This is a genomic window from Kitasatospora sp. NPDC001683 (assembly GCF_053596495.1).
The window spans coordinates 69574-184916 of the sequence record NZ_JBSFGK010000001.1 but is presented as its reverse complement, the minus strand read 5'-3'; the positions used below and the strand labels follow the sequence as shown (position 1 = coordinate 184916).

95 protein-coding genes, 4 tRNA genes and 2 pseudogenes (1 of these 101 running past the window's edge) are annotated in these 115343 nt (G+C 72.5%); 51 read left to right on the top strand and 50 right to left on the bottom strand.

What is annotated here, in order from left to right:
- Positions 1-355: the start of a pyruvate dehydrogenase (acetyl-transferring) E1 component subunit alpha gene (gene pdhA / locus ACWCYO_RS00825; RefSeq protein ID WP_449782923.1), read on the bottom strand. Its footprint begins 785 nt before the window's first position; only the first 355 of its 1140 coding nucleotides appear in the window; it begins with the start codon at positions 353-355; its stop codon lies off the left edge, out of view.
- 149 nt (positions 356-504) lie between these two features.
- On the opposite strand from pdhA (ACWCYO_RS00825), the gene ACWCYO_RS00820 reads away from it, so the two are divergent.
- Complete coding sequence (locus ACWCYO_RS00820) at positions 505-966, top strand: Lrp/AsnC family transcriptional regulator (RefSeq protein WP_270145612.1); 462 nt, start codon at positions 505-507, stop codon at positions 964-966.
- A 39-nt stretch (positions 967-1005) separates the two neighbouring features.
- Here ACWCYO_RS00820 and ACWCYO_RS00815 read toward each other — a convergent pair whose 3' ends face one another.
- Positions 1006-1593, bottom strand: a complete 588-nt coding sequence (locus ACWCYO_RS00815; RefSeq protein WP_270145614.1) for a TetR/AcrR family transcriptional regulator — start codon at positions 1591-1593, stop codon at positions 1006-1008.
- Between the two features lie 128 nt (positions 1594-1721).
- Here ACWCYO_RS00815 and ACWCYO_RS00810 point away from each other — a divergent pair, with 128 nt between their 5' ends.
- The 3 genes from ACWCYO_RS00810 to ACWCYO_RS00800 all read left to right on the top strand — a co-directional run bounded on the left by ACWCYO_RS00810 (position 1722) and on the right by ACWCYO_RS00800 (position 6498).
- On the top strand, positions 1722-2987 hold the full coding sequence (locus ACWCYO_RS00810; protein WP_270145615.1) for a glycosyltransferase family protein: 1266 nt from the start codon (positions 1722-1724) through the stop codon (positions 2985-2987).
- Between the two features lie 170 nt (positions 2988-3157).
- Positions 3158-4858, top strand: a complete 1701-nt coding sequence (gene paaN, locus ACWCYO_RS00805; protein ID WP_270145617.1) for a phenylacetic acid degradation protein PaaN — start codon at positions 3158-3160, stop codon at positions 4856-4858.
- 143 nt (positions 4859-5001) lie between these two features.
- Positions 5002-6498, top strand: coding sequence for an FAD-dependent monooxygenase (locus ACWCYO_RS00800; RefSeq protein ID WP_449782922.1), 1497 nt, complete (start codon positions 5002-5004; stop codon positions 6496-6498).
- A 164-nt stretch (positions 6499-6662) separates the two neighbouring features.
- Here ACWCYO_RS00800 and ACWCYO_RS00795 read toward each other — a convergent pair whose 3' ends face one another.
- A complete protein-coding gene (locus tag ACWCYO_RS00795) occupies positions 6663-7229 on the bottom strand; it encodes a CGNR zinc finger domain-containing protein (protein ID WP_270145621.1) in 567 nt (188 codons plus the stop codon).
- A gap of 256 nt (positions 7230-7485) precedes the next feature.
- Here ACWCYO_RS00795 and ACWCYO_RS00790 point away from each other — a divergent pair, with 256 nt between their 5' ends.
- The 4 genes from ACWCYO_RS00790 (at position 7486) to ACWCYO_RS00775 (ending at position 12616) form a co-directional block, all read left to right on the top strand.
- On the top strand, positions 7486-9651 hold the full coding sequence (locus ACWCYO_RS00790) for a protease pro-enzyme activation domain-containing protein (RefSeq protein ID WP_449782921.1): 2166 nt from the start codon (positions 7486-7488) through the stop codon (positions 9649-9651).
- 316 nt (positions 9652-9967) lie between these two features.
- Positions 9968-10999, top strand: a complete 1032-nt coding sequence (locus ACWCYO_RS00785) for an XRE family transcriptional regulator (protein ID WP_449782920.1) — start codon at positions 9968-9970, stop codon at positions 10997-10999.
- Positions 11000-11175: 176 nt separating this feature from the next.
- Positions 11176-11646: a VOC family protein gene (locus ACWCYO_RS00780; RefSeq protein ID WP_449782919.1), complete on the top strand. Its 471-nt coding sequence runs from the start codon at positions 11176-11178 to the stop codon at positions 11644-11646.
- 58 nt (positions 11647-11704) lie between these two features.
- Positions 11705-12616, top strand: coding sequence for a pyridoxamine 5'-phosphate oxidase family protein (locus tag ACWCYO_RS00775; protein WP_449782918.1), 912 nt, complete (start codon positions 11705-11707; stop codon positions 12614-12616).
- Between the two features lie 327 nt (positions 12617-12943).
- On the opposite strand, the gene ACWCYO_RS00770 is transcribed toward ACWCYO_RS00775, so the two are convergent.
- From ACWCYO_RS00770 to ACWCYO_RS00750, 5 genes are all read right to left on the bottom strand, one after another.
- Positions 12944-13693, bottom strand: coding sequence for a TrmH family RNA methyltransferase (locus ACWCYO_RS00770; protein WP_270145630.1), 750 nt, complete (start codon positions 13691-13693; stop codon positions 12944-12946).
- A 63-nt stretch (positions 13694-13756) separates the two neighbouring features.
- A complete protein-coding gene (locus ACWCYO_RS00765; protein WP_449782917.1) occupies positions 13757-15895 on the bottom strand; it encodes an FUSC family protein in 2139 nt (712 codons plus the stop codon).
- Between the two features lie 9 nt (positions 15896-15904).
- Positions 15905-17065 (bottom strand): HTTM domain-containing protein, encoded by a 1161-nt coding sequence (locus ACWCYO_RS00760; protein WP_405000677.1) that lies wholly within the window; start codon positions 17063-17065, stop codon positions 15905-15907.
- Between the two features lie 152 nt (positions 17066-17217).
- Positions 17218-17877 carry a DUF5819 family protein gene (locus ACWCYO_RS00755; RefSeq protein ID WP_270145633.1) on the bottom strand — a complete coding sequence of 220 codons (660 nt, stop codon included), beginning with the start codon at positions 17875-17877 and terminating at the stop codon, positions 17218-17220.
- A gap of 125 nt (positions 17878-18002) precedes the next feature.
- A complete protein-coding gene (locus tag ACWCYO_RS00750) occupies positions 18003-19199 on the bottom strand; it encodes a rhodanese-like domain-containing protein (protein WP_449782916.1) in 1197 nt (398 codons plus the stop codon).
- A gap of 279 nt (positions 19200-19478) precedes the next feature.
- Between ACWCYO_RS00750 and ACWCYO_RS00745 the strand changes: the two genes are divergently transcribed.
- The gene (locus tag ACWCYO_RS00745) at positions 19479-22259 is read left to right on the top strand and encodes a SpoIIE family protein phosphatase (RefSeq protein ID WP_270145636.1); all 2781 of its coding nucleotides are present in this window, start codon (positions 19479-19481) and stop codon (positions 22257-22259) included.
- Between the two features lie 55 nt (positions 22260-22314).
- On the opposite strand, the gene ACWCYO_RS00740 is transcribed toward ACWCYO_RS00745, so the two are convergent.
- Both ACWCYO_RS00740 and ACWCYO_RS00735 read right to left on the bottom strand, forming a co-directional pair.
- A complete protein-coding gene (locus ACWCYO_RS00740; protein WP_270145638.1) occupies positions 22315-23007 on the bottom strand; it encodes a hypothetical protein in 693 nt (230 codons plus the stop codon).
- Between the two features lie 326 nt (positions 23008-23333).
- Positions 23334-25163 carry a phosphatidylglycerol lysyltransferase domain-containing protein gene (locus ACWCYO_RS00735; RefSeq protein WP_270145640.1) on the bottom strand — a complete coding sequence of 610 codons (1830 nt, stop codon included), beginning with the start codon at positions 25161-25163 and terminating at the stop codon, positions 23334-23336.
- A 336-nt stretch (positions 25164-25499) separates the two neighbouring features.
- On the opposite strand from ACWCYO_RS00735, the gene ACWCYO_RS00730 reads away from it, so the two are divergent.
- Together ACWCYO_RS00730 and ACWCYO_RS00725 are read left to right on the top strand one after the other, a co-directional pair.
- Entirely contained in the window at positions 25500-26153 is a 654-nt protein-coding gene (locus tag ACWCYO_RS00730) for a response regulator (RefSeq protein ID WP_270151107.1), read from the top strand.
- A complete protein-coding gene (locus ACWCYO_RS00725; protein ID WP_270145642.1) occupies positions 26150-27301 on the top strand; it encodes a sensor histidine kinase in 1152 nt (383 codons plus the stop codon). Before ACWCYO_RS00730 ends, ACWCYO_RS00725 begins: the two co-directional genes overlap by 4 nt.
- Before the next feature lie 121 nt (positions 27302-27422).
- Here ACWCYO_RS00725 and ACWCYO_RS00720 read toward each other — a convergent pair.
- Positions 27423-27506 (bottom strand) — tRNA-Leu (locus ACWCYO_RS00720).
- 435 nt (positions 27507-27941) lie between these two features.
- On the opposite strand from ACWCYO_RS00720, the gene ACWCYO_RS00715 reads away from it, so the two are divergent.
- The 6 genes from ACWCYO_RS00715 (at position 27942) to pknB (ending at position 36426) form a co-directional block, all read left to right on the top strand.
- On the top strand, positions 27942-28796 hold the full coding sequence (locus ACWCYO_RS00715) for an FhaA domain-containing protein (protein WP_270145644.1): 855 nt from the start codon (positions 27942-27944) through the stop codon (positions 28794-28796).
- A gap of 46 nt (positions 28797-28842) precedes the next feature.
- Positions 28843-29388 (top strand): FHA domain-containing protein FhaB/FipA, encoded by a 546-nt coding sequence (locus ACWCYO_RS00710; protein WP_270145646.1) that lies wholly within the window; start codon positions 28843-28845, stop codon positions 29386-29388.
- Positions 29389-29441: 53 nt separating this feature from the next.
- Positions 29442-31070 (top strand): protein phosphatase 2C domain-containing protein, encoded by a 1629-nt coding sequence (locus tag ACWCYO_RS00705; protein WP_449782915.1) that lies wholly within the window; start codon positions 29442-29444, stop codon positions 31068-31070.
- A gap of 136 nt (positions 31071-31206) precedes the next feature.
- Positions 31207-32610, top strand: coding sequence for an FtsW/RodA/SpoVE family cell cycle protein (locus tag ACWCYO_RS00700; RefSeq protein ID WP_270151108.1), 1404 nt, complete (start codon positions 31207-31209; stop codon positions 32608-32610).
- The gene (locus ACWCYO_RS00695; protein WP_270145649.1) at positions 32607-34061 is read left to right on the top strand and encodes a peptidoglycan D,D-transpeptidase FtsI family protein; all 1455 of its coding nucleotides are present in this window, start codon (positions 32607-32609) and stop codon (positions 34059-34061) included. The genes ACWCYO_RS00700 and ACWCYO_RS00695 overlap by 4 nt, the downstream gene beginning before the upstream one ends.
- 253 nt (positions 34062-34314) lie before the next feature.
- Positions 34315-36426, top strand: a complete 2112-nt coding sequence (pknB, locus tag ACWCYO_RS00690; RefSeq protein WP_270145651.1) for a Stk1 family PASTA domain-containing Ser/Thr kinase — start codon at positions 34315-34317, stop codon at positions 36424-36426.
- A gap of 115 nt (positions 36427-36541) precedes the next feature.
- Here pknB and ACWCYO_RS00685 read toward each other — a convergent pair whose 3' ends face one another.
- From ACWCYO_RS00685 to ACWCYO_RS00665, 5 genes are all read right to left on the bottom strand, one after another.
- Entirely contained in the window at positions 36542-37360 is an 819-nt protein-coding gene (locus tag ACWCYO_RS00685; RefSeq protein ID WP_270145653.1) for a class E sortase, read from the bottom strand.
- A gap of 37 nt (positions 37361-37397) precedes the next feature.
- Complete coding sequence (locus ACWCYO_RS00680) at positions 37398-38513, bottom strand: class E sortase (protein ID WP_270145654.1); 1116 nt, start codon at positions 38511-38513, stop codon at positions 37398-37400.
- A gap of 5 nt (positions 38514-38518) precedes the next feature.
- Positions 38519-39181 (bottom strand): aminodeoxychorismate/anthranilate synthase component II, encoded by a 663-nt coding sequence (locus ACWCYO_RS00675; protein WP_270145656.1) that lies wholly within the window; start codon positions 39179-39181, stop codon positions 38519-38521.
- 55 nt (positions 39182-39236) lie between these two features.
- Positions 39237-39416, bottom strand: coding sequence for a hypothetical protein (locus ACWCYO_RS00670; RefSeq protein ID WP_270145657.1), 180 nt, complete (start codon positions 39414-39416; stop codon positions 39237-39239).
- A gap of 78 nt (positions 39417-39494) precedes the next feature.
- Positions 39495-40259 (bottom strand): DUF881 domain-containing protein, encoded by a 765-nt coding sequence (locus ACWCYO_RS00665; RefSeq protein WP_405000678.1) that lies wholly within the window; start codon positions 40257-40259, stop codon positions 39495-39497.
- Positions 40260-40426: 167 nt separating this feature from the next.
- Here ACWCYO_RS00665 and crgA point away from each other — a divergent pair, with 167 nt between their 5' ends.
- On the top strand, positions 40427-40675 hold the full coding sequence (gene crgA, locus ACWCYO_RS00660; RefSeq protein ID WP_270145659.1) for a cell division protein CrgA: 249 nt from the start codon (positions 40427-40429) through the stop codon (positions 40673-40675).
- A 357-nt stretch (positions 40676-41032) separates the two neighbouring features.
- Here crgA and ACWCYO_RS00655 read toward each other — a convergent pair whose 3' ends face one another.
- A complete protein-coding gene (locus ACWCYO_RS00655) occupies positions 41033-41926 on the bottom strand; it encodes a rhomboid family intramembrane serine protease (RefSeq protein ID WP_270145660.1) in 894 nt (297 codons plus the stop codon).
- A gap of 214 nt (positions 41927-42140) precedes the next feature.
- Here ACWCYO_RS00655 and ACWCYO_RS00650 point away from each other — a divergent pair, with 214 nt between their 5' ends.
- Positions 42141-42788, top strand: coding sequence for a DUF5324 family protein (locus tag ACWCYO_RS00650; protein WP_449782914.1), 648 nt, complete (start codon positions 42141-42143; stop codon positions 42786-42788).
- A gap of 60 nt (positions 42789-42848) precedes the next feature.
- Here ACWCYO_RS00650 and ACWCYO_RS00645 read toward each other — a convergent pair.
- The 13 genes from ACWCYO_RS00645 to dnaA form a co-directional block, all read right to left on the bottom strand.
- A tRNA-Ala gene (locus tag ACWCYO_RS00645) sits at positions 42849-42921 on the bottom strand.
- Positions 42922-43089: 168 nt separating this feature from the next.
- Entirely contained in the window at positions 43090-43218 is a 129-nt protein-coding gene (locus ACWCYO_RS00640) for a DLW-39 family protein (protein ID WP_014137031.1), read from the bottom strand.
- Between the two features lie 368 nt (positions 43219-43586).
- Positions 43587-43660 (bottom strand) — tRNA-Ile (locus ACWCYO_RS00635).
- Positions 43661-43749: 89 nt separating this feature from the next.
- Positions 43750-43826: transfer RNA gene (locus ACWCYO_RS00630), tRNA-Ile, on the bottom strand.
- Between the two features lie 16 nt (positions 43827-43842).
- Positions 43843-45216 (bottom strand): class I SAM-dependent methyltransferase, encoded by a 1374-nt coding sequence (locus tag ACWCYO_RS00625; RefSeq protein ID WP_449782913.1) that lies wholly within the window; start codon positions 45214-45216, stop codon positions 43843-43845.
- Between the two features lie 259 nt (positions 45217-45475).
- Positions 45476-46165, bottom strand: a complete 690-nt coding sequence (locus ACWCYO_RS00620; RefSeq protein ID WP_270145669.1) for a DUF3566 domain-containing protein — start codon at positions 46163-46165, stop codon at positions 45476-45478.
- Positions 46166-46313: 148 nt separating this feature from the next.
- Complete coding sequence (gene gyrA, locus ACWCYO_RS00615) at positions 46314-48845, bottom strand: DNA gyrase subunit A (protein ID WP_270151112.1); 2532 nt, start codon at positions 48843-48845, stop codon at positions 46314-46316.
- Between the two features lie 131 nt (positions 48846-48976).
- Positions 48977-50992, bottom strand: coding sequence for a DNA topoisomerase (ATP-hydrolyzing) subunit B (gyrB, locus tag ACWCYO_RS00610; protein WP_449782912.1), 2016 nt, complete (start codon positions 50990-50992; stop codon positions 48977-48979).
- A gap of 245 nt (positions 50993-51237) precedes the next feature.
- The gene (locus ACWCYO_RS00605; protein ID WP_270145673.1) at positions 51238-51777 is read right to left on the bottom strand and encodes a DUF721 domain-containing protein; all 540 of its coding nucleotides are present in this window, start codon (positions 51775-51777) and stop codon (positions 51238-51240) included.
- A 127-nt stretch (positions 51778-51904) separates the two neighbouring features.
- On the bottom strand, positions 51905-53038 hold the full coding sequence (recF, locus tag ACWCYO_RS00600) for a DNA replication/repair protein RecF (protein WP_449782911.1): 1134 nt from the start codon (positions 53036-53038) through the stop codon (positions 51905-51907).
- 39 nt (positions 53039-53077) lie between these two features.
- Entirely contained in the window at positions 53078-53953 is an 876-nt protein-coding gene (gnd, locus tag ACWCYO_RS00595; RefSeq protein ID WP_449782910.1) for a phosphogluconate dehydrogenase (NAD(+)-dependent, decarboxylating), read from the bottom strand.
- Between the two features lie 171 nt (positions 53954-54124).
- A complete protein-coding gene (gene dnaN / locus ACWCYO_RS00590; RefSeq protein ID WP_270145678.1) occupies positions 54125-55255 on the bottom strand; it encodes a DNA polymerase III subunit beta in 1131 nt (376 codons plus the stop codon).
- Positions 55256-56208: 953 nt separating this feature from the next.
- Complete coding sequence (dnaA, locus tag ACWCYO_RS00585; RefSeq protein WP_449782909.1) at positions 56209-58005, bottom strand: chromosomal replication initiator protein DnaA; 1797 nt, start codon at positions 58003-58005, stop codon at positions 56209-56211.
- Positions 58006-58357: 352 nt separating this feature from the next.
- Here dnaA and rpmH point away from each other — a divergent pair, with 352 nt between their 5' ends.
- From rpmH to ACWCYO_RS00540, 9 genes are all read left to right on the top strand, one after another.
- Positions 58358-58495 (top strand): 50S ribosomal protein L34, encoded by a 138-nt coding sequence (gene rpmH / locus ACWCYO_RS00580; protein ID WP_030059672.1) that lies wholly within the window; start codon positions 58358-58360, stop codon positions 58493-58495.
- A gap of 18 nt (positions 58496-58513) precedes the next feature.
- Positions 58514-58942: a ribonuclease P protein component gene (gene rnpA, locus ACWCYO_RS00575; protein ID WP_270145684.1), complete on the top strand. Its 429-nt coding sequence runs from the start codon at positions 58514-58516 to the stop codon at positions 58940-58942.
- A complete protein-coding gene (yidD, locus tag ACWCYO_RS00570) occupies positions 58939-59310 on the top strand; it encodes a membrane protein insertion efficiency factor YidD (protein WP_270145686.1) in 372 nt (123 codons plus the stop codon). Before rnpA ends, yidD begins: the two co-directional genes overlap by 4 nt.
- Positions 59307-60473, top strand: a complete 1167-nt coding sequence (gene yidC, locus ACWCYO_RS00565; protein ID WP_449782908.1) for a membrane protein insertase YidC — start codon at positions 59307-59309, stop codon at positions 60471-60473. Before yidD ends, yidC begins: the two co-directional genes overlap by 4 nt.
- An 82-nt stretch (positions 60474-60555) precedes the next feature.
- The gene (locus ACWCYO_RS00560) at positions 60556-61086 is read left to right on the top strand and encodes a Jag family protein (RefSeq protein WP_449782907.1); all 531 of its coding nucleotides are present in this window, start codon (positions 60556-60558) and stop codon (positions 61084-61086) included.
- Positions 61087-61245: 159 nt separating this feature from the next.
- Positions 61246-62091 carry a 16S rRNA (guanine(527)-N(7))-methyltransferase RsmG gene (gene rsmG / locus ACWCYO_RS00555; RefSeq protein WP_270145692.1) on the top strand — a complete coding sequence of 282 codons (846 nt, stop codon included), beginning with the start codon at positions 61246-61248 and terminating at the stop codon, positions 62089-62091.
- 261 nt (positions 62092-62352) lie between these two features.
- Positions 62353-63300: a ParA family protein gene (locus ACWCYO_RS00550; protein ID WP_333493561.1), complete on the top strand. Its 948-nt coding sequence runs from the start codon at positions 62353-62355 to the stop codon at positions 63298-63300.
- On the top strand, positions 63297-64361 hold the full coding sequence (locus ACWCYO_RS00545) for a ParB/RepB/Spo0J family partition protein (protein ID WP_449782906.1): 1065 nt from the start codon (positions 63297-63299) through the stop codon (positions 64359-64361). The genes ACWCYO_RS00550 and ACWCYO_RS00545 overlap by 4 nt, the downstream gene beginning before the upstream one ends.
- A gap of 130 nt (positions 64362-64491) precedes the next feature.
- The gene (locus ACWCYO_RS00540; RefSeq protein ID WP_270145696.1) at positions 64492-65109 is read left to right on the top strand and encodes a GNAT family N-acetyltransferase; all 618 of its coding nucleotides are present in this window, start codon (positions 64492-64494) and stop codon (positions 65107-65109) included.
- A gap of 74 nt (positions 65110-65183) precedes the next feature.
- Here ACWCYO_RS00540 and trxA read toward each other — a convergent pair whose 3' ends face one another.
- The 7 genes from trxA to ACWCYO_RS00505 all read right to left on the bottom strand — a co-directional run bounded on the left by trxA (position 65184) and on the right by ACWCYO_RS00505 (position 75937).
- Positions 65184-65507, bottom strand: coding sequence for a thioredoxin (gene trxA, locus ACWCYO_RS00535; protein ID WP_270145697.1), 324 nt, complete (start codon positions 65505-65507; stop codon positions 65184-65186).
- 132 nt (positions 65508-65639) lie between these two features.
- A complete protein-coding gene (gene trxB, locus ACWCYO_RS00530) occupies positions 65640-66605 on the bottom strand; it encodes a thioredoxin-disulfide reductase (protein ID WP_270145699.1) in 966 nt (321 codons plus the stop codon).
- Positions 66606-66800: 195 nt separating this feature from the next.
- The gene (locus ACWCYO_RS00525) at positions 66801-67757 is read right to left on the bottom strand and encodes a hypothetical protein (RefSeq protein ID WP_449782905.1); all 957 of its coding nucleotides are present in this window, start codon (positions 67755-67757) and stop codon (positions 66801-66803) included.
- Positions 67754-68521, bottom strand: a complete 768-nt coding sequence (gene sigM, locus ACWCYO_RS00520) for an RNA polymerase sigma factor SigM (protein ID WP_449782904.1) — start codon at positions 68519-68521, stop codon at positions 67754-67756. Before sigM ends, ACWCYO_RS00525 begins: the two co-directional genes overlap by 4 nt.
- Before the next feature lie 41 nt (positions 68522-68562).
- A complete protein-coding gene (locus tag ACWCYO_RS00515) occupies positions 68563-70611 on the bottom strand; it encodes a serine/threonine protein kinase (protein ID WP_449782903.1) in 2049 nt (682 codons plus the stop codon).
- 304 nt (positions 70612-70915) lie between these two features.
- The gene (gene murJ, locus ACWCYO_RS00510) at positions 70916-73372 is read right to left on the bottom strand and encodes a murein biosynthesis integral membrane protein MurJ (protein WP_449782902.1); all 2457 of its coding nucleotides are present in this window, start codon (positions 73370-73372) and stop codon (positions 70916-70918) included.
- Between the two features lie 57 nt (positions 73373-73429).
- Positions 73430-75937, bottom strand: a complete 2508-nt coding sequence (locus ACWCYO_RS00505; RefSeq protein WP_449782901.1) for a DUF6049 family protein — start codon at positions 75935-75937, stop codon at positions 73430-73432.
- Between the two features lie 362 nt (positions 75938-76299).
- Here ACWCYO_RS00505 and ACWCYO_RS00500 point away from each other — a divergent pair, with 362 nt between their 5' ends.
- Positions 76300-77724: a CCA tRNA nucleotidyltransferase gene (locus ACWCYO_RS00500; protein ID WP_270151114.1), complete on the top strand. Its 1425-nt coding sequence runs from the start codon at positions 76300-76302 to the stop codon at positions 77722-77724.
- Positions 77725-77791: 67 nt separating this feature from the next.
- On the opposite strand, the gene ACWCYO_RS00495 is transcribed toward ACWCYO_RS00500, so the two are convergent.
- The 5 genes from ACWCYO_RS00495 to ACWCYO_RS00475 form a co-directional block, all read right to left on the bottom strand.
- The gene (locus ACWCYO_RS00495) at positions 77792-78796 is read right to left on the bottom strand and encodes an LppU/SCO3897 family protein (protein ID WP_270145709.1); all 1005 of its coding nucleotides are present in this window, start codon (positions 78794-78796) and stop codon (positions 77792-77794) included.
- 35 nt (positions 78797-78831) lie between these two features.
- Positions 78832-79419, bottom strand: coding sequence for an LppU/SCO3897 family protein (locus ACWCYO_RS00490; protein WP_270145711.1), 588 nt, complete (start codon positions 79417-79419; stop codon positions 78832-78834).
- A 134-nt stretch (positions 79420-79553) separates the two neighbouring features.
- On the bottom strand, positions 79554-80888 hold the full coding sequence (locus ACWCYO_RS00485; protein ID WP_270145713.1) for an MFS transporter: 1335 nt from the start codon (positions 80886-80888) through the stop codon (positions 79554-79556).
- A 155-nt stretch (positions 80889-81043) separates the two neighbouring features.
- Complete coding sequence (locus ACWCYO_RS00480; protein ID WP_030278269.1) at positions 81044-82126, bottom strand: inositol-3-phosphate synthase; 1083 nt, start codon at positions 82124-82126, stop codon at positions 81044-81046.
- Between the two features lie 126 nt (positions 82127-82252).
- Positions 82253-82954 carry a PadR family transcriptional regulator gene (locus ACWCYO_RS00475; RefSeq protein WP_270145715.1) on the bottom strand — a complete coding sequence of 234 codons (702 nt, stop codon included), beginning with the start codon at positions 82952-82954 and terminating at the stop codon, positions 82253-82255.
- Between the two features lie 516 nt (positions 82955-83470).
- Here ACWCYO_RS00475 and ACWCYO_RS00470 point away from each other — a divergent pair.
- Positions 83471-85894 (top strand): transglycosylase domain-containing protein, encoded by a 2424-nt coding sequence (locus ACWCYO_RS00470; protein ID WP_270145716.1) that lies wholly within the window; start codon positions 83471-83473, stop codon positions 85892-85894.
- Between the two features lie 172 nt (positions 85895-86066).
- Complete coding sequence (locus tag ACWCYO_RS00465; protein WP_270145717.1) at positions 86067-87647, top strand: glycosyltransferase family 87 protein; 1581 nt, start codon at positions 86067-86069, stop codon at positions 87645-87647.
- Between the two features lie 50 nt (positions 87648-87697).
- On the opposite strand, the gene ACWCYO_RS00460 is transcribed toward ACWCYO_RS00465, so the two are convergent.
- The 3 genes from ACWCYO_RS00460 to ACWCYO_RS00450 all read right to left on the bottom strand — a co-directional run bounded on the left by ACWCYO_RS00460 (position 87698) and on the right by ACWCYO_RS00450 (position 90330).
- Positions 87698-88732, bottom strand: coding sequence for an alanine racemase (locus tag ACWCYO_RS00460; protein ID WP_270145718.1), 1035 nt, complete (start codon positions 88730-88732; stop codon positions 87698-87700).
- 13 nt (positions 88733-88745) lie between these two features.
- Entirely contained in the window at positions 88746-89864 is a 1119-nt protein-coding gene (locus ACWCYO_RS00455) for a lipid II:glycine glycyltransferase FemX (RefSeq protein ID WP_270145719.1), read from the bottom strand.
- Positions 89865-90033: 169 nt separating this feature from the next.
- Positions 90034-90330 carry a hypothetical protein gene (locus tag ACWCYO_RS00450; protein ID WP_270145720.1) on the bottom strand — a complete coding sequence of 99 codons (297 nt, stop codon included), beginning with the start codon at positions 90328-90330 and terminating at the stop codon, positions 90034-90036.
- 318 nt (positions 90331-90648) lie between these two features.
- On the opposite strand from ACWCYO_RS00450, the gene rpsF reads away from it, so the two are divergent.
- The 4 genes from rpsF to rplI all read left to right on the top strand — a co-directional run bounded on the left by rpsF (position 90649) and on the right by rplI (position 92415).
- A complete protein-coding gene (rpsF, locus tag ACWCYO_RS00445; protein ID WP_188298654.1) occupies positions 90649-90939 on the top strand; it encodes a 30S ribosomal protein S6 in 291 nt (96 codons plus the stop codon).
- A 96-nt stretch (positions 90940-91035) separates the two neighbouring features.
- Positions 91036-91635 (top strand): single-stranded DNA-binding protein, encoded by a 600-nt coding sequence (locus tag ACWCYO_RS00440; protein WP_449782900.1) that lies wholly within the window; start codon positions 91036-91038, stop codon positions 91633-91635.
- Between the two features lie 79 nt (positions 91636-91714).
- Positions 91715-91951 (top strand): 30S ribosomal protein S18, encoded by a 237-nt coding sequence (gene rpsR, locus ACWCYO_RS00435; RefSeq protein WP_030059640.1) that lies wholly within the window; start codon positions 91715-91717, stop codon positions 91949-91951.
- Between the two features lie 17 nt (positions 91952-91968).
- A complete protein-coding gene (gene rplI / locus ACWCYO_RS00430) occupies positions 91969-92415 on the top strand; it encodes a 50S ribosomal protein L9 (RefSeq protein ID WP_270145722.1) in 447 nt (148 codons plus the stop codon).
- Positions 92416-92501: 86 nt separating this feature from the next.
- On the opposite strand, the gene ACWCYO_RS00425 is transcribed toward rplI, so the two are convergent.
- Entirely contained in the window at positions 92502-93836 is a 1335-nt protein-coding gene (locus ACWCYO_RS00425) for an MATE family efflux transporter (protein WP_449782899.1), read from the bottom strand.
- 529 nt (positions 93837-94365) lie between these two features.
- Here ACWCYO_RS00425 and dnaB point away from each other — a divergent pair.
- Complete coding sequence (gene dnaB, locus ACWCYO_RS00420; protein WP_270151116.1) at positions 94366-95901, top strand: replicative DNA helicase; 1536 nt, start codon at positions 94366-94368, stop codon at positions 95899-95901.
- Between the two features lie 40 nt (positions 95902-95941).
- Here dnaB and manA read toward each other — a convergent pair whose 3' ends face one another.
- Positions 95942-97150: a mannose-6-phosphate isomerase, class I gene (gene manA, locus ACWCYO_RS00415; protein WP_270145724.1), complete on the bottom strand. Its 1209-nt coding sequence runs from the start codon at positions 97148-97150 to the stop codon at positions 95942-95944.
- Between the two features lie 330 nt (positions 97151-97480).
- Here manA and ACWCYO_RS00410 point away from each other — a divergent pair, with 330 nt between their 5' ends.
- A complete protein-coding gene (locus tag ACWCYO_RS00410; RefSeq protein WP_270145725.1) occupies positions 97481-98248 on the top strand; it encodes a polyprenol monophosphomannose synthase in 768 nt (255 codons plus the stop codon).
- Positions 98249-98343: 95 nt separating this feature from the next.
- Here ACWCYO_RS00410 and ACWCYO_RS00405 read toward each other — a convergent pair whose 3' ends face one another.
- Positions 98344-98754, bottom strand: coding sequence for a winged helix-turn-helix transcriptional regulator (locus tag ACWCYO_RS00405; RefSeq protein WP_270145726.1), 411 nt, complete (start codon positions 98752-98754; stop codon positions 98344-98346).
- A 102-nt stretch (positions 98755-98856) separates the two neighbouring features.
- Here ACWCYO_RS00405 and ACWCYO_RS00400 point away from each other — a divergent pair, with 102 nt between their 5' ends.
- From ACWCYO_RS00400 to ACWCYO_RS00350, 11 genes and pseudogenes are all read left to right on the top strand, one after another.
- Entirely contained in the window at positions 98857-99504 is a 648-nt protein-coding gene (locus ACWCYO_RS00400; protein ID WP_449782898.1) for an FMN-dependent NADH-azoreductase, read from the top strand.
- 109 nt (positions 99505-99613) lie between these two features.
- Entirely contained in the window at positions 99614-100579 is a 966-nt protein-coding gene (locus tag ACWCYO_RS00395; protein ID WP_449782897.1) for an MBL fold metallo-hydrolase, read from the top strand.
- A gap of 17 nt (positions 100580-100596) precedes the next feature.
- Positions 100597-101175 (top strand): annotated as a pseudogene (gene mobA, locus ACWCYO_RS00390) (molybdenum cofactor guanylyltransferase); the annotation flags it as partial.
- A gap of 242 nt (positions 101176-101417) precedes the next feature.
- Positions 101418-101699 (top strand): annotated as a pseudogene (locus ACWCYO_RS00385) (DUF6457 domain-containing protein); the annotation flags it as partial.
- Entirely contained in the window at positions 101696-102904 is a 1209-nt protein-coding gene (locus tag ACWCYO_RS00380; RefSeq protein ID WP_449782896.1) for a molybdopterin molybdotransferase MoeA, read from the top strand. The pseudogene ACWCYO_RS00385 and the gene ACWCYO_RS00380, both read left to right, overlap by 4 nt.
- A complete protein-coding gene (locus ACWCYO_RS00375) occupies positions 102901-103083 on the top strand; it encodes a hypothetical protein (RefSeq protein ID WP_449782895.1) in 183 nt (60 codons plus the stop codon). Before ACWCYO_RS00380 ends, ACWCYO_RS00375 begins: the two co-directional genes overlap by 4 nt.
- Before the next feature lie 36 nt (positions 103084-103119).
- A complete protein-coding gene (locus ACWCYO_RS00370) occupies positions 103120-104097 on the top strand; it encodes an NAD(P)H-quinone oxidoreductase (RefSeq protein ID WP_449782894.1) in 978 nt (325 codons plus the stop codon).
- A gap of 117 nt (positions 104098-104214) precedes the next feature.
- Entirely contained in the window at positions 104215-105009 is a 795-nt protein-coding gene (locus ACWCYO_RS00365) for a hypothetical protein (protein ID WP_449782893.1), read from the top strand.
- 265 nt (positions 105010-105274) lie between these two features.
- Positions 105275-105889 (top strand): bacterial proteasome activator family protein, encoded by a 615-nt coding sequence (locus ACWCYO_RS00360; protein WP_270145731.1) that lies wholly within the window; start codon positions 105275-105277, stop codon positions 105887-105889.
- 281 nt (positions 105890-106170) lie between these two features.
- On the top strand, positions 106171-107574 hold the full coding sequence (locus tag ACWCYO_RS00355; RefSeq protein WP_449782892.1) for a protein kinase domain-containing protein: 1404 nt from the start codon (positions 106171-106173) through the stop codon (positions 107572-107574).
- Positions 107575-107686: 112 nt separating this feature from the next.
- Complete coding sequence (locus ACWCYO_RS00350) at positions 107687-109426, top strand: protein kinase domain-containing protein (RefSeq protein ID WP_449782891.1); 1740 nt, start codon at positions 107687-107689, stop codon at positions 109424-109426.
- A 4-nt stretch (positions 109427-109430) separates the two neighbouring features.
- Here the strand turns inward: ACWCYO_RS00350 and ACWCYO_RS00345 are convergent, their stop codons facing one another.
- The gene (locus ACWCYO_RS00345; RefSeq protein WP_449782890.1) at positions 109431-110531 is read right to left on the bottom strand and encodes a phosphotransferase enzyme family protein; all 1101 of its coding nucleotides are present in this window, start codon (positions 110529-110531) and stop codon (positions 109431-109433) included.
- Between the two features lie 66 nt (positions 110532-110597).
- Positions 110598-111257 (bottom strand): response regulator, encoded by a 660-nt coding sequence (locus ACWCYO_RS00340; protein WP_270145735.1) that lies wholly within the window; start codon positions 111255-111257, stop codon positions 110598-110600.
- 425 nt (positions 111258-111682) lie between these two features.
- Between ACWCYO_RS00340 and pdhA (ACWCYO_RS00335) the strand changes: the two genes are divergently transcribed.
- The 3 genes from pdhA (ACWCYO_RS00335) to ACWCYO_RS00325 are packed head-to-tail and all read left to right on the top strand — an operon-like array spanning position 111683 to position 115260.
- Positions 111683-112837 carry a pyruvate dehydrogenase (acetyl-transferring) E1 component subunit alpha gene (gene pdhA, locus ACWCYO_RS00335; protein ID WP_405000680.1) on the top strand — a complete coding sequence of 385 codons (1155 nt, stop codon included), beginning with the start codon at positions 111683-111685 and terminating at the stop codon, positions 112835-112837.
- Positions 112837-113811 carry an alpha-ketoacid dehydrogenase subunit beta gene (locus tag ACWCYO_RS00330; RefSeq protein ID WP_405000681.1) on the top strand — a complete coding sequence of 325 codons (975 nt, stop codon included), beginning with the start codon at positions 112837-112839 and terminating at the stop codon, positions 113809-113811. Before pdhA (ACWCYO_RS00335) ends, ACWCYO_RS00330 begins: the two co-directional genes overlap by 1 nt.
- A gap of 15 nt (positions 113812-113826) precedes the next feature.
- Positions 113827-115260, top strand: coding sequence for a dihydrolipoamide acetyltransferase family protein (locus tag ACWCYO_RS00325; RefSeq protein WP_270145738.1), 1434 nt, complete (start codon positions 113827-113829; stop codon positions 115258-115260).
- Positions 115261-115343: the final 83 nt, after the last annotated feature.

The following is a 115343-nucleotide window of genomic DNA, read 5'->3' as shown; positions in this document are numbered from 1 at the left end:
CGCCGCGGGAGACCACGGCGAGGGTGTCGCGGTAGCTGGGGAACAGCCAGTCGCGCTCGCCGAGCACCAGCGCGGCGGCGACCTGGCAGGCCTCCTGCCCGGTGGAGGCCGGGTAGACGGCGAGGCGGCCCTGCTTGGTCAGGGTGGTGGCCTGCTGGTTGTAGCGCCGGCCGACGACGAGTCGCCGGTAGAGCTCGCGCAGCAGCGCCGGGTCGTGCTTCTCCAGCGCGGGGGTGCCGAGCACCCGGACGGGGGAGACGTCCGGGAGGAGGGGCGCCGGATCGGTGCGCGGGGCGGTGGCTCCGGGCATCCAGCCCGGCACGCCGGTGCGGTGTCTGTGGTCGAGAACGGTCATCTCGGGGCACCTCCAGGGGTGGCGGGGGCTCCCTACCGATTGTTCGGTCGTCTGTTCATCTTGACCAGAAGCGTGACAAGGTGGTGGACATTCGGCCCGTTCGGCGGTCGACTGGTGGCAGTGCGTCCAATCGGTGAGGGTGGGGGGTCATGTCGGCTGAACAGGTGTCCAGACTCGACCGGGTCGACCGGTCGATCCTGCGGCTGCTGCAGCAGGACGGTCGCGCCTCGATCCGCTCGGTGGCCGAGCGGGTGCACGTGTCCCGGGCCAACGCGTACGCCCGGATCTCCAGGATGGTCGAGGACGGCGTCATCCGCGGCTTCACTGCCAGGGTGGACCACGAACGGGCCGGTCAGGGCGCGTCCGCGTACATCACCCTGAAGATCGTCCAGAACTCCTGGCGCACCGTGCGCGAGCAGCTGCTGGAGCTGCCCGGGGTCGCCCACATCGCCCTGGTCGGCGGGGACTTCGACGTCCTGCTGCTGGTGCACACCGCCGACAACCACGCCCTGCGGGAGCTGGTGCTCAACCGCATCCAGTCCATCCCCCAGGTGCTCGGCACACGAACCATGCTGGTGTTCGAGGAGACCGACCAGGTGCCCCCTGATTAGGCGCCCTTCGCCTCCAGGGCGCTCAGGACGCGCGAGCCGTCAGGTGCGCGCCCGCAGCCCGTCGAAGGCCAGGTGCACCACGGCGTCCGCGACCCCGTCCGCCGCCTTCAGCCCCGGCCGGTACCACTCCACGATCGAGTTGATCATCCCGAACAGCAGCCGGGTGGCCAGCCGCGGCTCGACGTCCCCGCGCAGCGCCCCGTCCGCGACGGCCGCCCGCACCAGCTCCGCCACCTGGTGGTCGAAGTCCCGCCGCCGCTCCAGCGCCCACAGCTCGGTGGCCGTGTTGCCGCGCACCCGCAGCAGCAGCGTCACGTACGGCAGCTCCGCCAGCAGCACCTCCGCGGTGCGCCGCACCACGTGCTCCAGCCGCTCCACCGCCGGGCCCTGGACCGCGGCCGGCTCGGCCAGGATCGCGAACAGCCCGTCCAGCGCCCGCCCGACGGCCAGTCGCAGCAGCTCCTCCTTGCCGCGGACGTGGTGGTAGATGGAGGACTTGGAGATCCCGGCCGCCCGGGAGAGGTCCTCCATCGAGGTGCCGTCGTAACCGCGCTCGTTGAACACGTCGACGGTCACCGCGAGCAGTGACTCGACGGTGTAGGCGGTGCGCGTGGTGTGATCGGCCATCCTCCGAGTATCCCCGGGCACCCTGCGGCCCACTCGATCGGGTCCGGTTGGTCCACACCTGCCGGAGGGGGCAGGCCCTAGAATCTGCGGACGATCGTCCACGTCCAGCAGGCTGGGGTCCACAGCTGATGAACGCAATACCGGCAGTCTCCTCCGACGTGCCCGAGCAGCGCAGCGAGGAGCCGGCGGACGTCCCGCACGCCTGGCAGGAGCGCGCCCGGACCCTGGTGGTGCGCTTCGGTCCGGCCGTGTGGTGCTACGTGGTGCTCAAGCTGATCGGCTTCGCCGTCTTCATGAAGCTGCTCTCCTTCGCCGGCGACTACGCCAAGAAGCCGGCCCGGTTCGGCGGCGGCGCCAACCCCTGGGACGTCCTGGCCAGCTGGGACGGCTGGTGGTACCAGCAGGTCGCCCAGTTCGGCTACCACCCGGCGCTGGTCCCGATCCCGGGCGGCCAGCCCGGCTTCACCATCGAGCAGAACTCGGCCGCCTTCTTCCCGCTCTACCCGGGCCTGATGCGGCTGACCTCGGACGTCACCGGCCTCGGCCTGTACGGCGCCGGGATGCTCGTCTCGGTACTGGCCTCGCTGTTCGCCGCCGCCGGGATCTACGCCGTGGTGGACAAGCTGTCCGGCCCCCGGGCGGGCGTGATCGCGGCCGGGATCTGGGCGATCGCCCCGGGTTCGGGCGCCGAGTGGGCGGTCTACTCGGACTCGCTGTTCGTCGCGCTGGCCGCCTGGGCCTGCTACTTCACGATGACCAGGCAGTGGGTCGCGGCCGGGGCGATCACCCTGGTCGCCGGGCTCAACCGGCCGACCGCGGCGGCGCTGATCGGAGCCGTCGGCCTGGCCGCGCTGGTCGAGCTGTACCGGCGGGAGAGCGGGGTGCTGCGCCCGCTGGCCGCGCTGCTGACGGCCCCGCTCGGCCTGCTCGGCTACGTGGCCTGGGTGGGCTGGAAGACCGGCGAGTGGGGCGGCTACTTCCGCATCCAGCACGACGCCTGGCTGCACTACTTCGACTGGGGCCAGGGCACCTGGCAGGCGATCCGCGGCGTGCTGCTGGGCCGCAACGACTACCCCTTCGCCTTCCCGGTGCCTGACCTGCTGGCCACCCTCATCGTGTTCAGCCTGCCGGTGCTGATCGTGCTGCTGGTCCGGCTGCGCCCGCCGCTGGTCCTGACCGCCTACACGCTGGCCACGATCGTCTCGGTGCTCGGGAGCCTGGGCATCTTCGGCAACGTCTCGCGCTACCTGCTGCCGGCGTTCCCGCTGTTCATCGCGCTCGCGGTGGGGATGCGCAAGCTCAGCTGGCCGGTGCTGGCGACCGTGCTGGGCACCGGCGCGATCGCCTCGGGCTGGTACGCCGGGTACGTGATCTTCGAGCTCGGCGTGCCGTAGACCGGCAGCACGAAGAACCCCGGGGCGCGTCCGACCAGGACGCGCCCCTTCGCGTTCCCGCCGGATTCCGTTCCCTTCCCGCCGGAATCCGTCCCCTGCACCCTCTTGAGCCGACCGATCGTTCGGTTACTCTGTGACGTGTCCCGTCCTCCCCCTTGAGGAGCGCACAGATGTCCGCAGCGGTCACCCACCCCCTCGTCAGCGAGCTGGTCGAGCGCCACCAGGCCACCCTGGACGCCGCGCTCGCCGCCGCCGCGAAGCGCGACTACTGGTCCGCCTACCCCGAGTTCCCGAAGGCCTACGGCGAGAACGGCCCGGCGGACGGCAAGGCCGCCTTCGACGCCCTGCTCGGCCGGCCCTTCGTCCTCGACGGCCACCCCACCGACGGCGACCAGGTCGGCGGCGAGGCCTCCCCGTACGGCATCGAGCTGGGCATCACCTACCCGCACGCCGACCCGGACGCGCTGATCGCCGCGATGCGCGCCGCCCAGCCCGGCTGGGCCGCCGCCTCGCCGCTGGAGCGCGCCGCCGTCTGCCTGGAGATCCTGCACCGGATCAACGCCCGCTCCCACGAGTTCGCCCAGGCCGTCATGCACACCACCGGCCAGGCCTACGGCATGGCCTTCCAGGCCGGCGGCCCGCACGCCCAGGACCGCGGCCTGGAGGCCGTCGCCTACGCCTACGCCGAGCAGACCCGGCTGCCCCGGCAGGCCGGCTGGACCAAGCCCCAGGGCAAGCGCGAACCGCTGGTGATGACCAAGGAGTTCACCGTCGTCCCGCGCGGCCTCGCGCTGCTGATCGGCTGCAACACCTTCCCCACCTGGAACGGCTACCCCGGCCTGTTCGCCTCGCTGGCCACCGGCAACCCGGTGCTGGTCAAGCCGCACCCGCGGGCCGTGCTGCCGCTCGCGCTCACCGTCGCGATCGCCCGCGAGGTGCTCACCGAGGCCGGCTTCGACGCCAACCTGGTCTGCCTGGCCGCCGAGCACGACGGCGGCACGGTCGCCGCGACCCTCGCGGTCCGCCCCGAGATCAAGATGATCGACTACACCGGTTCCACCACCTTCGGCGACTGGCTGGAGGAGCACGCCAAGCAGGCCCAGGTCTACACCGAGAAGGCCGGCGTCAACGCGGTGGTGATCGACTCCACCGACGACTACAAGGGCATGCTGGGCAACCTGGCCTTCGCGCTCTCGCTCTACAGCGGCCAGATGTGCACCACCCCGCAGAACCTGCTGATCCCGCGCGGCGGCATCAGCACCGACCAGGGCGACAAGTCCTTCGACCAGGTGGTCGCCGACCTCGGCGCCGCCATCGAGGGCCTGCTCTCCGACGACGCCCGCGCCGCCGCCATCCTCGGCGCCGTGGTCAACCCGGGCGTGCTGCAGCGCTCGGCGGCCGCGGCGAGCGGCGAGTACGGCGAACTCGCCCTCGCCCCGCGCGCGGTGGTCTCACCCGACTTCCCCGGCGCGACCGTCCGCACCCCGGCGCTGATCAAGCTCAACGCCGACAAGCCGGACGACCGCGCGGTCTTCCGCACCGAGTGCTTCGGCCCGGTCTCCTTCGCCGTCGCCGTAGAATCCACCCCCGCCGCCGTGGAGTTGCTGCGCACCACGGTCCGCGAGAAGGGCGCCATGACGGCCTCCGGCTACACCACCTCGCCCGAGGTGGAGGCCCTGCTGGTCGAGGCCGCGCTGGACTCCGGCGTCTCGCTCTCGCTCAACCTCACCGGCGGCGTCTACCCCAACCAGACCGCCGCCTTCTCCGACCTGCACGGCACCGGCGCCAACCCGGCCGCCAACTCCGCCTATTGCGACGGCGCCTTCGTCGCCAACCGGTTCCGCACCGTGGAGATCCGCCGGCACAGCTGAACCCCCGTCCGCATCGGTCCCCCGGTGGTCATCGGCCACCGGGGGACCGGCGGTTCACAGCTCCGGAGGCGCCAGCGATGATGGAGGCTGGGAGAACGCCGGGAACGGCGTCCAACCGCCCTCCGAACAACGGGAGCTGATACATGACCGTGAAGCCGACCACCGAAACCGACGTCATCGTCGTCGGCGCCGGACCGACCGGACTGCTGCTGGCCGGCGACCTCGCCGCCGCCGGGGTCGGCGTCACCGTCCTGGAGAAGCGCGCCTCCGAGTCCAACCTCACCCGGGCCTTCGCCGTGCACGCCCGCAGCCTGGAACTGCTGGACGCCCGCGGCCTCGCCGACGAGTTGATCGCCACCGGCCGCCCGCTCAGCGGACTGAGGATGATGAACCGGCTCGGGATCGACTTCGGCTCGCTGCCCAGCCGCTTCCCGTTCGTCCTGATCACCCCGCAGTACAACGTCGAACGGCTGCTCCAGGAGCGCGCCGAACGGGCCGGCGCCGTGATCCTGCGCGGCGCCGAGGTCACCGGGCTGCGCCAGGACGCCGAGCGCGTCACCCTGGAGACCGGCGACGGGCGGACCCACCGCGCCCGCTACGCGGTCGGCACCGACGGCGTCCGCTCGGCCGTCCGCGAGCTGCTCGGAATCCCCTTCCCCGGCGAGTCCGTGGTCGACTCCGTGATGCTCGCCGACGTCCGGCTGGAGCGCGAGCCCGCCGACGCGATCGCCGTCGGCGCCAACAAGGCCGGCTTCTCCTTCGTCGTCCCGTTCGGCGACGGCTGGTACCGGGTCATCGCCTGGGACCGCAACGAGCAGCACGCGGACGGCGCCACCCCCACCCCCGAGCAGCTCACCGCGATCGTCCAGGCCACCCAGGGCGAGGACTACGGCCTGCACGACGTGCGGTGGAGCTCCACCTTCCACAGCGACGAGCGCCAGGCCCCCAACTACCGCTCCGGCCGGGTCTTCCTGGCCGGCGACGCCGCCCACTGCCACTCCCCGGCCGGCGGCCAGGGCATGAACACCGGCCTCCAGGACGCCGCCAACCTCTCCTGGAAGCTCGCCGCCGCCCTCCGGGGCCGGGCCACCGACGCGCTGCTCGACACCTACCAGGGCGAACGGCACCCGGTCGCCAGAACGGTGCTGCGCACCTCCGGCGCACTGATCCGGATCGCCCTCGCCGAGTCCGCCCCCACCCGCGCCCTGCGCGGGGCGCTCACCGCGATCGGCGGCCACCTCGACCTGCTCACCGAGCGCGGCGCCCGGATGGTCTCCGGCATCGAGATCTCCTACCCCGCCCCCAAGGGCGCCCACCCGCAGGTCGGCAAGCGCGTCCCGGACCTGCGGCTGACCGCGCTCAGCAAGCCCGCCGAGGACGCCCCGGCCGCCCCCGAGCGGCTCTACGAGGCGCTGCGCGCCGGGAAGTTCGTCCTGGTCAGCAATGACGAGCTGACCGCCGTCGAGCCCTGGGCGGACCGCCTGGTCTGCGCCGCCCCGGCCGACCCGCACGGCAAGCTGGCGGACACCGTGCTGCTGATCCGCCCGGACGGCTACGTCGCCTGGGCCGCCGTCGACCCCGGCCAGGGCGAACTCCGCGAGGCCCTCACCACCTGGCTGGGCACCGCCACCGAGGCCTGACCCCGGCTCAGCCCGTCCGCCGTCCCACCCGGTTCCCGCGCCCCGAAGAGGGGCGCGGGAACCGCGCGTTGCGGAAGACGCCGACCGGCACCCGAGCGCCCCGGCCGCCCCTCCCGGACCGCCGCACGGCGCCGCGCCCCGCCGACCCTTCGTTCGGTCGTCCGTTAACTCCGCGCCTTCACGTAGTGCCGCGCCGCCTTCGCCCGGTTCCCGCAGACCGCCATCCGGCACCACCGCCGGCGCCCGTTCTGCGAGGCGTCGAAGAAATGCAGAATGCACGCCTCGTGTGCGCACTGCTTCACTCGGTGAGCACCCTGCCCGAGCAGCGCGAGGAAGTCGTCCGCCGCCAGCCAGGGCGCCAGCCACTCCGGCCCGTCCGCCTCGACCCGGTCCGCCGCCCCGCCCGGTCCGGCCGTCCGCCGGATCCGTCCGTGCGCCAGCACCGCGTCCAGCCCGTCCCGCGCCGCCGCGCCCAACTCGCCCTGCTCACGCGCGTCCTGGGCCGCCAGCTCGATCGCCTCGCGGGCCTGTCGGATCGCCGCCAGCCCCGCCTCGTCGGCCGTGCAGCGCCCGCTCAGCCCGTTGCTGGACAGCCAGATCCCGTACTGTTCGACGCCGGTGAGCGCGTCGTTGACGGGCGTTCCGGCCCAGCGGGTGTTGAGCAGATCGAGCGCCAGCGGCTCGCCGATCAGCGGTCGGTGGTCCCTCGGGTCCGGCATCACGTCAGTCATCGCTCTCCCTCGGCTCCGTTCGATTCTACGACCGCGCCCCGCGCCGTGAATTGGTATGGACCGTGTCCGGAATTCCGGCCATTCACTGTATGGAATCACCGGATTTACGGCGCTCCACAGTTGACTGTTTTTTAGCAACGAATTGCTTGGACATGGGACATCTCGAGCAGTTGTTCTGTCATGTTCTAGCCAGCGTTCACGACCCCGGAACGCCTGGCCCCTTGCCGGCCCCCACAGCCGGCCAGAGGAGGATCCGTTGCGCCCCCGCACCCTCGCACTCGCCGCGGCGATAGCCGTGCTGCCGCTGACCGCCGTCTCGCTCGGCGTCTCCGCCGCACAGGCCGCACCCGTCCCGCACGCCACCCCGCGCGTCGCCCTGCCGAACACCGTGAACCCGGCGGTGGCCCACTCGGAGAAGAAGGGCGACGTCCCCGCCGAGCAGCAGATCTCGGTGGCCGTCAGCCTCAAGCTGCGCAACTCCGACGCCCTGGACCGCTTCCTCACCGCGGTCGCCACGCCCGGCGCGCCGGAGTTCGGCAAGTACCTGACGCCGGAACAGTTCACCGCGCGGTTCGGCCCGACCCAGCAGGACGTCGACCAGGTCAAGGCGTACCTGACCGCGCAGGGCCTGACCGTCGCCGACGTGAGCGCCAACCGCCAGGTGGTCACCGCCCACGGCACCACCGCGCAGATCTCGCAGGCCTTCGGCACCCACGAGAGCTCCTACCTGGACCCGCAGCTGCAGCGCGCGTTCTTCGCCAACGACGCCGCCGCCTCGATCCCCGCCGACCTGGCCTCCGTGGTCCAGGGCGTGAGCGGCCTGGACAACCACGCGGTGCGCAAGACCCACCTGGCCAAGCCGAACGCGGTCACCCCGAACGCCGCCACCGCCACCCCGAGCGGCATGAGCCCGGCCCAGTACGACGGCGCCTACAACCTGAACAAGACCGGCGCCGACGGCACCGGCACGACGGTCGCCCTCTGGGAGTTCGACGGCTACCAGTCGTCCAACCTGACCACCTACGACTCGCAGTTCGGCCTGACCGGCCCGGCCGTCACCACCGTCTCGGTGGACGGCGCCAACTACGACTCCGCCCCCGGCCAGGGCCAGGGCGAGGTCGAGCTGGACAGCGAGATCGTCCGCGGCGCGGCCCCCAAGGCCACCCAGCTGGTCTACGAGGCCCCGAACAACGACCAGGGCGAGATCGACATGGCCAACAAGATCGTGGCCGACAACAAGGCCTCGGTCATCTCGATCTCCTGGGGCTCCTGCGAGCCGGACACCACCGCCGCCTCGATGACGGCCGTCGACAACGCCTTCAAGCAGGCCGCCGCCCAGGGCATCTCGATCTTCTCCGCCTCCGGCGACGACGGCTCGCGCGACTGCACCCGCTCCACCAGCGGCTCGACCGTCAAGGCCGTCGACTTCCCGGCGTCCAGCCCGCACCAGACCGGTGTCGGCGGCACCAACCTCAAGGTCGGCAGCAGCAACACCTACTCCTCGGAGAGCGCCTGGAGCACCGCCGGCGGCGGCGTCTCCACCGTGTTCAGCAAGCCGAGCTGGCAGACCGGCACCGGCGTCAGCGGCACCATGCGCACCGTCCCGGACGTCGCCTCCAACGCCGACCCGGCCAGCGGCTTCTCGATCTACACGGCCGGTGGCTGGCAGGTCTACGGCGGCACCAGCGCGGCCGCGCCGCTGTGGTCCGGCTACGCCGCCCAGTTCAACCAGAAGGCCAAGGCCGCCGGTCAGTCCGCCCTCGGCGAGGCGAGCCCGAAGCTGTACTCGGTCGCGAACAGCAGCAGCTACGGCAGCACCTTCCACGACGTGACCACCGGCGCCAACCAGGACTTCTCCGCCAAGGCCGGCTACGACCAGGTCACCGGCTGGGGCTCCCCGGTCGCCGACGCCCTGACCACCGCCCTGCTCGGCAGCAGCGGCACCACCCCGCCGCCCACCGGCGGCTGCACCGCCGCCCAGCTGATCGGCAACGGCGGCTTCGAGACCGGCACCGCCGCCCCGTGGACCACCTCCTCGGGCGTCGTCGACAACAGCAGCTCGCAGCCGGCGCACTCGGGCAGCTGGAAGGCCTGGCTGGACGGCTACGGCAGCACCCACACCGACACCCTGTCGCAGACCGTCTCGGTCCCGACCGGCTGCGCCTCCGCGACCCTCACCTTCTGGCTGCACATCGACACCGCGGAGACCGGCAGCACCGCGTACGACACGCTGACCCTGCAGGCCAACGGCACCAAGCTGAAGACCTGGTCCAACGTGAACGCGGCCTCCGGTTACGTGCAGCAGACCGTGGACCTGACCTCCTTCGCCGGCCAGACCGTGACCCTCAAGTTCACCGGCACCGAGGACGGCTCCAACCAGACCAGCTTCGTGATCGACGACGTCGCGCTGAACGTCAAGTGATCACCGGCTGACGGCACTGGGTAACCGCAGGTAGCACCACCCAGACCCCCGCCGGGGCGGCGCCACAGGGCCCGCCCCGGCGGTGTCCGTTTCCGCCCGCTCCCCCGCCCCCCGGCTCGCGTTCCGGCCGTGTTTCCGGACTGTTTCAAGATCGCTAACCCTCCGGTCCACCTGCCGTGACCACTGTCATACGCACGACTGATGACGTAGCCTCTCGACCGTGCATAGGGTTCCCCAAAGCTCGGTGAAGCCGCTGACGGCGCACCCCGGCGTCGGCCCGGTGCCACCGAACTCACCTGGTGGGGAGGGTCACCGCATGGCCGCACAGCAACCTCAGGACGCCGCGCGGCTGCGGCTGGTCGGATCGCGTACGGAGCGTCCCGATCCACCCGTGCCCGCGCCGTCCCCCGTCCCGGCCCAGACGGCCCCCGCGCCGTCCGCCGGTCGCCCCGCCCCGGCCGGCGGCTTCGCGGACGCCCTGCACCTGGCCATCGAGGCCAGCGGGCTCAGCCTGGACCGGATCCGCGCCGCCCTGGCCAAACGTGGCGTCAGGGTCAGCGTCACGACGCTGAGTTACTGGCGCCGCGGTCGCAGTCAGCCCGAGCGGGCCAGCTCGCTGCGCGCCGTCCACCTGCTGGAGGAGCTGCTCGGCCTGCCGCACAGCGCGCTCTCCTCGCTGCTCGGCCCGCCGCGCCCGCGCGGCCGCTGGGCCGCCGCCGCCAGCACCCTGCACCTCGGACTGGAGGACGTCTGGCCGGGCGAGCAGGAGATCGCCGCCATCTTCGCCGAGCTGGACGCCCCGCCGGCCGGCGAGCTGGAGCGGCTCAGCATCCACGACTCGTACTACGTGGACGCCCAGCGGCGCGGCAACCTGCTGCGGATGCGCCAGGTGGTGCGCGCCACGGTCGGCGGCGTCGGCCGCTGCATGGTCGTGCACAAGGCCGACGAGGAGGCCACCGGCTGCCCGGAGATCACCTCGGTGCGGCACGGCCGGCTCGGCCGGGTCCGCCGCCGCCCGGAGTCCGGGCTGACCGTCGCCGAGCTGATGCTGGACCGCCCGCTCGGGCTCGGCGACAGCACGGTCTTCGAGTACGAGGTGGAGATCCCGCCGGGCGGCCCGACCCTGGAGTACAGCCGCCGCTTCGCCACCCAGGTGCGCGAGTACGTGCTCCAGGTGCACTTCGACCCGGCGGCCGTCCCGGCGCACTGCGAGCGCTACGACCGCGAGCCGGGCGCCGACGTCGACCACCGCCGCGAGCAGCTGTGGATCGGTGCCTCGGCGAGCGCCCACGTCCTCTCGCCCGACCAGCAGCCGGGCCACATCGGCATCCGCTGGGAGTGGGCCTGATCCTTCGCCGCCGAGCCCCGCCGGACCATCCGGCGGGGCTTTCGCGTTCCCACACCCAAAACCTAACCACTTCATGCCTGAGTACTGGTTGACGGTGCATCACCTAACCCCTAACCTCATGAACACCGGTTAGGCAGGAGCCTCGCCGGAAGCCCCAGCCCCGGGAGTGACCAGGCATGTCCAGCACCACCCTGCTCCGCACCCTGAAGACCGGCCACGTGGGCCTGAACGTCACCGACCTGAACCGCTCGATCGACTTCTACCGCGCCGTCCTCGGCCTCCAGCTCGCCCACGAGGGCACCGACCCCGAGCGCCGCTACGCCATGCTCGGCCGGGACGGCCGCCTGGTGGTCACGCTCTGGCAGCAGAGCACCGGCGCCTTCTCCACCGCCACCCCCGGCCTGCACCACCTCTCCTTCGAGGTGGAGAGCCTCGACGAGGTCCGCGCCACCGAGAACCTGCTGCGCGAGCTGGGCGCCGAGTTCGCCTACGACGGCGTCGTCCCGCACGGCGAGGGCTCCGCCTCCGGCGGCATCTTCTTCAGCGACCCGGACGGCATCCGACTGGAGATCTACACCCGCACCGGGGTGGACGAGACCACCGCCGACGCCCCCACCACCGGCGCCCCGACCTGCGGCTTCTTCTAAACCACGCCTCTCACCCATCCCGAGCCGGCGCACCTGGTGAACCACGGGGGAGCACACCATGACGACCATCAGCACGCCCTACCACTCCGGTGAGCGGACCGCCCAGGCCCGCGCCGGGGTGACCGACCGGGCCGACCACGCCGGCCGGTCGATCCGCAGCACCGTCCCGGCGGTGGCCGCCCGCTTCCTGACCGAGCGGCGGATGCTGGTGGTCGGTGCCGCCGACCCGGACGGCCGGGTCTGGGCCACCCAGCTGTCCGGCCCGGCCGGTTTCCTGCAGGCCGCGGACGAGCGCACCATGACGGTCGCCGCCCGCCCGGCCGAGGCCGATCCGCTGGCCGAGGCACTGGCCCGGCCCGCGCAGGTCGGCACCATCGCCCTGGACCCGGCCGGCCGCCGCCGGATGCGGCTCAACGGCCGCTCGGCGCCGGACGGCCGGGGCGGGCTGCTGGTCCACGCCGAGGAGGTGGTGTCCAACTGCCCGAAGTACATCCAGCGCCGCACCCCGCTGGACCGCCCGGGCGCGGGCCTGCCCCGCACCGTCGCCGCCGGCCCGGCCCTGTCCACCGCGCAGCGGCTCGCCGTGAACACCTCGGACACCTTCTTCATCGCGACCGCAGGCCCGGACGGCCGGGTGGACGCCTCGCACCGCGGCGGCTTCCCCGGCTTCCTGGAGGCGGTGGCGCCGGACCGGGTGCGCTGGCCCGAGTACCGCGGCAACGCGATGTTCATGACGCTCGGGAACCTGGAGCTGGACCCGCGGGCCGGCCTGCTGCTGCCCGACTGGGAGACCGGCGGGGCGCTGCTGATCACCGGCGAGGCCCGCACCGACTGGTCCGAGGAGGCCCGGGAGGCCGCCCCGGGCGCCGAGCGGATGGTCGAACTGACCGTCACCGGCGTCCGCGAACTCGCCGACGCCACCCCGCTGACCTGGACCGATCCGGAGTACTCGCCCGCCAACCCGCGCTGATCACCCCTCAGGTCCCTACGATCTCCTGCCGTTCCCGCCCACCAGCGCCACGCCCGGAAGCCCTGGGGGTACCTCCCGGCCGAAGGCTGGGGGAGGGTCCTCACCCGTCCGGCGCAATCCGCCGCGCCACACCCCGCCCGCTTTGGGACTTTGGTCCCGATAACACGCGGAACCGGCCCGGGAAGGGCCCCTCCTGTCACTCCGTCAGGCGCCGACCGGGAAGACCGCAGGCTTGGCGCGGCAGCGAGGCCGACGGCATCCCCGGCCCGGACACCTGGCGCGCCCTCTTCTCCTGACCGGCCGAGGGCCCCTGCCCGGGGCCGCGCCTCAGCGCTTGCCGGACATCCAGTGGAACAGCCCCATCGCCACACTGGTCGCCAGGTTGAAACTGGACACCCCCGGCTGCATCGGCACCGCCACCAGCCGATCGGCCCGCGCCTTCAGCTCCGCCGACACCCCGTGCCGCTCGGTGCCGAAAGCGAGCAGCGCATCGTCCGGGAACGGCAGCTCCCGGATGTCCGTCCCCTCCGGATCCAGCACGTACAGCGGCCCCTCCGGCAGTTCCGGCAACGTCACCCGCTCCACAGCGGTGGCGAAGTGCAGCCCCGCACTGCCCCGCAGCACCGTCGGGTGCCACGGATCGAGCTCCCCCGTGGTCACCACCCCGGTCGCCCCGAACCCGGCCGCCAACCGGATCACCGCCCCGACGTTGCCCAGATTGCGCGGATTCTCCAGCACCACCACCGGCGCCCGCCGCGGCCGCCGCCCCAACGCCGCCCGGTTCGCCGCCACGGACGGCCGCACCGCCAACGCGATCACCCCGGTCGGATGCAACCGCGGCGCCAACCCCCGCAACCGCTCCTCCGGCAGCTCCACCGCCAACCGGTCCAACGCCGCCACCACATCCGGCGCCAGCTCCCCCGCCAACGCCAGCAACGCCCCCCGATCCGCCGTCAGCACCCGCCGGACCTCACCCCCGAACCGCAGCGCGTGCTTCAACGGATGGAACCCGTCCAGCAGCACCGCCCCCGGCTCCCGCTCGGCCACCCGCCACGCCCGCACCACCTCGTCATCCATGCCGCCCACTCTGCCACTCACGCCCCCCACCCCCTCCGAGCGGGCGTGCCCACACCAACCCCCCTACCGCCCCTCCGAACTCCCCCGCAGGGCCCGCTCCAGGTCCCGCAAGGCGACCCCCACCAACCGCGTCCCCGCCCGCACGACATCCCGCTGCACTCCCGCCGCCCCCTTCGCCAGCTGCTCCTCCAACCGCTCCTGCGCCGCCCGCACCGCCCCGAACTCCACCGGCCGCCCGGTCAGCAGCGCCCCCGCCGCGAGCGCCGTGGCCAGCTGGAGCTCCTCCGCGTACTCCGCCGCCCCCGGCACCGGATCGGCGTCGGCGGCCGGCAGGTGCGCCTCCAGCAGCACGGCCGCCCGGCCGAGGTGCCCGACGGCGGCCCGGGCCCGGTCGATCTGGCGCCGGGTGACCCCGGCCAGCCCGGACTCGTGCCGCCCCGGCTCGGCGTCGGCCCGCTGCATGGCCTGGATGAGCTCGGACCGCGCCTCCCGCGAGTCCAGCAGCGCCGACCGCACGACCCGCCCGCGCGGCCTCGCCGGCTGCTCGTAACAGGCGACCACCGCCGCCGCGTACCGCCCGGCCGCCGCCAGCCACTCGGCGAGCCGCTCCCCGAGCCGGGCGGTCTGCCAGGTGGGGAACAGCGCGTACGTCAGCAGCGCCAGCGACCCGCCGAGCAAAGTCATCCCCACCCGTTCGAAGGCCGTCTCCAGCGGGTTCCCCGCCTGCAGCCCGAGCAGGAACACCACGTACGTCGAGATCCCGACGGTCGTCAGCGCGTACCCGGTCCGGAACGCCAGGTACGCCCCGCCGATGCACAGCACGGCCAGCGCGGCGAGCACCCACTGGCCGGGGTGGGTGAGCTGCACCACCAACGTCGAGACCGCGACCCCGACCACCGTCCCGGCCAGCCGGGCGACGCCCCGGCTGTAGGTCTGGGCGAAGTCCGGCCGCATCACCATCGCGGCGGTCATCGGCGCCCAGTACCCGTGGTGGAACCCGGCCAGCCGGGCCACCAGGTAGGCGACGGTGACCACCCCGGACAGCCGGACGGCGTGCTGGAAGATCGCCGAGCGCGGCTGCAGCTGCCGTCGTACGGCCCGCAGCGCGACCGGCAGCATCCGGGAGATCGACGGCTTGTGCAGTGCCCCGCCGGCCCCGACCACGGGCGTGGTGATGGTGTCCTCGTCGCTGCGGTCCAGCGTGTCCGCGGCCTTGCGCAGCAGCCCGCCCAGCCGTCGGGCGGAGCGCCGGGCCGCGCCCTGGAGCCGCGCGCCCTCCTCCGGCCGGACCAGGGTGAGCGTGGCGCCGAGCGGTGGGGGTACCCCCGGCCGGAGGCTGGGGGAGAGCCGTACCGGGTCGCCGGTGCGGACCGCCCGGGCGAGGGCGTCCATCACCTCGGCGGCCGCTGCCAGCACCTCGCGCGCCCGGTCGCGCTCCGGCCCCTCCGCCGGGGCGCCCACCTTGGGGTCGGCGAGCGCGGCGAGGGTGGGGCGGATGCGTTCGGCGATGCCGCGCAGACCGCGCAGTTCGGGCGGCCGGTGGCGGTCCTGCCAGGGGGTCACGGCGGAGGCCTGTCGGGCGGTCATGAAGGGCTCCGGGTCCACGTGCGCGGTCGGATCCTGCCGCAACCGGCGGGCGTAGTCGGCGAGTTCGGCGTAGGTGTCGGCGAGGGCGTCCCGCTGGGCGGTCCAACTGCCGATCGGCCACAAGGTGATGACGGCGGCCTGGACGACCCCGCCGAACGAGGCGACCAGCCCGTGGCCGAGCGCGGTGGTCACGCTGACCGGGAGTTGGACCACGATCAGCATCACCGAGAGGGTGTTGGCGGTGACCACCCCGGCGGTAGGCCCGATCGCCCAGGCGAGCCCGGCCCCGAACGCCCACAGCGCGAGCAGCACCGGGAACAGCCCGTACACCCCGACGGCCAGGTAGCCGAGGAAGGAGCTGACCCCGAGCCCGACCCCGGCCGCGACGGCCAGGCTGGCGCGGGGCCGGAAGCTGCGCTGGAAGGTGGCCGCGCCGGCGATGAAGGCGCCCATCGCGGCCGAGGTGGCGAGTGCGACCCCGCCGAGGGCGAGCGTGGGGAAGAGCACCAGCGCCACGGCGAGCGCGCCGCGCAGCGCCCGCTTGGGGTCGGTCAGCGCCCGGTCCAGGGTGAGTCCGGTCCGCGCGGTGTCACGAAGAGCGGCGAACCAGGACATACCGCCATCCTAGGCCGCTGACCTGCTGACCCTTCGCCACAGCCGCCCGAGCCGTGCCGCCGCCCACAGCAACGCACCGGTCGGCAGGAACACCGCGTCCGCCGCGACCATCGCGAGCGAGAAAACCGGCAGCCCGAGCACCACCGCGATCCCCAGGTGCTCGGCCATCATCACCACCAGCAGCACGTTCTTGACCCGCCGGTTCATCAGCGTGAACGGGAAGGCGACCTGCAGGACCACCGTGCCGTACGAGATCAGGAAGACCGGCAGCAGCGCCGAGCCGACCAGCCCGGACAGGCCCGGCCAGGGGGTGAAGTAGTCCAGGTGCAGCGGGTAGTACAGCGCCGTGCCGTCCTGCCAGCGCGAGCCCTGCACCTTGTACCAGCCGGCCGTGGCGTAGACCAGCACCACCTCGGCGGCGATCACCAGCATCGCGCAGTTGTGCACCATGTTCGCCAGCGCGTCGAGCACCGCCCGCGGCTCGCCCGCCGGCCGCAGCCGGCCGAGCGCCCACCAGAGGCCGGCCACCGCCCAGAGCCCCCAGAACAGCGGCGCCCAGCCGAGGTACGGGAAGGCCGGGGAGGTCCAGGTCAGGCTGTCGCCGGAGAAGTCACCGGCCTGACAGACCGCCAGCGCCGCGCCGAGCAGCGCCCAGAGCACCACCCCGCCGCGCCCCGGCCCGGACCGCCGGGCGTCCAGTGACCAGACCTCGGCGCAGCGGGTGAAGACCAGGTAGATCGCCATCAGGTGGACGACGTTGTCCCCGCCGTCGCCGAGGAGGACGTCGCGGTTCTGCAGCGACAGCACGGTGACCAGGAACAGCACCGTGCTCGCCCTGGTCCGCCAGCCCAGCAGCACCGCCAGGGCGGCCAGCACGGCCAGGTGGTAGACCAGCTCGAACCAGAGCCGCCCGCCGAACCAGGGCAGCACGGTGAACGCCCCGTCATCGGCGAGCAGCCGCCCGGCGAGCTCCATCGACCAGGGCGCGCGGTCGCCGTACAGCACCCGCCGGTTGGGCCACTCCCGCAGCAGGTAGGCGAGCCAGACCAGCCCGAAGCCGATCCGCACCACCGCGGCCTGGTGCCGTCCGAGCACCCGCCCGCTGAACGCCTCCATCGCCCGCCCGAAGACCGCCACCGGCCCGCGCGCCGGCCCCGGCGCAGGCGGCACCACCGGATCAGGCGGCACCACCGGGTCAGGCGGCACCACCGGCGCGGGCGACGCCACCGGCGCGGGCGACGCCACAGCACCCGGCGGCTGCCCGCCCTGCCGCGGCACGCCTCCGAGCTCGACCGCCCCGGCCGGCTCCGCCGACGCCCCGTTCACCCCAACCCCCGGTAGTCCTCGTCCCCGACCGGCCACCACGGCAGCTCCCGCACCTTGGGCGCCGGCGGCCCGGCCTCACCGCTCCAGGACGGCGGCGACACGGTGGCCGAGGTCACCCGGAACTCGATCTCCAGGACGCGCTCGCCGTCCACCTCCCGGCCGATCCGCTGCAGCGCGATCCGCTTGAGGTACTGCTCGGCGAGCCTGCCGCGCGGATTGGTCGGCTTCTCGTCCTGCGGGTCGTGCGAGCCGTCGTAGAAGTCCCAGGCTCGGCGCAGCAGGTTCTGGTCGACGTGGCTGGGCGCCGGGTTGCCCCGGATCGCGGCGAGGTCCCGGGCGGTCAGCCCGATCCAGCCGTGGGTCCGGGTGGCGCCGCCGTCCGCGACGGTGCGCACCCGGGCGTCCAGGCTGATGTTCTGCTGCAGCGGATTGGGGGCGAACAGCTTCCAGTTCTGCTCGAACTCCGGGTACACCACCCCGTCCACCTCGTCCCGGTACTGCCGGGACAGCACGTTGTCGGGCGCGACGTGCAGGAACACCGCGGCGAGGAACAGCCCGGTGCCGCTGACCAGCGCCGCGGCGGCCAGGCCGAGGACGAGCTGCGCGGGCCCGGACCAGACGCGTCCGGGCGCGGCCCGGTCCGTGGTCTCCGTCATGGCCTCCCCCGCCCGATCGGCGCGCCGCCGGCCGGCACCGGCGCGTCGCGGCGCCCATCCTGCCCTACCCGCCCCCGGGCGGGCGCGGCGAGGCGCCGGGCGAGGCCCTATCCCCTCACGAGCCGCTACAGGACGAAGGCGGCCTGACCGCTGCTGCTGACCATCGGACGGCCCGCGCCCTCCCAGGCGTACATCCCGCCGTCCACGTTCACCGCGTCCCGGCCCTGCTGCACCAGGTACTGGACGACCTGCGCGGAACGGCCGCCGACCCGGCAGAGCACGTACAGCTTCTCGTCCGGCAGCTCGCCGATCCGGGCGATCACCTCGCCGATCGGGATGTGCAGCGCGCCGTCCACGTGGCCGGCGTCCCACTCGTCCTGCTCGCGCACGTCCAGCAGGGCGGCGTCGGCCGGTACGGAGGCGGCGTCGGTGGTGGGGATCTGCGCGAACATCGTGTGGCTCTCCTGGGGTCGGGTCGGGTCGGTGCCATTGTCGCCCACCGGGCCGGGGCCCGGGGCCCGATCACCGAGCAGCCGCTCCAGCTCGGCCTGCTGGGCGGCGGCCTTGGCGAGCAGCTCCTCGGCGAGCTGCTCCAGCAACCGGTCCGGGTCCTGCGGGGCGAGGGCGAGCAGCTGGCCCATCGGGGTCCGCTCCAGCCGGACCTGCTCGGTGGCGGTCTCGGCGATCTTGGCGGTCAGCCAGTCCAGCCGGCGGCGCAGCCAGCCCAGCCGGTCGGGGGAGTCGACGGCGGGCGCGGCCTCCGGCGCGGTGGACCACTCGGCGGCCAGGCTCTCCAGCGCGGCGGTGTCCCCGTACGCGTAGGCCTCGTTGACCCGGACCAGGAAGTCCGCCCGGCGCTGCTGCTCGGCCCCGTCGGTGGTCAGGTCCGGGTGGGCGCGGCGGACCAGCTCGCGGTAGATCCGCTGGGCCTCCTTCCCGGGCCGCACCCGGGCCGGTGCGGCGGGCGGCGGCGGGACGGCCTCGTCCGCGCCCTCACCGGACTTCTCCCGCACCGAGTCGAACAGCGCGTCCAGGTCGGGCAGCTCCTCGACCCGCTGCCGCGCCTCGGCGGCCCGGCGCAGGTCCTCGGGGTCACCGGTCCGCGCCGCGACGGCCTCGGCGACCAGCGCCTCCAGCTCGTCCAGCCGGGCGTAGAGCGGGCCGAGCAGCTGGTGGTGGATCAGCGCGAAGTTGTCGATCTCGACCCGCAGGGTCTGCACGTCCACGTCCATGCTGAGCCAGGCGAGCTCGGCCGCGGCCACCCGCTCCTCCAGCTCCTGCTGCTCCGGGTCCGTCCAGCGGACGGGGCTCTGCGCGCTCACGGTCTCGCCTCTGTCTCGTCCGGCCTGCTGGGTCCTGCGGGGCCGCCGAACGGGCGGCCCGGCCTGCCACCCTACCGCCGCATTCCAAGGCCCCGTCCGGGTGAAGCTGGAGTACGAACCGGCGCGCGACGCGCGACACGCAACCGATCCTGATGAATCTCCCCGTTTCGGTGTCGTGCCCGGCCCGGTCCGTGCTTCGCTGGTATCCGCACAGCGTGCCTTCCTCCGGAGAGAGGGCCGCCCCCAGGCGCGGCGGCCAGGCGGGAGCAGACCGAATCCATGGTGGCCGAGTCCAACTCCACACCGCTTCCGGCGGGCGCCGGGACCGCGCCGGGCGACCATCCGACCGGAGTGGCCGCCCTCGTCCGGCTCGCCCTGATCCTGGTCGACCGGACCGGTCGGATCGCCCAGTGGAGCCGGGCCGCCGAGGAGCTGTTCGGGCACCGCGCCGAGGCCGCCACCGACCGCCCCGCCTCGGGCCTGCTGCCCGCCCTGGAGTCCCGGCTGCTCGGCCGCTGCGCCGTACGCCGTCGCTGTGACGCCCTCGACACCCTGGCCGGGCTGACCGCCACCGGCCTTCCCTGGGCCGGCCGGCTGACCGTGACCGACCGCGAGGAGCACCAGCGCGACGTGCTCTGGTGGGCCTACCCGCTGCCCGGCCCGTCCGGCGGGCTGCTCGCCCTCGCCGCCGACGCCCGCCCGCTGCGCACCGGCGGGCCGCGGCTCGCGCTCGGCGAGCGCCTGCTGCCGTTCGCCCCCGCACCCTCCGCCCGGGGCGGCTTCCACGGGCTGACCGCCGCGCTCACCCCGCCCGCCGCCGAACTGCCCGAGCCGCTGGCCCGGCTGCTGCCCGCCGCCCACCGGGCGGCGCTGGGGGAGGCGGCGGCCCTGGGCGGGCTGCCCGCGCTGCGGCTGGACGCGGCCACCGTGCTGCCGGTGCTGCCCTCCGATCCGCAGGTCGGCACCGCCCACGCGGCCGCCGGCCTGGGCCGCCGCTACCCGACGCCCCAGCAGCGCGCCGCCCGGCTCGGTCCGCCGCCGCAGCCCGACCAGTCCGCACCCGGCCGCCGTCCCCCGAGCCCGCTGCCGGTCCAACGCGAACCGGCCCAACGAGAGCCCGCCCAGCGCGAACCACGCGACCCGGTCCAACACCAGTCCGCCCAGGGCAGCCCCGCCGTCCGCCCCACCGCCGTCCTCGGCGGACCGGTCGGCGCCCCGCCCGTCCAGTCCCCCACCGGAGGAGGAGCCACCATCGAGCAGCAGGCCGCCGCCGTCGGGCCGTCCGCCCACGGCCTCCCGCCGCGCCGCGCCGACCAGGCCCCGCCCGGCGCCATCCCCGCCCCCGCCGCTGCCGAGGGGCCGCCGAGCATCCGGCTGAGCCCGTTCCTCACCAACGGGCAGGCCGGCGAGCAGCTGGCCCTGCTGAACGAGGTGGGCGGCAAGGTCGGCACCACCCTGGACCTCGGCTTCACCGCCCACGAGCTGTGCCAGGTGCTGGTCCCCCGGGTCGCCGACTTCGCCTGCGTGGACCTCGTGGACGGCCTGATCTCGGACTCCGAGCTGCCGGTCGCCCGTCCGGACGACGACACGATGCTGCGCCGGGTCGCCCTGGTCTTCAACGAGACCGGCGGCGCCTGGGACCACGTGCTCGCCGAGGGCTCGCTGGTCAGCATGCCGCGCCGGACCCCGCCCGGCATGGCCCTGCAGCTGAACCAGCCGGTGCTGGTCCCGGTGGTCAGCGCGGACGTCGCGGTCGACTACGCCATCGCCCTCGGCGGCGCCCGGCTGGTCCCGGTGGTCTCCGGCCGCTCGATGCTGGTGGTCCCGCTGTCCGCCCGGGGCACCGTGCTGGGCATCCTCAAGCTGCTCCGGCTGCCGGACCGCGCCCCCTTCGACGAGAGCGACGCCGCCACCCTCAAGGAGCTCGCGGTCCGGGCGGCGCTGTCGCTGGACAACGCCCGGCTGCACCGCGCCGAGGCCCGGGTCGCCACCACCCTGCAGCGCTCGATGATCCCGACCCGCCCGCCGCAGATCCCCGGCGTGCAGATCGCCCACCGCTACCTGCCCGGCGATCCGAAGGCCGAGGTCGGCGGCGACTGGTTCGACGCGATCCAGCTGCCCGGCAGCCGGGTCGCCCTGGTGGTCGGCGACGTGATGGGCCACGGCATCCACTCGGCCGCCGCGATGGGCCGCTTCCGCACCGCGATGCAGACCCTCGCCGCCCTCGACCTGCCGCCCGGCCAGCTGCTGCGGCACCTGGACAACCTCGCCCAGAAGCTCGGCGACGACCACCTGGCCACCTGCCTGTACGCGGTCTACGACCCGATCAACCGGACCTGCGAGCTGGCCAGCGCCGGCCACGTCCCGCCCGTCCTGGTGCACCCGGACGGCACCGGCGAGCTGCTGGAGATCCCGGCCGGCGCGCCGATCGGCGTCGGCGGGGTGCCGTTCGTCGCCAAGACCATCGACGTCTCGGACGGCTCGATGCTGGTGCTGTGCACCGACGGACTGGTCGAGGTCCGGGGCGGGGACATAGGAGCCGGCCTGGCGGCGCTGTGCGGCAACCTGATCGACCCGCAGCAGAGCCCCGAGCAGGCCTGCGACGAGGTGCTGCGCCGCCTGCACTCGGACGACCGCAAGGACGACGTCGCCCTGCTGGTGGCCCGCTTCGACGGGGTCGCCCCGTCCGAGGTGGCCACCTGGGACCTCACCGTGGACCACCTCGAGGTCCGGCGGGCCCGTTCGCTGGTTCGCGAGCAGCTGGCCGCCTGGCACCTGGAGGCGCTCAGCGACACCACCGAACTGCTGGTCAGCGAACTGGTCACGAACGCCGTACGGGTCGCCCGGGACCGGGTGCAGCTCCAGCTGATCCGGGTGGACAAGCTGCTGGTCGAGGTCAGCGACGACAACCACAACCTGCCCTCGCTGGAGCCGGCCGAGCAACTCGGCGAGACCGGCCGCGGCCTCACCCTGGTCACCAAGCTCGCCGAACGCTGGGGCACCGCCCGCAAGGCGGTGGGCAAGGTCGTCTGGTTCGAGCTGCCCCTCCCGCACGCGTGACGGCCGCGTACGGGCAACGCCCGGTACGCGGCCGACACGCCAGATGGAGCGACCCTCAGGGGATGACGGCCCCCGCCGGACGGCGCCGGGCCTCCGCCGCGACCTCCAGGGAGGCGGTCGTGGCCACCGAGGTGGCGGCGCCGACCCCGGCCAGCACCCGCGGCCAGAAGTCCCCGAAGACCTCGACCGAGACGGCGAACAGCAGCGCGGTGATCACCGCGACCACGTGCTCCAGCCCGGCCAGGTTCGGCAGCCACACGGCCTCGCCGACCATCAGCGCCACCACCATGGCGGCGGTGAACCACGCCCGGGTGCGGAACGCGATGCAGATCGCCAGCGCCACCACCGCGGCCGACGGCCCGGTGTCCCGCACGTAGGCGACCCACTTCGGGAAGCCGAACACGTGGCCCGGCCCGATCGCCACGCCGACCCGGGCGAACAGCGTGCCCGCCAGGGTGCACGCGTACGCGACCACCAGGGTCATCCGCCGGCCGAGCACGACCTCGGCGACCGCGAAGACCACGAACACCTGGGCCAGCGCCCCCCAGACCGGCAGGTCCAGGGCCGGCACGTAAAGCGACAGCGGCGTCCGCAGCAGCGAGACGTCGAGCGGCAGCGAAGCCCGCACCACCCCGATGTGGTTGACGAAGCGCTCGCCGCCCGGCAGGTGCTGGACGATGCTGAACAGCAGGATCAGAAACGTCGCCACCGTGGCCAGCGGGAACGCGGCGAACCTCTTCCGCACCACCGCGCCCCGGACCGTCAGGTACAACGTTCCCCACTCGGCGACAGCGGCCGTTCCGGCTAGCGCCAGCGGCCCCTTTCGCACGCCCCCCGCGTGGGTCCTGTGAATCACAACCGTTTCTCCCGAATCCCCGAACTTGTCAGCTACCCCAACATTAGAAGCCAGTTAACAAATCCACATCGGCATGGATGGGGATCGAGGTCATCCTCAGGAGGGAGACGAATCCCCCCTCTGGACCCCCCTTATGACCGATGGCCCTATGTCCCCTACGGCTGGTGGTCCTGAGTACACCCCCGGGCGTCGGCCCCCCTCCGCCCCCCGGCGGAGGGCTACCCCTTCCCGTCCCGCGCCGCCACCGGCACCCTGGGCGCCACCACGGCGGCCCGCGCGTGCCGACGGCGGAACAGGGCGGGCAGGCTCGGCGCGACGATGAAACCCTCGGCGCGCGCGCTCGCGATGCCGATCCGCGGAATCTCGCTGCTCTTCTCGAACAGCAGGTAACGCGGTTCCCAGATCGGCCGGTACTTGGCGTTCGCGCGGTACAGCGACTCGATCTGCCACCAGCGCGAGAAGAACCCGAGGACGGAGCGCCAGAGCCGCAGCACCGGCCCGGCGCCGAGCCGCGAACCGCGCTCGAAGACCGAACGGAACATCGCGAAGTTCAGCGAGACCCGCTTCAGCCCCACCTCGTCGGCGCGCTGCAGCAGCTCGATCACCATGAACTCCACCAGGCCGTTGTCGGTGTCCCGGGCCCGGCGCATCAGGTCCAGCGAGAGCCCGTCCGGGCCCCACGGGACGAAGCTCAGCAGCGCCGCGAGCTCGCCGTCCGCGTTGTGGCACTCCAGCATCACGCAGCGGCCGTCACCCGGGTCGCCGAGCCGGCCCAGCGCCATCGAGAAGCCGCGCTCGGTCGCCCCGTCGCGCCACTCGTCGGCCTTGGCCACCAGCCGCGCCATCTCCGCCTCGGAGATGTCCTCGTGGCGGCGGACCCGCACCGTGTACCCGGCCCGCTTGACCCGGTTGTACGCCTGCCGGACCACCCGCATCGCGCGGCCCTCCAGCGAGAACTCGTCCAGCTCGACGATCGCCTCGTCGCCCAGCTCCAGCGCGTCCAGCCCGTGCCGGGCGTAGATCACCCCGGCCTCCTCGGAGGCGCCCATCACGGCCGGCGCCCAGGCGTGCTCCCGCGCCTCGGACAGCCAGGCCTCGATCGCGCCCGGCCAGGCCTCCGGGTCGCCGATCGGGTCGCCCGAGGCGAGCGAGACCCCGCCGACCACCCGGTAGGTCACCGCCGCCTTGCCGCTGGGGGAGAAGATCACCGCCTTGTCCCGGCGCAGCGCGAAGTAGCCCAGCGAGTCCCGCTCGCCCTGCCGCTCCAGCAGGCCGCGCAGCTTCGCCTCGTCCTCCGGGGTGAGCAGCTCCTTGCCGCGCGGGCTGCGGAAGGCCACGTACAGCACCAGCAGGAACAGCACCGCGCCCATCGCGTTGATCGCGGCGTTCACCCAGGTCGGGGCGGCGATCACCGAGCGCAGGTGCTCGGAGGGGGTGATGGTGACCATCCGGCCGACCGAGTAGCGGAAGAGGTCCCACCAGTCGGCGCCGTTCAGCTCGTTGGTCAGCCAGACCAGCAGCGCGCCGACCGAGCCGCCGAACAGCAGCCCGCCGACGAAGGTGGCCGCCGCGGTCTTCGGGTTGGAGGGGTCGCCCTTGGACGTGAACTCCTTGCGCCCGATCAGCAGCGCCAGCACGAACAGGCAGGTCAGGATGGTGGAGATGTAGTTGAGCGGGTGCTTGTTGAAGCGCTCGCCGGGCAGCACCATGGCCGCCAGGTACAGCAGGGCGAACACACTGCTGAGCGCCGCGTTGAAGATCCACGCGGCGCGCTTGCGCCGCCGCATCGCGACGGCGAGGAAGACCGACAGCACCGCGGCCGCCAGGCCGGAGGTCATCAGGTACGGGGTGAAGTACTCACCCTCGTTGTGCTCGCTGACCTGGTTCCCCCACGGCACCAGCAGCACCGTCGCCAGGTTCAGCAGCGCCAGCAGCCTGAGGTACCAGACGGAGGCGGCGGCGGCCCTCGGGCGCCAGCGGTCGAGCGGTCCGGCGGGCCGGGGCCCGGCGGAGGTGGCGGACGGCTCCGACTTCACAGTGGACGACACAGCTCAATTCCAAACGATCAGATGGTGGGGCGCATCCGCACACGGCCCGGCGCCGGGCGCCCGCACGGGCCCGACGGACTGACCGGCCGCCTCCGCCCACCGGCCGCCCGCATCGAGCGGCGGGCCGGAAAGGACAGCCAACTCCATGGTTCCGCACCATTCCTGAGAATTACGTGAACCGGGTAGCGGATTCCCACCCCCGCCGAACGGCGGGGTTCGTACCCGTCATTGGTTCGGCGCCCCGCCCCGCCTACCCCTACCCTCAAAAGCGACCCCCGCGGACCGACCGAACCCGGCCGCCCGAACCGAGGAGGCACCATCACCACCACCCACGTGCTGATCGTCGACGACGAGATCCTGGTCCGCTCGGGCCTCGGCCTGATCGTCGGCTCCGCCCCCGACCTGGAGGTGGTCGGCGACTGCTCCGGCGGGCAGGCCGAGGAGCACGTCCGGCGCCTGCGCCCGCACGTGGTGCTGCTCGACATCCGGATGCCCGACCTCGACGGCATCTCGGTGCTGCGCCGCCTGCGCGCCCTGCCCGACCCGCCCGCCGTCGCGATGCTCACCACCTTCGACACCGACGAGTACATCGGCACCGCGCTGCGGGCCGGCGCGGCCGGCTTCCTGCTCAAGGACACCGCCCCCGAGCAGCTGGTGCACGCGGTCCGGGTGCTCGCCGCGGGCGGCAACATCCTCTCCCCGACCGTCACCCGCACCGTGATCGGCGGCTACGTGGACGGCGGCGGCCCGGACGCCGAGGCCACCTCGCTGGCCCGCACCCTGACCGGCCGGGAGCTCGACGTGCTCGCCCTGCTCGGCGAGGGCCTGTCCAACGCCGAGATCGCCGACCGGCTCTTCCTCGGCACCGGCACGGTCAAGGACCACATCAGCGCGATCCTCGGCAAGCTCGGCGCCGCCAACCGGGTGCAGGCCGCCGTGCTCGCCCACCGGGCCGGTCTGGTCCGGCCCAAGCCCGGCGACGGGGCATGACGACCGTCGACCAGCTGCCGTCCAGACGGCTGCCCGCCTGGTGCACCGCGCCCTGGCTGATGCTGCTGCTGCCCGTCCTGTACTCCCTGCTGGACTCGGCGCTGGTGGCCCGGGACGCCGCCTGGTGGCAGATCGCGCTCTCCACGCTGGCCGCCGTCGCGCTGTTCTGGCGCCGCCGCTTCCCGGTGACGGTGCTGCTGCTCACCATGCCCGGCACCTGGGTCGAGCAGATCTGGCTGGCCCCGATCACCGCCGTCTACACGATCGCCACCGACCGCCCCGGCCCCCGGGTGCTGATCCCCTGCGCGACCCTGTTCACCCTGGTCACCTTCTTCCACTGGCCGCTGCCGACCCCGGTCATCGACCTCAGCCGGAACACCGCCCTGGACGCCATCCAGGCCGTGATGCTGGCCGCCGGCCCGGCCGCCACCGGCCGGCTCTCCCGCACCCGGCGGGAGCTGGCCGCCCGCCTGGACGAGCTGACCCGCGGCCAGGAGCGGGAGAGCCGGCTGCTCGCCGAGCGGGTGCTGATCAGCGAGCGCGGCCGGCTGGCCCGGGAGATGCACGACGTGGTCTCGCACCAGGTCAGCCTGATCAGCATCCAGGCCGGCGCGCTCCAGGTGAGCACCGCCGACCCGGCCGCCGCGGGCGTCGCCCGCACCATCCGCGAACTGTCCGTACGGACCCTGGACGAGCTGCGCCAGATGGTCGGGGTGCTGCGCGGCACCACCAACGGCCCGCTCCCGGACGCCCCGCTCGCCCCGCAGCCCCGGCTGGCCGACCTGCCCCGGCTGATCGAGCAGAGCGGGCTGACCGCCGACACCGAACTGAACCCCGGTGACCGCCCGTGGCCGGAGGCGGTCGAGCGGGCCGCCTACCGCACCATCCAGGAGGCGCTCACCAACATCACCAAGTACGCGCCGGAGGCGGTGGTGCACGTGAAGGTCCGGGCGAAGGGCCGCAGGCTGCGGGTCGAGGTCCGCAACGAGGCGCCGCGGGTCCACCCGGCCGAGATCCTGCCGGGCGGCGGCCACGGCCTGGTCGGCCTGCGCGAGCGCGCCCAGCTGCTGGGCGGCACCCTCACCGCGGGCCCCACCCAGGACGGCGGCTTCGAGGTCCGCGCCGAGCTCCCCGCCACCCGCTCCTGACCCCACCGTCCCGGCGGCCGCGCCCCGGCCGCCGGCTCCGGACGACGAGACGGCTCGGACGACAAGGAAGGCCGGACAACGAGAAAGCCCCGCAGATCCGAAGATCTGCGGGGCTTCGCTGTGCGCGAGGGGGGAGTTGAACCCCCACGCCCTTTCGGGCACTGGAACCTGAATCCAGCGCGTCTGCCTATTCCGCCACCCGCGCATGGGTGTTGTCTTCTTTGCCGTCCGATCCTCGGAACCGCCCGGTACCATGTGGCCCTTCGCGCTTCCTCGGTCCGGCTTCCCTTCCGGGCGGCCCTTCCGACGTGGAAAACAGTAGCACGACCTGGGGGGCTGCTCCGAATCGGTTTCCCGGGGAGACCAACCGCATCCGAACGGGTGCACGACGAACGGGCGAGCGAACGGCGGTGGGCGGCTCCGATGGACACACCTGGCGTGCCGCCCCCGAAATGCGTCACCCTGTGTGTCCGAGCCCACCCCCGGTCACCACGCGGTCCGGGAACCGTACGGAAGGGCCCGGCGTGGATACGATCAGTACGGAAGTACCGCAAGTAGGCACGACCGACTCTCCGGAGGACAGTCCCCCGGAGGGAGCCGGTCCACGGGCAGGCGAACGAACCCTGGAAGGGGGTGCCCCATGGGGATGCTGAAGAAGTTCGAGCAGCGGCTGGAGGGTCTCGTCAACGGCACCTTCGCCAAGGTGTTCAAGTCCGAGGTCCAGCCCGTCGAGATCGCCGGCGCTCTGCAGCGCGAGTGCGACAACAACGCGAGCATCTGGAACCGCGACCGCACCGTCGTGCCGAACGACTTCATCGTCGAGCTCAGCCCGCACGACCACGAGCGGCTCAGCCCCTACTCGGGACAGCTCGGAACCGAGCTCGCCGGCATGGTCCGCGAGTACGCCGAGGCCCAGCGGTACACCTTCATGGGCCCGCTCCAGGTGAACCTGGAGAAGGCCGACGACCTGGACACCGGCCTGTACCGGGTGCGCAGCCGCACCCTCGCCGCCGAGGAGCCCCAGCAGTACGCCGCGCCGCCGCAGCCCGGCTACGACCGCCAGCCGGCCGCGCCGGCCCCCGGCGCGCCGTGGCAGCAGGGCGGCGCCGAGCAGTACAACGCGCCCCCGCCGCCGCCCGCACCTCCCGCGATGCCCCCGGGCCCTCCGGCCGGCGGCAACGTCCGCAACTTCCCCGGGGCCGGCCACGGCGCCTCGGTCCGCCGCTGGATCGAGGTGAACGGCGCCCGCCACCAGATCACCGGCGCGGCCTGCGTGCTCGGGCGCTCGACCGAGGCGGACGTGCGGATCGACGACCCGGGGGTCTCGCGCAAGCACGCCGAGATCCGCCCCGGCACCCCTTCGATGGTCCTCGACCTGGGGTCCACCAACGGCATCGTGGTGGACGGGCAGCACACCCAGCGCGCTACGCTCCGCGACGGCTCCCGAATCGTCGTGGGCTCCACCACCATCGTCTACCGGCAGGTCGAAGGGTAGTGTCCGAGTTGTTCGCGCGCCTCGCTCACCGACTGGCGGGACGGTCATGTCAGAACTGACCCTCACGGTCATGCGACTGGGCTTCCTGGCCGTGCTGTGGCTGTTCGTCATCGTCGCGATCCAGGTGATCCGCAGCGACCTGTTCGGCACCAAGGTGAACCCCCGCACCTCCCGCCGCGGCGCCGCCACGGCGTCCGGCGGCGGCGCGGCGACCACCACGGCGCCCGGACGTCCCGCCGCCCCGGCCCCCGGCAACGCCGGCGCGGGCCAGACCCAGGGCGGCGGCCGCCGCCGCGGCGCCCCGACCCAGCTCGTCGTGGTGCAGGGCTCGCTGGCCGGGACCACGGTCGCGCTGCAGGGCCAGACCATCACGCTGGGCCGCGCGCACGACTCCACCATCGTGCTGGACGACGACTACGCGTCCTCCCGGCATGCCAGGATCTATCCGGATCAGACTGGGCAGTGGACGGTCGAGGATCTAGGCTCCACCAACGGCACCTATCTGGACCGGCAGCGCCTGACCGCGCCCACCCCGCTCCAGCCGGGCATGCCGATCCGTATCGGCAGGACCGTCATCGAACTGCGGAAGTAGTAGCGCATGAGGGACAGCATCCCGTCCATGACCCAGAGGGGGGCACAGGTCGCATGACCCTGGTGCTGCGCTTCGCCGCCGGCTCCCACAAGGGACTGATCCGGGAGGGGAACGAGGACTCCGGCTACGCCGGGCCGCGGCTGCTGGCCGTGGCCGACGGCATGGGCGGCGCCGCGGCCGGCGAGGTCGCGTCCTCCGAGGTGCTCGGCTCGATCGTCCGACTGGACGAGGACGTGCCGGGCGCCGACCTGCTGACCCTGCTGGGCGACGCCGTCCAGGGCGCCAACGACCGGCTCCGGCAGATGGTCGAGGAGGACCCGCAGCTGGAGGGCATGGGCTGCACCCTGACCGCCATGCTGTGGACCGGCCAGCGGATGGGCCTGGTGCACGTCGGCGACTCCCGCGCCTACCTGCTGCGCGACGGCTCGCTGGTGCAGATCACCCAGGACCACACCTGGGTGCAGCGCCTGGTCGACGAGGGCCGGATCACGCCCGAGGAGGCCGAGACCCACCCCCAGCGCTCGCTGCTGATGCGGGCCCTGGACGGCCGCGGTCAGGTCGAACCGGACCTGTCGATCCGCGAGGTCCGGGCCGGCGACCGCTACCTGCTCTGCTCCGACGGCCTCTCCGGCCCGGTCAGCCACCAGACCCTGCAGGACACCCTCGGCAGCTACTACTCGCCCGAGCAGACCGTGCAGGAGCTGATCCAGCTCGCGCTGCGCGGCGGCGGTCCGGACAACATCACCTGCATCGTGGCGGACGTCATCGACGTCGGCGCCACGGACACCATGAGCGGCCAGTTCAACGACGTCCCGGTGGTGGTCGGCGCGGTCGCCGACACCCCGCCGTCCTCGACCGCCGCCGACCACTCGATCGCGGACACCCCGGCCGGCCGCGCCGCCGGCCTGGGCCGCGGCCCGCAGGGCGCCTTCGGCCCGGCCGAGGGCTACGAGGGCTACGGCGCCGCCCAGGGCGGCTTCGGTCCCGCCGAGGGCTACCAGGGCGAGGAGGGCTACGGCTACCCCGTCGAGCCCTCGGTGTACGGCACCGAGGAGTTCGACGAGGAGCAGCCCCCCAAGCGCAAGCGCCGCGGCCTGACCGTCTCGCTGGCCGTCCTGGTCACGCTCGGCCTGCTCGGCGGCGCCGGGTACTTCGGCTACCAGTGGACGCAGGGCCAGTACTACATCGGCGAGGACGGCGACCACGTCGCGATCTACCAGGGCATCAACCAGAACCTGGCCGGTCTGAGCCTCTCCTCGGTGCACGAGTCGCACAGCGACGCGCCGCTGAAGTGGCTGCCGCAGGACCAGCGCGCCCAGGTGAGCAAGACCATCTCGGTCGGCAGCCTGAACGACGCCGAGAAGACGATGAACGACCTCGTGGGCTGGGCCAAGCTGTGCCAGCGGGTCGCCGGCGCGGCCCCGCAGGGCACCCAGCCGACCCCGGCCACCAAGAGCTCGTTCGTGACCGCCACGCCGGCCACCCCGGGAGAGCGGGAGAAGCGCAACCCGACCGCGACCGCGCCGAGCGCCACGCCGACCCCGAGCGCCCCGGCCACGCCCGCCCCGACGCAGAACGCCACCCCTCCGGTGGCCGCCGCCCCGAGCGAGCAGGCCCAGCCGCCCCAGCAGCAGCTGAGCGACGACGACCGCGCCCGGGCCGAATCCTGCCCGAAGCCGTGACCTCCGTGATCCGACATAGGTCCGCCCGGCGCGGGCCCGCCGGCCGTCAGGGAGCGGTCACCACGTGAGCAGCTACAACCTGAGCGGCGACACCGGCCGCGCCGGCGGCCGGCGCCGGGCGGCGGCCGGGCGCGTCGTGCCGCGGCGCCGGGGCAACACCACCATCTCGCCCCAGGGCACGCCGAACCGGCGCAACACCGAGCTGGCCCTGCTGGTCTTCGCGGTCCTGCTGCCGATCCTGGCGTACGCCAACGTGGGGCTGGCGATGGACTCCCGGCTGCCCGCCGGCATGCTCGGCTACGGCCTCGGCATGGGCTCGCTGGCGCTGGTCGCGCACCTGCTGGTACGCCGCTTCGCGCCGTACGCGGACCCGCTGATGCTGCCGATCGCCACGCTGCTGAACGGGCTGGGCGTGGTGATGATCTGGCGGCTGGACAAGGCCGGCCGCCTGCTCAGCGGCAACTTCCCGGCGGCCCGCAACCAGCTGATGTGGTCGGCCCTCGGGATCACGCTGTTCATCGGCGTCATGGTCTTCCTGAAGGACCACCGGGTGCTCCAGCGCTACACCTACATCTCGATGGTGGCGGCGCTGGTGCTGCTCGCCGCGCCGGCCTTCTTCCCGGCCCGGGCCGAGGACTTCGGCGCGAAGATCTGGATCCGGATGGGCAGCTTCTCCATCCAGCCCGGCGAGTTCGCCAAGATCGTCCTGACCGTGTTCTTCGCCGGCTACCTGATGGTCAAGCGGGACGCCCTGGCGCTGGCCAGCCGCCGCTTCATGGGCCTGTACCTGCCGCGCGGCCGCGACCTCGGCCCGATCATCGTGATCTGGCTGCTCAGCCTGCTGATCCTGGTCTTCGAGAACGACCTCGGCACGTCCTTCCTGTTCTTCGGCCTCTTCGTGGTGATGCTCTACGTCGCCACCGAGCGGACCAGCTGGATCCTGTTCGGCCTGCTGATGTCGGTCGGCGGCGCGGCCGCGGTCGCCACGACCACCAGCCACGTCAAGGTCCGCATCGACGCCTGGCTCGACCCGATGGCCGCCTTCTCCCCGCACCCGCCCAAGGGCGCGACCGAGCAGATCGGCCAGTCGCTGATGGCGCTCGGCTCCGGCGGGGTGACCGGCTCCGGCCTCGGCCAGGGCCGCTCCTGGCTGATCAACTTCGCCGCCAAGAGCGACTTCATCCTGGGTTCCTTCGGCGAGGAGCTCGGGCTCACCGGCCTGATGGCGATCTTCCTGCTGTACGCCCTGCTGGTGCAGCGCGGCCTGCGCACCGCCCTCGCCGCCCGCGACCCCTTCGGCAAGCTGTTCGCCGTCGGGCTGTCCTCGGCGATGGCGCTGCAGGTGTTCGTCGTCGCCGGCGGGGTCACCGGACTGATCCCGCTGACCGGTATGACCATGCCGTTCCTGGCTCAGGGCGGGTCGTCCGTCGTTGCCAACTGGGCGCTGGTCGCGATCCTGCTGAAGATCAGCGACAGCGCCCGCCGTCCCGGGGTCGTACCGGCCCCGGCCACCGAGGGCCAGGGAGGATCCGCCCGATGAACAAGCCGATCCGACGGATCTCGATCTTCTGCCTGGTGCTGATCCTGGCCCTGATGGTGCGCGCCAACTGGGTGCAGGGCGTCCAGGCCGACGCCCTGGCCACCAACAAGAACAACAAGCGCCAGCTGTACGACCGCTACGCCCACCCGCGCGGCAACATCATCGCGGGCGGCCAGCCGGTCACCTCGTCCGACTTCGTCAACGGCGTGCGCTTCAAGTACAAGACCTCCTGGGTCGACGGCCCGATGTGGGCCCCGGTCACCGGGTTCTCCACGCTGGGCCAGAGCAGCGGCCTGGAGGCGCTGGAGGACGGCGTCCTCTCCGGCAGCGACGACCGGCTGTTCTTCCGCAACACCCTGGACATGCTCACCGGGGAGCCCAAGAAGGGCGGCGACGTCGTCACGACGATCAACCCCAAGGTGCAGAAGGCCGCGTGGGACGCCATGAACGGCAAGAAGGGCGCGGTGGTCGCGCTCGACCCGAAGACCGGCGCCATCCTCGCCCTGGTCTCCGCGCCGTCCTACGACCCGGGCACCATCTCCGGCTACGACAACGACGCCACCAAGGCGTGGAACGACCTCAACGCCGACCCGAACAAGCCGCTGGACAACCGGGCGCTGAAGTACACCTATCCGCCCGGCTCGACGTTCAAGCTGGTCACCGCGACCGCCGCGTTCGAGAACGGGATGTTCCAGAGCATCGACGACGCCACCTCGACCCCGGACCCGTACACCCTGCCCGGCACCCAGACCACGCTGAAGAACGAGAGCCCGAACGAGCGCTGCGAGAACGCCACCGTCAAGGCCGGGATGGACCAGTCCTGCAACACGGTCTTCGCCAAGATCGGCGCGGACCTGGGCAAGGACAAGATGCGGGCGCAGGCCGAGAAGTTCGGCTTCAACAGCACCATCGACACACCGGTCCGGGCCGAGAAGAGCGTCTTCCCGAACAGCGCCAGCCTGGACGGCACCGCTCAGGACTCGATCGGCCAGCACGACACCCGCGCCACCCCGCTGCAGGTCGCCATGGTCTCCGCGGCGATCGCCAACAACGGCAGCCTGATGCAGCCCTACCTGGTCGACCAGGAGCGCTCGGCCTCGCTGACCACCCTCTCCAAGCACACCGAGAAGCAGTTCTCCCAGGCGATGAGCCCGGCCACCGCGCAGAAGATGCAGGACCTGATGGTCTCGGTGGTCCAGGACGGCACCGGCAAGAACGCCCAGATCCCGGGCGTCCAGGTCGGCGGCAAGACCGGCACCGCGCAGCACGGCGAGAACAACTCCGGACTGCCGTACGCCTGGTTCACCTCTTGGGCCAAGACCCCGGACGGCCAGTCGGTCGCGGTCGCGGTGGTGGTCGAGGACGGCTCCGACAACCGCGACGGCATCAGCGGCGGCCGGCTCGCCGCGCCGATCGCCAAGGCGGTGATGCAGGCCGCACTCGGCAAGTAGGGGCCTTAGTGAGGTGAATGTCACGATCGGTACCCCCGTCCCGATACCGGTCTGATATCGGCCGACGGCTGACTCCGGTCCGGTGCGGTGCGACCGGTAGCGTATCCGCCAGCAGCGGGTGTGCCCGTTGCCGCCCGCGAGGCGGCGCACGGCCCGGCCGGAGAACCGGTCGCGGCGCGCGCGGCGTCACCCAGAGCGTGCGGGGACACCTACGTCACAACCTCACCGGCGGGTGAGGGAGAGGGTCGGAACTATGGAAGAGCCTCGTCGCCTCGGCGGCAGGTACGAGCTCGGCGGCGTCCTCGGACGCGGCGGCATGGCCGAGGTGTACCTCGGCCATGACACCCGGCTCGGCCGTTCCGTCGCAGTGAAGACGCTCCGGGCCGACATGGCCCGGGATCCGTCGTTCCAGGCCCGCTTCCGCCGCGAGGCACAGTCCGCGGCGTCGCTGAACCACCCCGCGATCGTCGCCGTGTACGACACCGGCGAGGACTACATCGACGGGATCTCCATCCCGTACATCGTGATGGAGTACGTCGAGGGCTCGACGCTGCGCGAGCTGCTGCACTCCGGCCGCCGACTGCTGCCCGAGCGCGCGCTGGAGATGACCATCGGCATCCTCCAGGCCCTGGAGTACTCGCACCGGGCCGGCATCGTGCACCGCGACATCAAGCCGGCCAACGTGATGCTGACCCGGCAGGGCAACGTCAAGGTGATGGACTTCGGCATCGCCCGCGCGATGGGCGACGCCGGCATGACCATGACCCAGACCTCGGCCGTGATCGGCACCGCCCAGTACCTCTCCCCCGAGCAGGCCAAGGGCGAGCAGGTCGACGCCCGCTCCGACCTCTACTCCACCGGCTGCCTGCTCTACGAGCTGCTGACCGTCCGCCCGCCGTTCGTCGGCGACTCCCCGGTCGCGGTGGCCTACCAGCACGTCCGGGAGGAGCCGCAGCCGCCGTCGGTCTTCGACCCCGAGGTGCGCCCCGAGGTCGACGCGATCGTGCTGAAGGCGCTCGCCAAGGAACGCGACTACCGCTACCAGAGCGCCGACGAGATGCGCGACGACATCGAGCGCTTCCTCGACGGCCTCCCGGTCGCCGCCGCCCAGCAGGCCGCCGCCTACGGGATGGGCGCGGCCGGGTACGGCTACGACCAGAACGGCTACCCGCAGCAGCACGACCCGTACGGCCAGACCAACGTGCTGCCGCAGCAGCCCGGCGGCCCGACCACCCTGCTGCCGCAGGCCGGTGCCCAGCCCGGCGGCTACGACGACGGCTACGGCCAGACCTACGCCGGCGCCCAGGGCGGCGGCCACGACGGCTACGACGACGGCTACGGCCAGGGCGGCGGCCGGCGCGGCGAGGACCGGCCGAAGAAGGGCAACACCTCCTGGATCGTGCTGGCGGTGGCCGCCGTGCTGGTCCTGGTCGGCACCTTCTTCGTGGCCCAGGCGATGTTCAGCGACAAGGGCAGCACGGGCGGCGCCAAGGTGACGGCGCCGAACCTGGTCGGCAGGAGCCTGGCGGACGCGAAGACCGCGGCGACCGCGGCCGGCCCCAAGCTCGTGGTCACCGAGGGCGACAAGATCGCCTGCCCGGACGCCAACGTCAAGAAGGACCAGGTCTGCACCCAGACCCCGGCGGGCGGCACCCAGGTCGCCGAGGACGCCCGCATCACCGTGCAGCTCTCCTCCGGTCCGGCCAAGCTGCAGATGCCGGCGCTGACCGGCAAGACCAAGGACCAGGCGATGCAGCTGCTGACGTCCCTGGGCTTCAGCAACATCGCCGCCGCCGACTACAAGGACGACGACACCGCCCCGCAGGACACCGTCCTCGCCCAGGACCCGGCGGCCGGCGCGACCGCCGACCCGAGCGCCCCGGTCAAGCTGACGGTCTCGCAGGGCAAGACCAAGCAGACCGTCCCCAGCGTGGTGGGCATGCAGAAGGACGACGCGCAGAACCAGCTGCAGCAGCTGGGCTTCCAGGTCGACACCTCGAAGACCACCCCGACCAACGACCCCACCAAGGTCAACACCGTCGCCTCGCAGTCGGTCGCGCCCAACACCAAGGTCCCGACCAGTACGAAGATCTCCCTGACGATCTACAAGGCGCCGGACAAGTCCGTCGTCCCGCCGCTGCAGAACTCCAAGCTGTCGGACGCCATCGCCGCGCTGTCCAAGGCCGGCCTGGGCTACACCGTGGTCAGCGGCCCGCAGGACCAGAACGCGACCGTCGTGCAGAGCATCCCGGGCGCCGGCACCCCGCTGGACCCGAACACCCAGGTGCAGCTGGTCACCCGTCCGGCCGATCCGGCCAAAGGGGGCGACACCACCACCACGCCCCCCGGCAAAGGGAACCCCTAAGCCCTTCTTCCCCTGGTTCTGAGGGCCGGTCATCCCGAGCAGTGAACGCCCGAGGGCCCGTCGCGACCACCGCGACGGGCCCTCGGGCGTCCTGCCGACCGAACCTGAGCCGGCCTCAGTGCCGCAGCTCCGGCGGCGGGGTGCGCTTGGCGTCCATGTCGTCCACCCGCACCAGGCTCCCCCAGACGGCCATCCGGTACCGCGAGGTGTACACCGGCGTGCAGGTGGTCAGGGTGATGTACCGGCCGGGGCCGGTGTACCCGGAGCTCGCCGGGACGGGCGCGACGATGCCGGTGTCGTACTTGGAGGTCTCCGGCAGGGTGTTGTCGACCTTGTAGACGTACCACTTGTCCCGGGTCTCGACCACGATCGCGTCGCCGCGGTGGACGGCGTCCAGGTCGTGGAACCTGGCGCCGTGGCCGTCCCGGTGGGCGGCCAGCGCGAAGTTGCCCGCCTGGTCCCAGGGCATCGCGGCCTTGTAGGGCGCCTCGTACACGCCCGCCACGCCCTCGTCCAGGACGGCGGTGGAGGTGCCCATCCGGATCAGCACCTGGTAGTTCCGGCCCATCGCCGGGACGTGCAGGAAGCCCACGTCGTTCCCGATCGCGGGCGGCGCCACGGCCGCCCCGCCGGGTGCGGGGGCGGCGCCGGGCCCGACCGGGGGTCCGGGGGTCGGGCCGGCCGCCCAGGAGCTGCGCAGCTTGTCCGCGGCGGCCGATGCGGAGCGGTCCGCCTGCACGTTGGTCCACCACAGCGACCAGGCCACGAACAGGCCGAGCACCAGGCCCAGGGTGATCAGCAGCTCGCCGAAAACGCCCAGCGCGGCCAGCGCCCGGCTCCGCCCGCCGCGGTCCTTCCCGGCGGCCCGCCGTTCGGGCGGGGGGAAGGCCTCCTCGGCCGGCTCGGCCGACCGCGCGGTCCCGTCGTCCTGCATCTGCGGTGCTCCCCCTCCGAAACCGGGCCCCGGGCGGCTATCCGCCCGTGATCGCGGCCGGCTTGCCCTGGCTCCGCGGCCGCTCCTCGATCATCTTGCCAAAGAGGATGAGCCGGTACTTGGAGGTGAACTCCGGGGTGCAGGTCGTCAGCGTGATGTACCGGCCGGGGCCGGTGTACCCGGAGCCGTTCGGCACCGGCTTGATCACGCTCACGTTGCTGGGGGGAGTCTGCGGGATGCCGCCGGTGATCTCGTAGGTGTAGTACCCGAAGGAGGTCTCCACCACGACCTTGTCGCCCTTGCCCAGCTGGTTGATGTACCGGAACGGCTCGCCGTGGGTGTTGCGGTGCGCGGCCAGCGCGAAGTTGCCCGCCTGGTCGCCCGGCATCGCGGTGCCGGTGTAGTGGCCGACCAGGCCCTTGTCGAGCACCGCCGACTTGGAGGTGCCCTCGGCGATCGGGAACTTCAGGCCCAGCTTGGGCAGGTAGATGATGGCGAAGCCCTTGCCGGGCTCGAACACCTCGGGCTTGTTGGGGTCCGGGGCCCCCGGCCCCGCGCCGGGCGGCTGGGCGCCCCACTGCTGCTCCAGCTGGTCCCGGGCCCCGCTGGCGGCCTCGTCGGCCTGCACGTTGGTCCACCAGAGCTGGTAGGCGACGAACAGCAGCATCACCACGCCGAGGGTGATGCACATCTCGCCGACGAACCGGGCGGCCACCACGACCGCGGACTCCTTGGGGCGCGGCCCCTGGGCTCCCCGGCCCTTCGCCCGGCGCCGTCCGCCGCCCGAGCGGACCGAGGTCCGGCCCTGGGCGGCCCGGCGGCGCTCGGCCCGGCCGCCGGTGGGCGGGGCGGACTCGGCGGGCGGCTCGGCGCCGTCGGCGGGCAGGCGCAGCTGGAGGGTCTGGTCGGGCAGCCACGGGTATTCGGGCCCGCCCGCGACGGGCTGCTCGGCCTGCTCGTACACGCCCCAGCCGTCCTCGGGCGCGCCCTGGACCGGGTGCTCCTGCGGATACCGGCCGCCCTGGCCCCCGACGCCGTACTGCGGGGAGTCGTACGGCGGGAAGTCGTCCGGCCGGGCGCCGCCGTACTGCTGCGGCGCCCCGTACGGGCCGGCCTCCGGCTGGTAACGCCCCTCCGGACGCACCGCGGTCACGCCGCTCAGCCCCGGCCGATCACCGGGGCGAGCCCGGCCGACCGGTCCACGGCCTGCGGGAAGCCGCACTCCGCCAGCCAGTTGGCGAGCATCCGGTGCCCGCCCTCGGTCAGCACCGACTCGGGGTGGAACTGCACGCCCTCGACGGGCAGTTCACGGTGCCGCAGGCCCATGATCACGCCGCTGCCGGTCCGGGCGGTGACCACCAGCTGGTCCGGCACGGTGGCCGGGTCGACGGCCAGCGAGTGGTAGCGGGTCGCGGTCAGCGGCGAGGGCAGGCCCTCGAACACCCCACCGTCCTCGTGCTCGACCAGCGAGGTCTTGCCGTGCAGCAGCTCCGGCGCCCGGCCGACCACCGCGCCGTAGGCGACCGCGATCGACTGCAGGCCCAGGCAGACGCCGAACACCGGCAGCCCGATCCCCGCGCAGTGGTGCACCATCGCGATGCAGACCCCGGCCTCCTCGGGCGACCCGGGCCCGGGGGAGAGCAGCACCCCGTCGAAGCCCTCCTCCCCCGCCCGGCGGACGGCGTGCTCGACGGTCACCTCGTCATTGCGCACCACCTCGCAGGTGGCGCCGAGCTGGTACAGGTACTGGACCAGGTTGAAGACGAAGCTGTCGTAGTTGTCCACGACCAGGATGCGGGGCGGGGTCGACTGGGTGGTCATGCGCGCGTGGTCTCCGTGGGATGCGGTGCTGGGGTGAAGTTCCGGGCCCGCCGGGTCAGCCGGCCGCGGCTCCGTCGCCGCCGTCCACTGTGACGTCACCGAAGGGGAGCAGCGGTTCCGCCCACGGGAAGACGTAGGTGAAGAGGAGGTAGACGATCCCCAGGATCAGGAGCAGCGAGATGAGGGCACGGACCAGGGTGTTCCCCGGGAGGTGACGCCAGATCCAGCCGTACATGGTGCTCCCTCGAGGTAGCGGACTGGGGTCAAGAGTAGACCCGGGATCAACGCCCGCGAGGCCGGTCCGTCACTGGTGCTACTGCTGTCCGCCCGCCGAACGGAGTTCGGTGGTGCCGGAGTAGCCGGGCAGCGTCAGATCGCCGCTCTCCTGGACCTTCCAGCCCAGGCCGTACGCCTGGACGTACTGCAGGTAGCTGCGGATCGCCGGGTCCGCCTCGACGGCCGAGCGCAGGGCGTCCGTCTTCCCCACCGCCCTGATCACGTACGGCGGGGAGTAGACCCGGCCCTGGAGCAGCAGGGTGTTGCCCACGCAGCGGACGGCGCTGGTGGAGATCAGCCGCTGGTCCATCACCTGCACGCCCGCGGCGCCGCCCCGCCACAGCGCGTTGACCACCGCCTGGATGTCCTGCTGGTGGATGACCAGGTCGTTGACGCCCGGTTCGGGGACCCCGGGGATGCGCGCGGTGGCGTTCGGCGGGGCGTCGTTGAGGGTGACGGTCAGCCCGCCGCCCTGCACCGGTTCCAGGGCCGCGCCGAGCCGCAGGCCGCTCAGCCGCGCCGTGTCGGCGGGGTCGTTGCCCTGCTGCTCGGTGAGCTCCTGGGCCCGGGACTGGAGGTCGGCCAGCTGGGCCTGCGCCTGCTGGTTCTGCGAGCTGCGCTGGCGGATCACGTCGCCGAGGCTCAGCAGCGAGTTGTCGGTCCGCAGGTCGGTGCCGCGGGCGGTCTGGGCGCTGATGTAGAAGAGCAGACCGGCGAGCGCGAACACGGCGCAGGTCAGGGCACGTCCGACAATTCGGATGCCGGAACGGCGGGTGACGGCCTTCCCGGGGGGAATCGACAAATTAGTCACCGTACCCTTATCTCCTTGAGACCCGCCGAGCCACTACGCTAACGGACGCCGGTGGCAGGTGGGGGAGCGGTCCCAGAGCGCTCCCCGCGACCGACCGTCGGCGTCTCACCCGCTGCACCTCTGCGCGGTCTCACAGCGCATCGACAGGAGAGCTCCTCGTGCCGAAGTCTCGACTCCGCAAGAAGTCCGACTACACCCCGCCGACCACGGCCGCGGTGAAGATCAGCTCGGGCCGCGGTTGGGTCGCGCCGCTGATGCTGGCACTGTTCCTGATCGGCCTGGTGTGGATCGTCACCTACTACGTGACCAGCGGCAGCTACCCGGTCGAGAGCTGGCGGAACTGGAACATCCTGGTCGGCTTCGGCTTCATCGCGGCCGGGTTCGGCGTCTCCACCCAGTGGAAGTGACGCCCCGAGCGTCCTGAGGCTCGGATTCGGGCCTCTCCGCCGCTTCGGATCCGCAGGACCCGGAGCGGCGGTTCGGCGTGCCCGGAGCCGGGTCCCGGGTGTGACCGCGGTTGGCCGATGCGCTATCCGACTGTCACACCATCAGACGGTCAGGCTTATCCACATGGTTATCCACACTGGGGAAAACTCCCCACAGCCTGTGGATAACCTTTCCGGCCAGCGCCGTCCACAGCTGTGCACAACTTCCCGGAAGCGCGGAATTCGCACAGGGGGACACGCGTAGAACAACAGTCCACAGCCGGGACGGCGCACAGCCCGCGCACGACACCGCACCCGCTGTGGACAAACGCCCGGGCATCACGCGCCGTACAGGGCCATCCCGGTGAACAGCATCGCCGCCTGCACCGCCACCGCTCCGGCCACCGTCAGCCCCTGGACCAGTGCGCGGCGCTCGCGCGGGGCGTACATCAGGCCGAGCGCGGTCAGGCCCCCGATCACCAGGCCCCCGATGTGCGCCCGCCAGTCGATGCCCGGGCGGGTGAACGTCACCACCAGGTTGAAGACCAGGAAGGCCAGCGCCGGGGCGAGCGGCCCCCGGTCCCGCAACTGCATCACGATCGTGGCGCCGATCAGGCCGAAGATCGCCCCGGAGGCCCCCACCGAATTCATCCGGTCGCCCGCCACCAGGAACGCGAAGGTGCTGCCGCCCAGGCCGGCGAGCAGGTAGAGGGCCAGGAAGCGCAGCCGGCCGAGCGCCTCCTCGAGCTGCGGGCCGAGCCAGAGCAGCACCAGCATGTTCAGCCCGATGTGCCACCACTGGAGGTGCAGGAAGGTCGCGGTCAGCAGCCGGTACCACTGGCCCGGGCCGTCCGCGACGCCGTACGGACCGCCGGGGTGCGCTCGCCCGAGACTGGCCAGCGACCAGACCTCGCCCAGCCGCGGGTTGAGGACGTAGGCGGCCAGCACCCAGACCACGACGTTCGTCCCGACCAGCACCCTGGTCACCAGCCCGCCGTCCACGGTCGGCGCCCCGCCGAACCGGGTGGTCGCCCGCCGCGCCCCGGCGTGCCCCGCGCCGACGCACTCGGGGCACTGGAAGCCCACCGCCGCGCCCACCATGCACTGCGGGCAGATCGGCCGATCGCAGCGGGTGCAGGAGATCCCGGTGGCCGTCCGGGGGTGCCGGTAGCAGCCGGGCAGCCCGCCCTCGGAGGAGTGGTCCGTGGACTCTCGCGGCTCGTCCGGGAGCATCAGCGGTTTCCCCTTCCGGTACCGACCTCCGAAGCCGCCAGCCTACTGCGGCAGCCCATCCCGACACCCCGGAAAGCAACCCTCCCGGCCCAGCCCGGTCACCTCGCGGGCCCCTCCCCCGGCCCAGCCCGAGGTGCCGCCGGACAAATCAGGATGCATGATCAGTATTCAGGTGGATATGCGTATAAAGGACGCCACCCAGGAGGAGAGACTCGTGAGCTTTTCGGACTCGGCCCGTGAGACCGCCACCCGGACCCGGGACACCGCCGCACAGTTCGCGGACGGCGCCAAGCAGCGCCTCGGGCCCGCCTTCGACGCCCTCGGGCCCAAGGCCGCCCAGGCCGCCCACACCCTCCGCGTCCAGTACGACAGGCACCTCGCCCCGCAGTTCGGCCAGGCCTTCGCCAGCCTGTCGCCCGAGGCCCAGCAGAACACCCTGAAGGCCCTCCACCGGGCTCAGGAGGCGGCCCTGGCGGCCCGCCTCTCCGCTGCCCGCGCGGCCGACCAGGCCCGCACCACGGTCCGCCCCAGGGTCGCCCAGGCCGTCGAGGCGGTCGCCCCGGTCGCGCACGAGGCCCAGGTCCGCGGCGCGGCCGCGCTGACCGCCCTCCACGGCCACGTCAGCGCGGCCGAGATCAGCGAGCTCGCCGCCCGGAACGCCAGGCGGCAGCAGCGGTGCGGCAGCTGGACGACCGGCCTCGCGGTGGCCGGCGTGCTGGCGATCGGCGGCGGCATCGTCGCCTGGCAGTGGTGGCGCCGGCACAGCAACCCGGAGTGGCTGGTCGAGCCGCCCACCGCCACCGCCCCGCCGAACGGCGTCAACCCCGAGGAGGGCACCGAGGACGACCGCCCGCGGCCCTAGGGCCTGAAAAACCGAACGGCGGCCGACCTGGAGAACAGGTCGGCCGCCGTTCTGGCGCTGTGGAGCATAGGAGACTCGAACTCCTGACATCTGCCTTGCAAAGGCAGCGCTCTACCAACTGAGCTAATGCCCCTCGACGGCACGGCGCGTGCCAACGGGCACTAGCGTACCGGGTTCCGGCGCGATTCCGAGAGCCGTCCCCCTGAAGGAACCGGCCGGTCCGTTCGAGTGAGCGGGCCGACCGGTTCGGGAGGCGCGGGTCAGCGCCTCCGAAGATCGTCGATCGTCAGATCGCCCGGGCTCAGCGACCGGCCGGAACCGGGTCGGTGGCCTCGGTCCACAGGTCCTGCTCGGCGCGGTCCGCCTGGACCTGACGGTAGACAAAGAAGCCGCCGAGGGCGACCAGGGCGACCAGGAGGAGCTTCTTCACCGCGGGACCTCGTCCTTCTTGCGTTGGTGGACTCAGGAGCCGGTGCTCCGGCCGGACCGGCCGGGCCGACGAGTCCAGATGTGTTTCGAGCGCGAACGGGCGGTCGGGTGCCGGACTGCCCTTGCGGCCGATGATACACACCGGTGTCCCAATCGTGACCAGCCACCGGTGCGGTCAACGCGGCGGTCCGGTCCGAGGATTGACGCCGCACCTCCTGTCGCACGGATCGTCCGCACGCGGTCGGCCGGGGAAGCCCTCGTCAGCGCCGGTCCGACGGGCATCCGGCCGCCGCCCGGCCGCGCGGAGCCCGGGTTCCCCCGGGAACGCCGAAGGGCCCGGAGTGGATCACTCCGGGCCCTTCGGGGCGGTGGGCCTAACAGGACTTGAACCTGTGGCCTCTTCCTTATCAGGGAAGCGCTCTAACCGTCTGAGCTATAGGCCCTCGCTGCACAGCAGAGCGTACCGGAAGCAGCCCGATCTGCGAAAACGACGCCGAAGGGCCCGGAGTGGATCACTCCGGGCCCTTCGCGGTGGTGGGCCTAACAGGACTTGAACCTGTGGCCTCTTCCTTATCAGGGAAGCGCTCTAACCGTCTGAGCTATAGGCCCTTGCCGCACTGAAAGATTAGCGGACCGACCGCCGATCTCCCAAATCCGTTCCGGCCGGGGTCGCGGCAGTGACCTCGGCGGCCGGGCGCACCAGCCACTCCTCGCGGGTCGGCGGCAGGCCGGCCGCTCCCTCCTCGGTGCTGCGGACGGCGAGGACCTGGTTGACGCCGATCCGGTTCTGCTCGAAGGCGAGCGCGGAGGCCGCCATGTACAGCCGCCAGACCCGGGCGCGGCCGAGACCGACCAGCCGGACCGCCTCCGTCCAGTGCGCCTCCAGGTTGGCCACCCACTCGCGCAGGGTCAGCCCGTAGTGCTCGCGCAGCGCCTCGACGTCCCGGACCTCGAAGCCCGCCTCCTCCAGCCGGGCCACGGTGGAACCGACCGGGGAGAGCTCGCCGTCCGGGAAGACGTAGCGGTCGATGAAGGGGCTGGTGCGGTGCGGTTCACCCGGGTAGTCGGGTCGGCGGGCGATCTGGTGGTTGAGCAGCCGGCCGCCGGGCGTCAGCAGCCGGTACAGGCCGTCGGCGTAGACCCGGTACTGCTCCGAGCCGACGTGCTCGGCCATGCCGATGCTGGAGATCGCGTCGAAGGGGCCGTCGACGATCTCCCGGTAGTCCTGGAGCCGGACCTCGACCCGGTCGGCCAGGCCGGCCTCCTCGACCCGGGCCCGGGCCAGCGCGACCTGCTCCTTGGAGATCGAGACGCCGACCGCGGTGACGCCGTAGTGCTCGGCCGCGTGCAGCAGCAGCGAGCCCCAGCCACAGCCGACGTCCAGCAGCCGCATCCCGGGCCGCAGGCCGAGCTTGCGGCAGATCAGGTCGAGCTTGGCCTCCTGGGCGGCCTCCAGGCTCTTCGCCTCGGGTGTCCAGTAGGCGCACGAGTAGACCATGGACGGGCCCAGCACGAGGCCGTAGAAGTCGTTCCCGACGTCGTAGTGGTGGCTGATGGCCGCGCGGTCCCGACCGCGGCTGTGCAGCCGCCCCTGGGCCTTGCGGACCTCCTCCGGGGGCGGGGTGGGCTCCGGGCCGATCGCCCCGGCCCGCAGGACGGCGGCGAGCACCCGGCGGCCCCTGGCGCCGAGGACGTCGCGCGGCCCGAGGGACATGGTGCGGATCTCCGGGAGCTCCGCGAAGCGGGCGACCGCGGAGAGCGTCTCGTACAGGTCGGTGCCGGGGGCGAGGTCGAGGTCCCCCGAGACGTAGGCCCGGGCCAGGCCCAGCTCGTCCGGCTGCCAGATCAGGCGGCGCAGCGCCCGGCGGTTGCGCAGGACCACCGTGGGCGCTCCGGGCGGCCCGGCGACGCTGCCGTCCCAGGCCTGCACCCGCAAGGGGACCGGGATTCCCAACAGCCCGTCCAGGGCCTCCATCAGTTGACCTGCGAGCTTCGCCACCACGCGCCTCCGTCCAGCCGTCCTGCGGAACGTCACCTGACCCGGTCGACCGACCGGGGCGGCCTGCGGCACTCCCAGGCGTGGGAACGGGCGGCGTCCAGCTAATCCCACCGCGGGCGGCCCGATTCCGGGCGGCACGCCGCGGGGTGCCGGCTGTCACCCGAAATGCCGACGGGCCCCGCGGGCTGGAACAGCCCGCGGGGCCCGTGCATTCCGTCCGTGGACGGCGAACTGAGCCGGGGTCAGGATACGGCCGGGATCAGTCCTCTTCGGCCAGGGTCAGCTCGACGCCGCCGGTGAAACCGGCCGCCGCGTTGTAGATGAAGGCGGAGAGCGTGGACAGCGCGGTCAGCAGGACGACGTCGACCACGGCGATCAGCGTGGTGAACATCATGACCTTGCCGAAGCCGATGTAGTCCATCAGGTTGAGCTGGCTGCTGGCGTTGTCCGCACCGCCGCCGGTGACGTCCTTGAGCGTCTTGGTCAGCGAGTCGAAGACGCCGAGCGAGTCCAGCGTCATCCACAGCACGGCCGCGGCCACGATGATGATGATGCCGACGGCCAGCGACAGCAGGAAGCTGACCTTCATCACCGACCACGGGTCGACCTTGGTCACCCGCAGCCGGGCCTTGCGGGTGCGGCCGAGGCCGCCCCCGACGGTCGCGGGCCCGCCGGCGGGGCGGCGCGCCGCTCCGGGGACGGGGGTGCCGCCGGGCGGGGTGGTGCCGCCGGTCCGGGTGCCCCGGGCCGGGGTCGGCTGCCCCTTGGTGTACGTGGTCGGCTGCGAGAAGCCGCCCTGACCGGCTCCGCCGGTCGGCGGCATCAGCGAGGTGGACGCGGCCGAGTGCTCGGTCGGCGGCTGTCCCGGCACACCGCCGTACGCCCCCCCGCCCTGCGCGCCCGGACGGCCGCCGGAGGGTCCTCCCGCAGCACCCGTGGCTCCACTCACCTGGTCCTCCCGCACTTCCCACCAGGGCGGCGCCGCCCTGATCCGTCACTCGTCATCCAGCGCCCGGCGGGATTGCCCGGTACTGGTCGGCGTCCGGTGCCGCCGCGTCCACTTCTCTGGACGCGGCGGCACCGGTCCGCGGTTCGGTTCAGACCTCGGCGTCGCCGCCGACCGCCGTCCCCGCACCTTCGGCCGTCTCGGTGGACTCGGTGACCTCGTCCTCCGCCGTCTCCTCGTCCTCGGCCTCCGCGTTGCGGGCCATGCCCACCACCGCGTCGCGCTTTCCGAGGTTGATCAGTTGGACGCCCATCGTGTCACGTCCGGTTTCACGAACTTCGGAAACCCTCGTGCGGATCACCCCACCCGAGAGGGTGATCGCCATGATCTCGTCGGTGTCGTCGACCACCAGCGCGCCGACCAACGAGCCCCGACCCTCGACGATCTTCGCCGCCTTGGTGCCGTAGCCGCCGCGCCCCTGGACACGGTACTCGTCCACGGCGGTCCGCTTGGCGTACCCGCCGTCGGTGGCGGTGAAGACGTAGGTGCCCGGGCGGACGACGTTCATCGAGAGCAGTTCGTCGTCCTCGCGGAAGGCCATGCCCTTGACGCCGGAGGTGGCGCGGCCGGTGGACCGCAGCGCGTCGTCGGTCGCGGTGAAGCGGATCGACTGGGCCTTCTTGGAGACCAGCAGCAGGTCGTCCTCGGGGGAGACCAGCTCGGCGCCGATCAGCTCGTCGTCCCGGCCCTCCTCGTCCTGGCGCAGGTTGATCGCGATCAGGCCGCCGGAGCGCGGGGAGTCGTAGTCCTTCAGCGGGGACTTCTTCACCAGGCCGGCCCGGGTGGCCAGGACCAGGTACGGCTTGTCCTCGTAGGTGCGGACGGCCATCACCTGGGCGATGTGCTCCTCCGGCTGGAAGGCCAGCAGGTTGGCCACGTGCTGGCCGCGGGCGTCGCGGCCGGCGTCCGGCAGCTCGTAGCCCTTGGCGCGGTAGACCCGGCCCTTGTTGGTGAAGAACAGGATCCAGTTGTGGGTCGTCGTCACGAAGAAGTGGTCGACGATGTCGTCCTGCTTGAGCTGGGCGCCGCGCACGCCCTTGCCGCCGCGCTTCTGCGAGCGGTAGAGGTCGGAGCGGGTCCGCTTGACGTAGCCGCCACGGGTGATCGTGACGACGATGTCCTCCTCGGCGATGAGGTCCTCGATGGAGAGGTCGCCGTCCGAGGGGATCAGGGTCGAGCGGCGGTCGTCGCCGTACTTCTCGACGATCGCGGCGAGCTCCTCGGAGATGATCTCGCGCTGGCGGATCGGCGAGGCCAGGATCGCGTTGTACTCGTCGATCTTGCGCTGCAGCTCGTCGTGCTCGTCGGTGATCCGCTGGCGCTCCAGGGCGGCCAGGCGGCGCAGCTGCATCTCCAGGATCGCGTTGGCCTGGAGCTCGTCGATCTCCAGCAGGCCCATCAGGCCGGTGCGGGCGGCGTCGGCGCTCGCCGAGGCCCGGATCAGCGCGATGACCTCGTCGATCACGTCCAGGGCCTTGAGCAGCGCGCGCAGGATGTGGGCGCGCTCCTCGGCCTTGCGCAGCCGGAAGGTGGTGCGCCGGACGATGACCTCGACCTGGTGGTTGACCCAGTGCCGGATGAAGGCGTCCAGCGACAGGGTGCGCGGCACGCCGTCGACCAGGGCCAGCATGTTGGCGCCGAAGTTGGTCTGCAGCTCGGTGTGCTTGTACAGGTTGTTGAGCACGACCTTGGCGACCGCGTCGCGCTTGAGCACGACCACCAGGCGGGTGCCGGTGCGGGACGAGGACTCGTCGCGGACGTCGGCGATGCCGGCGATCTTGCCGTCCTTGACCAGGTCGGCGATCTTCAGCGCGAGGTTGTCCGGGTTGACCTGGTACGGCAGCTCGGTGATCACCAGGCACTGGCGGCCCTGGATCTCCTCGACCTCGACCACGGCGCGCATGGTGACCGAGCCGCGGCCGGTGCGGTAGTAGTCGTCGATGCCGCGGCGGCCGACGATCAGCGCGCCGGTGGGGAAGTCGGGGCCCTTGATCCGCTCGATCAGGGCCTCCAGCAGCTCCTCGGCGGAGGCCTCCGGGTTCTCCAGGTACCAGAGCGCGCCGGAGGCGACCTCGCGGAGGTTGTGCGGCGGGATGTTGGTGGCCATGCCGACCGCGATGCCGGTTGCACCGTTGACCAGCAGGTTGGGGAAGCGCGCGGGCAGGACGGTCGGCTCCTGCGAGCGGCCGTCGTAGTTGGGCGCGAAGTCGACGGTCTCCTCGTCGATGTCGCGCATCATCTCCATGGCCAGCGGCATCATCTTGCACTCGGTGTAGCGCATGGCCGCGGCCGGGTCGTTGCCCGGGGAGCCGAAGTTGCCGTTGCCGTCCACCAGCGGCATCCGCATCGACCACGGCTGGGCCAGGCGGACCACGGTGTCGTAGATCGAGGTGTCACCGTGCGGGTGGTAGTTGCCCATCACGTCGCCGACGACGCGGGCGCACTTGTAGTAGCCCTTCTCGGGCCGGTACCCGCCGTCGTACATCGCGTAGAGCACGCGGCGGTGCACCGGCTTGAGGCCGTCGCGGACCTCGGGGAGCGCCCGGCTGACGATCACGCTCATCGCGTAGTCGAGGTACGAGCGCTGCATCTCGGTCTCGAGCTCGACCGGCTCGATCCGCATGGTCGCCTGGGCGGTGGCCTCGGCGGCCTCGGGAGTCTCGGGCTGGTCGCCTTCGGGACGGTTGTCGTCGACCACTGGTGGTCAGTTTCCTTTCACGCGGACTGGTACGTGCGGGGCCTGGGGTGCAGGCGTCACACGTCCAGGAAGCGGACGTCCTTGGCGTTGCGCTGGATGAAGGAGCGGCGGGCCTCGACGTCCTCGCCCATCAGCACGGAGAACAGCTCGTCGGCGCGGGCGGCGTCCTCCAGGGTGACCTGGAGCAGCAGCCGGTGCTCGGCGTCCATCGTGGTGACCCGGAGCTCCTCGGCGTTCATCTCGCCGAGACCCTTGAAGCGCTGGATCGCGTCGTCCTTGGGCAGTCGGCGCCCGGCCTCCACGCCGGCGGCGACCAGCGCGTCGCGCTCGCGGTCGGAGTAGGCGTACTCGAAGTCGTCCTTGCCCCACTTGATCTTGTACAGCGGCGGCATGGCGAGGTAGACGTACCCGGACTCGACCAGCGGCCGCATGAAGCGGAACAGCAGGGTGAGCAGCAGGGTGCGGATGTGCTGACCGTCGACGTCGGCGTCCGCCATCAGGACGATCTTGTGGTAGCGCAGCTTGGAATCGTCGTAGTCCTCCTGGATGCCGCAGCCGAAGGCCGAGATCAGCGCCTGGACCTCGGTGTTCTGCAGCACCTTGTCGATCCGGGCCTTCTCGACGTTCAGGATCTTGCCGCGGATCGGCAGGATGGCCTGGGTGCGCGGGTCCCGGCCCTGCTTGGCCGAGCCGCCTGCGGAGTCACCCTCGACGATGAAGATCTCGCACTCGGACGGGTCCTTGGACTGGCAGTCCGAGAGCTTGCCCGGCAGCGAGGCGGATTCCAGCAGGCCCTTGCGGCGGGTGAGGTCGCGGGCCTTGCGGGCGGCGACGCGCGCGGTGGCGGCCTGGATGGACTTGCGGATGATGTCCGCGGCCTCGTTGGGGTTGCGGTCCAGCCAGTCGTTCAGGTGCTCGTTGACGACCTTCTGGACGAAGGTCTTCGCCTCGGTGTTGCCGAGCTTGTCCTTGGTCTGGCCCTCGAACTGCGGCTCGCCGAGCTTGACCGAGATGATCGCGGTCAGACCCTCGCGGATGTCCTCGCCGGAGAGGTTGTCGTCCTTCTCGCGGAGCAGCTTCTTGTCCCGCGCGTAGCGGTTGACCAGGCCGGTCAGCGCGGCGCGGAAACCCTCCTCGTGGGTACCGCCGCCGTGGGTGTGGATGGTGTTGGCGAAGCTGTAGACCCCCTCGGTGTAGGAGGAGTTCCACTGCATCGCGATCTCCACCGAGATCGCCTTGTCCTTGTCCTCCGCCTCGAAGTCGATCACCGAGGGGTGGATGACCTCGCCCTTGCGGGAGTTGAGGTGGGCGACGAAGTCGGCGATGCCGCCGTCGTATTTGTACGTGACGGTGAGCGGCTTGCCCTCCTCGTCCACGTGCTCGGGGCGCTCGTCGGTCAGCGAGATCGACAGGCCCTTGTTGAGGAAGGCCATCTCCTGGAAGCGCCGGGAGAGCGTCTCGAAGGAGTAGACGGTGGTCTCGAAGATGTCGGCGTCGGCCCAGAAGGTCACCGTGGTGCCGGTGCGGTCGGTCTCCGCGCCCTTGACCAGGGCGGCGGTCGGCGCGCCCATCTTGTAGTCCTGGGTCCAGATGTGGCCGTCCTTGTGGATCTCCACCGAGAGCCGGGTGGACAGCGCGTTCACGACCGAGACGCCGACGCCGTGCAGACCGCCGGAGACGGCGTACCCGCCGCCGCCGAACTTGCCGCCGGCGTGCAGGACGGTGAGCACGACCTCGACGGCGGGCTTGTCCTGGCCGGGGACGATGTCCACCGGGATGCCGCGGCCGTTGTCGACGACGCGGATCGCGCCGTCGGCCATGATCGTGACGTCGATGGTGTCGGCGTACCCGGCCATCGCCTCGTCGACGGAGTTGTCCACGACCTCCTGCACCAGGTGGTGCAGGCCGCGCTCACCGGTGGAGCCGATGTACATGCCGGGGCGCTTGCGGACGGCGTCGAGGCCTTCCAGCACCTGGATGTTGCTACCGGTGTAGGAAGCCTGGTCGGTCTGGTCTGGGGTCTGGCTGGGGTTGCCGGAATCGGCCACGAAGCGCCCTCTCTGGCACAGCACGGGCCGCAATCCCGCCCCGTGCGGGCGAGCGTGCGACCACGGCGTTTCGACTCGGTTGCCACTAGCAACAGTGTTTGGCTTTCAGTCTACCGGTACGACTGACAGAGATGGGCGTTTGGCAGCCCCTGAAGGCAGATACGCCGCCCTGAATCCCCTCTGCACATGTCCCGATACTCGACCCGGGGGCCTGAGGCGCCTGGAAGGGCTGTCAGGGGTTCCGGAAGATCGCGGTCCGGACGTGCCCGCTAGCCCCAGGTGTCGCCCGGGCCCTTGCTCCCCGGCGCGCGCAGCCGGCCGTAGCCGCGGACCGGCGCGGCCGGGCCGAGCACCTTGATGGTCCGGACCGTGCCGTGGCCCAGCTCGTGGTTCAGACGGGCCACCAACTGGCGTGCCAGCCAACGAAGTTGGGTGGCCCAGGCGGTGGAGTCGCACTGCACGGTGAGGATCGCGGCCGCCTCGTCGTAGGAGGAGGGATGGCAGTGCGCGGCGATGTCCGGGCCGACGATCTGCGGCCAGCGGCCCATCACCCCACCGACCGCGGCGGAGGACTCCCAGCCGCGCTCGGTCAGCAGCCGGTTCAGCGCCGCGCCCAGCGGCACCGGATCACGGCCGTCCGAGCGGGCGCCGCTGCGCAGACCGTGCCGCTTCGCCTCGCGCTTCTGCTGGACCTGCTCACCGCGCTGACGGGCCTGGGCGCGGGCCGCCCGCAGGGCGGACCGGGCGAGGTCGGCCCCGGTGGGCTCGGCGGCGCCGGGGCCGGGGGAGGTCCCCGCCGACTCGCTCACGGCGATCTCCTTTCCCCAGCCTGTGGACAACCCGATGAGCCGTCCAGCCTACGGGAGCGCGCGGACACCGGGCGTCGGCGCGTGCCGCGCTCCGGGTGCGGTGCAGTGCGGTGTGGTGGGCGCGGGATCAGGCGTCGATCCGGCGCACGGCGCCGTCGGCGACCGCGAACCGGGCACCGGCCAGCGCCTTCGGCACGTCCTCGGCCACCGCGGCGGTCACCAGCACCTGCTCGCCACCGGCCACCAGCTCGGCCAGCCGGTCCCGGCGGGCGGCGTCCAGCTCGGCGAACACGTCGTCCAGGATCAGCACCGGCTCGCCGCCGTCGGCGCGCAGCAGCTCGTACGAGGCCAGCCGCAGCGCGAGCGCGTACGACCAGGACTCGCCGTGGCTGGCGTAGCCCTTGGCGGGCAGCGGGCCGAGCTTGAGCACCAGCTCGTCGCGGTGCGGCCCGACCAGGGTGAGCCCGCGCTCGACCTCCTGCTTGCGGACCGCCTGCAGCGCCTGCAGCAGTTGCTCCTCGGCCTGTTCACGGCTGGTCGGCAGCTCGCCCTCGAAGGAGCTGCGGTACTCCAGCGCGGTCTCGCCGCCGCCCGGCGCCAGTTGGCCGTACGCGGCCGTCACCAGCGGCTGCAGGGCGGTCACCAGCTGGATCCGGAAGGCCGTCAACTCGGCTCCGGCGCGGGCCAGATGGCCGTCCCAGACCTCCAGGGTGGACAGGTCGGCACCTTTGCCGCCGCCGGCCCGACGGGCCATCGCGGCGGTCTTCAGCAGGGCGTTGCGCTGCTTGAGCACCCGCTCGTAGTCCTGCCGGACCCCGGCCAGCCGGGGCGCGCGGGCGGTCAGCAGCTCGTCCAGGAAGCGCCGGCGCTCGCCCGGATCGCCCTTGACCAGGCTGAGGTCCTCGGGGGCGAACAGCACGGTCCGCAGCAGGCCCAGCACGTCGCGCGGTCGGACGTTGTCGGAGCGGTTGATCCGGGCCCGGTTGGCCTTGCCCGGGGTGAGCTCCAGTTCGACCAGGGTGGAACGGCCGCGGTCCACGACCGAGGTGCGGATCACCGCCCGTTCGGCGCCCAGCCGGATCAGCGGGGCGTCGGTGGCGACCCGGTGGCTGCCCAGCGTGGCGACGTAGCCGATCGCCTCGACCAGGTTGGTCTTGCCCTGGCCGTTGGGCCCGACGAAGGCCGTCACGCCCGGGTCGAGGGGAACCTCGGCCCGGGCGTACGACCGGAAGTCGGCGAGCGACAGGTGCGCGACGTGCATGCTGTGGACTGCGCCCGCCTTCTGTGGAGAACTCTTCGGTTACTTGGACTCGACCGCGTGGCCGCCGAACTGGTTGCGCAGCGCGGCGATCATCTTCATCTGCGGCGAGTCGTCCTGGCGGGAGGCGAAGCGGGCGAACAGCGAGGCGGTGATCGCGGGCAGCGGCACGGCGTGGTCGATCGCGGCCTCGACGGTCCAGCGGCCCTCGCCGGAGTCGGCGGCCCAGCCGCGCAGCTTGTCCAGGTGCTCGTCCTCGTCCAGGGCGCGGACGGCCAGGTCCAGCAGCCAGGAGCGGATCACGGTGCCCTCCTGCCAGCTGCGGAAGACCTCGCGCACGTCGGTGACCTCGGGGGCGGCCTCGAGCAGCTCCCAGCCCTCGGCGAAGGCCTGCATCATCGCGTACTCGATGCCGTTGTGGACCATCTTGGCGAAGTGGCCGGCGCCCACCGCGCCCGCGTGCACCGAGCCGAAGTCGCCCTCCGGCTTGAGCGCGTCGAAGACCGGCTGAACGCGCGCGACGTGCTCGGCGTCGCCGCCGTACATCAGCGCGTAGCCGTTCTCCAGGCCCCAGACGCCGCCGGAGACGCCGCAGTCGACGAAGCCGATGCCCTTGGCGGCCAGCGCCTCGGCGTGCTTGATGTCGTCGGTCCAGCGGGAGTTGCCGCCGTCGACGACGACGTCGCCGGGGGAGAGCAGCTCGGCGAGCTCGTCGACGGTCGCCTGGGTCGCGGCGCCGGCCGGGACCATCACCCAGACCACGCGGGGGCCCTGGAGCTTGTTGACGAGCTCCTGCAGGCTCTCGACGTCGGAGATCTCCGGGTTGCGGTCGTAGCCGACGACGGTGTGGCCGGCGCGGCGGATCCGCTCGCGCATGTTGCCGCCCATCTTGCCGAGACCGATGAGGCCGAGCTCCATGACCAAATCCTTACTGTGGGGACGTGCCTGCCGGCGGCGCCGTTGCCGCACGCCTCGAGCCTACGCTTCCGACGGAGGCGGGCTCCGCGCGGTCGGGCCGACCGGGGGAGACGTCCACAGGCTGTGCACAGCGGGTGTGCACAGCCTGTGGGTGACGGACGGCGCCGACGGTCAGCCCGACAGGCGGACCGGCATGATCAGGTACTGGTAGGCCTTGTCCTCCTCGGCGTCCACCGAGACCTTGCCGCTCAGCAGGGCCGGCTTGGTCGGGGTGGTGAAGCTCAGCTGGGCGAACGGGGAGTCGATGGCCTTGAGGCCCTCCTCCAGGTAGCCCGGGTTGAAGGCGATCGAGATGTCGTCGCCCTCGAGGTCGGCCTCGATCCGCTCGGTGGCCTGGGCGTCGTCGCCCGACCCGGCCTCCAGGGTCAGCACGCCCTGCTCGAAGTTGAGCCGGACCGGGGTGTTGCGCTCGGCGACCAGCGAGACGCGCTTGAGCGCCTCCAGGAAGGGCTGGGTCTGGATCGCGGCGACCGCGCTGAACTCGGTCGGGAAGAGGCTGCGGAACTTGGGGAACTCGCCCTCCAGCAGCCGGGTGGTGGTGCGGCGGCCGGCGCCCTCGAAACCGATCAGGCCCTCGCCCGCGCCGCCCGAGGAGAGCGCGATGGAGACGGTGTCGCCGCTGCCCAGGGACTTGGCGATGTCCTGCAGGGTCTTGGCGGGCACCAGGGCGACCGCGGAGATGTCCGACTGCTCGGGCTTCCACAGCAGGTCGCGGACGGCGAAGCGGTAGCGGTCGGTGGCGGCCAGGGTGATCCGGTCGCCCTCGATCTCGACCCGGACACCGGTCAGCACCGGCAGGGTGTCGTCCCGGCCGGCGGCGACCGCGGCCTGGCTGACCGCGGCGGCGAAGACGTCACCGGAGACGGTGCCGGTGGCGGTCGGCATCTGTGGCAGGGCCGGGTACTCGTCCACCGGCAGGGTGGGCAGGGTGAAGCGGGAGCTGCCGCAGACCACGCTGACCCGCTGGCCGTCGGTGGAGATCTCCACCGGCCGGTTGGGGAGGTTGCGCGAGATGTCGTTGAGCAGGCGACCGGAGACCAGGACGGTGCCGGCCTCCTCGACGTCCGCCTCCAGCTCGACCCGGGCCGAGACCTCGTAGTCGAAGCCGGACAGCGCCAGGCTGCCCTCCTGCGCGGTCAGCAGCAGGCCGGCCAGCACCGGCACCGGCGGCCGTGCCGGGAGGCTGCGGGCAGCCCAGGCCACCGCCTCCGCGAGGACGTCACGCTCCACCCGGAACTTCACCGGTAACCGCCTCCTGGATCGAGCGCTCCCGCTCGCACTCTGGTTCGTCTGATCTTGATCGTCGGTCCGCCTGTCCGCCGAGCGCTACCACTCCGCTTCCAGTCGCCAAGGACAGTCTGACGTACTCCACCGACAGACGGGGCAGACGGGCGGAAGCAAGCCGAACAGATGTCGGGGCGCGGTTGTCCACAGATTTCGGGCCCACCCACTTTGAAAGCAGGCTCACGGTCTATCTGTGTAGCGGTAGTAGTAGGGCCTGTGGAAACCGTGGATAACCCCGTTTCCGCAGGTCAGCGCCCGAATTTTGTCCACAGTAGGTGTGGACGGCGGCTGTGGACGGACAGGTCGCGCTGTGGACAGCCGAGCGTTACCCACAGGGCACGCTGGGTATCCACAGGTTATCCCCAGGACTGTCCCCAGATCCGGGCCCGGTTATCCACGGGCCCCGGTCAACTTTTCGTGACGCCTTTCACACCGGGGCATGAACAGCAGCTCACGGTTGTCGAACTGTGGACCCGGCTGTGGACAACCTGGGGATAACCGCCCGGCGCCTGGGGACAACCGGTGGATAACCCGGATGGCCCACTGGTGGGCCGTCAATTGTCCACACCCTGTGGATAACCGTTGTGCACAAGTCCACAGGCACCTGACCTGCGCCGAAGAGCGTAGCGGTGACGGGCCTGTGGACGAATTCTGGATAACTCCGGACTCCCCAGCCTGTGGACCGTGCGGAAGGGGCCCGTCCTGTGGACAACTGCCCTGCGCGCCCTCGGTTTTCGAATCACCGGTCAGTTGTTCGGCGCGGGCTGTGGACTGGTGGAACGTCCGTCGACCGGATCCCTGCCCAGCCGGAGCCCGACGCACACCTGTGGAAACGTGGAAAGGGCGTCAGGATCGCTCCTGACGCCCTTTCCCGGCCGGCTGGCCCGACGGGCCCGACTCGGCGCCGCGGCCTAGCTCTTGATGCGGTTGGTGAGTTCGGTGACCTGGTTGTAGATGGAGCGCCGCTCGGCCATCAGCGAGCGGATCTTGCGGTCCGCGTGCATCACCGTGGTGTGGTCGCGGCCGCCGAACTGGGCGCCGATCTTCGGCAGTGACAGGTCGGTGAGCTCCCGGCACAGGTACATGGCGATCTGCCGGGCCGTCACCAGCACCCGGCTGCGCGAGGAGCCGCAGAGGTCGTCCACGCCCAGGCCGAAGTACGCGGCGGTCTGCTGCATGATGACCTGCGCGGTGATCTCCGGTCCGGCGTCCTCGTCCCCGCCGGGGATCAGGTCCTTGAGGACGATCCCGGCCAACTCCAGGTCCACCGGCGCCCGGTTGAGGTTGGCGAAGGCGGTGACCCGGATCAGGGCGCCTTCCAACTCCCGGATGTTGCGGGTGATCCGGGACGCGATGAACTCCAACACGTCGGCCGGGGCGTTCAGTTGCTCCTGGATCGCCTTCTTGCGCAGGATCGCGATCCGGGTCTCCAGCTCCGGCGGGGTGACGTCGGTGATCAGGCCCCACTCGAAGCGGTTGCGCAGCCGGTCCTCCAGCGTGGTCAGCAGCTTGGGCGGCCGGTCCGAGGACAGCACGATCTGCTTGTTCGCGTTGTGGAGGGTGTTGAAGGTGTGGAAGAACTCCTCCTGGGTGGACTCCTTGCTCGCCAGGAACTGGACGTCGTCCACGAGCAGGATGTCCATGTCCCGGTAGCGGCGGCGGAAGGTGTCCGCCTTGCCGTCCCGGATCGAGTTGATGAACTCGTTGGTGAACTCCTCCGAGGACACGTAGCGCACCCGGGTGCCCGGGAAGAGGCTGCGCGAGTAGTGCCCGATGGCGTGCAGCAGGTGGGTCTTGCCCAGCCCGGACTCGCCGTAGATGAAGAGCGGGTTGTACGCCTTGGCCGGGGCCTCGGCGACCGCCACCGCCGCCGCGTGGGCGAAGCGGTTGCTGGCGCCGATGACGAAGGTGTCGAACAGGTACTTGGGGTTCAGCCGGGCGGCCGGTTCGTCCTTGCGCGAGCCGCCGGCCGGCGGAGCGCCGGGCGGGGCGGGCACTCCGGGGACGGCGGGGCGGTCGGCGGACCGCTCCGGGGCGGCCTTCTCGGCCGGGCGGCCACCGGCCGGCCGGGCGCCGTGACCGCGGCGGCCGGCGCCGGCGCGCGGCTGCTCGCCGGGGCCGGGGCCGTACGCGCCGCCGAACAGGTCGCCCTGGGTGGTGGAGGGCGGGCTGGGCAGCGGCCGCGGCGCCGGGCGGGGCGCGGGCTCCTCGGGCTCGTACGGCGCCGGCGGCTCCTGGTAGCCGGGCCAGGACTGGGCCGGCTGGCCGCCGTAGGGCGCGGGGCGGTGCTCGTAGCCGCCGGTGTCGTAGCGGGGGCGCTCGTAGTCCTGCTCGTACGGCTGCTGCTGGTAGCCCTGGCCGCCGTAGCCGGAGTCCTCCTCGGCCGGGCCCGGGTAGGGCTCGGCGGGGGCCTGGGCGGCGGGCGCGGGAGTGGTCGGCACGGCGTTGGCGTCGACCATCACGGCGATCCGGACCGGCCGGTTGAGCTCGCGGCTGAGCGCGTCGGTCAGCTGGGGCAGCAGCCGACCCTCCAGCACCTGCTTGGCCCGCTCGTTCGGGGTCGCCAGCAGGGCGGTGTCGTGCATCATCCACATCGGCTGGGTGCGCTGCACCCACTGTTTGTCCATCTCCCCGACGTCGGGGTCGCTGACCAGCCGCTCGACGACCCTCGCCCAGACCGGGACGAGGTCGCTGTTGACATCAGCCACTGGTGCACGCTTTCCAAGAACAAACCAGACAAGTCCTGCAACGGTAGTCAGCGAACAGAGACGGATCAAGTCGTTGTCCACAGGCTGTGGGTAAACGGCCTCCGGGCGGCTGGTTTGACCCTCGCGCCCCGTCCCGCGTACCGTAACCAGGTCGAGTTGTCGATGGCCGCTGCCGCATGTCCGCGGGTCCACCCGCTCCATAAGGCGCGCAGCACGGGCGCCGTGGATTGCCTCAGACCCCAGCCGAACTGGGGCGACGGGCCGGATTTCCGAATCAGGGGAGATCACGCGGACGCACGGTGACGGCCAAGCGACTCCCCGTCATCCTACGATTCACCTCAGGAGCCCCCGAGTGAGCAAGCGCACCTTCCAGCCGAACAACCGTCGTCGCGCGAAGACCCACGGCTTCCGGCTGCGTATGCGTACCCGCGCCGGCCGCGCCATCCTGGCCGCTCGCCGTGGCAAGGGCCGCGCCAGCCTGTCCGCCTGATCCACGCCAGAGTCTGTTGTGCTGCCCTCCGAGAATCGGCTGCGGCGGCGCCAGGACTTCGCGACCGCGGTGAAACGCGGTCGCCGGGCCGGTCGGCCCCTTCTGGTCGTCCATCTCAGCAGAGACGGTGACCCGCAGGGGCAGACCGACCGGACCAGCGACTCCCGCCCGCACGTCGCCGAGGGGACTCCTTCGGCGCGTGCGGGTTTCGTCGTGAGCAAGGCCGTTGGCCCGGCGGTCGTTCGCAACCTGGTCAAGCGCCGGTTGCGCCATCTCGTCCGTGATCGTCTGTCCGGGCTGCCCGCCGGTAGCCTGATAGTGGTGCGTGCGCTGCCCCAGGCCGCGACCGCGTCGTACCAGGATCTCGAGCGTGACCTGGACGCGGCGCTGAAGCGGTTGCTGAGGGCCGAGCCCGCCGCAACGGCGCCGACGGGAGCAGGGCGATGAAGTACCTGCTGATGGGTCTGATCAGGGTCTACCAGTGGACCATCAGCCCACTGCTCGGTCCGGTGTGCCGCTACTACCCCTCCTGCTCCCACTACGGCTACGAGGCCGTCAAGGTGCACGGGGCGGTCAAGGGCGGCGGGCTGACCGTCTGGCGCATCCTGCGCTGCAACCCCTGGTCGCCCGGTGGGGTCGATCACGTCCCGCCACGCAAGCATCCGGTTTGGCACCGGCGTTTGCGAGACTGGCTGAACAGCCGGTCCGCCGCCGACAAGTCGGTGACCGCCATCTCCGCCGGTCCGGACCCCGAGGGCCCGGCGCCCACTGGCCCCGAGCGGCCAATCCACCTGTCCAAGGAGCCTGACCGGTGACCTTCGGTTTTCTGAGTCCCCTGTACACGGCGGTGTCCTGGATCATCGTCCAGTTCCACTCGCTGTACAGCAACATCTTCAACCCGGACGGTGGCTGGGCCTGGGGACTGGCCATCGCCTCGATGGTGGTCGTCATCCGGATCTGCCTGATCCCGCTCTTCGTGAAGCAGATCAAGGCGACCCGGGCCATGCAGGCGATCCAGCCGAAGATGAAGGCCATCCAGGAGCGCTACAAGAACGACCGGCAGCGCCAGTCGGAAGAGATGATGAAGCTGTACAAGGAGGCGGGTACCAACCCGTTCTCCAGCTGCCTTCCCATCATCGTCCAGGCCCCGTTCTTCACCGCCCTCTACGGCGTGCTGTCCAACGTCGCCAAGGGTCACGACATCGGTGTGATCCACGGCGACCTGCTGGTGAGCGCCGGCAAGGCGCACATCTTCGGCGCCCCGCTCTCCGCAACCTTCGTCAGCAGCCCCGAGACCAGCGTCAAGATCGTCACCGCGGTGATGATCGTGATGATGTCGCTGTCGCAGTTCGTCACCCAGCGCCAGCTGATGACCAAGAACGTCGACCTCACGGTCAAGACGCCGTTCATGCAGCAGCAGAAGATGCTGATGTACGTCTTCCCGGTCATGTTCGCCGTCATGGGCATCAACTTCCCGGTCGGTGTCCTGGTCTACTGGCTGACCACCAACGTCTGGTCGATGGGCCAGCAGCTGGTCGTCATCCGCAACAACCCGACCCCGGGCAGCAAGGCCTTCCAGGAGCGCCAGGCGCGCCTGAAGAAGGCCGGCCGACTGCGCGCGGACGGTACGGAGATCAAGGGCGCGCTCTGGGGCATGCTGCCCCCGTCCAAGGCGGCCATCGCCGAGGCGGCCTCCGCCGCGGCCGTGGTCGAGGAGTCGGTCCGGGCGGGCCGCCAGCAGCCCCGTCGCCAGACCAAGGCCCAGCGCCAGCACGGCGGTGCCACCCAGGCGACCGAGCCGGGCGCGGACACCCCGGTCGAGCAGCCCGCCGAGCAGCCCGCCGAGGAGACCGTCGCGGCCGACTCCGGTGCCAAGCCGGCGGCCGCCAAGCAGACCGCGGCCAAGTCCGGCGGCACCAAGCAGGGCACCCGGCAGCAGCCCAAGCGCGGCGGCCAGCGGCCGAAGAAGAAGTCCTGACCGGCCCCTGGCCCGTTGTGGCAGCTGCGAAGAGCTTCGTTCCCCGCCCGCCAGCCGGGCCCATCTCCGAAGGAGTCCATCAGTGACGGAAGGCACCACCTCCGCCGTCGAGGCCGAGGCCGCCGCCAGCGCCGACGAGAGCCTCATCTCCCGCCTGGAGCAGGAGGGCGACATCGCGGCGGACTACCTGGAGGGTCTGCTCGACATCGCGGACCTCGACGGTGACATCGACATGGACGTCGAGGGCGACCGCGCCCTGGTCTCCATCGTCAGCGACGGCAACGACCGCGCGCTGCAGCGCCTGGTCGGCCAGGACGGCGAGGTGCTGGAGGCCCTGCAGGAGCTGACCCGGTTGGCTGTCCACCGGGAGACCGGCGAGCGCAGCCGCCTCATGCTGGACATCGCCGGCTTCCGGGCCCGCAAGCGCGAGGAGCTGGCCGCCCTGGGCGCCAAGGCCGCCGAGCAGGCCAAGAGCACCGGCGAGCAGGTCAAGCTGCGACCGATGACGCCGTTCGAGCGCAAGGTCGTCCACGACGCGGTCGCGGCCGCCGGTCTGCGCAGCGAGTCGGAGGGCGAAGAGCCCCAGCGGTGCGTGGTCGTGCTGCCGGCCTGAGGCCGGCGGATCGATGACCGGTCGTCGCGGCGACCGGTGAGCCCAACCGGACTCGACCCCGTCCGCCTCGTGCGGGCGGGGTCGTTGTTCCTCCTGGGATGTTTCACGTGAAACAGTGCGTTGAGCGGGTCGGTGGATCCGGAGATCGGAGAGGTCGAGATGGACACGGAGAGCGCGGCCACCGGCCGTCCGGGGGCGGACGTGAACCCTGATGCCGAGGAGCGGGCCGCCGAGGCGGCCGGGGCACCCGAGGCACCCGAGCTGGACGTGCTGGCCGAGGCGCCGGCCGCCGCCCGGGAGGTCTTCGGCGACCGCTTCGACGCCGCCGTCCGCTACACCGAGCTGCTGGCGACCGCGGGTGTCCGGCGCGGGCTGATCGGCCCGCGCGAGGTGCCCCGGCTGTGGGACCGGCACGTGCTCAACTGCGCGGTGCTGGCCGAGCTGCTGCCCGCCGGCTCCACCCTGTGCGACGTCGGCTCCGGTGCCGGCCTGCCGGGCATCCCGGTGGCGCTGGCCCGCCCGGACGTCTCGGTGACCCTGCTGGAGCCGCTGCTGCGCCGGACCACCTTCCTGGAGGAGGTCGTCCGGGAGCTGGCGCTGGAGAACGTCACGGTGCTGCGCGGCCGCGCCGAGGAGATGGTCGGCAAGCTGGCGGTGGACGTGGTGACCGCCCGGGCGGTGGCGCCGCTGGACCGGCTGGCCGGCTGGGGCCTGCCGCTGCTGCGTCCGCACGGGCAGATGTTGGCGCTCAAGGGCGACAGCGCCGAGCAGGAGCTGGCCGACTCGCGCGCCGGGCTGGCCAAGCTGGGCGCCGTCGAGTGGAGCGTGATCTCGGTCGGCGAGGGCACCCTGGAGACCTCGACCCGGGTGATCCAGGTCAAGGCGGGGGAGAGCCCCGGTGGCGTGAAGGCCGCGACCCGACGGGCCAAGGTGGCCCGGGCCGGTCGCAACGCGGGAGCCAAGAACGGTGCCGCCGGCCGGGGTGCCAGGCGCCGCGGCCGCTGAGCCGAAACAGCCGTGACGACGGGCGGACGGTCCTCCTGAGGGGGAACCGTCCGCCCGTCGTCGTTCAGGTGACTGGCGGGCCGACGGTGGGACATCGGAGTGTCGCAACGTCAGATTTCCGGCATAGCGGGCATGGTGTTTCACGTGAAACGTCGCTCCCTGCTCTCCGGAATCCTTGCTCGCGGCCGGACGGCGACTGTTGCCGCTCCGGTTTCACGTGAAACACTGAGCCCCATGCAGGACTCGGAGACCATCGACCAGATCGATGACACGCCCATCGCGCGGGCTGCCCAGGCTGCGGTTCAGGCGATCGGCCGAGCGGGCGAGGGGCTGCCCCGGCCCGCCGCCACCCGGGTGATCGTGGTCGCCAACCAGAAGGGCGGGGTGGGCAAGACCACCACCACCGTGAACATGGCCGCCTCGCTGGCCATGCACGGGCTGCGCGTCCTGGTGGTCGACCTGGACCCCCAGGGCAACGCCTCCACCGCCCTCGGCATCGACCACCACGCCGAGGTGCCGTCCATCTATGACGTCCTGGTCGAGGGCAAGCCCCTGGCCGACGTGGTCCAGCCGGTGGTGGACGTCGAGGGGCTCTTCTGCGTCCCCGCCACCATCGACCTGGCCGGTGCCGAGATCGAGCTGGTCTCCCTGGTGGCCCGGGAGAGCCGGCTGCAGCGCGCCATCGCCGCCTACGAGCAGCCGCTGGACTACATCCTGATCGACTGTCCGCCCTCGCTGGGCCTGCTGACGGTCAACGCCCTGGTGGCCGGTCAGGAGGTGCTGATCCCGATCCAGTGCGAGTACTACGCGCTGGAGGGCCTCGGCCAGCTGCTGCGCAACGTCGAGCTGGTGCGCGCGCACCTCAACCCCGCGCTGCACGTCTCGACCATCCTGCTCACCATGTACGACGCCCGGACCAGGCTGGCCGCCCAGGTCGCCGAGGAGGTCCGGACCCACTTCCAGAACGAGGTGCTGAGCACGGCGATCCCGCGCTCGGTCCGCATCTCGGAGGCGCCCAGCTACGGGCAGACGGTGCTGACCTACGACCCGGGCTCGACCGGGGCGCTCTCGTACCTGGAGGCCGCCCGCGAGCTCGCGCTGCGCGCGGTCGGTCAGGGCGGCTCGCTGGTGGGTCAGCAGCGGGGCGGCAGCGGTACGGGGCACGGCGCCCCGGTGGCACAGCACGGTACGACGGAGGGTCATCAGTGAGTGGTCGCAGGGGTCTGGGACGAGGGCTTGGGGCGCTGATCGGCCCGGCCGCGCCGGCGGACGGCGGGTCGGCGCAGCCGGTCGCCGCCACGCCCGCGCCGGCCTCGGTGGTGACGGCCGACGCGACGTCGCCGGCCTCGGTGCCGGTGCTGCCGGGCGGTCGCGCCACGGTGGCGGCCCGGGCGGCCGCCGGCCGACGGGCGGAGCAGCCGACCCCGGTCCCCGGCGCCTCCTTCGCCGAGCTGCCGCTGGACGCGATCACCCCCAACCCGCGCCAGCCGCGCGAGGTGTTCGACGAGGACAAGCTGGACGAGCTGGTCAAGTCCATCCAGGAGGTCGGCCTGCTCCAGCCGATCGTGGTGCGCCAGGTCGCGGCCGAGCGCTACGAGCTGATCATGGGGGAGCGCCGCTGGCGCGCCTCCAGGGAGGCGGGGCTGGAGCGGATCCCGGCGATCGTCCGGGTCACCGAGGACGACAAGCTGCTGCTGGACGCGCTGCTGGAGAACCTCCACCGGGCCGAGCTGAACCCGCTGGAGGAGGCGGCCGCCTACGACCAGCTGCTGCGGGACTTCTCCTGCACCCACGAGGAACTCGCCGACCGCATCGGCCGCTCGCGCGAGCACGTCTCCAACACGCTGCGGCTGATGAAGCTCACGCCGTCCGTCCAGCGCCGGCTGGTGGCCGGAACGCTGATGGCCGGGCACGCGCGGGCCCTGCTCGGTGTGCCGGACGCCGACGAGCAGGAGCGGCTGGCCAAGCGGATCATCGCGGAGGGTCTCACGGTGCGCAACATCGAGGAGATCGTCAAGGTGATGAAGCTGGAGCAGAAGCCCCGGCGTCAGACGCCGAAGGCGGGCAAGATCATCTCCCCGGCGTTCAACGACCTGGCGAGCCGGCTGTCGGACCGCTTCGACACCCGGGTCAAGGTCGAGGTGTCGCAGCGCGGCGGCAAGCTGGGCAAGGGCAAGGTGGTGCTGGAGTTCGGTTCGGTGGAGGACCTCAACCGGATCCTGGACAGCATGGCTCCCGGTGAGGACGGTCTGCGGCTGTCGCAGGGCTGAGCCCGTCCGGACCGGGGGCAACGACCCGATGGGTGCATGTGCCACGTGAGCGCTGTTTCACGTGAAACATGCACCCATCGGCGTTCGTGGGGGAATGCTCGACCGTGAGAGGGAGGAGGAGGTACGGGCCATGGGACGCCGGATCGCGCCGCTGACGCTGGACAACCTCGCGGACCTGCCGACGGGCTGCCGCTCCTGCGTGTTCTGGGAGCTGGACCCGGTCAGCGCGAAGGAGGCGGTGGAGTCGGGCAAGCCCGAGCTGGAGAAGGAGGGGTGGATCTCCGCGGTGCTGCTGGAGTGGGGGTCCTGCGGCCGGATCGTCTACGTGGACGACCAGCCCGCCGGTTTCGTGCTCTACGCGCCGCCCGCGTACGTTCCCCGCTCGCAGTCCTTCCCGACCAGCCCGGTCTCGCCGGACGCCGTTCAGCTGATGGTCAGCCGGGTGCTGCCGGGCTACCAGCGGCAGGGCCTGGGCCGGGTGCTGGTGCAGACCGTCGCCAAGGACCTGCTGGGGCGCGGGGTGCGGGCGATCGAGGCCTTCGGCTCGGCGGGCCGGGTGCCGACCAGCTGCGTACTGCCGGCCGACCACCTGCTCGCGGTCGGCTTCAAGACCGTACGGCCGCACCCGCGCTACCCGAGGCTGCGGCTGGAGGCCCGGACCACGCTCTCCTGGCGCGGCGACGTGGAGGGGGCGCTGGAGCGGCTGCTCGGCGGCGGGAGGAAGGAGCCGGCCCTGCGGCCGTTCTGAGCGGCGCAGCGAAAACGGCGGCGGGGTTCCCCGGGTGGGGACCCCCGCCGCCGTTCGGTCGGTGACCGGAGGACCTAGATCAGGCCGTCCAGCTCGCGCAGCAGCGCGGCCTTCGGACGGGCACCGGTGATCTGCTTCACCGGCTGGCCGCCCTTGTAGAGGATCAGGGTCGGGATCGAGATGACGTTGTACTCGGCGGCGGTCACCTGGTTGGCGTCCACGTCGAGCTTGGCAACGGTCAGCTTGTCGCCCTGCTCGGCCGCGATCTCCTCCAGGATCGGGGCGACCTGGCGGCACGGGCCGCACCAGGTGGCCCAGAAGTCGACCAGTACGGGCTTGTCGCTCTCCAGGACGTCGGACTTGAACGTCGCATCGGTGACGATGGTGGCGCCGGCCACGGGAACTCCTCGGGTAGGACGGAGGGGGTGCTGCCAGGTGAACAACGGGCGGGCCCGTTCTGTTTCTGCCTGGCCGGGGCGGGGGTGTTTCACGTGGAACACCCCCGCGGGGTTCGGTCGGTGGCGAGGGGGTCAGACCGCGACGGCGGCGGCCTTGTTCTCCGCGTCGTCCAGCGCGGCCAGGTAGCGCTCGGCGTCCAGCGCGGCGGAGCAGCCGGTGCCGGAGGCGGTGATGGCCTGGCGGTAGGTGTGGTCCACGACGTCGCCGGCGCCGAAGACGCCCTCGATGTTGGTCCGGGTCGAGGGGGACTCGACCTTCAGGTAGCCCTCGGCGTCGAGGTCGAGCTGGCCCTTGAACAGGTCGGTGCGCGGGTCGTGGCCGATCGCGATGAACAGGCCGGTGACCGCCAGCTCGCGGGTCTCGCCGGTGGTGGTGTCGCGCAGGGTGACGCCGGTCAGCTTCGGGTCGCCGTGGATGGCCTCGACCGCGCTGTCCCACTCGAAGCGGATCTTGGGGTCGGCGAAGGCGCGCTCCTGCATCGCCTTGGAGGCGCGCAGGGTGTCGCGGCGGTGGATGATCGTGACGCTCTTGGCGAAGCGGGAGAGGAAGGTCGCCTCCTCCAGGGCCGTGTCGCCGCCGCCGACCACGGCGATGTCCTGGTCGCGGAAGAAGAAGCCGTCGCAGGTCGCGCACCAGGAGACGCCGCGGCCGGAGAGCTTGTCCTCGTTCGGCAGGCCGAGCTTGCGGTGCTGGGAGCCGGTGGTGACGATCACGGCGCGGGCCTTGTGCACGTTGCCCTCGGAGTCGGTGACGGTCTTGATGTCACCGGTGAGGTCGACCGCGACGATGTCGTCCGGGATCAGCTCGGCGCCGAAGCGCTCGGCCTGCGCCCGCATGTTGTCCATCAGCTCGGGGCCCATGATGCCGTCCCGGAAGCCCGGGAAGTTCTCGACCTCGGTGGTGTTCATCAGCGCACCACCGGCGGTGACGGCCCCCTCGAAGACCAGCGGCTTGAGGGAGGCACGGGCCGTGTAGAGCGCAGCCGTGTACCCGGCCGGGCCGGAACCGATGATGATCACGTTACGGACGTCGCTCACTGCTTCTCCTGGTTCGCATCGCGACCCGCGTTTGCTGCGGGGAGGGCGGTCCTGCTCCGCCGCCCGGGACAACGACTGACCAGTGTCTCGCATTCCCAGGCGGATCAGTACCAGGCGCCCGAACTCCGGAAGCGGCGTGGCGTCCTGGTCGTCGATCGCATGGGAACGGCCCGCCGGTGGCTGGGAAAGCGGGGCTCAGTGGCCGGGGACGGTCTGGTGCAGGACGACCGGGCCACAGTCGGGGGAGCGCAGGTAGACGTCCACGAAACCGGGTCGGCCGGGGCTCGGGTAGACCAGGACCTCGACCGGGGCGCCCAGGTAACTGCCCTGGTCGGTGGCCAGCGGGGCGCCCGGGGCGGGGGCCGGGCAGGCGGTGGGGGAGGCCGGGGCGGCGGGTGAGGTGGGGCCGGAGAGCTCCGGCCGGACGCCCTCGGCGGGGGCGGCGCCGGACTTGGCCGGTTCCGAGGCGCGCAGCCCGGGCTCGGTGCCGGAGCGGGCCAGCAACTGCTGGACCTGCGCGGCGAGCCGGTCCTCCCGGTAGACGGTGCCGGGGCCCGAGAGGTGTGGGGTACGGGCGCTCTGGTCCTGGGCGACACCGGTCGCGGCGGCCGAGGCGGCGGAGGTGCCGGAGTCGCCGGAGTGGTCCAGCAGCAGGGCGCCGCCGAGGCCGAAGGCGGCCAGTGCGGCGGCGGCACCGAGCAGCACGGCGAACCGCCGGCGGCGGAGCCGGGGACGGCCGGGTCCCGAAGAGGCGGCCGGGCGGGGCGGCGGCGCGGAGGGCGCCGGGACGGCGCGTACGGGCGTCGCCGGGGCCCCTGTCCGGCCGGTGGTGGCGGAGGCCTGCCGGGGGCGCTCCGGCGGGCGCTGCGCGCTCCGGGCCGCGGAGCGGTCGGCGAGGGCCGCCTCGGCGAGGGCGGCGTCCAGCCGGGCGGCGACGTCGGCGGGCACCGGTTCGGGCTCGACGGCGCCGAGCAGCGCCTGCACCTCGGTCAGGGCGTCGGCGGTCCCGCGGCACTCGGCGCAGCCGTCCAGGTGCCGGTGCAGCGCCTCGGCGGCCCCGGCGGGCTCGACCAGGCCCTCGGCGAGGTCGGCGAGCTCCTCGACGGAGGGGTGGGCGTCGGCGGGCTCGGGGGAGGAGAGGGGGGCGGTCATCGCGTGCTCGCATCTCCTTCCAGCATCGTGCGGCCGGTGCTCGGGCCTGTCCCTGTGACGGTGCGCGGGCCCGTCGGGTTCCCCTGGGCGTCGCGGCGCGGTGGCGGGGCCGCTCCGGGCGAGCCGGAGGCCCCGCGTCCCGGCGCCCGGCGCCCCGGTGTTTCACGTGAAACATCCCGCTCCCCGCGCGCCCCGTCGTCCGTCTCGCGCAGGTGCCGGACCAGCGGGAGCAGCCGGGCCCGGCCCCGCGCGCAGCGGCTCTTCACGGTGCCGACCGGGACGCCCAGCAGCTCGGCGGCCTCCGCGACCGGATAGCCCTGCATGTCCACCAGGACCAGCGCGGCCCGCTGCTCGGCGGGCAGCTCGGCGAGGGCCGCGGTCAGCTCGCGGTGCACCTCGTTCCGGACCACCGGGGAGTCGGCCGGCTCGGCGGTGCCGACCAGGCTGTCCAGCCGCTGCGGGTCGTCGTCCAGCGGGGTGGTGCGCCGGGTGGCGCTGCGTCGGGCGCGGTCCAGGCAGGCGTTTACCACGATCCGGTGCAGCCAGGTGGTGACCGCCGAGCGGCCCTGGAAGCCGGGGGCGGCGCGGAAGGCGGAGACCAGGGCGTCCTGGAGGGCGTCCGCGGCCTCCTCGCGGTCGCCCAGGGTGCGCAGGGCGACCGCCCAGAGCCGGTCGCGGTGGCGGTTCACCAGCACGCCGAAGGCGTGCGGATCGCCGGCGACGTGCCGGGCGAGCAATGCCGCGTCGTCCTCCGCCACTGTCACCCCTTGACCCCTTGCCGTCGTTCCGGTGCGCCGGGGTGCGGTCAGCCGAAGACCTTGACCTCGGCGACCTTGCCCTGGAACCTGCCGTCGCCATCCTTCGGCAGAGCGGTCAGCCAGATCAAGAGGTAACGCGTGGTGATCGGGGAGTCGAGGGTGTAGTCGGCGCTGGGGCCGGACTTCTTGCCGACGACGGTGAAGTTCTCCGGCCTGGTCCCCGGCGGGTTGGCGCCGGCCGTACCGGGCACCCGCAGCTCCGCGGTGTGCTCGCCGATGAACTGGACGTCCACCGAGGAGACCGACTGCGGCGAGCCGAGGTCGAGCAGCAGGCCGGTGCCCGACTTGAGGGAGGGCGGCTTGGGGCCGAGCTGGTCGTTGTACCAGTTGGTGGTCCAGGCGGTGCCCGGATCGCCGTCGATGGCGTTCTTGACGCTGGCGGTGCCTTCGGGCCCGTCGCCCAGCGGGTTGAAGGACTGCGCGTCCTTGACGGTGATCGGCACGGGGGCGTGCGTCGTCGTCCCGTGCGGGCTCGGCGCGGCGGTGCTGACCGAGGGCTGCGGGGTGGCGACGGCCTGGCCGGTGTGGCGCAGGCTGCCGACGAACTGCCAGGAGGCGACGCCGATCGCGCCCAGCGCGACCGTCCAGGCGGTGGCCTTGACCACTCGGCGCAGCCGGCGCCGGGTGCGCCGGGCGGCGGTCGGCCGGGAGGAGGCCGGCAGCGGGGCGACCGTCGTGTCGGCGACCCGGGTGGGGTTGGGCGCGGTCGGCAGGGCGTGGGTGTTGTGCCGGGGCGGCGTCGGGAAGGCCGGCAGCTCCGGCTCGGGCTGGCGGATCCGGGGCAGCTGCGCGATCGCCCGGACCAGCTCCTCCGGGGTGGTGATCGGCGCGGCGTGGTGCGGCGGGTGGTCGAACAGGGCGCGCGCCGCGAGCTCGGACAGGCCCTTGTGGACGCCCGCGCGGACCTGGTCCGGCGCGGCGTTCTGCAGGCCCTTGGGCAGCCCCTTGAGGTCGTAGCGGTCCTCGGGGTACGGCCAGCGGTGGGTGAGCGCGGCGAACAGCAGCGCGCCGATCGCCCGGGTGTCGGTGCGCTGGGCGTCCTCGGTGGAGTCCTCCGGGGGGAGCCCGCGCAGGGCGGCGTCCACCGCGATGCCGTTGATCCGGTACTGGCCGCTGTCGGTGCGCAGCACGCAGCGCGGGGTGAGCCGCAGGTGGGCCTTGCCGCGGCGGTGGGCGGCGGCGACGGCGTCGGCGACCTGGCGGACCATCTGGTACGCCTCGTGCGGCTCCATCGGGCCGTTCACCAGCAGCTTGGCGAGGTCGGAGGCGTGCGGCAGCCACTCCCGCACGACGTAGACCAGCTCGTTCTCCTGGACGGCGTCCAGCACCTGGACGAAGCGCGGGTCGCCGAGCAGTGCTGCGGACTTGGCGGCGGCCAGCACCTTGCGGGCCCGCTGGTGGCCGGAGGCCATCAGGTGGACGCCGACGGCCCGGCGCAGCTTCTCGTCGACGGCGCGCCAGCTGCTGAAGGTCTCGGTCTGGGAGATGCACTCCTCGAGCAGGTACCGGTTGCCGATCTTGTCGCCGCTGTGCCGCATCGGCGCGGGGAGGGTGCGCGGGAGGGTGGCGGTGTCCCGCGGGTCGACCGTGGGCTGGGGGTCGGTCGGGCGGCGCTTGGCGGGGGCGGTCTCCGGCGCGGGCGCGGGTTTCTTCCGCGGGGAGCCGGCCGCCAGTTCGGCGGCGATCTCGTCGACCGAGAGCGGGGCGGTGATCTCCGAGGTCTCCTCGCTGACGGCGGTCTCCCGGTCCGGCTCGGCGTCCGGGCCGGTGTCCGGGTCGCCTTTCGGGGCGTCGTCCGGGTCGCCTTGCGGGGCGGGGGGAGCGTCCTCGTCGTCCGCCACGGAGGGATCCGAGGAGGCGTCCGTGGAGGCTTCTGTGGAGGCGTTCGCGGAGGCCTTCGCGGAGCGGGCGTCGACGGTGCCCGCCGGCGCGGTCTTCGCGCGCCCGAGCTCGTCGATCGCCGCAGCCAGCGCGGCCTCGTCCGCCGCCGCGTCAGCTGCTGACGTGTCGACGACCGCCTTGGTGCCATCAGCCACCGTGGTCCTGCCTCCCCTTGTGTCGCCCCGGCTGAGAGAGTCGCTGGAGCCCGCGGATCGGCCGCCCTGTGCTCCAGGACAATTGTGCCCACTCTTCTCCACCGGGTACGACCGCTGAGACGTCCGCTCGGTTGCCTGCGGGTGGAGAGATGTCGTGCAGATCCCACACCGGGCCGCCACCTCGCGGTCCGTGGGTTCCGGCAGCGGGGGGCGGGCCGGAATCGAGCCGGACGGGCGGAGGCGGTGACCGCCCCGGTTGACGCCCGGTCAGGGCGTCCGCCCGTCCGGCCGGTTGGCCGGTCGGTCAGCGGCCCAGTCGGCCGCGGACCATGCCCAGCATGGCGTTCATCTCCTCGATCCGCAGGCGCTTCGCGACGAACCCGAAGACCAGCAGCTGGAGGCCGCCGCCCAGGACCACCGACAGCACGCTGCCCGCCCAGCCGCCGAGCACCTGCTGGACCGCCAGGCTGACGCCGAGGCCGACCGCCGCGGCCGGGACGCAGGCGGCGGCCAGCCGGCTGTACGTCTTGCCGATCCGCTTGGTGTCCAGCCCGCCGATCTTCTTCTTCAGCTTCGGCACCGCGACCGTCACTCCGACGGCGTAGGCGAGGCCGTAGCCGAAGGCCATGCCGGTCACCGTCCACTGCGCGGGCAGCGCGACCCAGCAGATCAGCGAGAAGCCGGCCTGGCAGGCGGCCACCCAGACGGTGTTGGAGAACGGCGTCCGGGTGTCCTCGTAGGCGTAGAAGCCGCGCAGCATCACGTACTGGGCCGAATAGGGGATCAGCCCGAGCGCGAAGGCCGAGAGCATCAGGCCGACGTTGGTCGCGTTGTTCAGGGCCGTGCTGCCCCCGCCGACCGCGTAGATCGAGCGGCCGATCGCCGGGCCGAGCGCCAGGAACAGGAAGGCCGCCGGGACCACCGCCACCGCGGTGGTGCGCAGCCCGTACGACAGGTCGTCGCGGACGGCACCGGCGTCCTCGTCGGCCGCCGCCCGGGAGAGCCGGGGCAGCACCGCGCTCATGATCGAGACGGTGATGACGGCCTGCGGGAGCTGCCAGATCAGCAGGGCGTTGGAGAAGGCCGACAGACCGACACCGCCGTGGCCGCCCTGTTCGGCGGCGCTGCCGGCCGCGGTGGCCAGCTGGGTGATGACCAGGTAGCCGGCCTGGTTGGCGAGCACGAAGAAGAAGGTCCACTTGGCCAGCCGGGCCGCCTTGCCCAGGCCGTGGCCGCGCCAGTCGAAGCGCGGCCGGAAGTGGAAGTCCGCGGCGCGCAGGTACGGGACCATCGCCAGCGACTGGACCACCAGGCCGAGCAGGGTGCCCAGGCCGAGCAGCCGGACGCCCTCCGGGGAGATGTTCTCCGGGGTGACCTGGGTGCCGTTGTAGCCGCCGTAGACCCAGATGTACGCGCCGAAGGTGAAGATCACCACGATGTTGTTGAGGACCGGGGTCCACATCATCGCGCCGAACCGGCCGCGGGCGTTGAGGACCTGGCCCATCACCACGTGGACGCCCATGAAGAAGATCGTCGGCAGGCAGTACCGGGCCAGCGCCACCGTGGTGTCGGCACGGGCCGGGTTGGTCATCATCGGGTGCGCGATCAGCTGGACCAGCAGCGGCGCCCCTAGCACCGCCAGGAACACCACGCCGCCGAGTCCGACCATCACCAGGGTGAGCAGCCGACTGGCGTAGGCGGTGCCGCCGTCCTCGTCGTTCTTCATGCTGCGCACCAGCTGCGGCACGAACACCGCGTTGAGCGCGCCGCCGCCGATCAGGATGTACAGCAGGGTCGGCAGGGTGTTCGCCGCGTTGTACGAGTCACCCATGACCGCGATGCCGATCGCGCCGGCGATCACCATGGTCCGCAGGAAGCCGGTGCCGCGGGAGACCAGGGTGCCGGCTGCCATGATCGCGCTGGAGTTCAGCAGGCTGGCGACCTTGCCGCCGCCCCCGCCGGCCGCCGGGGCGGGTTCGGGTGCGGTGGCGGGCTGCGCGGTGTGCTCCGCGGCGAGGTCCGCCCGCGGCTCGACCGCCGGGGGCACCGCGACGGCGGCCACCTGCATGGTGGCCTCCTCCTCGGAGAGCGGCGGGTCGAACTCGATCGGCGGCACGAAGGGGCGCTGCCCGTCCGGGCCGGGGTGCTGCGGCTGCCCCGGGTAACCGCCCACCGGCGGGTACGGCGCGGGGGCGACCGGCGGCACCTGGCCGGCCGGGGGCACCGGCGCGACCGGCTGGACCGGGGCGGGCTGGGGCACCGGCTGCGGGGCCGCGGCCTCGGCCGGGCGGCCGCCGAACAGCGCGTCCACCCCGACGTACTCGGTGGTCTCGGTGTCCCAGGCGGAGTGCGCCGGGCCCGGCTCCCACTGCGGCTGGGGCTGCTCGGCGCCGCCCCAGTGGGCGGCGGCCGGGCCGGCCTGCTGCGGCCAGTCGGCCTGGGCCGGGGGAGTGTCCCAGCCCGGCTGCACGGGCGGCACCGGGGGCGAGAACGGCGTCGACGGCACCGGGGTCGGGTAGCTGCCGCCCTGCGGCGGAAGCTGCGGCGGCACGTCGTACGCGGTGGCCGGCGGCGGCGCCGCGGCGGGTCGCCCGGCCTGCAGGCCGTACGGGTCCTGGCCGTCCTGGGGGTTCCGGTACGCCTCGGCGGCGTACGGGTCCTGGGCGTAGGTGTCGGCCACGTACCAGTCGCCGGACGGCGACTCGGCACCCGGCCGGCTCTCACCGCGGCCCGGGGGCCGCTCCTCGCTGCGCCCGGTCATGTCACCTCTTCGCTGTCGTGGGGGAGGCCGGCCCGGCGTTGCGGGGGGTCGGCGGTATCAAGGACCAACCTTCTCATCACTGGCGGTCCGATCCCGGCCATCCGGGCTGCTGGCGCGCGGTGTCTGCGCGGGACCGTCGCCCGCCGAGCCGTCCGCCGGGTCGTTCTCGGCGGGGCCCTGGGTGCGTTCCGGTGCGGTGGCCCCCGGCTCCTCCGGCTCGGTCCCGGCGGCGCCGTCCGGGCCGTCCGTCGCCGGGCCGTCGCCGACCGGCTGGTCGCCGTCCTCGTGCGGATGCCCGCCGCGGCGCTTGCGCTGGCGGAAGAAGCGCAGCGCGGCCAGCACCAGCAGTACGGCGGCGCCGGCGAAGACGTACAGCACTCCGTTGGTCACCGAGGTGACCTCGACCGTGAAGGTCTTGGGCTCGCCGTACGGCCTCGCGTCGGGGCCGGTGGTCCACAGCTGGGCGGTCATCTGGACCGGGCCGTTGTTGCGCGCCTCCGCGTTGAAGCGCAGGGTGACGCTCTGCGAGGGCGGGAGGACCAGGTCCTCCGGCTTGCCCACCCCCAGCCGGTTCGGCTGGTTGGAGGTGAGCCGCAGCTTCAGGTTGGTGACCGTCTGGGTGAGGTCGTTGCGCACGCTGACCTGGATCTGGCCGGTGTTCCCCGACAGGGTGACCACCTTCTTCGGCGGCACCTGGACGGCGCGGGTGAGCTCCGTCAGGTACCCGCCGACGCCCTTGCGGTAGTCCTCGCCGGCCGACGTCTGGGGGCGCCACTCGGTGGACAGCGAGCGGACCATGGCGGCGCTGAACGGGCCGCGCACCCGCTGGGGCAGGGTGAGCACCCGCATCAGGGTGTCCAGGTCCCACTGGAGCTTGTCGGTGCCGCTCAGGGCGGAGGCCGGCAGTTCGGAGGCCCGGGCCTGGGTCGGGTAGTCGGCGGGCGACGGGACGGTGGTGTTGGCCTTCGGGTCCGGCGCGGACTGGGCCAGTGCGTCCAGCTTCGCCGGGGTCAGCCACTTGTCGGTCGCCGTCTGCAGCGCCCCCGCCAGCACCTTGGCGGTGGCGGCGGTCATCTCGCGCGGCGGCATGACCAGCAGGCCGCGCTGGTTCTGCGGCTGCTCGTGGGTGATCGTGAAGGTCTCGGCCAGGAATCGCTGGGTCGCGTCGGTCTGGTCCTTCGGGTCGCTCAGGTCCTTCTGGAGGAGCGAGGAGACCGTGTCGTCGGCGACCACGGCGCTCTGCCCGTTGCCGATCGGGCGCACCGCGGTCGGCGTGTAGTTCACCGAGTCAGGGTCGGGCATGCTCGCGCCGTTGACCAGCACCAGGCTGCTGCCCGTCTGCCGGGCGAAGCCGGCGATCTGCTGGTCGAGGTAGCCCTGGTAGGGCCAGGCCACGTCGGAGCGGGTGTCCACGGAGAGCCGGCCCTCGACGGTCAGCCGGCCGGCGGTGGCCGCCTTGTCCAGGGCGGTGCCCATGCCGGACAGGTCGGCGCCGTTGTGGGCGATCGAGGCGAGGTCCGGGTCGGCGTACGGCAGCGCGATGACCTGGCTGCCCGACTTGGCGACGGCCGCGCGCAGCTTGTTCAGCCAGGCCTCGGCGGCGGGGGAGGCGTCGTGCTGGACGGTGTTGTCGTCCTTGGCGGACTTGCCCTCGGCCTCGCTGCCCGGCTTCTGCACCCGGTACTTGCCGGTCATCGCGAACGCGGCGTCCAGCAGGTCCGGGTCGATCACCCAGGTCAGCCCGGTCAGCTTGGAACCGGTGTCGACCAGCTCGTACAACCGCCCGCCCGGTGCGAGATCGGTGGCCAGGCTGTCGTCGCGCAGCACCGGGAGGGTCTGGTCGTTGTCGGCGGCGGTCTGCGCGGCCAGCACCGGCGCGTGCACCAGCGGCCAGAGCGTGGTGACCTTCGTCGGCTGGGCCTCGGTGCCGCCGGTGGAGAAGGGCAGGAAGGTGCGGGCGATGCCCAGGGCGCGGTCGCGCGGGTTGTCGTCGGTCGAGCCCCAGGCGTCCACCGCGAGCTCGTAGACGCCGCTCTCGGACAGCCCGAGGTCGCTCACCGCGACGCTCAGGGTGTACGGCAGGCTCTGGCCCGGCTTCAGCTCCGGCAGGGCGTACTGCGGGCTGTCCAGCTCGGTGCCGTCGTCGCCCCTCGGCGTGGTGCGGGTGGCCACGCCCTGGAGCTCGCTGCGCCGTTGCAGGGGCTTGGTGGAGGCCGGTTTGCGGACTGCCGCGTGGGCGCCCTTGAGGGCCGACTTGCCCGCGTTGGTGACGTGGCCGGTGATGGACACGGTGCCGTTGGGGACGGCCAGCTGCGGGGTCACCGACTCGATGGTCAGCGCCACCGGGTACTCCGCGGTGGCCGTGGCGTCGGCGGCCGGGCTGATGTTGCCGCCGGCCGGCAGCGCCATGGCGGGGGCGGCCGTGAACAGGGTCAGGGCGGCCGCGCAGGCGGCGGCGAAGCGGCGGGCCAGGCGGCCCGGGCTCCGTCCGTCGGCGGGACGTCCAGTCCGTCGGTCGGGTGGTCGGTGCGCCCCCAGGCCCGAGTGCCGTGCCGGCTCACTCACTCGTTTCGCCCTCGCCGTTCTGTTCGATCGCTCGCTGCTGATGCTGTCCGTCCGGCGGTGCTGCCGGACGTTCCCCGCTCGACGTTCTTCGCTCGACGCTGTGCGCCACCCTGCTGCCGCGGAAGGTTCCGCCGACGTGGCGGCACGCGACACCGCATCCCCGGTTCCGGTGTCCGCGATCCGTCCACCGGCATGGTAACGATCCAGCCTGGCGTGCAGTGTTGCGGGCTGTGGGGTGAGACGCCCAAAACGCGTGGGCGGTTGACCTTCCGGGGCACGTACCCTTGTGAGCCGTGTCCACTGCCAATGAGCCCACCGCGCGCACCGATCGTTCCAGCACCGCCGTCCAGGCCGTCCCAGGCCTGAGCGAGGCCCAGACCCTGGGGCTGCAAGAGCTGCTGCGGGTGTCGCCGGTGGCCGACGAGATCGCCCGCCGGTTCCAGGCGGCCGGTCACCGGCTGGCCCTGGTCGGCGGCTCGGTGCGGGACGCACTGCTCGGTCGGCTCGGCAACGACCTGGACTTCACCACCGACGCCCGCCCGCAGCAGGTGCTCAAGCTGGTCAAGGGCTGGGCGGACGCGGTCTGGGACGTCGGCATCGCCTTCGGCACCGTCGGCGCCCGCAAGGACACCCCCGAGGGCTCCTTCCTGATCGAGATCACCACCTACCGCTCCGAGGCGTACGACCGCACCTCCCGCAAGCCCGAGGTGACCTACGGCGACACCATCGAGCAGGACCTGGTCCGCCGGGACTTCACGGTCAACGCGATGGCCGTCGACCTGCCCGGCCGCGGCTTCGTCGACCCGCACCGCGGCCTGGAGGACCTGGAGGCCCGGGTGCTGCGCACCCCCGCCACCCCCGAGGAGTCCTTCTCCGACGACCCGCTGCGGATGATGCGGGCCGCCCGCTTCGCCGCCCAGCTGGACTTCGAACCGGCGCCCGAGGTGGTCGCCGCGATGACCGCGATGGCCGAGCGGATCACCATCGTCTCGGCCGAGCGGGTGCAGGCCGAGCTGAACAAGCTGCTGCTGGCCCGGCACCCGGTGAAGGGCCTGCGGCTGCTGGTCGACACCGGTCTGGCCGGGTACGTGCTGCCGGAGCTGCCCGCGCTGAAGCTGGAGCGCGACGAGCACCACCGGCACAAGGACGTCTACGAGCACTCGCTGACCGTCCTGGAGCAGGCCATCGACCTGGAGCAGGACGGCCCGGACCTCACCCTGCGGCTGGCCGCGCTGCTGCACGACATCGGCAAGCCGCGCACCCGCCGCTTCGAGTCGGACGGCCGGGTCTCCTTCCACCACCACGAGGTGGTCGGCGCCAAGATGACCCGCAAGCGGATGCGCGAGCTCAAGTACTCCAAGGAGCTCACCGAGGACGTCTCGCGCCTGGTCGAGCTGCACCTGCGCTTCCACGGGTACGGCGGCGGGGAGTGGACCGACTCCGCGGTGCGCCGCTACGTCACCGACGCCGGGCCGCTGCTGGAGCGCCTGCACAAGCTGACCCGCTCCGACTGCACCACCCGCAACAAGAAGAAGGCGGCCGCGCTCTCGCGCACCTACGACGGCCTGGAGCAGCGGATCTCCGAGCTGAAGGCGCAGGAGGAGCTGGACGCGATCCGCCCGGCGCTGGACGGCAACCAGATCATGGAGCTGCTCGGGCTGAAGCCCGGCCCGCAGGTCGGCAAGGCGTACAAGCACATGCTCGAACTGCGGCTGGAGCAGGGGCCGATGGAGCACGACGAGGCGGTCGCGGCGCTGCGGGCCTGGTGGGCCGGGCAGCAGGGCTGACCGCGACAGCGGCGACGGAACGAGGGGCGGCCCCGGTGCGGGTGCCGCCCCTCGCCCGTGCGCGGGATCACTTCAGGTGCTTGAGGCAGAGCACGTAGTCCAGTGCCGGCCAGTTCGGGTGGGTGCGGGTGTAGGAGCTGTCCGCCTTGGGCTGCTTCTGGCAGGCCTTCTCGTCGGAGGTGGCGAAGTACTTGTAGACCACCTTGTACTGCGCCTTGGAGTCGGTGCAGGGCAGCACGGAGATCTTCGGGTGGTCGTCGCTGGTCCCGTCGTTGCGCAGGCAGTCACCGATCTTGGCGTCGTCCACCGCGTCGGACGGGTCGGTCGGGGTGGCGATCGGCGGCAGGGTGATGCTCGGCAGCGTGAAGGACGGCATCGGGGGCGGCGGGGTGAAGCTGAAGGTGGGCTGCGGCGACGGGGAGAAGGTGACCGTGTTGGTCGGCGTCGACGAGCCGACCGGGGTGCCGTTCTTCGGGCCGATCACGCCGGTGGCGACCAGGATCCCGGTGGTCAGCAGGGAGACCGGCACCAGCAGCATCGCCAGGTGCGGGCGGCTGCTCAGCGGGGCGCCCGGGTCGAGCTGCGGGCCGTGGGTGCCCGGCATCGGCGGCGGCAGCCGCTTGATCCTGCCGTGGGCGCCGAGGTTCATCAGCAGGGTGATCAGGGTCAGCAGCGGCGACACCCAGCTCCACCAGCCCTGGACGAGCGTCCGGGCGGACATGTCGCGCACGGTGGCCGTTCCGCAGGTGTGGCAGAACGGGCCGTGCATCCGCAGCATCCGGAACGCGACTATCAGGCCCTGGTGGCCGCGGACGGTGGCGCGCACGGCGGGGAAGCCCCCGCAGAAGCGGCAGTGCTCCCCGTCCGTCGGGGCCGGAGGGGGGTAGCCGTAGCCGCCGTAGTCGTAACCGGGCGGCTGGGCGCCGTACGGCTGCTCCGGCGGCGGGGCGCTCGGGTAGCCGTACCCGGGCGGGCCCGGCGGGGGCGGTGCGCCGTACGGGCCGCCGGCGTACGGGCTGCCGCCACCGGGCGGCGGGCCGTAGGGCGACTGGGGCGGAGGCGGAACGGACAAGAGGTCCCCCGGAGAAGGATGGCGGCTGGAAGAGGTCAGGATTTCTTCACCGGCGGGTAGCCGGTGGTGGGGGTCAGCGGGCCGAGGCAGAGCACGTACCGCTTCTTGTTCCAACGGCGTCCGCTCTTGCCCGAGACGGTGCTGGTGGTCTGCGGCGTCTGCCGGCAGCGGGTCACGTCGGTGGTGCCGGTGAACTTCGACAGCACCTTGTAATTGGCCTTGGAGTCAGTGCAGTTGACGATCTCGACGTCGCGCGAGCCGCTCACCCGGACGCAGTCGCCGGGCTTGGCGCTGCTCACGTTCGGACCGCTCAGGAAGTAGCCGGCCGCGACCACGACGCAGCCGCCGACCACTCCGACGACCCGCAGCTTGGACCGGACACCGCGCTTGGCGGGCGGTGCCGCGGGCGGCTGGGCGGGTTGCGGGTAGCCGTACGGGCCGGCGGGCGGCTGCTGCCCGTACGGCTGCTGTGCCTGGGGCGCCTGGGCGTACGGGTTCTGCGCGTACGGGTTCTGCGCGTACGGGTTCGGCGGGTACGGCTGCCGGCCGTACGCGGGCGGGGGCGGACCGTACCCGGGCGCGGCGGGTGGCGGCGGCCCGTACGGGCCGGTCGGTGTGCTCATCAGTTCGTCCCCCGAGACCGAGTGCTGTCGTTCCGACAGGTTTACGTACCTTAGCGACTCGGTCGGACGCAATCGGTCCGGAGTCCGTCCGGGATTTCGGGACGAGGTGGTTTCGATTCCGGTACCGGACGGTTTCAGTGACCGCCGCCGGGGAGCGGGCCGGACCGCCGGGCGGCCCGCAGGTAGAGCGCCGCGGCCAGCGCGTACACCCCGGCCACCCCGACGACCACCGTGACCGAGCGGCCGGACAGCGGCAGCACCAACGCGGTGACCAGGGCGGCGGCCACGAAGGCGACGTTGAACAGCACGTCGTAGATGGCGAACACCCGGCCGCGGAACTCGTCCTCGACCGACTCCTGCACCACGGTGTCGGCGCAGATCTTGGTGCCCTGGGTGACCACTCCGAGCAGCAGGGCGGCGGCCAGGCAGGGGATCGGGGCGAAGAACAGGCCGAGCGCCGGGACGAAGACCACCGGGGCGAGCAGGCAGACCGTCATCCAGCCGGCCAGGCCGAGCCGGCGGGTGCACCAGGGGCTGACCACCGCGGCGACGAAGAAGCCGGCGGCCGACAGGCCGACCGCCTGGCCGAGGGTGGCCAGTCCGGCCGCGCTGTCGGTCGGGTCGTTGAAGGTGTACCGGGCGAGCATCACCACGACCACGATCAGCACGCCGTAGCAGAACCGGGCCGCGGTGACGGCGGCCAGCGCGTGCACGGCGGGCCGGCAGTCCCGCACCAGGTGGCGGACGGCGGCGCCGAGTTCGACGGCGGCCCGCTTCAGCGCCTGGCCGAGCGCGGGGTGGTCGCCGTGCCGCTCCGGACCGAGCAGGTCGCGGTCCATCCGACGGGCCGCCAGCGCGGCCGACAGGTAGAGCAGCGAGGCGACGGTGACCAGCGCGGCGTCCGCCTCCGGCCCGGGGACCATCAGCTGGTGCAGCAGGAAGCCGATGCCCCCGCCCGAGGCGGCGGCGACCGTCCCGAGGGTGGGGGACAGGGCGTTGGCGGTGACCAGGGTGTCCTGCTCGACCACCCGGGGCAGGGCGGCGGACAGGCCGGCCAGGATGAACCGGTTGAGCGCGGTGACCAGCAGCGCCGAGGCGAAGAACAGCCAGGTCGGCGCCTGGACCAGGAGCAGCGCGCCGGTGCCCAGCCCCAGCCCGAAGCGGGCCAGGTTGCCGAAGTAGAGCACCTGGCGGCGGCGCCAGCGGTCCAGCAGCACCCCGGCGAACGGGCCGATCACCGAGAACGGCAGCAGCATCACGGCCAGCACCGAGGCGATGTCGGCGGGGGAGGACTGCTTCTCCGGGGAGAAGACCACGTAGGCGGCGAGCGAGACCTGGAAGACGCCGTCCGAGAGTTGGGAGAGGATCCGGGCGGTCAGCAGCCGCCGGAAGTCCCGGCCGCGGAGCAGACCGAGGAGCGTGGCGCGGTGCGCGGACTGGTGGGTGCTGCCGTTCTCGGTGATCGCCACCCGCCCAGAGTGCCACGGAACCGGGCGCCGTTTCACGTGAAACATTCGCTGCGGGAACGTGAAGGGCTCACGATCAGATGATCGTGAGCCCTTCGGAAGAGCTAGGAGCAGTCAGCTCAGCGCTCGACGTTCGACAGTCGCGAACCGAGCTGCGCTCAGCGCTCGACCTCGCCGCGGATGAACTTCTCGACGTTCTCCTTGGCCTCGTCGTCGAAGTACTGGACCGGCGGGGACTTCATGAAGTACGAGGAGGCCGACAGGATCGGGCCGCCGATGCCGCGGTCCTTGGCGATCTTCGCGGCACGCACGGCGTCGATGATGACACCCGCGGAGTTCGGGGAGTCCCAGACCTCGAGCTTGTACTCCAGGTTCAGCGGGACGTCGCCGAACGCGCGGCCCTCGAGGCGGACGTAGGCCCACTTGCGGTCGTCCAGCCAGGCCACGTAGTCCGAGGGGCCGATGTGGACGTTCTTGGCGCCCAGCTCGCGGTCGCGGATCTGCGAGGTGACGGCCTGGGTCTTGGAGATCTTCTTGGACTCCAGGCGCTCGCGCTCGAGCATGTTCTTGAAGTCCATGTTGCCGCCGACGTTCAGCTGCATGGTGCGCTCGAGGATGACACCGCGGTCCTCGAACAGCTTGGCCATCACGCGGTGCGTGATGGTGGCGCCGACCTGGGACTTGATGTCGTCACCGACGATCGGCACGCCGGCCTCGGTGAACTTGTCCGCCCACTCCTTGGTGCCCGCGATGAACACCGGCAGGGCGTTCACGAAGGCGACCTTGGCGTCGATGGCGCACTGGGCGTAGAACTTGGCCGCGTCCTCGGAGCCGACGGGCAGGTAGCAGACCAGGACGTCGACCTGCTTGTCCTTGAGGACCTGGACGACGTCGACCGGGGCCTCGTCCGACTCCTCGATGGTCTCCCGGTAGTACTTGCCGAGGCCGTCGAGGGTGTGGCCGCGCTGGACGGTCACGCCGGTCGGCGGGACGTCGCAGATCTTGATGGTGTTGTTCTCGCTGTTGCCGATGGCGTCGGCCAGGTCGAAGCCGACCTTCTTGGCGTCGACGTCGAAGGCGGCGACGAACTCCACGTCACGGACGTGGTAGTCACCGAACTGGACGTGCATCAGCCCGGGGACCTTGCCGGCCGGGTCGGCGTCCTTGTAGTACTCGACACCCTGCACCAGCGACGCGGCGCAGTTGCCCACGCCCACGATGGCTACGCGAACCGAACCCATTCCGGTTGCTCCCTGTGATCTCATGAGGGCCGTCGGGGTCGACGGCACTCGTCCTGCTTCTTCGATGACTGCTTGTACGGGCGCGAGGCGCCCACTCCTGCCGCGTGGCACAGGGCTGACGCGGTGTCAGCGCTCCTGGGCGGAGCGCCCCGGGCGGTCGTACGGTGGCCCGGACGGGTCGCGGGACCCGGTCTCCTGGCCACGGCCGTCCGAAGTCTTGGGGGGTACGGCGGTGACGTTCCCGTCCGTGGCGGGCCCGGTCCGGCCGGTGCGGTTGGCCCGTTCGGTCTCGATCAGCTCGTTGAGCCACCGGACCTCGCGTTCCACCGACTCCAGGCCGTGCCGCTGGAGTTCGACGGTGTAGTCGTCGAACCGTTCGCGGGCGCGGGCCAGCGAGCTGCGCATCCGCTCCAGGCGCTCCTCCAGCCGGCTGCGGCGACCCTCCAGGACGCGCATCCGGACGGCCCGGTCGGTCTGGCCGAAGAAGGCGAAGTGGACGCCGAAGCGCTCGTCCTCCCAGGCGTCCGGACCGGAGTCGGCGAGCAACTCCTCGAAGCGCTGCTTGCCCTCGGGGGAGAGCCGGTAGACGATCTTCGACCGCTTGCCGTTGAGCGCGGTGGCCGGGACGTACTCGACGTCCGGGTTGTCCTCGACCAGGAAACCCTGGGCGACCAGGCTCTTCAGGCACGGGTAGAGCGTTCCGTAGGAGAGCGCCCGCAGTGCTCCGAGCAGGATGTTGAGCCGCTTGCGCAGCTCGTAGCCGTGCATCGGGGCGTCATGGAGCAGGCCGAGAACGGCGAACTCCAGCACTCCTGAGCGCCTGCCCACTGCCGTCGTCCTCCTTCCCCTTGACCCTCGCTCCGGCCGCTGCATCCGGCGGTATACCGCTTCGATGTATCGGCTCGATATATCGAGAACAGTAAACCCGGCCCTCGGAACGAGCAAGGGGGGCACGCGTGAATGTGATCACAAGCCGACGCGCGGGTGGGGTTGGCAACGGGCATGTAATGATCTGTCGCCGTTTTGCGGTTATTGGCGACTGATGCCCGATTAGTTGTATTTCAGCGCTGCGTACGCTGTCGCGTGTGCACGAGGACCAACCTCCGGGGTTAGGGCGGTCCGGGCATCGGACAGGAACCCTGCCTTCAGGCCGCCAAGGCCTGGCGAGGAGCGGCTGAGAACATGAGCGAGCGACGGCGAAGGACGCCCAACCCGGGCGGTGACGGGCAGCAGCCCCCGGGAGGCGGAGGTCGTCGGGGTGGTCCCGGACCCGACGAGCTGGCTTCGGACGGGCTCGGCCACCGACGCCGACCGGGCGTCCGGGAGACCGCCCAGCAGCCCCGGATGACCCGTGCCGAGATGCGCAAGGCCGCCCAGAAGAAGGGCAAGGGCGGTGGTCGTCGCGGCGGCGCCGACGCCTCCGCCGCGGCCGGCCCCGGCAAGAAGCGCTTCATCGACTACCCGCGCTGGGGCAAGACCGGCGTCCGGCGCTGGCTGCCGTCCTGGAAGCAGTGGCTGAGCGCCTTCCTGCTGTTCTTCGCCACCGGCGTGGGCGTCGTGTTCTACCTCTACCAGACCACCACGGTTCCGCAGCTCAAGGACCTGGTGAAGGAGCAGAACACCATCTACTTCTGGGCCGACGGCACGGAGATGACCCGCAAGGGCGACACCAACCGGCAGATCGTCGAACTGGGCGACATCAGCCCCAACCTGCAGAACGCCGTCATCTCGGCGGAGAACGAGACCTTCCGCACCGACAGCGGCATCGACCCCAAGGGCATGCTGCGCGCCGTCTACAACATGGCGAAGGGCGGCGAGACCCAGGGCGCCTCGACGATCACCCAGCAGTACGTCAAGAACGCCTACCTCAGCCAGGAGCAGACCATCAGCCGCAAGCTGAAGGAATTCTTCATCACGCTGAAGATCAACCAGACGACGGGCAAGGACGACATCCTCAAGGGCTACCTCAACACCAGCTGGTTCGGCCGCAACGCCAACGGCGCCCAGGCCGCCGCCCAGGCCTACTACGGCGTCAACGCCAAGGACCTGAACCTCTGCCAGAGCGCGATGCTGGCCGGTCTGCTGAAGGGCGCGAACTACTACGACCCCTCCAAGCCGGGCAACCACGACCGGGCAGTGGAGCGCTGGAAGTGGATCCTGGACCGGATGGTGATCACCCACAACACCACCCCGGAGGAGCGGGCGAAGTGCACCACCTTCCCCGAGCCGATCGCGCCGAAGGCCAGCTCCAACATGAACGGTGAGATCAGCTACCTGGTCGACACCGCCAACCAGTACGTGATGACCACCGACAAGTCGATCACCCAGCAGATGATCGACAAGGGTGGCCTGAAGATCTACACCACCTTCGAGAAGGACAAGGTCGACGCCCTGAAGAAGGCCGTCGACGACGTCAAGGCCGAGAACCTCGACCCGCAGAAGCGCCCCAACAACGACACCTTCGTCCAGTTCGGCGCCGCCAGCCTGCGTCCGGGGGACGGGGCGATGGTCGCCATCTACGGCGGCGACGGCGTGGAGAACGGCCACTTCGACAACAACGCCAACGCCGGCGGCGTCCAGGTCGGCTCGACCTTCAAGCCCTTCGTGCTGGCCACCGCGATGCAGGTCGGCGTGCAGACCGCGAAGGACGGCGACGGCAAGCCGAAGCGGATCAACGCCGACAGCCGCTACCTCGCCGACGACATGTCCGAGATCCGCAAGCCGGACGGCTCGCTGGTGATCGGCGACGACGGCAAGCCCTACCGGCAGAAGAACGAGGACTCCGGCAAGCGCGGCTACGTCTCGCTGCGGCAGGCCATGCAGTGGTCGTACAACGTGCCCTTCGTCCAGCTCAACCAGGACGTGGGCGGCCCGGCCGTGGCCGACATGGCCGTGCAGATGGGCATCAAGCGGGAGAGCCTGGCCGACCCGAAGACCGCGACCTTCCCGCTCGGCACCTCCACCATCAGCCCGATCCGGATGGCCACCGGTTACGGCACCCTGGCCGCCAGCGGCAAGGAGGCCGAGCCGTACTCGGTCACCAAGGTCGAGGTGGACGGCAAGGAGCGCCCGGGCTTCGGCAAGAAGGACGCCAAGGTGGCGCTGGAGCCGGCCGTCGCCGACAACGTCACCGACGTGCTGGTGAACGTGGCCAAGAACGGTACCGGCTCCAAGACCAACGGCCTGGGCCGCCCGGTGGCCGGCAAGACCGGTACCACCGACCAGAACAAGTCGGCCTGGTGGGTCGGCTACACCCCGCAGCTGGTCACCAGCGTCGCGATGTGGCGCGAGGACCCGAGCAAGCACGACCGGGAGTCGCTCAACGGCACCGGCGGCAAGGAGTCCATCCACGGTGGTGACATCCCCACCGACATCTTCACCCGCTACATGAAGGCCGCGCTGGCCAACGAGAAGAAGATGGACTTCCCAACCCCGCAGCAGGTCGGCACCGAGGTGGACTCCTCGGGCGCGCCCTCCACGGTCACGGCGACGCCCACCCAGACCGCGACGGAGACCCCGTCGGCCCCGGTCCAGACCCAGGCGCCGGTCCAGCAGCCGACCCAGCAGCCGACCCAGCCCACCCAGGGCGGCGGCTGCGTGCCGGGCGTGGACTGCCAGCCCACCCCGCCGCCGACGCACAACCCCAAGCCGACGCCGACGAACACCTGCCTCCTGTTCGACTGCTCGGTGCCGTCGCCGACCAGCAGCACGGGCGGCAGCGGCAAACCCGGCGGCGGCGGCAAGCCGACCCCGACCACCACGCCCTAGCCGGGCGGGCGGCGATCCGGTCCGGCCGGTGAGACACACGGCGGTGGCGGTCCTCCTCGGAGGGCCGCCACCGCCGTTTCGTCACGATTCGCCGCCCGCGCCCCGCCCGCACCGCCGGACCACCGTGGGGTCCTCCTCGTTCCGGCGGATCCGGTGCGGCAGGATGTCCGGCATGACGTCGAGCGATCGTGACGAAACCGCGGGCCCGCAGGGGCCCGGCGCCGCCACCGGGCCCACGCCGGCAGCCGTCGCCGCGGCCGCGCCGGCGACCGACACCGTCGTCGTCCCGGCCGACGAGGACCGGGTGGCGGCGGCCGGCAGCGAGGTGTTCGGCGGCCCGCCCGGACGGCGGGCCCTGCTCGGCGTCTCCTGGTGGATCCCGGTGCGGGTGCTGGCGCTGGTGGTGATCGTGGTCTCGGCGCTCGGCATGGTGCACGACCTGCCCTGCTACGACCAGGCCTGGTTCCAGCCGGGGTCGCCGCAGTACATCCACGCCTGCTACAGCGACATCCCGCACCTGTTCTCCGGCCGCGGCTTCTCGGCCGGGCTGCACCCGTACGTGGACCGGATCCCCGGCACCACGGGGGACCTGCAGTACCTCGAGTACCCGGTGCTGACCGGACTGTTCATGCAGGTCGCGGCCTGGCTGACGCCCGGCGGCGGCACCGAGCAGGCCCAGGAGCAGTGGTTCTGGGCGATCAACGCCGGAATGCTGATGGCCTGCGCCGTGGTCGCCGTGGTCGCGCTCTCCCGCACCCACCGCCGCCGCCCCTGGGACGCGATGCTGTTCGCGCTCTCGCCGGTCCTGCTGCTCAACGGCACCGTCAACTGGGACCTGCTCGCGGTCGCCCTGGCCGCCGTGGCGATGGCCTGGTGGGCCCACTCCCGGCCGGGCTGGGCCGGTGTGTTCATCGGCCTGGCCACCGCGGCCAAGCTCTACCCGCTGCTGCTGATCGGCCCGCTGCTGGTGCTCTGCTGGCGGGCCGGGAAGTGGCGCGAGTTCCGGGTGGTGCTCGGCGGCGCGGTGGGCGCCTGGCTGGTGGTCAACCTGCCGATCATGCTGGCCAACTGGCAGGGCTGGTCGACCTTCTACGTCTTCAGCGAGCACCGCGGCGAGGACTACGGCTCGTTCTGGCTGATCCTGATGCAGAACCGCGGGGTCGGGCTGGCCGACCTCGACCTCTACATCGGCGTGCTGATGGTGCTGGGCTGCGCGGCCATAGCGTGGCTCGGCCTCTCGGCGCCCCGCCGACCGCGGTTCGCCCAGCTGGCCTTCCTGGTGGTCGCGCTGTTCGTACTGGTCAACAAGGTGTACTCGCCGCAGTACGCGCTCTGGCTGCTGCCGCTCGCGGCGCTGGCCCGGCCGCGCTGGCGCGACGTCCTGATCTGGCAGGCCTGCGAGGTGCTCTACACCCTCGGCATCTGGTCCCACCTGGGCTTCGTCACCGGGCCCAAGCAGCACGGGATCGGCGAGACCTGGTACCACTTCGCGATCGTGCTGCACCTGCTGGGCACGCTCTACCTGGTCGTGCTGGTGGTCCGCGACGCCCTCCACCCGGACCGCGACCCGGTGCGCTGGGACGGCAGCGACGACCCCTCCGGCGGGGTGCTCGACCACGCCCCGGACGCGTTCACGCTCGGCACCGCCCGGCACCTGCACGAGGACGAGAGCTACGCCGGACACGCGTCGGCCGGCTCCTTCGAGCAGTGGCTGGAGGAGCCACGGCGGTCGGAGCCGGCCGAGAAGCAGTAGCGCGAGCGGGCACCGGCCCGGAGGCGAGCCGAGCGCCGATGGGGGAGCCGCTAGCGGTCCACCACGCGGTCGAAGTGCGTGGTGGTGTGCCGGACCTGGAGGCCCAGTTCCTCGCCGATCGCCGGGGGCGCGGTCTCCCCGTCCAGGAACAGCAGCGAGACCTGCATGTGCGGCGGCTCGGCGAACCAGAGCTGCTTGCCCGCCCAGTGGAACGGCGACTTGGTCTTGTTGACGGTCGCCAGACCGGCCCGGGCGATGCCCTTGGCCCGCGCGCCCATGCTGGCCACGTACTTGGGGGCCTCCAGGCCGATGCCGTGCGCGGTGCCGCCGGCGACCACCAGGATGTGGCCGTCGGCGGGCGCCGGGTGCTGGCGGTAGCCGTAGCGGTCGCCCTTCTTCACCGGGGTGACGTCCAGCACCGTGGCCCGGACCTCCAGTGCGCCGTGGTCGCCCAGCCAGAGCCGGGTGCCGATCCGGGCCCGGAAGACGGTGTCCGGGTAGCGCTGGGTCAGCTGGTCCATGCCGGCCGCGCCCAGGTGGCTGACGAAGACGGTGTGCACCGGGATGCCGGCCGCCTTCGCGGTGTCCACCCAGTACATGACCTCCTCGACCGGGCTGGAGCCGTCCGGCCGGTCCATCGGCAGGTGCAGCGCGAGGCCCTCGAAGGAGACGCCGTCCAGCTCGGTGGCGACGGTGCGCAGGTCGGCGGCGCTCACGCCGTGCCGGCGCATGGTGGTCATGCACTCCAGCACCACCCGGGCGCCGTGCAGCGCGCGCAGCGCGTCCACGCCGGCCACCGTCCGGATCACCCGGGCGTGCGGCAGCGGGAGCGCCTCCTCGCCGACCCGGTAGGGGGTGAGCACCAGGAGCTCGCCGCCGTACCACTCGGCGGCGTCGGCCGCCTCGTACGCGGTGCCGACGGCCAGCACCCCGGTGCCGAGCAGCGTCGCCTCCTCGGCCAGCCGGTGGTTGCCCAGGCCGTAGCCGTTCCCCTTGGCGACCGGCACCAGGCCGGGGAACTCGGCGAGGACGGAGCGCTGGTGGGTGCGCCAGCGTTCGGTGTCGAGGTAGAGCGACAGCGTCATCGGGTCAGCCTCCTCAGCGGCGGGACATGTAGAGGTCGAGGGCCTTGTGCAGCAGCTTGTTCAGCGGGAAGTCCCACTCGCCGAGGTACTCGGCCGCCTGGCCACCGGTGCCGACCTTGAACTGGATCAGACCGAACAGGTGGTCGTTCTCGTCCAGGGTGTCACTGATGCCGCGCAGGTCGTACACGCCGCCGCCGAGGGCGTAGGCGTCGCGCATCATCCGCCACTGGATCGCGTTGGAGGGCTTGACCTCGCGCTTGTGGTTGGCCGAGGCGCCGTAGGAGTACCAGACGTGCTCGCCGACCACCAGCATCGTGGTCGAGGCCAGCGGCTCGCCCTCGTGGTAGGCGATGTAGAGCCGCATCCGGTTCGGGTCCTCGGCGTTGAGGGCGTTCCACATGCGCTGGAAGTAGGCCAGCGGGCGCGGGGTGAACTTGTCGCGCTCGGCGGTGACCAGGTAGAGCTGGTGGAAGATCGGCAGCTCGTCGTAGCCGCCCTGGACCACCTCGACGCCGCTCTTCTCGGCCTTCTTGATGTTGCGGCGCCAGAGCTGGTTGAAGCCCTTCTGGATGTCGTCCAGCGAGCGGTTGGCCAGCGGCACCTGGTACACGTAGCGCGGCTGGACGTCGCCGAAGCCCGCCCCGCCGTCCTCGCCCTGCAGCCAGCCGGCCTTGCGCAGCCGGTCGGCCACCTCGAAGGCGCGCGCCTCGTACCAGTCGGCCTCGACGTCGCGCAGCCGCTTGGCCTGCTTGGCGGCGATGGCCTCCTTGATGGTGGCGGCGTTCCAGCGGCGGATGACCACCGGCGGGCCCATCTTCACCGAGAAGGCGCCCTGCGACTTCAGGTGCGCCAGCATCGGGGAGAGCCAGCGGTCGAGGTCGCGGTCGAACCAGTCGATCACCGGGCCCTCGGGCAGGTAGGCGAGGTAGCGCTTGACCTTCGGCAGCTGGCGGTACAGGACCAGACCGGCGCCGACCAGCTGGTTGTGCTCGTCGAACCAGCCGATCGACTCGGAACGCCACTCGGCCTTCACGTCACCCCAGGCCGGCACCTGCATGTGGCTGGCCGAGGCGCGGCTCCTGATGAAGGCGAGGTGCTCCTCGCGGGTGATCGTCCTCAGGCGAAGGCTCATTGCTCGGTGCTCCTCGTCGGTCGGGCTGCGGTGGCCCCAGGTTCTCGGGCTGACCTTATCGTCCGGGGCCCGGGCGCCCGCCGCTGCGGGCACGACGGCGCCCCCGTCGGGTACCTGTCTTCCTGCAGATACGCGAGGGGGGCGCCGGGGGTTCCTGGAGGCGGGGTCCTCAGACCATGCCGCCGCGGGCGATGCCGAGGTAGAAACCGATCGCGGAGGCGCCGAGCGTGATCATCAGGACGAAGCGCTCGGCGGTGGTGACCGAGACGAACATGCCCCACAGCCCCGTGACGATCCCGGCCAGACCGGTCCACGAGGTCAGCACGTGCAGGTTGTAGAAGAACGAGGTGGTGAAGGCGATCGCGCCCAGCACGGCGGTCAGGGCCACCAGGGTGTTCTCGCGGGGGTGCGGGTGGCCATCGGTGTTCAGCGTGAGCGCGGGCATGCGGTGGACGGACTGGGCCATGAGTCCCACCTCCTGGCGTGGAGACGAACGGGCAGGAATCCCGTTCGTCCAGATTGCGGCGGTCCGGTCCGTCTCACAACCCCTGTGCGTTTTGTTCGGCCGTCCGGGTGCAGGTAGGCTGTGCCGTCTGCACTGGTGTAGTTGTGCCCCCTTGCGCCCTCTTTCGGGTGACACCCTCTTTCGGGTGGGCGGGGCCCGACTGTCCGACCCGGCCGCTACGGTGGGCCGGAGTCGTCACCGCACCGGTGCCGACGCTACGCACAACCCTCCTGCCACGGAGAGACCGTGGCCGCTGAGTCCAAAGGAGGTGGGTTACTCATGCGTCACTACGAGCTGATGGTCATCCTCGACCCCTCGGTCGAGGAGCGTGCTGTCTCCCCCCTGATCGAGTCCTTCCTCGCCGTCGTCCGCAACGCCGGTGGCAAGGTTGAGAAGGTCGACACCTGGGGTCGCCGCCGTCTGGCTTACGAGATCAACAAGCAGTCCGAGGGCATCTACTCGGTCATCGACCTGAAGGCCACGCCTGAGGTCGTCAAGGAGCTCGACCGCCAGCTGGGCCTGAGCGAGTCGGTTCTGCGGACCAAGGTCCTGCGCCCGGACACCCACTGAGCCACCTCTGAGGCCTTCGGGTCTCGGGTAGCTCGCGACCGTTGTTTCACGTGAAACAGCGGTGAACGGACATCTTCCCGAGAGGTCATCACCACCATGGCAGGCGAGACCGTCATCACCCTCGTCGGCAATCTCGTCGACGACCCCGAGCTGCGCTTCACCCCGTCGGGTGCGGCGGTCGCGAAGTTCCGCATCGCGTCCACCCCCCGCACCTTCGACCGTCAGACGAACGAGTGGAAGGACGGCGAGAGCCTCTTCCTCACGTGCAACGTCTGGCGTCAGCCGGCGGAGAACGTGGCCGAATCGCTGCAGCGCGGCATGCGCGTCATCGTGCAGGGCCGACTGCGCCAGCGGTCTTACGAGACCAAGGAAGGCGAGAAGCGGACGGTCTTCGAGGTCGAGGTCGACGAGGTCGGCCCGAGCCTGCGATCGGCGACCGCGAAGGTCACCCGGGCCAACCGGTCCGGCGGCCCCGGTGGCGGCTTCGGCGGCCAGCAGGGTGGCGGCCAGGGCGGTTGGGGCGGCGGTGGCGGCCAGCAGGGCGGCGGCTGGGGTGGAAACTCCGGCGGCGGCCAGTCCGGCCCCTCCGACGACCCGTGGGCGTCCAGCGCCCCGCCGTCCGGTGGCAACCAGGGTGGCGGCGGCTGGGGCGGTGCCCCGTCCGGCGGCGGCTACTCGGAAGAGCCCCCGTTCTAAGAGCTGACAGATTTCGTGCGGCCCGACCGACGGCGTCCCCGGACGCCGGTCGGGTCGTGAACCCCAAATGGAGCACACCATGGCGAAGCCGCCTGCTCGCAAGCCCAAGAAGAAGGTTTGCGTCTTCTGCAAGGACAAGGTCAACTACGTTGACTACAAGGACACGAACCTGCTGCGGAAGTACATCTCCGACCGCGGCAAGATCCGTGCCCGCCGGGTCACCGGCAACTGCACCCAGCACCAGCGTGACGTCGCCACGGCCGTGAAGAACAGCCGTGAGATGGCGCTGCTGCCCTACACCAGCACCGCGCGCTAAGAGAGGGTGACCGAGTAATGAAGATCATCCTCACGCACGAGGTGCCGGGTCTCGGCTCCGCCGGCGAGGTCGTCGAGGTCAAGGACGGCTACGCCCGTAACTACCTGGTCCCGCGTGGCTACGCCATCCGCTGGACCAAGGGTGGTCAGAAGGACGTCGACGCCATCCGTCGCGCCCGCAAGATCCACGAGATCCAGACCCTCGAGGCCGCCAACGAGGTCAAGGGCAAGCTCGAGGGCGTCCAGGTCAAGCTGGCCGTTCGCTCGGGTGACGCCGGCCGCCTGTTCGGTTCGGTGACCCAGTCCGACGTCGTCGAGGCCATCAAGGCCGCCGGTGGCCCGGCTGTGGACAAGCGCGCCGTCGCGATCGCCTCGCCGATCAAGACCGTGGGCACCCACAAGGTCTCGGTCAAGCTGCACTCGGACGTCGTGGCCAACCTCGACGTCGCCGTCGTGGCTGCCTGAGTTCCGTAGCAGTGGCCTGAGGGCCGGACTCCGCGAGGAGTCCGGCCCTCGGTCGTTCCCGGGGCCCAGGATCGTCGGAAAGGCCCTCAGCTCCGGACGGCCCCGGTGACCAGCCAGCGGCCGCCGCGGGCGCGGGCGACCAGGAAGACGGCGCGGACCAGCATGAACAGGTTCATCGCCCACCACAGCCCGGCCAGCCCGGTGCCGGTGGCCGGCACCGCGACGGCCACCGGGGCGAACACCGCCAGGGTCGCGAGCGCCGCCCGGGCGAGGTACGGGCCGTCCCCGGCGCCCATCAGCACGCCGTCCAGCACGAAGACCAGGCCGGCCACCGGCTGGCTGAGCGCGAGCAGCAGCAGGGCGGTGTGCAGCTGCCCCTGGACCACCGGGTCGGGCGTGAACAGCGGGACGTACAGCGGGCGGGCGAGTACCACCAGCAGGCCCAGCACCACCCCGGAGCCCAGGCCCCACTCGACCATCCGCCGGGTGGCCGCCCGGGCGCCCGGGGCGTCCGAGGCGCCCAGGTAGCGGCCGATGATCGCCTGCCCGGCGATCGCGATGGCGTCCAGCGCGAAGGCCAGGAAGCTGAACAGCGTCATGGTGATCTGGTGCGCGGCCACCTGGTCGTCGCCGAGCCGGGCGGCCACCGCGGTGGCGATCATCAGCACCGCGCGCAGGCTGACCGTCCGGACCAGCAGCGGGCCGCCCGCCCTGGCACCGGCCCGGATGCCCGCCGGGTCCGGCCGCAGCGAGGCCCGCTCCCGGCGGGCGCCGCGGACCACCACGACCAGGTAGACGGCGGCCATCCCGGTCTGCGCCAGCACGGTGCCCCAGGCCGAGCCGGCCACCCCGAGCCCGGCGCCGTAAACCAGCCCGGCGTTCAGGCCGATGTTGGCGGTGAAGCCCGCGACGGCAACCACCAGCGGCGTGCGGGTGTCCTGGAGGCCGCGCAGCACGCCGGTGGCGGCCAGCACCAGGAGCATCGCCGGGATGCCCAGGGAGCTGATCCGCAGGTACGTCACGGCGTACGGCGCCGCGGTCGGCGAGGCGCCCAGCACCCCGGCGGCCCAGGGCGCCAGCAGCAGGGTGAGCAGGACCGCCGGGACGGCCAGGCCGAGGGCGAGCCAGAGCCCGTCGACGCCCTGCTGGACGGCACCCCGGCGGTCCCCGGCGCCGATCCGGCGGGCCACCGCGGCGGTGGTGGCGTAGGCGAGGAAGACGAACACCCCGGTCGCGGTGGTGAGGGCGGCGGAGGCGACGCCGACCCCGGCGAGCTGCGGAGTGCCGAGATGGCCGACGATCGCGGAGTCGGCCATCAGGAACAGCGGCTCGGCGACCAGTGCGCCGAAGGCGGGCACCGCCAGGGCGAGGATCTCGCGGTCGTGGCTGCGTCTGGAGGGCTCGGAGGGGGCGGCACGCATGCGGTCCAGGGTACTCATCCACAGGTAACAGGCCAACAGGCAATTCAGTCATTACTCGGCAGTGGGGTGTGCGCGCTCCGCCCGGTCGGCGCCCACAGCCGTCCGGGTGTGTGTGAAGAATTTCTCATGCACAGGCCTGGGAAGGGGTAATCGCAGGTCAGAACATTGACGGTGGATCGATCGTCTGGTTATCCACAGGAGCTTCCACAGGGGTGTCCACAGCTTTGCGGCAGTTCTCCACAGCCAGGGGCCGGTCGTCCACACCCCCTGTGGATAACCGCCTTGGCGCGAGGGCGTCCGGCGCCTTAGCGTGGGCTCTCCACCCGACACTCCCACCGGCCCGGCGTCCGATTTGTCGGTGCCGTGGCGTACAACAGGAGCGGCTCCGCTCCACCCAGCCACCGGCAAGGCCCGCTCCAACTTCGCACCACTCGCTGATCGGGGAACACGCGTGACCGGCCCCCAGTACGACGACCACGACGCCCCGCCGCCGGAGGAGGACTGGCAGACCGCCGAGGACCCCTTCCCGGTGGGCGCCTTCGACGACGCCCCCTTCCCGGACGGGCCCGGCGACCGGCTCCCGGTCTCCCGCAACCGCGGCAACGGTCAGGGCGGCGGCCAGGGGGGCGGCAAGGGCGAGGGCTTCCGCAAGGGCGCCGGGTTCAGCCACAGCGGCAAGAAGGGCGACCGCCGGGACGACCGCGACCGCCGGGACGACGAGGGCCAGGGCGGCGTCGACGGCTTCGAGCGCGTCCCCCCGCAGGACCTCGCGGCCGAGCAGTCGGTGCTGGGCGGCATGCTGCTGTCCAAGGACGCCATCGCCGACGTGGTCGAGGTGCTCAAGCCGGCCGACTACTACCGGCCCGCGCACGAGATGATCCACGGCGCGATCCTCGACCTGTACGCCCGCGGCGAGCCGGCCGACCCGATCACCGTGGCCGGCGAGCTCACCAAGCGCGGCGAGCTGCAGCGCGTCGGCGGCGCCTCCTACCTGCACACCCTGGTCAACTCCGTCCCGACCGCGGCCAACGCCGAGTACTACGCCCAGATCGTCCACGAGCGCGCCGTGCTGCGCCGGCTGGTCGAGGCCGGCACCCGGATCGCCGGCATGGGCTACGCGGCCGAGGGCGACGTGGACGAGATCGTCAACGCCGCCCAGGCGGAGATCTACGCCGTCACCGAGCAGCGCACCAACGAGGACTACGCACCGCTGGCCGACATCATGGAGGGCGCCCTCGACGAGATCGAGGCGATCGGCTCCCGCAACGGCCAGATGTCCGGCGTGCCGACCGGCTTCGCCGACTTCGACCAGCTCACCAACGGCCTGCACCCCGGTCAGATGATCGTCATCGCGGCCCGTCCCGCCATGGGCAAGTCCACCCTGGCGCTGGACTTCGCCCGGGCCTGTTCGATCCACCACAAGCTGCCGAGCGTGATCTTCTCGCTCGAAATGGGCCGCAACGAGATCGCCATGCGCCTGCTCTCCGCCGAGGCCCGGGTCGCGCTGCACCACATGCGCTCCGGCAACATGACGGACGACGACTGGACCAGGGTCGCCCGCCGGATGCCCGACGTCAGCGAGGCGCCGCTGTTCATCGACGACTCGCCGAACCTGTCGATGATGGAGATCCGCGCCAAGTGCCGTCGGCTCAAGCAGCGCAACGACATCAAGCTGATCGTCATCGACTACCTCCAGCTGATGCAGTCCGGCGGCTCCCGCCGGGCCGAGAACCGCCAGCAGGAGGTCTCGGACATGTCCCGTAACCTCAAGCTGCTGGCCAAGGAGCTGGAAGTACCGGTCATCGCGCTGTCCCAGCTGAACCGTGGTCCCGAACAGCGCACCGACAAGCGGCCGATGGTCTCCGACCTGCGGGAGTCCGGCTCGATCGAACAGGACGCCGACATGGTCATCCTGCTGCACCGCGAGGACGCGTACGAGAAGGAGTCCCCGCGCGCGGGCGAGGCCGACCTGATCGTCGCCAAGCACCGCAACGGTCCGACCGCCACCATCACGGTCGCCTTCCAGGGCCACTACTCGCGCTTCGTCGACATGACCAGGGACTGACCGGGCCGATGGCGCTCCCCCTCGGGCGGGGTGGGCGCCGTCAGACCGTGACGGTGGCGCGGAAGAGCGTGCTGCCGGTGCCGGAGAGGCGGGTCGGGGTGCCGGTGGCCGGGAGGAAGGCGGACTGGCCGCGGGCGAGGTCGAGCACGGCGCCGTCGGCGGCGGTGAGGCGCACGGTGCCCCCGGTGCAGAGCAGGATCTGCGGGGTGCGGCCGTCGATCTCGCGCTCGACGCCGTCCAGTTCGAAGCGGGAGAGCCGGAACTCGTCGATCGGGACGGGGTAGAGCTGCTCGCCGGGGGTGGCCCCGACCGGGACGGGGTGCACCACCTCGGGGGCGCCGGGCTCGAAGAGCACGACCTTCAGCAGCTCCGGCACGTCGATGTGCTTGGGGGTGAGGCCGGCCCGCAGCACGTTGTCCGAGTTGGCCTGCAGCTCCACGCAGACGCCGGACAGGTAGGCGTGCGGCACTCCGGCGCCCAGGTAGAGCGCCTCGCCGGCCCGCAGCCGGAAGTGGTTGAGCAGCATGCCGGCGATCACGCCGCGGTCGTCCGGGAAGTCCTCGGCGATCCGGGCGTACGGGGCGTGCTCGCCGTCCGGGTCCGACTCGGCCAGCGCCGCGACGGTCTTCCGGACGGTCCGCTCGGCGGTCGCGTCGTCCATGGTGAGCAGGGCGGCCAGGGCGCCGCGCAGCGCCTCGGCCTCCGCCCCGGCGTCGCCGCCGGCCCCGACCGACAGCAGCTTGATCAGCGGCTCCAGCTCGGGCACCGCGAGGGCGGCCATCAGCGCGGCCGCCTCGGCGGGCCGGCGGAAGCCGCACAGACCCTCGAACTCGCCCAGCGCGCAGACCATTTCGGGCTTGTGGTTGTCGTCGCGGTAGCTGCGCTCGGGGGCGTCCAGCGGGATGCCGAGGCCGTTCTCGGCGGCGAAGCCGGCCCGGGCCTGCTCCAGCGTGGGGTGGGCCTGGATGGACAGCGGGATGCCCGCGGTGAGCACCTTGAAGAGGAACGGCAGGGTCGGACCGAACCGGGCCACGCTCGCGGCGCCGAGCTCGCCCTCGGGGTCGGCCGCGATCAGCTCGTCCAGCCGTCGCGGGCCTTCGCCGCGGTCGGCGCGGGACGGGTCGCCGGGGTGGGCGCCCATCCACAGCTCGGCCTGCGGTTCGCCGGTCGGCTCCTGCCCCAGCAGCTCGGGCAGGGCCGTGAGCGACCCCCAGGCGTACGGGCGGACGGTGTTGACGAGCCTGTCCATGCGCGCGGTCCTACTCCTTCGCTGACGGGGCCGGTGTGCCGGATCGCCGGGGCGGGCCCGGCGGTGCGGGCGGGTCCGGGCACGGGCAAGGGCATCGACCCTAGCTGACCTGGGTCGCCCGCGGGGAAACGGTGGCCATCCGGTGGGAGTGCCGTGGTCCGACCGGCGGTTCCCGGGCGCGGTAGTAGGATGCCAGGACGCAGTGGTCTCCGCCCCCCGCAGCATTTCCCCACCGTGGTCATCCCGTCGGCGGGCTGCCGGTGGGGCCGCGTTCCAGAGTGTGGGCGACGGTGTTCTGGCACTCCCCGCCATCGGCCGAGAGGTTTGTACGTGACCGTGAACCAGCAGAGTTTTGCTGATCTCGGCAAGGTCCTGGTGATCATCCCGACCTACAACGAGGCGGAGAACGTCCAGCGGATCGTCGGCCGGGTCCGGGCCTCGGTGCCCGAGGCCCACGTGCTGGTCGCCGACGACAACAGCCCCGACGGCACCGGCGAGCTGGCCGACAAGCTGGCCGCCGAGGACGGCAACGTCCACGTCATGCACCGCAAGGGCAAGGAGGGCCTGGGCGCCGCCTACCTCGCGGGCTTCCGCTGGGGCATCGACAACGGCTACGACGTCCTGGTCGAGATGGACGCGGACGGCTCGCACCAGCCCGAGGAACTGGACCGGCTGCTGAACGCGCTGCGCGGCGCCGACCTGGTGCTCGGCTCGCGCTGGGTGCCGGGCGGCCGGGTGGTGAACTGGCCGAAGTCGCGGCTGCTGCTCTCCCGCGGCGGCTCGACGTACTCGCGGCTGATGCTGGGCGTGCCGATCCGGGACGTCACCGGCGGCTACCGGGCCTTCCGCAAGGAGACCCTGCTGGGCCTGGGCATGGACGAGGTGGCCTCGGCCGGGTACTGCTTCCAGGTCGACCTCGCCTGGCGCACGGTGAAGGCGGGCTTCAAGGTCGCCGAGGTGCCGATCACCTTCGTCGAGCGCGAGCTCGGCGCCTCCAAGATGAGCCGCAACATCGTGGTCGAGGCGCTCTGGCGGGTGACCTCCTGGGGCATCGCCGACCGGGTGGCCCGCGTGCGCGGTGGCGCCGCGAAGCGCTGAGTTCCGAGTTCTCGTGACGAGGGCCCGTCTGCCGGGAATGGCGGGCGGGCCTTCGGCGTATCCGGGCCGGTCGGTCGGCGGCCGGGTCGGGCCGGTCAGCAGCCGCCCTTGAGGGCGCTCTCCGGCAGGTAGCGGTCGGCCCAGCGGGCCAGTTCGGTGAGGGCCGGCTTCAGGGCGACGCCGCCCTCGGTGAGCCGGTAGCTGACCCGCAGCGGGGGGCCGGGGTCGACCTCGCGGACCACCAGTCCGGCCTCGGTCAGCTCGGTCAGCCGGTCGGAGAGCATCCGCTCGCTGATGCCCGGGACGGCGCGGCGCAGCTCGGAGAAGTAGGCCGGACCGCCGTTGTTGAGCACGCCCAGCAGCATGCCGGTCCAGCGCTTGCCGAGCAGGGTGAAGACCCGGTTGAGAGCCAGGTCGACGTTGACGCAGGCGCCGTGGCCGGGGTCGGTGGTGCACGCGTCGACGGCGGTGGGGGCTGCGTCGGTGACTGCTTCGTGCTCGGCCATGCATCCAGCGTACTCGACACTAGTGACTGAAGAAAAGTAAGCTGCTACGGTAGTTTCAGCTGCGGCGGAAAGAGCAGCTGCTTATTTCTCTGGAGGTCCTCCATGCCCACGCTCCTGCACATCGACTCCTCGGCGCTCGCCGACGGTTCCGTCTCCCGCGAGGTCACGGCCGCCTTCCTGGCCGCCTGGCAGGCCGAGCACCCCGACGGCACGGTGATCCGCCGGGACCTCGCCGCCGAGCCGGTCCCGCACCTGGACGCCCACGGCATCGCCGCCGGCTTCACCCCGGCCGAGGCCCGCACCGCCGAGCAGAGCGACGCCTTCGCGCTGCGCGAGCAGCTGATGGTCGAGCTGGAGTCCGCCGACGCCGTGCTGATCGGCACCCCGATGTACAACTTCACGATCCCGTCGACCCTCAAGGCCTGGCTCGACCACGTGATCCTGATGGGCCGCACCGCCGGCGAGGAGCCCTCCGCCAAGGGCACCCCGGTCACCGTGGTCGCCTCCCGCGGTGGCTCGTACGCGCCCGGCGCCCCGCGCGAGCCGTACGAGTTCGTCACCACCTACCTGGAGAAGGTGCTGACCGGAATGCTCGGGCTGGAGGTCGACTTCATCGTGCCGGAGTTCACCCTCGCGGCGAGCGTCCCGGCGATGGCCGACTTCATCCCGGCGGCCGCCGAGTCCAAGGCCCAGGCCCTGGAGCAGGCCGTTCGGCGGGCCAAGGAGCTCGCGGGCCGCGCCGCGGTGTGACGTGCGTCCGAAGGCGCGCCCGCCGGGCGCGCCTTCCGCACGATCGGCCGCCGGCACTTCCATGCTGTAGGGCGCAGGAAGTCCGACCGCCGACCAGAGGGAGCATCCCGTGACGTCGTCCCCGCCCGAGGAGAACGCCGGCGCGGAAGGGGTGGACGCCGAGCCCGTCGCGGCCGCCGCCGACGACACGGACGACGCGGAGCGGACCGAGCAGACGGCCCGGCCGCTCGAGGTCGCCGTCTTCACCGGGCCCGAGTCGGCCTTCTTCACCACCTCCACGCTGATCCTCGGGGAGCGGACCGCGATCCTGGTGGACGCCCAGCTCACCCGCAGCGCCGGGCGCGAACTGGCCGAGTGGGTCGCGGGCAAGGGCCGCCGGCTGCTCGCCATCGTGGTCACCCACCAGCACCCCGACCACTACTTCGGCGCCGAGGAGGTGCTGAAGCTCTTCCCGGACGCCCAGCTGTTGGCCGCACCGGCGGTGGTCGAGGGCATCCGGCGCACCGTCGCGGCCAAGGTCGCCCAGTGGAAGCCGGTCTACGGCGACGACATCCCGGACCACCCGCTGATCCCCTCCCCGCTGCTGCCGCAGCCGCTGATGCTCGACCGCCAGGTCATCCCGGTGCTGCTGCTCGGCCAGGCCGACTGCGGGGAGTCCACGGTCGTCCACGTGCCCAGCATCCGGACCGTGATCGCCGGGGACTTCGCCGGCAACGGCACCCACCTGTGGACCGCCGACACCACCCCGGCCCAGCGCACCACCTGGGGCCACAACCTCGGCCAGATCGCCGACCTCGGCGTCGACCGGGTCATCGCCGGGCACCGCGCCCCCGAACAGGGCGACGACGCCGCCCGGGTGCTCGCCTTCACCGGGGAGTACCTGCGGGACTTCGACCGGCTGCTCGCCGAGCACCCGGACGACCCGGAGGCACTGATCACGGCGATGAACGAGCGGTACGGGGAACTGACCCTGCCGTCCTTCCTGCACCTGGGCGCGGCCGCGAACACCGCCCGGGCCGCCTCCGCGGAGCCCGGAGCGGACCGGGAGGGCGGAGAGGACGGCGCCGCCGGGTAGGGCGGGATACTGGCCTCATGGCGACGCCGTACGACGTGATCGTTCCGGCGGGCGGCGCGGCCCGGAGGCTCGGCGGGGCCGACAAACCCGGCCTGACCGTGGGGGAGACCACCCTGCTGGACCGGGTGCTCGCCGCGTGCGCGGGCGCCCGGACCACCGTCGTGGTCGGCCCGGCGCGGCCGACCGTGCGCGAGGGCGTCCGCTGGACCAGGGAGCGGCCGCCCGGCGGCGGGCCGGTCGCCGCCGTCGCGGCGGGACTCGAGCTGGTCACCGCGGACACCGTGCTGCTGCTCGCCGCCGACCTGCCCTTCCTCGACCGGCGGACGGTGGAGCGGCTGGCGTCCGCCCTCGACGAGACCGGGGCCCACGCGGACGCCGCCGTACTGGTCGACGCCGGCGGGCGCGACCAGCCGCTCACCGCCGCCTACCGCACCACCGCGTTGCGCGCCGCGCTGGCCGCGCTCGGCGACCCGGCCGGGCAGCCGCTGCGCCGTCTCGTCGGCGGGCTGAACCGGCTGCGGGTGGCCGACACGGACAACGTCGCGTACGACTGCGACACCTGGGAGGACCTGGAGCAGGCGAGGGAGCGGGAGCGGCCCTGAGCGCCGGTCGGAGGTGACGGGTGCGCGGTCGCTCGGGGTGGGGGCGCGGGAGATCGCGGCCGTCGTGGGTGGGGCCGGGTGCGCCCGGCGGTTCCGGCGCGCTCGGCGGTCCGGGCCGGGCGGCGGAGGGTGCCGGTGACCAGGCGTCGGGGCGGGAATCTCACCGGGCCCGCCCCCGGGCCGTGAGGGAGACGACGCGCGCCGCACACGGGGTGAACACTCCGGGGAAACCGCTGATCGGGCAGCATGGGCGCATGGAGCGCACGCTGGAAGACTGGATCGCCGAGGTCAAGGCCGACCTGGGCATCGACCTGGACGTGGACGTCCGGGGACTGCTCGACATGGCCCGGGTGGTCGCGCACGGAGTGGCCCGGCCGGCCGCGCCGCTGACGGCCTTCCTGATCGGCTACGCGGCCGCCCAGCAGGGCGGCGGGGCGGAGGCCGTCGCCGAGGCGGCCCGGCGGACCACGGCGCTCGCCGAGGGGTGGAAGCCGGTCGACGGCCCGGAGGGGCCGTGAGCGCGGTCGGACAGACCAGCGCGGCCGCCTCGTCCACCGGTCCCGGCGTGCTGAGCTGGTCGCGCGCCCGGGAGACCGCGCGCGGCGCCGGCCTGCGCCCGCTGCCGGTGGTCGGGCTGCCGCTGGCCGAGGCGCTCGGGCACGTCCTCGCCGAACCGCTCGGCGCGCTGACCGACCTGCCCGCCTTCGACACCTCCGCGATGGACGGCTGGGCGGTGGCCGGGCCCGGGCCGTGGCGGGTCGCCGGGCGGCTGCTGGCCGGTCGCACCGAGGTGCCGCCATTGGCCGACGGCAGCGCCGTCGAGATCGCCACCGGCGCCCAACTGCCGCCCGGCGCCACCGCCGTACTGCGCCGCGAGCACGGCCGGGCGGAGGGCACGCTGCTGCGCGACCGCGGTCCGCAGCAGCTGACCACCGGCCAGGACGTCCGCCCGCGCGGCCAGGAGTGCCGCCGCGGCGAGGAGTTGCTGCCCGCCGGGACGGTGGTCGGGCCGGCGGTGCTCGGCCTGGCCGCCGCCTGCGGTCACGACCGGCTCGCCGTGCGCCGCCGTCCGGTGGTCCAACTGCTGGTGCTGGGCGACGAGTTGCTCGACCGCGGGATCCCCGGCCCGGGGCTGGTGCGGGACGCGCTCGGCCCGCTGCTGCCGCCCTGGCTGCGGGCGGTCGGCGCCGAGGTGGCCGAAGTCCGGTGCGTCCGGGACGACTTCGGGCTGCTGCGGGACGCCCTGCGGCACTCGACCGCCGACGTCGTGATCACCACCGGAGGCACGGCCGCCGGCCCGGTGGACTTCCTGCACCGGGCGCTCGCCGAGGTCGGCGCCAGACTGCTGGTCGACGGCGTGGCCGTCCGGCCCGGCCACCCCATGCTGCTGGCCGAACTCCCCGGCGGGCGCCACCTGGTGGGCCTGCCGGGCAACCCGCTGGCCGCCGCCGCCGGGATGGTCACGCTCGCCCTGCCGCTGCTGCACGCCCGCGGCGGGCGGGCCGCCGTCGGCCCCGCGCTCGCCCCGGCGGCCGTCGTGTTGCCCGGACATCCGGTGGACACCCGGCTGCAGCCGGTGCGGCGCACCGCCGAGGGCGTCGTGCCGCTCGCCTTCGACGGGCCCGCGATGCTGCGCGGCCTCGCCCGGGCCGAGGCGCTGGCCGTGATCCCGCCCGGCGGCGCGGCAGCGGGGGAGGCCGTCGAGCTGGTGGAGGCGCCGTGAGCGCGCGCCGGGGGCACCCCCGGCCGAAGGCCGGGCACGGTCCGCGGGAGTGCGAGGACCTGGTGGTCGCGGTGGTGCGCGGCCGGCGGGTGCCCGACTACGACGAACCGGAGGCGGCCGTGCTGCGGCTCACCGACCGGGTGATCGTCAGCAAGTCCACCGACCGGGGCGAGGCCTGACTCACGAACTGCCGTGAGGCGCAGTAGGTTCGGGGCATGCATGCGATGACGATTCCCGTACCCGGCGGCCCCGAGGCACTGGTGTGGGCCGAGGTGCCCGACCCGGTGCCCGGCGAGGGCGAGGTCCTGGTCGAGGTGGCGGCCACCGCCGTCAACCGTGCCGATCTGCTCCAGCGGCAGGGCTCCTACAACCCGCCGCCCGGCGCCTCGCCCTACCCGGGGCTGGAGTGCGCCGGGCGGATCGTCGCGCTCGGGCCGGGCGTGGCCGGCTGGGCGGTCGGTGACGAGGTGTGCGCCCTGCTGGCCGGCGGCGGCTACGCGCAGCGGGTCGCGGTGCCGAGCGGGCAGCTGCTGCCGCTGCCGAAGGGGATGGGCCCGGAGCAGGCCGCGGCGCTGCCGGAGGTGGCCTCCACGGTGTGGTCCAACGTCTTCCTCACCGCCCACCTGCGGCCGGGCGAGACGGTGCTGCTGCACGGCGGCGCGAGCGGGATCGGGACGATGGGGATCCAGCTGGCCAAGGCGGTCGGCGCGCGGGTCGCGGTGACGGCGGGCAGCGCGGAGAAGCTGGCCCGGTGCACCGAGCTGGGCGCGGACATCGCGATCAACTACCGCGAGCAGGACTTCGTCGAGGCGCTCCGGGAGGCCACCGACGGGGCCGGCGCGGACGTGATCCTGGACATCATGGGCGCCAGGTACCTGCAGCGGAACGTGGACGCGCTGGCGGTCAACGGGCGGCTGGTGATCATCGGGCTGCAGGGCGGGGTGAAGGGCGAGCTCGACCTCAACGCGCTGCTGCGCAAGCGGGCCGCGGTGATCGCCACCAACCTGCGCGGTCGGCCACTGGCGGAGAAGGCGGCGATCGTGGCGGCGGTGCGGGAGCACGTGTGGCCGCTGGTCGAGTTCGGGGTGGTGAAGCCGGTGGTGGACCGGGTGCTGCCGCTGACCGCCGCCGCCGAGGCGCACCGGGTGCTGGAGGCGGGGGAGCAGGTCGGGAAGGTCGTGCTGACGGCCTGAGCGGCGCCGCGCAGGGGCTCGAAATGCCGTGATTGTCGGATTGTGTGAGGCTGGTCCGGAGCTGTCCTGCCGCCGACCCCGCCCCCGGGCGCGGTCGGCCGTCGGAAGGACTCGACCGTGGCCGCATCTCCGCACGACGTCCTCGGGCCCCTGCCCGCCGCGCCGCACCACCGTCGTAGCCGCCGTTCCCAGCGGCTGCTCGCGGCGGCCGTGCTGGGACTGACGCTCCCGCTCGCCGCCGCGACCGCGGCGCCGGCGGACCCGTCGCCGGCGGACCCGTCGCCGAGCGCCTCGGCGCCGGCGGCGGACTCCCCGGCTCCCGGTTCCGACGAGCGGACCTCCCAGCCCGAGGCCATCGCCCCGTCGCCCAACGCGGCGCCGCCGCGGCGCTCCGTGCCCAACCGGCTGCGCCCGGACCTCACCGAACTGTGGACGCACCACCACCACCGCCGCCCGGCCTCGGCGCCGGAGCGCCCGGACACGGCCGTGCGCCGGGTGCCGGACCAGTGGCCCGGTTGGGCGCCCGACCAGGCCCCCGACCAGGCACCCGACCAAGCGCCGGACCAGGCCCAGGACCAGGCCGTCGAGCAGCCGCCCGAGCAGGCCCAGGACCAGGCCGTCGAGCAGCCGCCCGAGCAGGCCCAGGACCAGGGTGTCCCGGCCGACCAGCCGGACCCGGGCGCGGACTCGGACTCGGACTCGGGCGCGCCGGACGCATCGGCTCCCGCCGCCGTCCAGGGCACCGGCACCGTCACGACGGCCTCCGGCCAACCCGTGGCAGTTGCGGCCGTCCCGGCCGTCCTGCCCGCCCGCTGGCAGGACCCGTCCACCCTCCAGCTGCCGCTGGGCGTGGGTCTGGGGCTGATCGGCTGCGGCCTGGGTCTGATCGGCCTGCGGCTGCGGAAGGGCTGAGCCCCGGCGACGGGCGCACCCGGTGGCGCGCGCTGTGGAGATCCGGTGGGAGTTCCGGGGCGGGGCGAGCCGGGTTCGGCGTGGGTTCTGCGATGCCGTGCGCGCGGCGCGGCGTCGGCCAGACGGTCGGGGCGGCCCGGGAACTGAGTACCCGTACGGATTCCCGGGCGGGCCGCGGAGGCGTACCGTCGTCCCGGGTGGCGCAGGCCGGCGGGACGAACGGGGGCTTCCGCCCGACCAACCCCAGTGAGAGAGAATGTTGTTCATGACGAATCCGATGAACGAGCGCTCGTCGCAGGAGCCCTTCCGGGCCGCCGGCGGGCAGTCGCAGGACGGCCAGAAGGTGCTGATCGTCGGACCGGACGGGCTGCCCGTGGGCCAGGGGTTCGCCGGGGCAACGATGGAGGGGGACGACGAGGCGGACGTGCCCCGCGAGCTCCCGGTGACCGAGATGGTCGAGCAGCCCGCCAAGGTCATGCGCATCGGCAGCATGATCAAGCAGCTGCTGGAGGAGGTGCGGGCGGCGCCCCTCGACGAGGCCAGCCGGGCCCGGCTGAAGGACATCCACGCCAGTTCGATCAAGGAGCTGGAGCTCGGGCTGGCCCCGGAGCTGGTCGCCGAGCTGGAGCGGCTCTCGCTGCCCTTCACCGAGGACAGCATCCCGACCGAGGCCGAGCTGCGGATCGCCCAGGCCCAGCTGGTGGGTTGGCTGGAGGGCCTGTTCCACGGCATCCAGACCGCCCTGTTCGCCCAGCAGATGGCCGCGCGGGCGCAGCTGGAGCAGATGCGGCGCGCGCTGCCGCCCGGTTTGCACGGCGGCGAGCCGGACGAGGAGGAGCCGGGCCAGGGCCGCGGCATCCGGTCCGGCCCGTACCTGTAAGCCGCCCGGCCCTGTAGGCCCCCGGCCCGCCACCGGGGCCGGACGTACCACGACGATCCGCCCCGGACCGCACCGCCGCAGGACGGCGCCGACGGTCCGGGGCCAGGATCGGCCCTGGACCGATCACCGTCGGCGGAAGCCGATACCCTGACCCCTGTCGCTGGCCGGTCGACCCGCCGCGACAGGGGATCGCCGGGCCAGCGGGCCGGGCCCACCACGTACGGACGAGACCGACGTCACGGTCGCGGCAGCACCACCGCGCCGAGGGGGAGCAGAGGACCATGAGCGAGCACGGCAACGCGGTCGAGGGCTTCTCCCTGGGCAACGGCCGCTATGTGCTGCAGCGGCTGCTGGGCGAGGGCGGCATGGCCTCCGTGCACCTCGCGTACGACAGCGTGCTGGACCGGCAGGTCGCGCTGAAGAGCATGCACAGCGAGCTGGGCCGGGACGACTCGTTCAAGGAGCGGTTCCGCCGCGAGGCCCAGGCCGTGGCCCGGCTGGAGCACCCGAACATCGTCACGGTGTACGACAGCGGCGAGGACATCGCCCCGGACGGCTCCAGCACGCCGTACATCGTCATGCAGCTGATCGACGGCAAGGGCCTGCGCGAGACGATCAACGAGGCGGTCGCCCAGCACGGGGCGGTGCCGACCGAGGACGCCCTGAAGGTCACCGTCGGCGTGCTGAACGCACTGGAGGCCTCGCACGACATGGGCCTGGTGCACCGCGACATCAAGCCCGGCAACGTCATGTTCGACCGCAAGGGCAACGTCAAGGTCATGGACTTCGGCATCGCCCGGGCGCTGGAATCCGGCGTCACCTCGATGACCCAGACCGGCATGGTGGTCGGCACCCCGCAGTACCTCTCGCCCGAGCAGGCGCTCGGCAAGCCGGTGGACGCCCGCTCCGACCTGTACTCGGTCGGCGTGATGCTCTTCGAGATGCTCACCGGCCAGCTGGTCTTCGACGGCGACTCGGCCTTCTCGATCGCCTACAAGCACGTCCAGGAGGAGCCGCCGGCGCCCTCGAGCCTCAACCGCTCGGTCACCCCGGCCGTGGACGCCTACGTGGCGCAGGCGCTGCGCAAGGACCCGGCGCACCGCTTCCAGAGCGCGGCCGCGATGCGGGACGAGGCGGAGCGGCTGATCGCGGAGCTGAAGGGCGGCGGCGGGCACGCGCTGCAGGCCAGCTCCCCGCTGGTGATCAGGGAGGGGCCGCTCTCGGCGCACGCCGCGCCGCAGACCCCGCATCCGTTCCAGGCGCAGCCGCCGCAGTACCAGACCCCGCCGCCCGCCTACCAGACGCCGCACCCGCAGACTCCGCACCCGTTCCCGCAGCAGCCCCAGTACCAGACCCCGCCGCCCGCCTACCAGACCCCGCGTCCGCAGGCCCAGCACACGCCGCAGCCGCAGTTCCTCCAGCAAGGGGGGCAGCGGCCGCCGATGCACACCCCGCGCCCGCAGCCGATGCCGCCGTACCAGCAGCCGAAGCCCAACAGCGGCGGCTGCTCCACGGCCTTCGTGGTGATCGCGATCATCGTGGGCGTGCTGGTGCTGGCGGGCATCATCATCGCGATCGTGGTCAACAAGGCGAAGGACTCCACCAGCAGCACCAAGTTCCACTCCGAGCGGCCGGCCGCGGTCGTGGTGGTGGACCCGCAGGCCGACCGGAACGGTCCGCTCTGACGGTTTCCCGCCGCTCCGCGCGTGTCACGCCTGCGCGCCGGAAGCGGTAGCGTTCGGGGATACGTAAGCGACAGGGCACCGCGATCCGAGCGAACGCCCGGGGCGAGGAGCGATGGCACAGACGCAGCAGCCGGACGACGAGGCGGGTGCCCGAGCGGTCGGACGGACCGGCGGCACGCCGAGGATCCCCGAGCCGGGCAGCGAAGCCGCGACCTCCGCGCTGCCGCCGTTCGGCGGGGCCGGCGGACCGCACACGCCGGGCCGCGGGGTGCCGCTGGGCACGGTCGGTGACGGCCGCTACCGGCTGACCCACCGGCTCGGCCGCGGCGGCATGGCCGAGGTCTTCGCCGCCGAGGACGTGCGGCTGGGCCGCACCGTCGCGGTCAAGCTGCTGCGCGGCGAACTGGCGCAGGACGACGTCGCCCGGCTGCGCTTCACGCGCGAGGCGCACGCCGTCGCGGCGCTGAACCACCACGCGATCGTCGCGGTCTACGACACCGGCGAGGAGTACGTCGGGGACGAGTCCACGCCGTACATCGTGATGGAGCTGGTCGAGGGCCGGACCGTCCGCGAGCTGCTGGTGGACGAGGAGGCGCCGCCGGTCGACCAGGCGCTGATCATCATCGCCGGGGTGCTGGAGGCGCTGGCCTACAGCCACCGGAACGGCATCGTGCACCGCGACATCAAGCCCGCCAACGTGAGCATCACCACCACCGGCGCGGTCAAGGTGATGGACTTCGGCATCGCCCGGGCGCTGACCGGCGGGGCCACCACGATGACCCAGACCGGCATGGTCATGGGCACCCCGCAGTACCTGTCGCCCGAGCAGGCGCTCGGCAAGCCGGTCGACCACCGCTCCGACCTGTACGCGGCCGGCTGCATGCTCTACGAGCTGCTCACGCTGCGCCCGCCGTTCACCGGCGACACCCCGCTCTCGGTGGTCTACCAGCACGTCCAGGACCCGCCGGTGCCGCCCTCGCAGGTCAACAGCCGGGTGCCGGTCGGCCTGGACCCGCTGGTGCTGCGCTCGCTCGCCAAGAACCCGGACGACCGCTTCCAGGACGCCGACGAGTTCCGCGCCCACCTGCAGCACGCGCTGCGCGAGATGCACGGCGCGGCCGGCGCCGGCTGGGTCGGCGCCGGGACCGGGATGCCCGGCGACACCGGGGCCACCCAGGTGCTCCGGCCGGACCAGACGGCGGCCACCCAGGCCTTCGGCGCGGTCGTCGGCGCCGGTGACCAGACCTCGGTGCTGCCGTACTCGGCGGGCGGCCAGCACAGCCCCTCGCCCTACCAGGGGGCCGGCGGCGGTTACGGCGGTGGCGGCGAGGACGACCACAGCGGGGACGGCGGCCGGCGGCGCGGGCCGTGGGGCTGGGTGGCCGGCGGGATCGCCGTGCTGGTCGCGGCCGGGGCCGGGATCGCCTTCGCGCTCAGCGACGGTGGCGGCACCACGAACCGCATCACGCCCCCGACGCCCGCCCCGGTGGTCAGCAGCACCGAGACGACCACGCCGACCCAGAACAACGGGCAGCTGACCCAGCCGCCGTCCTCGGCAGCCGGTAGCCGGCGGCCGCCGCAGCCGACCGACAACGGGTCGTACGGGTGGAGCGGGGGCGGTGGCGGCAACAACGTGTCGCCGTCGCCGAGTCCGGGCCGGGGGCACACCGCCAGCCCGACGCCGACGCCGACCGCCACCCACACCGCGACGGCAACCGGCGAGGCGAGCTCGTCGCCGTCCGCACCGGCGGGCGACGGCGGCAGCTCGTCCACCCCGAAGCCGGCGACACCCTCGAAGCCGGCCGGTGGCGCCGGAGGCGCGGGCGGGGCGACGCTGCCCGCCAGCGGCTGACCGGTCAGTTGGCGAAGGCGTCCAGGACCTGCTCGTACTCCTGGCACCACCACGCCAACTGGCCCGCCGAGGCGGGGTAGAGCGGGTCGGCCCGGTGGTCGGCCCGCTGGTAGCGCCACTGCAGCATCCAGAAGTCGTTCAGCCGCTCCCACCAGACCCGGTGGACGGCCGCGGCCAGGTGCTCGGCGGTGGCGGCACCGGAGGCCCGGTAGGCCTGTGAGTAGCGGCGGACCCGGACCAGGTCGAGGGTGCCGGTGGTCCGGTCGTTGAAGAGCAGGGTGGCGGCGCGCACGGCCTCCTCGGCGCGCGGCTGCGGGCCGAGCTTGTCCCAGTCGAGCACCGCGGCGACCCGATCGCCGTCCGGGCCCCCTGCGTACAGCAGGTTGAGGCCGTGGAAGTCGCCGTGGGTCCAGCCGGTGGGCGGGGCGGCGAGCGGGTCGGGGCGGCGGTGGGCGTGTTCGGCGAGCAGTTCCAGCCGTTCCTCGAGCCGCTGTTCGACCAGGGCGTCCAGCTCGCCGTACGGGCGGTGCTCGCGGGCGCGGCGCCGCAGGTCGCGGGCGAGTTCGGCGCTGTCGAGGGGGTCGGCGCTGCGGTAGCCGGCAGGCTGTTCGAGGGGGGCGCAGACGTCGTCGAGCGCGCCGTGCAGCCGGCCGAGCAGCGCGCCGAGGGCGTCGCACCGCGACGGTCCGAGCTCCGTACCGTGTCGGTGTCGGCCATCGACCCAGGGGAACAGCGCGAACAGCCGGCCGTCCCGGCCGACCACCGTCCCGCCGCCGTCGGCGCAGCTCAGCGGGGGTGCCACGGGCAGTCCCAGGGCGTCCAGGTCGGTCATGGCGCGGTGGTGGGCGAGGATCTTCGGGCGGTTGGCGGTGGCGGCGTCGACGTAGCACTTCAGGAAGTACGCACCGGCCTCGGTGGTGACCCGGTAGCCCCGGTTGAGCAGGCCTTCGGCGACCGGTTCGGCGGTCAGCAGCCCTCCCACCCGGAAGCGGGCCAGGACCTCGGTGAGTGCGCTGCGCGGGACGGGTGGACTGAGGGTCCCCATCGGCGGGGCGGAGAGGTCGGGGCGGGCCGGGGCGCAGGCGAGGGTCTGGCTGAAAGTCACGTGCAGAGGTTATGGCCCCTTGGTGGGGGCCCTTGACAAACCGTCAGGGATGTGAAAAAGGCCCGGTCAGTACTGGTGGTCGGCCTGGTGCCGCGCCACGTACGCCGCCGCCTGGGTGCGCCGCTCCATGCCCATCTTGGCGAGCAGACTGGAGACGTAGTTCTTCACCGTCTTCTCGGCCAGGTGCAACTCGTTGCCGATCTGACGGTTGGTCATCCCCTCGCCGATCAGGTCGAGGATCCGCCGCTCCTGCTTGGTGAGCTGGGCCAGCCGTTCGTCCTCCTTCTCGCCGCCGTCGCGCAGCCGGGCGAGCACCCGGCTGGTGGCGACCGGGTCGAGCAGCGAGCGGCCGGCCGCGACGTCCCGGACGGCGGCGATCAGGTCGGTGCCGCGGATCGCCTTCAGGACGTAGCCGGAGGCGCCCGCCATGATCGAGTCGAACAGCGCTTCGTCGTCCGAGAACGAGGTCAGCATCAGGCACTTGATCTCGGGCAGCCGGGAGCGGATCTCCCGGCAGACCTCGACCCCGTTGCCGTCCGGCAGCCGGACGTCGAGCACCGCGACGTCGGGGTGGACCGCGGGGATCCGGGTGAGCGCCTCGGCGGCCGTGCCGGCCTCGCCGACGATCTCGATGTCGTCCTCGACCGAGAGCAGATCGTGCACGCCCCGTCGGACGACCTCGTGATCGTCGAGCAGGAACACCCTGATTTGTCCGTTATCAGTCACGCCCAAAGCCTCCCATATCACCGCACACGAGGCCTATCGTTCGCAGCGGCGTGAAGACGTGATCCGGCCACGGTCGCCGAAACCGATACCGAGAACCCCCTTACGTACGGGCTTCCGCCCGGATAACGTGCGCTGGTGTCCTGAAGGCGCTCGAATTGAGAGCTGCGTCACGCCGACCGTCACCCCCACCCTTCCGACGGCGAGCCGTACGCGGCACCCTCGGGGTTGTAGGCCCTGAACAAGTAGGACGTCCTAGCGCAAGCGCGCCAAGGGCGGACGCTGGGTAACGTTCTCGTGAGGGACGCCGTCGGAACAGGATCACCACCTGCCACGCAGTAGGTGCGCACACCCACGCGCGCCCCGCGAGGCGGTGACCGGACCGGTCACCGGCGACCCCGGGCGGCCGGACAGACCGAGGAGTGAACGTGACCGTCAAAAGCACGGCGAGGGCTCGCAAGAAGGCGGCCCCCGCTGTCCCTGACACCCTCCGCGCCACGGGGACGGACGCCCAGCCGGAGCTCGTACAGCTGCTCACGCCGGAAGGCGAGCGGGTCGAGCACCCGGACTACCCCCTCACCACCACGCCGGAGGAACTGCGCTCCCTCTACCGCGACCTGGTGCTGGTACGCCGGTTCGACGGCGAGGCGACCGCCCTCCAGCGCCAGGGCGAGCTGGGCCTGTGGGCCTCGCTGCTCGGCCAGGAGGCCGCCCAGGTCGGCTCCGGCCGGGCCATGCGCACCGGTGACTACGCCTTCCCGACCTACCGCGAGCACGGCGTGGCCTGGTGCCGCGACGTCGACCCGCTGAACCTGCTCGGCATGTTCCGCGGCGTGAACCACGGCGGCTGGGACCCGAACGAGAAGAACTTCCACCTCTACACCATCGTGATCGGCGCGCAGACCCTGCACGCCACCGGCTACGCGATGGGCATCACCAAGGACGGCGCCGACGACGCGGTGATCGCGTACTTCGGCGACGGCGCCTCCAGCCAGGGCGACGTCAACGAGGCCTTCACCTTCGCCTCGGTCTACAACGCCCCGGTGGTGTTCTTCTGCCAGAACAACCAGTGGGCGATCTCCGAGCCCACCACCACCCAGACCAAGATCCCGCTGTACCGCCGTGCCTCCGGCTTCGGCTTCCCGGGCGTCCGGGTCGACGGCAACGACGTGCTGGCCTGCCTCGCGGTCACCCGCTGGGCGCTCGACCACGCCCGCAGCGGCAACGGCCCGGTGCTGATCGAGGCCTTCACCTACCGGATGGGCGCGCACACCACCTCCGACGACCCGACCCGCTACCGGCTCGCCGAGGAGACCGAGGCCTGGAAGGCCAAGGACCCGATCCTGCGGCTGCGCACCCTCCTGGAGAAGGAGGGCCTGGCGGACGAGGAGTTCTTCGCCGCCGTCGACGCCGAGAGCGAGCAGCTGGGGCTGCGGGTGCGCGAGGGCGTGCGCAGCATGCCGGACCCGGACCCGACGCTGATCTTCGACCACGTGTACAGCGAGCCGCACGCGCTGGTCGATGAGGAACGGGCCGAGTACGTCGAGTACGCGGCCTCCTTCGAGGCGGGGGAGAACCACTGATGGCCGGTCAGCTGAGCATCGCCAAGGCGCTCAACGAGGCGCTGCGCAAGTCGCTCGAGAACGACCCGAAGACCCTCCTGATGGGCGAGGACATCGGCAAGCTCGGCGGCGTCTTCCGGATCACCGACGGCCTGCAGAAGGACTTCGGCGAGGACCGGGTGATCGACAGCCCGCTGGCCGAGTCCGGCATCATGGGCACCGCGATCGGCCTCGCGCTGCGCGGCTACCGCCCGGTGGTGGAGATCCAGTTCGACGGTTTCGTCTACCCGGCCTTCGACCAGATCGTCTCCCAGCTGGCCAAGATGCACGCCCGTGCGCTGGGCCACGTCAAGATGCCGGTCACCGTGCGCATCCCCTACGCGGGTGGAATCGGCGCGGTCGAGCACCACAGCGAGTCGCACGAGGCGTACTTCGCGCACACCGCCGGTCTGCGGGTGGTCACCCCGTCCAACGCGCACGACGCGCACTGGATGCTGCGCCAGGCCATCGAGTCCGATGACCCGGTCATCTTCCTGGAGCCCAAGCGGCGTTACTGGGACAAGGGCGAGGTCGGCGCCGCCGCCGACCTGGGGCTGCACGACGCCCGGATCGTCCGCCCCGGCACCGACGCGACGCTGATCGCGTACGGCCCGATGGTCAAGGTCTGCCTGGAGGCCGCCGCGGCCGCCGAGGAGGACGGCCGCCGGCTGGAGGTCGTCGACCTGCGCTCGCTCTCCCCGGTGGACTTCACCACCCTGGAGGAGTCGGTCAAGCGCACCGGTCGGGCCGTCGTGGTGCACGAGGCGCCGGTCTTCCTGGGCATGGGCGCCGAGCTGGCCGCCCGGCTCACCGAGCGGTGCTTCTACCACCTGGAGGCACCGGTCCTGCGGGTCGGCGGCTACTACGCGCCGTACCCGCCGTCCCGGGTCGAGGAGGCCTTCCTCCCCGACCTGGACCGCGTGCTCGACGCCGTCGACCGCGCGCTCGCGTACTGATCCCGGGGAGCGTAGATGACCACCGAAGTTCGCTCGCTCCGCGAGTTCAAGATGCCCGACGTGGGCGAGGGCCTCACCGAGGCCGAGATCCTCAGCTGGTACGTCAAGCCCGGTGACACCGTCACCGACGGGCAGGTCGTGTGCGAGGTGGAGACCGCCAAGGCGGCGGTGGAGCTGCCGATCCCGTTCAACGGGGTCGTCGAGCAGCTCTTCTTCCCCGAGGGCGCGACGGTCGACGTCGGCACCGTGATCATCTCGGTGGCGGTGGCCGGGGAGGCGGGGGCCGCTCCGGCCGCCGCGCCGGCGCCCGCCGCTGCCGCCGTCCCTGCCGCTCCGGCGCCGGCCGCCGAGGCCGAGCCGGAGCGCCGGGAGGTGCTGGTCGGCTACGGCCCGCGCACCGGCACCGCCCAGCGCCGGGCCCGGCGGACGACCACCACCACGGCGACGGCCACCGCGCCGAAGCCCGCTCCGGTCGCCCCGGCCCCGGTGGCTCCGGCCCCGGTCGCCCCGGTGGCCGAAGTGCCGGTCGGCGCACGGCCGTTGGCCAAGCCGCCGGTGCGCAAGCTGGCCAAGGACCTCGGCATCGACCTGCGGGTCGTCACCCCGACCGGCCCGGACGGCGTGATCACCCGCGAGGACCTGCACGCCTACGCCGCGGCCCAGGCCGCTCCGGCGGCCCCGGCCGTCGAGCCGGTCGTGGTCGAGGCGGCCGAGGCCGCCGTGGCCCCGGCGCCGGTGCTCGGCGCGGGCGACGTCCGGGTGCCGATCAAGGGCGTCCGCAAGGCGACCGCCCAGGCGATGGTGGCCTCGGCCTTCACCGCCCCGCACGTCACCGAGTTCGTCCAGGTCGACGTGACCCGCACGATGAAGTTCGTCCGCAAGCTCAAGGAGAGCGGCGAGCTGGGCCGGGACGTCCGGGTCAGCCCGCTGCTGCTGGTCGCCAAGGCGCTGCTGGTGGCGATCAAGCGCCACCCGGAGATCAACGCCCAGTGGGACGAGGCGGCCCAGGAGATCGTGGTCAAGGGCCAGGTGAACCTCGGCATCGCCGCGGCCACCCCGCGCGGCCTGATCGTCCCGAACATCAAGGACGCCGGGTCCAAGACCCTTGCCGGCCTGGCCACTTCGCTCGGCGAGCTGGTCGAGACCGCGCGCCAGGGCAAGACCTCGCCGGCCGACATGCAGGGCGGCACGGTCACCATCACCAACGTCGGCGTCTTCGGCGTCGACACCGGCACCCCGATCCTCAACCCCGGCGAGGCGGCCATCCTGGCCTTCGGCGCGGTCCGGGAGCTGCCGTGGGTGCACAAGGGCAAGGTGGTCCCGCGCCAGGTGACCACGCTCGCGCTCTCCTTCGACCACCGGCTGGTGGACGGGGAGTTGGGCTCCAAGGTGCTGGCCGACATCGCCGGTCTGCTGGAGTTCCCGAAGCGCCTGATCACCTGGGGCTGACCGTTGGGTAGCACCGGGGAAGGGGCCCCGGGCCGGCCCGGGCGTGGGGGGCGGGGGCCCGGCCGGGGGGGCCCCCCCCGGGG

Excerpts from the sequence above, each read along its gene's own strand:
- ACWCYO_RS00820 (WP_270145612.1), top strand. The coding sequence starts at position 505 with ATGTCGGCTGAACAGGTGTCCAGACTCGACCGGGTCGACCGGTCGATC.
- ACWCYO_RS00815 (WP_270145614.1), bottom strand. The coding sequence starts at position 1,593 with ATGGCCGATCACACCACGCGCACCGCCTACACCGTCGAGTCACTGCTC.
- ACWCYO_RS00810 (WP_270145615.1), top strand. The coding sequence starts at position 1,722 with ATGAACGCAATACCGGCAGTCTCCTCCGACGTGCCCGAGCAGCGCAGC.
- paaN (WP_270145617.1), top strand. The coding sequence starts at position 3,158 with ATGTCCGCAGCGGTCACCCACCCCCTCGTCAGCGAGCTGGTCGAGCGC.
- ACWCYO_RS00800 (WP_449782922.1), top strand. The coding sequence starts at position 5,002 with ATGACCGTGAAGCCGACCACCGAAACCGACGTCATCGTCGTCGGCGCC.
- ACWCYO_RS00795 (WP_270145621.1), bottom strand. The coding sequence starts at position 7,229 with ATGACTGACGTGATGCCGGACCCGAGGGACCACCGACCGCTGATCGGC.
- ACWCYO_RS00785 (WP_449782920.1), top strand. The coding sequence starts at position 9,968 with ATGGCCGCACAGCAACCTCAGGACGCCGCGCGGCTGCGGCTGGTCGGA.
- ACWCYO_RS00780 (WP_449782919.1), top strand. The coding sequence starts at position 11,176 with ATGTCCAGCACCACCCTGCTCCGCACCCTGAAGACCGGCCACGTGGGC.
- ACWCYO_RS00775 (WP_449782918.1), top strand. The coding sequence starts at position 11,705 with ATGACGACCATCAGCACGCCCTACCACTCCGGTGAGCGGACCGCCCAG.
- ACWCYO_RS00770 (WP_270145630.1), bottom strand. The coding sequence starts at position 13,693 with ATGGATGACGAGGTGGTGCGGGCGTGGCGGGTGGCCGAGCGGGAGCCG.
- ACWCYO_RS00765 (WP_449782917.1), bottom strand. The coding sequence starts at position 15,895 with ATGTCCTGGTTCGCCGCTCTTCGTGACACCGCGCGGACCGGACTCACC.
- ACWCYO_RS00755 (WP_270145633.1), bottom strand. The coding sequence starts at position 17,877 with ATGACGGAGACCACGGACCGGGCCGCGCCCGGACGCGTCTGGTCCGGG.
- ACWCYO_RS00745 (WP_270145636.1), top strand. The coding sequence starts at position 19,479 with ATGGTGGCCGAGTCCAACTCCACACCGCTTCCGGCGGGCGCCGGGACC.
- ACWCYO_RS00725 (WP_270145642.1), top strand. The coding sequence starts at position 26,150 with ATGACGACCGTCGACCAGCTGCCGTCCAGACGGCTGCCCGCCTGGTGC.
- ACWCYO_RS00715 (WP_270145644.1), top strand. The coding sequence starts at position 27,942 with ATGGGGATGCTGAAGAAGTTCGAGCAGCGGCTGGAGGGTCTCGTCAAC.
- ACWCYO_RS00710 (WP_270145646.1), top strand. The coding sequence starts at position 28,843 with ATGTCAGAACTGACCCTCACGGTCATGCGACTGGGCTTCCTGGCCGTG.
- ACWCYO_RS00705 (WP_449782915.1), top strand. The coding sequence starts at position 29,442 with ATGACCCTGGTGCTGCGCTTCGCCGCCGGCTCCCACAAGGGACTGATC.
- ACWCYO_RS00695 (WP_270145649.1), top strand. The coding sequence starts at position 32,607 with ATGAACAAGCCGATCCGACGGATCTCGATCTTCTGCCTGGTGCTGATC.
- pknB (WP_270145651.1), top strand. The coding sequence starts at position 34,315 with ATGGAAGAGCCTCGTCGCCTCGGCGGCAGGTACGAGCTCGGCGGCGTC.
- ACWCYO_RS00685 (WP_270145653.1), bottom strand. The coding sequence starts at position 37,360 with ATGCAGGACGACGGGACCGCGCGGTCGGCCGAGCCGGCCGAGGAGGCC.
- ACWCYO_RS00675 (WP_270145656.1), bottom strand. The coding sequence starts at position 39,181 with ATGACCACCCAGTCGACCCCGCCCCGCATCCTGGTCGTGGACAACTAC.
- ACWCYO_RS00670 (WP_270145657.1), bottom strand. The coding sequence starts at position 39,416 with ATGTACGGCTGGATCTGGCGTCACCTCCCGGGGAACACCCTGGTCCGT.
- ACWCYO_RS00655 (WP_270145660.1), bottom strand. The coding sequence starts at position 41,926 with ATGCTCCCGGACGAGCCGCGAGAGTCCACGGACCACTCCTCCGAGGGC.
- gyrA (WP_270151112.1), bottom strand. The coding sequence starts at position 48,845 with ATGCGGATCGAGCCGGTCGAGCTCGAGACCGAGATGCAGCGCTCGTAC.
- recF (WP_449782911.1), bottom strand. The coding sequence starts at position 53,038 with ATGCACGTCGCGCACCTGTCGCTCGCCGACTTCCGGTCGTACGCCCGG.
- gnd (WP_449782910.1), bottom strand. The coding sequence starts at position 53,953 with ATGGAGCTCGGCCTCATCGGTCTCGGCAAGATGGGCGGCAACATGCGC.
- yidD (WP_270145686.1), top strand. The coding sequence starts at position 58,939 with ATGAAGTACCTGCTGATGGGTCTGATCAGGGTCTACCAGTGGACCATC.
- rsmG (WP_270145692.1), top strand. The coding sequence starts at position 61,246 with ATGGACACGGAGAGCGCGGCCACCGGCCGTCCGGGGGCGGACGTGAAC.
- ACWCYO_RS00540 (WP_270145696.1), top strand. The coding sequence starts at position 64,492 with ATGGGACGCCGGATCGCGCCGCTGACGCTGGACAACCTCGCGGACCTG.
- ACWCYO_RS00525 (WP_449782905.1), bottom strand. The coding sequence starts at position 67,757 with ATGACCGCCCCCCTCTCCTCCCCCGAGCCCGCCGACGCCCACCCCTCC.
- murJ (WP_449782902.1), bottom strand. The coding sequence starts at position 73,372 with ATGACCGGGCGCAGCGAGGAGCGGCCCCCGGGCCGCGGTGAGAGCCGG.
- ACWCYO_RS00490 (WP_270145711.1), bottom strand. The coding sequence starts at position 79,419 with ATGAGCACACCGACCGGCCCGTACGGGCCGCCGCCACCCGCCGCGCCC.
- ACWCYO_RS00480 (WP_030278269.1), bottom strand. The coding sequence starts at position 82,126 with ATGGGTTCGGTTCGCGTAGCCATCGTGGGCGTGGGCAACTGCGCCGCG.
- ACWCYO_RS00470 (WP_270145716.1), top strand. The coding sequence starts at position 83,471 with ATGACCCGTGCCGAGATGCGCAAGGCCGCCCAGAAGAAGGGCAAGGGC.
- ACWCYO_RS00465 (WP_270145717.1), top strand. The coding sequence starts at position 86,067 with ATGACGTCGAGCGATCGTGACGAAACCGCGGGCCCGCAGGGGCCCGGC.
- ACWCYO_RS00460 (WP_270145718.1), bottom strand. The coding sequence starts at position 88,732 with ATGACGCTGTCGCTCTACCTCGACACCGAACGCTGGCGCACCCACCAG.
- ACWCYO_RS00455 (WP_270145719.1), bottom strand. The coding sequence starts at position 89,864 with ATGAGCCTTCGCCTGAGGACGATCACCCGCGAGGAGCACCTCGCCTTC.
- ACWCYO_RS00450 (WP_270145720.1), bottom strand. The coding sequence starts at position 90,330 with ATGGCCCAGTCCGTCCACCGCATGCCCGCGCTCACGCTGAACACCGAT.
- rpsF (WP_188298654.1), top strand. The coding sequence starts at position 90,649 with ATGCGTCACTACGAGCTGATGGTCATCCTCGACCCCTCGGTCGAGGAG.
- ACWCYO_RS00440 (WP_449782900.1), top strand. The coding sequence starts at position 91,036 with ATGGCAGGCGAGACCGTCATCACCCTCGTCGGCAATCTCGTCGACGAC.
- rpsR (WP_030059640.1), top strand. The coding sequence starts at position 91,715 with ATGGCGAAGCCGCCTGCTCGCAAGCCCAAGAAGAAGGTTTGCGTCTTC.
- rplI (WP_270145722.1), top strand. The coding sequence starts at position 91,969 with ATGAAGATCATCCTCACGCACGAGGTGCCGGGTCTCGGCTCCGCCGGC.
- ACWCYO_RS00425 (WP_449782899.1), bottom strand. The coding sequence starts at position 93,836 with ATGCGTGCCGCCCCCTCCGAGCCCTCCAGACGCAGCCACGACCGCGAG.
- manA (WP_270145724.1), bottom strand. The coding sequence starts at position 97,150 with ATGGACAGGCTCGTCAACACCGTCCGCCCGTACGCCTGGGGGTCGCTC.
- ACWCYO_RS00405 (WP_270145726.1), bottom strand. The coding sequence starts at position 98,754 with ATGGCCGAGCACGAAGCAGTCACCGACGCAGCCCCCACCGCCGTCGAC.
- ACWCYO_RS00400 (WP_449782898.1), top strand. The coding sequence starts at position 98,857 with ATGCCCACGCTCCTGCACATCGACTCCTCGGCGCTCGCCGACGGTTCC.
- ACWCYO_RS00370 (WP_449782894.1), top strand. The coding sequence starts at position 103,120 with ATGCATGCGATGACGATTCCCGTACCCGGCGGCCCCGAGGCACTGGTG.
- ACWCYO_RS00360 (WP_270145731.1), top strand. The coding sequence starts at position 105,275 with ATGACGAATCCGATGAACGAGCGCTCGTCGCAGGAGCCCTTCCGGGCC.
- ACWCYO_RS00355 (WP_449782892.1), top strand. The coding sequence starts at position 106,171 with ATGAGCGAGCACGGCAACGCGGTCGAGGGCTTCTCCCTGGGCAACGGC.
- ACWCYO_RS00350 (WP_449782891.1), top strand. The coding sequence starts at position 107,687 with ATGGCACAGACGCAGCAGCCGGACGACGAGGCGGGTGCCCGAGCGGTC.
- ACWCYO_RS00330 (WP_405000681.1), top strand. The coding sequence starts at position 112,837 with ATGGCCGGTCAGCTGAGCATCGCCAAGGCGCTCAACGAGGCGCTGCGC.
- ACWCYO_RS00325 (WP_270145738.1), top strand. The coding sequence starts at position 113,827 with ATGACCACCGAAGTTCGCTCGCTCCGCGAGTTCAAGATGCCCGACGTG.